This is a genomic window from Methylophilus sp. DMC18, assembly GCF_056314005.1.
In genome coordinates, this window is record NZ_JBQUZE010000001.1 from 339,921 (window position 1) to 455,263 (window position 115,343).

Below are 115,343 nucleotides of genomic sequence, written 5' to 3' on the forward strand. Positions count from 1 at the left end.
CCATACACAAGCATAACGATTAAAGGATACACACATGGGTAAGCAATATTTCGGTACAGATGGCATTCGCGGACGCGTTGGAGAGTCGGTGATTACGCCAGAGTTTGTCATGCGCTTGGGCTATGCAGCCGGACGTGTACTGGCCAGCCATGAACACTTGCCTGCGGGTAAACGCCCCACGGTACTGATAGGCAAAGATACGCGGATTTCTGGCTATATGCTGGAAGCGTCCCTGGAGGCCGGATTGTCTGCTGCTGGGGTGGATGTGCTGCTGACTGGCCCCATGCCGACGCCTGCCGTGGCTTATCTAACGCGTGCCTTGCGTGCGCAGGCCGGCATTGTGATTTCTGCTTCACACAACCCTTATTATGATAACGGGATCAAGTTTTTCTCTGCACAGGGCACCAAGTTACCGGACGAGATCGAGTATGCGATTGAGGCCGCGCTGGCTCAGCCCATGCAGGTCATGGATTCCGCGCAACTGGGCAAAGCGAAGCGTGTCGATGACGCAGCGGGCCGCTATGTCGAATTCTGTAAAAGCACGTTTCCCAATCACCTTGATCTGCGTGGCCTCAAAATTGTGCTCGATTGTGCGCATGGCGCCACCTACCATGTCGCGCCGCCGGTGTTCCATGAGTTGGGGGCAGACGTCATCGCTATAGGCAATCATCCTGATGGCCTCAATATTAACGAGCAGGTGGGTTCCACTCACCCGCAAGCCCTGCAAAAAGCCGTGGTGGAACATCAGGCAGATTTAGGCATTGCCTTTGATGGCGATGGCGACCGTGTCATGATGGTCGATGGTGCAGGTAAGCTGCTGGATGGTGACCAGTTACTTTATATTATTGCCATGGGCCTGTATGCCAAAGGCAAACTCAAGGGCGGCGTGGCCGGTACCCTCATGACAAATTTGGCCCTGGAACACGCCTTGCAAAAGCATCAGATTCCGTTTGGCCGTGCCAATGTCGGCGACCGCTATGTGTTGGAGCTGTTGCAGGAAAAAAACTGGAAACTGGGCGGGGAGAATTCTGGCCATATCCTCACGCTGGATAAACACTCGAGTGGTGATGCGATTATTGCCGCCCTGCAGGTGTTGCAGTCCTTGCGTGAAAGCGGCAAGTCCTTGCAACAGCTGGGTGCTGACCTGACGCTATATCCGCAGGTGTTGATTAATGTAACCACCAAACAAAAGCTGGACTTGAACCAGGCGGCCGTGCAAACAGCTGTGCAACAAGCTGAGGCTGCGCTTAATGGAGAAGGCAGGGTCTTGTTACGCGCTTCTGGCACTGAGCCCAAAATCCGCGTGATGGTCGAAGGGTTGAACCAGAGTTTGGTGCAAGCCCAGGCCGAGCATTTAGCACAAGTGATCCGTCAACTGACTAATTGAGCAAACAACATATAGACGAATTTTCTATTTTCACAAATGCCTCAGTTTGCTGGATGGGTCTGTGATATCTGAATTTATCAGCTACCTTCAGCCCTTCGGCTTACATATTTTTGTGGCCTAGTGTATCTGGCATTCTCTTGAGGTTGTTTTACCTGCGTTGTCAAAATATCACTTTGGCAGCCACAAGAAAGCGGAAGATTTCTCACTTTTTATCATGCGGCCTGTTTGCCTTGATAAACCGTAAGGTGTGGAAAGGGAATCTCAATACCTTCTGCATCAAAGGCATTCTTGATCCGTTTCAGGTACTCACGTTTGATGGTCCACTGCTGTAAAGGAAGTACCTTTAAACGACAGCGAATGACAACAGCAGAGTCTGCAAGATTGTCGACTCCAGCCATCTCCAGATTATCCAAAATAATAGGTTTAAATTCGTCGTCCATACATAAGTCTGCTCCAACTTGAAGCATGACTTGTATGACGCGTGCCACATTCTCTTTGTAAGCTACACCAATATCCATTACCGCATAAGCAAAATCCCGCGAGCGATTGGTTACCGTGCTGATCTGGCCATTGGGCACATAATGCACATTGCCTTCGTAATCGCGCATCTTCACATAACGCAGCGTAATTTCTTCCACCAAGCCAGCTTTGTCGGCAATTTCCACGACATCATCTTTGCGAATCTGGTTTTCGAGTAGCAGAAAAAAGCCATTAAAATAATCCTTGACCAAGCTCTGTGCGCCAAAGCCCACTGCCAAACCAACGACCCCGGCTGCCGCCAGTACCGGGGCAATTGAGATCCCAAGCTCATGCAGGATTTCAACCACGGTAATCGCCAGAATCACGGTGGTGACGATATACCGCAGCACCATGCTGAGCGTGTTGAGGCGTTTGATCTCTTCCAGGTTGTCTACTTGCCTGGAGTTGAGCTTATCTCTGAGTTTCACAATCAGGCTTTTGCTCAGCCGGTTGAGAAAATAAGCCACGCCAATAATGAAAAAAATACGAAGCAGGGTTTTTACCAGCGCCAGTATTTCCGCAGGTTGCTCTATTCCTAAGTATGTAAACCAAGACATGGTGTCAAACACTCCTTTCGATCAATAAAGTAAATGCACTAACTGGAGAGCCAGTAAGCGGTCAGGGTCGGGATTTCTAGAGTCTCCTGCTCGGTGGAGATCGTTGAGCCACTGCATAAATCCGTCATCATCCTGGCTTTAAACAGGCCGCGTTGCTTAAACGGCTGCAGGTTGACCTGTTGCGCTTGTGTGGCAAAGTTGGCAATTACCACCACGTTGGCATGCATGCCAGAGGGTACATAGCGGTGGAAGGCGAACAGGTGCGGATTGTCTTGTGTAATCAGCGCGCGGTTGTTTAAATCGGCAAAGGCTGAAGTCTCCTTGCGGATCGCAATCAGTTGCTTGATCTGGCTGAAAATCCGTTGTTCGACGGTGCCTGGCTGGTGACGACGCGCCATCACCTCCCAGTCCAGTGTCGGTCTGTGTACCCAGCGGTTGTCGTGCATTTTGTTTTCATCTTGCAGATAACTGTCGTTATTGAGCGTACCAACCGCATCGCCATAGTAAATCAGCGGGATCCCGCCAAACGACAAAATCAGGTTATGCAACAAGACGATGGTTTTGATCGCATTTTCAATCGCCAGCGGATCCTGTGTTTGCAGGGCCATTTCCAGCCCGGCCAGTGACGCCAGCGCACCAGATATGCGGGCATCGCCGGTTTTTTTGTTGACGCCAAAGGCAAAGCCGCGTGCATTCGATTCAGGGTAATGTCCGGTGTAATAATCGACCAAAAAGCGGCGATGTGACACCGGTTCAAATCCGGCTTCGATAATGGCTTTATCACTAAAGCCCAGACCAATATCATCATGGCAGCGGACATAATTGAGCCAGGTTGCGCGGTCCAGTTTTTCCGGCAAGTCCTCCACACCCTTGGTCAATAATACGGTACGTTTGGTGGCGACTGCATCCCAAAGCAGTGCCATAAACGTGGCGTTATAGGCAATTTCACATTCCTTGGCGTTGATGGCATCTTCACCAAAGTATTTGATAATTTCGGTCGGCGAAACTATCGCCTCGGCAATAAAGATCACGCCGGGGGCTGCAATCTGGCAACAATCCTTGAGCAATTGCAAAATCAGGTGGGCTTCGCGCTCGTTCTGGCAACTGCTACCGATTTTTTTCCACAAAAACGCTACGGCATCCAGCCGTAGAATATCTACGCCCTTGTTTGCCCAAAACAGGATGATGTCCACCATCTCAATGAACACAGCAGGGTTGGTGTAGTTGAGGTCCCACTGGTAATGATTAAAGACCGTCATCACCCATTTTCCAGTGTCGGCGTTAAAGGTAAAACTGCCTGGGGCCTGTTCAGGAAACACTTCCGGCATGGCGCTTTCAAACATGTCAGGCAGCGTGCGGTCAGGATACATGAAGTAATAATCCTGATAGGTCTGGTTGCCTTGTTTGGCTTGTTGCGCCCAGGCATGCTCATCTGAGGTATGGTTGACCACCACATCCAGCGTTAGCAGGATTCCGCACTGCTGCATGGCGGCAATCAACTGTTCCAAATCCTCCATGGTGCCATGGCGCCCATCCACTTTCCTAAAGTCGCGCACCGCATAGCCGCCATCATTCTCATGCGCCGGGCAGTCACAAATCGGCATGATATGCACGAGATTGATGCCGAGATCTTGCATATAGGGCAGCTTGTCACGCATATTGGCCAGGCTGCCCGCAAAGCCCTGGCTGTAGAGCGCCATACCCACCCACTTTTGCTGCATAAACCAGTCATGGTTTTTTTCGCGCTCCAGGTCTTTTGCGCGCAAATGTGGCGCGCGCTGTGCATATTGTGTCGCCAGCACTTCCACCAGCCGCCCCAGTTGTGGCTTAAAGTCTTCGCGCTGACCATAAAGATGCTGAAACAGCGAATAAATGGCGTAAAAGTTAGCGCCCAGCCGGGTATAAAAATAGTGCCAGTCTTTGCCAGCCGGTTGTTTGAACGAAGACAGAATCTCGTTCAACACCGCGTGGGAAATTTGTTCGTACATGTATCGAGGTCCTTGTTGATCTGATTATTTCAGGCTGTTGAGCTGCCAAATTTATAATGGCGCATGCCCTCCAGAATGCCGTGGGCATGCGTGGCCTCGGCAAAAAAGATCCGTGGCATGCCTTTTAAATGTGCCAATTCTTCGCTATGGTTACCCACTACGACGGCCATGGTGTCGCCCATCAGCATCTCAATATCATTGCCAGAGTCGCCTGCCACCAAGAAGTTGGCCAGTGGCAAATCCCATTTGTAAGACAAATAGCGAATGGCATGGCCTTTGGAAGCGCGAACCGGCAAGATATCCAGAAACTCACCATGTGAATAAATGATTTGCGCGTGCAGCCCCTGCTTGCGCAGATGCTGGCGGATTTTTTTCACAGGCGGCATCTTGCTGGCATCCACCACATAAGAAATTTTGAATTCACGCTGATTTTCAGCAGATTGCAGACGTAGCCCAGGCAACTCCGCTAACGCTTTTAGCAAGTCATCACGTCGCCATAAATGGCGGATATGGTTAGCCCAGCCGATATCTGGCGTGCGGTTGAGCCCATAGTGAATTTCCGAGCCGACGGAGGTAATGAGCACATCCGGGATAGGAATATTGTTTTTACGCAATATCTCAATCGCACTCTCCAGTGGGCGCCCGGTGGCGATGCCAAAAATGTTATAGCCGACATTGGCCACCAGCCATTCCACCAGGTCAAGCTGCCCCTGTTGGTTGCCAAGCAAGGTGTTGTCTATGTCTGTGATAAATGCATATTTTGCCAGCGGGATCGGTGACTTGCCTTGATGCAGCGCGACTTGCTGCTTGCGCAGATTTTTGCGTTGTTTTCTTAGCAGTTGGTGTACCTCTCTGACATATTTGTTCACATGACCCGCCCAGGTGTAATGGCGTTTGACGTTCAAGACGCCGCTCTTGGCCCATTTGCGCCAGCGTGCTTTATCCGTGAGAGCTGAGAGCAGTGCGTCTGCAATCGCATCGCTATTGAGTGTGTCTACAAGCAAGCCATGATGACAATTGGCCAGAATATCGCGCGGGCCGCCATCATCTGGCGCAATCACCGGCAGGCCGCAAGCCGCGGCTTCGAGCAAGGTCAGCCCAAAAGGCTCAGTAAAGGCGGCGTTGATAAATACGCCACGGCTTTTGGCCGCCATGCGGTACAGCTCTGGGATATCTTCTTGCGCATGACTTTTGGGAATTGCTACTTTGCCCCATAAGTCATAGGCATCAATATCCAGCAGCAATTCATTCAACACCTGTGCCTGCGATTTTTCCAGGTCTCGAATGCGCTCTCGGCTACCGGCGACCAGCACCAGGTTAGCCTTCTTTTGCAGCGCCGGGTGGCTGCCATAGGCGGCTAGCAAGCCCTTGATGTTTTTGCGCACCTCGGGCCGGCAAATACACAAAATCATCGGCTTTTTCGGGTCATGCAAAAAGCGACGGATACTCTGCTCCAGCGTTGCCGGTATTGTCCGGCGGCCTGGCGGCGAAAAGCGCGATGTGTCTGTGCCGGGCGGGATCACGCGGAAGCGCTGATGATCGGCTTGCGCATACATGCCATACTGCAGCTCAACCTCCTGGCGTGTGCTGGTCACGATCATCGAGGCATGCTGAATTAGCGCATCCTCCTCGGCAATGCGGCGCTCAAAATTAAACTGCTTTTCAATCTTGTCTGCCTTGCGGCCACTGGAAAGCAGCCGCGCCTGCTTGGGTTTGCCCAGTGAATGGCCAGTATGAATGAGCGGAATGCCCAGCAGCATAGACAACTGGCGGCCCACATAGCCGGCGTCGGCATAGTGGGAATGGATCACATCTGGCAAGCGTCCTTGTTGACGTAAATAGTGTAGGCAACGGTCCACCATCTGATCCAGATGTGGCCATAACAACTCTTTGCGGAGATAGCGCTTGGGCCCGCATGGAAAGCGGATAATGCGCGCCTTATCGCTAAGTTTCTCTTCAGGCTGCGCATAATCGCTCGCCACCTGCGGGTCGTCGATCAACCGCGTCATCAGGTCGACCTTGCCGACCTGCGGATGCTCCGCCAACGCATTTGCCAAATCCAGTACATAAGTGCATTGCCCGCCGGTATCGGCATCCACGCCCAGCTCAAGTTGCTGGCCACGAATCAAGCCATGTACGCTGATTAGCAACACGTACAAGGATTCTGAGGGTTCTTTTTTATTCACACGCATGGCTACCTCCACTGGCTCACCACAAAGCAAGGCAATTGCACCTCAGGCCTGGCAACTGCAATTGATCATGATGAAAAATGCTGCAGGACTTCACGTCCATTAGATTGAAAGATGCTGCTTGCATCCATGTTTTCCGCAAAGGAAATAAGCGGGATATCAGGCCTGTAATACCCCTATTTCAACTACAGGCTATTAAATTGACATCAATTTAAAATAAAAAGTTTCAACTTTTAACAAGATTGCAGGCAATAAAAAAGCCCTGACCAACAGGGCAGGGCTGATTTTTTGCATGAGTTAGAGGCTAGTAGGCTTGACCGGTAGCAAAGAATACGCCACCCGCAATATGGTGGATGGTGCGTAACTCGTCATGCCCCTCAAAATGCCATTGGCCATCACTAAATACACGCGCATCGGCATGCGCCGCGATCACTTCAGCAATAAACAAGTCGTAAGTGTTCTGGTTATGCGGCTCGGGGATGATTTTGCACTCCAGCCACGCCACGCAATCCTTCACCAGCGGCGCGCTGATCTTGTCTGCAGCAAAGGTCTCAATGCCATATTCCGCAAACTTGTCGCTGTATTGCAAATCGCGGCCGCTGATACTCCCTACCTTTTTCACCATCTCGATTTGTTTTACGCAGGGCAGGTTAATCGCAAAAGTCCCTTCTGCTTCCATCAGTTCGCGAGTGTAAGTTTTGCTGTCAATCACGACAGTGACTTTGGGTGGATTGAAGTCTAACGCGCAGACCCAGGCGGCGGCCATGATGTTACGTTGGCCGGCATGGGCAGCTGTGATGATGGTTGTGGGACCGTGGTTTATTAACTTAGTGGCTAGTGATAATGAGAGTCTACTCACAATTAATTTCTTAATTCTTTAAAGACGTCTTTAACTGTTTTGAAGATATCAAGATAGCTAATCATTAAAAACCATATTGAAGGCAAATATGCTAAGAATAATATTTGGTTGTAAATGGATACATTTACTCCATCATTAGTTAATATCATTTTAAAAGCAGTAAGTAATGCGCCCCATAAAACTGCAACTCCATAATAAATCGTTGCTTTAAAGGCTCGATCAGCTGCTAACAAACTAGCTGCATGATTTTCAGTTGGGACAGCACGAGCTCTACTATAAAGCAAACTGGTTAATGCAATAAGCGTAGCTAAGGGCCCTAAAATATAAATTCCCGTAGACTCAACTTTAGAATTTAATATTAATGATTCCGTTGTGACATAGATTATTGCAGCTGGAATACCATAAGTTGCTGTGTCTCTAAGAGCTTTAGAAATAATACTCAAAACTATTTCAATCGTTTTAATAATTAGATTTTTGCTTAATACGAAAAATCCTTTAAGTCTTTTGTAATAGTGACGGAATGTCATTTTACTTTTGCCAAGTATCCTTTAACGTCACCGTCCTGTTAAACACAGGCTTGCCAGCCACACTATCTTTGCGGTCGGCGACAAAATAGCCGTGACGCTCAAACTGGTAACTGTCGCCTGGGTTGGCTTCCTGGGCGCTTTGTTCCAGCTGGGCAGTGATGACTTTGACTGAGTCCGGGTTAATGTCTTCTAAAAAGTCTTTGTCGCCGCTGCCTGGGTGTGGGTCTTTAAACAGGCGGTCGTACAGGCGGATTTCGGCAGTGTAAGCGTGCTTAGCGCTGACCCAGTGGATATTGCCTTTGACTTTGACGCTATCAGCCCCCGGCGTGCCGGACTTGGTGTCTGGCAGGTATTCACAATGCACGGTAGTCACGTTGCCGGCAGCGTCTTTTTCACAGCTGAGGCATTTGACCACATAACCATAGCGCAAACGCACCATATTGCCTGGGAACAGGCGGAAGTAGCCTTTGGAAGGTTCTTCCATAAAGTCTTCGCGCTCAATCCATAGCTCTTTGGAGAGTTTGACCACGCGTTTGCCGAGTTCAGGGTTTTGCGGGTGGTTAGGGGCGTAGCAATCTTCGTCTTGGCCTTCTGGGTAGTTATCAATCACCAGTTTGATCGGGTCGAGTACGCCGATTTTGCGCGGTGCAGATTCGTTAAGCACTTCTCGCATGCAGTCTTCGAGGATGCTGTACTCTATCCATGAGTCCGCTTTAGACACGCCGATGCGGTCAGTGAATAGTTTGAAACCTTCAGGAGCATAGCCACGGCGACGCGCGCCCGCCAGTGTCGGCAAGCGAGGGTCGTCCCAGCCAGTTACGTGTTTTTCTTCGACCAGTTGAATCAGCTTGCGTTTGGAGAGTACAACATAGGTCAGGTTGAGGCGTGCAAACTCATACTGGTAAGGCACCGGTTTGTTAATCATTCCGGCATCAGCCAGATTGTCCATCAGCCAATCGTAGAAAGGGCGCTGGTCTTCAAATTCTAGCGTACAGATGGAGTGGGTGATGGTTTCCAGGGCATCCTCAATCGGATGCGCGAAGGTGTACATAGGGTAGATGCACCATTTGTCACCGGTGTTGTGGTGGTGGGCGCGGCGGATACGGTAAATCGCGGGGTCACGCATATTGATGTTGGGCGAGGCCATATCAATTTTCGCGCGTAACACCATGCTGCCATCGGCGTGCTTACCATCGCGCATTTCTCTGAAGATGCGCAGATTTTCTTCTGCACTGCGGTCGCGGAATGGCGAGTTTTTACCTGGCTCGGTCAGCGTGCCGCGGTTGGTACGCATTTCATCGGCGCTTTGCGCATCGACATAGGCTTGTCCGCGTTGAATCAAGGCCTCGGCAGCGGCATACATAAAGTCAAAATAATCGCTGGCAAAGTAGAGATTGTCTTCTTTGCTGCCATCCGGGCGCGTATTGTCCCAGTCAAAGCCCAGCCACCGCACCATCTCAGTGATGCTATCTACATATTCCTGGCTTTCTTTTTCTGGGTTGGTGTCGTCAAAACGCATATGACAGATGCCGCCATAATCACGCGCTAACCCAAAGTTGAGAAACACCGATTTGGCATGGCCGATGTGCAAATAACCATTCGGCTCGGGCGGAAAACGGGTGCGAATTTTAGCAAAATCGGTTTGTCCGGTGGCGTGATGCGCGGCATCGCCTGGCGTACCAGCCCATTTCTTTTCGGCATATTTTTCTTCGGTAAGGTCTCTATCAACAATAGCGCGGATAAAATTGGAGGCGGCGGGGATCGGTTCTTTTTGTGTAGACATGGCGGTTCTTGAAGTTGCTAAAGTGTGCTTATTTTACACGGTTAGCGACCTGACCCAAAACGCTTAATACAGGGCGTTTCGGGCTTTTATCGCCCGGCCTGACAGGGCGGGTATGCTACACTCCGGGCTATGAATATACGCATGATTATCGCCACTCACCGGTTGTTATGAACAAGCTGGCATTTCCTATTCTTGCCGTGCTGGCGGATGGCAAATTTCACTCTGGTGAAGACTTGGCCCAACGTTTTGGCGTCACGCGCGCCACGGTATATAACGCGATTCAATCCGCTGAGCAGCTAGGCATCAAGGTGTTTTCAGTCCGTGGACGCGGGTATCGCTTGCCCAAGCCGCTGACCTTGCTCGATGCAGATCAAATTGCCCAGGCCTGTGGCGAGTATTCGCCCTGGTTTCATGTGCAAGTGCTGGCGCAGGTGGATTCCACTAACCGCTATTTGATGCAGGAGAGTGCGCGCGGTATTGCCCATGCGACCTGTGTGGCGGCGCATATGCAGACAGCCGGTCGCGGTCGACGCGGCCGTTCCTGGCATTCTCAATTGGGGGGTAGCCTGACTTTTTCATTGCTCTGGCGCTTTCAATGTGGCGCGGCTGGCTTGTCTGGCTTGAGCCTGGTGGTCGGTTTGGCTTTAGTACGGGCGTTGCACACGATGGGCTTAAACAGTGTGCGCTTAAAATGGCCGAATGACTTGCTGGTGTTGCAAGCGGGCAGTTGGCACAAGCTGGGTGGGATTCTGATTGAGCTGCAAGGGGATATGGAAGGCCCAAGTGCAGCGGTGATCGGCATAGGCCTCAATTTGGAATTGGAGGCCGACTTACAACAGCAGATTGACCAGGCGGCGATGGGCCTGAATCAGTTGGCGGGTGCGCCTGTAGACCCTAACCAGTTGCTCGGCCACTGCTTGAACCAGTTGGCGCAACACTTAAGCCTGTTTGCAGAGCATGGTTTTGCCTATTTTCAGCCCGAGTGGACGGCGTACCATGCTTTTGAGCAGCAAGCTGTGAATCTGCTGTTAGCCAATGGCCAGTCGGTTCCCGGTCGCGTGGTTGGCGTAGCTGAAGAGGGCAGTTTGCTGGTAGAAACCGCTGCCGGTATTCAGCGCTTTAACGCAGGCGAAATCAGCGTGCGGAGTGCGGCATGAAACTGCTGATTGACGCTGGCAATAGCCGCACCAAATGGGCCTGGTGTCCTGAGCAATCGAGCCAGCCGACAGCGCTGCAGATCAATACCCTGGATAATCAAGACTGGTTTGAGGGCACCGCACAGGCGCAAGCCTTGCACGCCGCGATCGCTAAGGCGAGCCGGATCTATTTAAGCAATGTGGCGGGCGAGCGCTGGCTGCAAGCCTTGCCCGAGCGGGATCAACGTTTGCAAGCTATTGTTGCCACCTCTTTAGCCTTGGGCTTGCAAAACAGCTACAGTCAACCCGCGCAATTGGGTAGCGACCGCTGGTGCAGCCTGTTAGCGGTATGGCGTAGCGAGGGCAAATCAGCATTGGTCGTCAGCGCGGGTACTGCGATGACGATGGATGCGCTGCTAGTCAAGCAAGAAGTTAAACAAGCACAGGCGATGTTTGCTGGCGGCAGTATCCAGCCTGGGTTACGACTGATGTGGCAAAGTTTGCAACAAGGCGCGGCGCAACTCGATTATGTCTATCCCGACCTTGAAACTGGTACCGATGGCTTTGCGCAAAATAGCCAGCATGCCATGTGGGTGGGCTGCGTGCAGGCGCTGGCTGCTTCGGTGGCTGCCCAATATGCGCGCTTGTGCCAGCAGCTGGATCATGTGCCTTTATTGTTCATGAGTGGCGGTGATGCAGATTTAATCGCCAGATATTTGCCGCATGCATTGTCAGCACAGGCGATTATTGTGGATAATCTGGTATTAAAGGGATTGGCCTGCCTGGCTGAGTGTTCAGACGAATGAAAAGTATAAGTGAATGAAAAAAATATTCTGGATATTGGTATTGCTGAATGTGGTGGTGTTTGCTTATTTTGAGCGCGATGCCCTGTCACCTGCCGTCAGTAGCCTCAAACCAGAGCTCCAGCCACAGCAAATTAAAATCCTCACCGAGCAGTCGTTGTCGTCTTACCCCACGCGCCATCCAGAGGCGGCGGTAAACGAGCCTTCCGATTCGGTATTGCAGCCTGCTGATAGCCATGGGCCTGCCAGTGAGACAGTGTCAAAACCAGATGCCCAGGGAGCTGAAGCTAAATTGCCTGAAACCAAGCCATCTGAGCAAAAATCTCCTGATCCTAACAAGCCAGAGAGCTCCAAAGTGGTAGAAGCGAAACCCGCTGAAGCAAAGCAGGCAGAAAAAGCCCCGTCGGCTAAACCCGCAGAACAACATACCGCGACGGCTGGCGCATGCTATGAGTGGAGCAGCTTCAACACGGCACGCTTGAATGAAGCCTTGAGCCTGGCGCAGCAACTCAATATCAAGACCCATACCAATCTGATCGGCAGTCCGCAGGATAATGTGCGTTACTGGATTTATAAACCGCCGCTACCTACTGCCGAGGCTGCGCAAATCAAAGCCGATGAATTGCGTAAACTCGGTGTGGAGGATTTCTTTGTTGTGCAAGACGACCCCAAATGGCGCCACGCGATCTCGTTCGGTGTTTTTCGTGATGAAAAACTGGCCGATAAGCTCATGCTAGACCTCAAAAATAAGGGGGTAAAATTGTTGATTAAAGCGACCCGTAATGGCGGTCAGGCGGTCATCAAAATGCAACAGGTCTCGCCACAACAACTTGTCGGTTTGCAAAAGGCGCGTTCGCAGTTTCCAGATGCCGTGCTTAAAGAAATACCTTGTAATTAAAATTCACAAGGCGTTAAAACGATAGACATCAAAAAACCCGCATTCGCGGGTTTTTTGATAATCAATCCTACTGCTGTGCTGCTTTTTGAGCTTCTGCTGCTTTTTTGGCCGCTTCTTCTTCCTTGGCTTTATCTTCTTGAATTTTCTTCAGCAAATCCCCATTGGCTTTCAGGCCTGTCATGATTTGATTATCTACATTGTTTTTACGATCAAACACAAGACTATCGCCTAAAATCACTTTTACCCAGTCTGGATAGCTGTAAGCCGTCCCCTTGTTGTGATCAACAATCGCGCCTATGCCACCGCCAAACAGAATGTTACCCCACATCCCGCCATTGGCTCTGGAGACCAGAACAGCAAAACCAGACTCTGCATTATCCTTTTGACATTTAATTTCGAGGTTTTGACCAGAGCGATGCACAACCAGGCTACCCGGTGTTTTGGTGGACCACTCACCGCGCTCATTTTTTGCCGTACATTTGGCATCCTCGACGAGTTGATCTTGTTTGTTGTATGTTTCAACGCGAATCGGTTGATTTGAATCTTTGGTAATTGACGCACAACCCGAAAAAAGAAGGCTGCTTGCCATCACAAAAGCGACGTGATGATATTTCATATACTCCCTTATGTTGTTATTAGTTAACTCCCGTGAGCAGGAGTTAACTAATATTATAGAGGGCAGGTATATTTTTAGTAAGAGATGTTAATAAATTTATGTTTGCCGCTTTTTCGGTGGCAGCATATCGGTGATGGTGCCTTCCTTGAGTTCAGCGGCAAAGCATACTGTTTCAGACAAGGTGGGGTGTGCATGAATGGTCAGGCCCAGGTCATGCGCATCGGCGCCCATTTCAATCGCCAGCACAGCTTCTGCTAGCAGCTCGCCAGCATTGACGCCAACGATTCCGGCACCAATCACACGGTGAGTGTCTTTGTCGAAAATCAGTTTGGTTGCGCCTTCGGTACGCGCGATAGACAAGGCGCGGCCACTGGCAGCCCACGGGAAGCTGGCTTTTTCGATCTCAATGCCTTTGGCTTTGGCTTCGGTTTCGGTGAGGCCCACCCAGGCCACTTCTGGGTCCGTATAGGCGACGGAAGGGATAACACTGGCGACAAATTCGACCTTGTGACCGGCAATCACTTCTGCGGCTACTTTCGCTTCATGCGTGGCTTTATGGGCCAGCATGGGTTGGCCAACAATATCACCAATCGCAAAAATGTGTGGGACATTGGTACGCATTTGTTTGTCGACGCTAATGAAGCCACGGTCATCGACGACCACGCCAGCGTTTTCGGCACCAATATTTTTACCATTCGGGCGGCGACCAATAGAAACGAGCACGCGGTCATATTTTTGCGTCTCTTGCGGCGCATTTGCACCTTCAAAGTCTACATAAATCCCATCCGCCTTGGCTTCGATCTTGGTGACTTTGGTCGACAACATAATGCTTTCAAAACGTTTTTCCATGCGTTTTTGCAGTGGACGCACCAGGTCGCGGTCACAACCGGTAATCAGGCCGTCCATAAATTCCACCACGCTCACTTTAGAGCCCAGCGCGTCGTAGACCGTCCCCATTTCGAGGCCGATAATGCCGCCGCCAATCACCAGCATACGGCCTGGGATATCGGCAAGAGCGAGTGCGCCAGTGGAGTCCATGATGCGTTCATCTTCAGGCGCCCCCGGGAATTTGGTGGCTTGTGAACCTGCGGCAATAATCGCATTCTCAAAACCGACCAGGGTGACTTTGCCATCGGCGCCGGTGACGGCAATCTGGTTTGGGCTAGTAAATTTACCGACGCCATTGACCACCGTGACACCGCGCGCCTTAGCCATCTGGGCCAAGCCACCAGTCAGCTTGCCGACGACATCGTTAGCTTTCCAGTTGCGCAGTTTGACGAGATCAATGTCTGGTTTGCCAAAGCGCAAGCCATGATGTTCGGTTTCTTGCGCTTCAGTAATGACTTTAGCCGTGTGTAACAAGGCTTTGGAAGGGATACAGCCTACATTGAGGCAGACGCCACCAAGTGTTGGATAGCGTTCTACCAGAACCACTTTCAGGCCAAGGTCGGCTGCACGGAAGGCGGCAGTATAGCCGCCAGGCCCGGAGCCCAATACCATGACCTGGCAGGTGACATCATGATTACCTGTCGGTACCGCTGGGGCAGGGGCTGCCGAAACTGGGGCAGCGGGCGCCGCTGTGGCGGTGGTTTGTGTGGCGGGTGTAGCAGCAGGTGCTACGGCAGGTTGTGCTGCTGTCGTGGTTGATTCAGCACTTTCCAGCAGCAAGATCAGGCTGCCTTTGGCGACTTTGTCACCCACCTTGATTTTTAACTCCTTGACCACGCCAGCATGTGAGGAAGGAATGTCCATGGAAGCTTTGTCAGACTCCACAGTAATGAGGGAATCTTCTTTGGCCACGGTATCGCCGACGGCGACCAGCACTTCAATCACATCGACACTGTCAAAATTGCCGATATCCGGCACCACTATTTCAACCATTTGACTCATGAAAACCTTATATATGCGTTAGTTTTGCTATTTTATCACCAAAAGAACAACCGCACTTTTGGCTTGTCACTGCTTGATTGTCCCGATAGATGTTTCAATCGCATCGAGCATCAGCGTTTACCGGGGGCGGTTGTGACCGGTTTAACCGCTGTGGCTGGCTTCATGGTGCAGGTTTCATGGCCGTAATTGCCGCCCGTATCATCTGGTTCGTAATAATCGTTTTTAAAGGTCCAGCCGGCCTTGCCCACTTTGCTGAATTGACCCATGCCGGTGGAGAATTCTGCATATTTGGCATCAGACAGTTTAAAGGTCATTGCCAACTGTTTGCCACGGGTAATGGCCTGGCCAGTGTAGCTTTGCTTGTTTTCCGTGTGTGTTGCCAGCTCGTAGACGGAAACTTGTGCTGTGCTGTTGCGGCGGTTCTTTTTGAGATAAATGGTCACTTCATAATCGCCGACAGCAATATTGTTGCCTTTGCACAAATATTCACCACTGTAATCCGGTGACGCGGCAGGGGCTGAAAACGCAGTGGATGAAAAGATTGCGAACAGACTAAAGGTGATTAAACAGGATTTAACGTTCATATGACTTCTGAAATAAATTTTTGGCGTGAGAAAGTTTAAAAGCCTGAGTTTTTTGCGAGACTTTTGAATACATTTCATCATAATTGCAATTACATAATTTACCAAGTCTCTTTTAGTGTTTTTGTCGCTTGCAGCTTGTAAAAGCAGGGCGCAAGCCTAGGTGATTTATGAGAGAATAGCCGCTATTTTTAGCAACCTCGTGACAAGGTGACCATATTGCAGCGTTTGTTATCAAGAATTTCACCCATCGTCTGGCTGACCTTGTTTTTACTTGGCTCCGTTTACTACGTCTGGCGATTGCAGCAACCACAAGTGTTGCTTGAGGTGGATGCGGATGCGTTGCCCCTGCAATGCATCTCTTATTCGCCTTATTACAAGCCTGGCATGAGTCCGCTGGTCAAGGATATGCATGTCGATCCGCTGCAGATTGAACAGGATTTACAAGCCTTGTCCAAAGTCACGCGCTGTGTGCGCACTTATTCCGTCGGCCAGGGGATGGATTATGTGCCCAAGGCTGCTCAAAAACTGGGAATGAAAGTCATTCTTGGCGTCTGGATCGGTTGGCTGGAAGATCTCAACCAGGCAGAGCTCAAGCTAGCGGTGCAGCAAGCGAACCAGTATCCGGAGACCGTGCGTGGCATTGTGGTAGGGAACGAGGTCTTGTTGCGCGGCGAGCAGTCCGAGCCCAAGATGCATGGCTACCTGCAATGGGTGAAAGCCAATACCAAGGCGCCAGTCACCTATGCCGATGTGTGGGAGTTTTGGCTCAAGCATCCTACTTTAGAGCAGGACGTGGACTTCGTCACCGTGCATATTCTGCCCTATTGGGAAGATAAGCCGGTTGCCATTGATCAGGCGGTTGCCCATACCGCCTCGGTGATGGGACATTTGGGTACAGTCTTTAAAAAACCTATTTTGATTGGTGAAACCGGCTGGCCATCGCAAGGTCGTCAACGTTTCTGGGCCAAGCCGAGTGCGATTAATCAAGCCAAATATATGCGTGGTTTTTTGCAGGCCGCCAAGCAGAGTCAATGGCAATATAACGTGATTGAAGCCGTGGATCAGCCTTGGAAGCGTGAGCTGGAGGGCACGGTCGGGGGGTATTGGGGCGTGCTTGATACGGACCTAAAACCCAAATTCAGCTTGCAGGGAGCGATGGCTGAGCGTGCAGATGGCTTGCAACCCTATCTGGCCGCGCTCGGGCTGGGGCTGCTATTCGTTGCCTATGGATTTTATCGCCATCGCCCAGCGAATCAATTGGCGTTACTCGCATTAAGCGGCATGCTGCTGGGCTTGCATGCCTATCTGCAACTGGAATATGTACACTTGGCGGCCCGTAACTCTCTAGAGCTGAGCATGCTGGCTGGGCTTGCCGTGCTGGGTTGGGGACTGCTTGGCTTACAGCTCAGGCAGTGGCTGGGGTTGAACGCAAAAGCTTGCCTGGAACAAGCCGCGCTCCGACTGCTGGCGGTCGGATTCTTGCTGACCAGTGGCGCGCTTGCAGTCAATGGGCGCTATCTGGATTTCCCCATCATCTTGGTCTGCCTGCCATTGGTCGCGATCACGATTTCTTTATTAATGCCACTCGCTCAGACTGGTCAAACAGGGGCCGTCAATGCTGGATTCTGGCTGGTGGCTGCACTGCTGGTCATGGCTGCCAATTGCGCCGTGGCCGTGGCGATCATGGAGCCAGGGAATACCATGGCCTGGTGGTGGACTGCTCTCTGCGGTGTTGCCTTGCTGATATTACCTCTCAGAAGCCTACAAGTAGGTATTCCGCTGACAGCCAACGCTGCTGATTCAGCGTATCATTCAGTTTAAAACAATAACTCATCAATAACGGGAAGTGTGAGAAGTGATCGTTTCATGGTTTAAAAAATTGCTGCCAAGTCTGGCGTTTGCGATAGTCTTTTCAGCGTTGCATTTTGGCCTCTGGACGCTGGCCAACCGGGCGCTGCCACTGATCAGTGTCAAGCCGGAAGTCAATGGATTTGCCTATACCGGTTACCGGGCCAACCAAAGCCCGCTCGAAGGGCAGCATCCGAACACCGCCGAACTGGCGCAAGATCTCGACCTCATGCATAAACATACGCGCCACATTCGTATGTATTCATCACTAGATTTGAACGAGGTGATCCCGCTGGCCGCCAAGCGCAATATGAATGTGATTGCGGGGGCCTGGATAGATGCAGACAAGCAGAAAAATACGCGGGAAGTGTCTGCCTTGCTCGAAAAGCTGGAAAACTACAGCAATATTGACCGTGTGATTGTTGGCAACGAATCGCTGTTGCGTAACGATTTGCCGGTTCCGTCCTTGATTGAATACCTGGATTTTGTCCGCGAACATAGCAATGTGCCGGTGTCTACCGCCGAGCCTTGGCATGTCTGGCTCAAACACCCGGAGTTGGTGAAGCATGTGGATTATATTGCGGTACACCTGCTGCCTTACCATGAAGGCGTGCCCGTTGAAAAAGCCGTGCAATACACCATTGAACGCTATAACCAGCTCATGGAAGCTTATCCCCGTAAAAAAATCGTGATCACCGAGGTAGGCTGGCCCAGTCGTGGTCCAGCGATTGGCGCTTCTGTCGCCAGCGAAGTCAACCAGGCGCGTTTTATCCGCGAGTTCCTGGCCCGTAACTCCATAGAGGATCTGGATTTTTACCTGATGGAGGCGTTTGACCAGCCCTGGAAAGTTGCGCTGGAAGGCTGGGCGGGTGCCTATTGGGGCATGTATAACGCTGATCGCCACCAGAAATACTCCCTGCAAGACGCGGTACCACCGAATACGCGCTGGATTGCCAAAGCCACTTGGTCTACGGTGCTGGCATTTATCCCGATGATGTTTATTGCCTGGCGCTTTAAGCACTGGGGCATAGGGGGCGTATTGTCGATGGCAGTGTTGTTTCAGGCCTGTATCACGACCTTGACCATTGCCTGGAATCTGCCAGGGGACTACTACTACACCTTGCGCGATTTTGTGGTTCTGATCGGGCTGATATTGGGTATTGCACTGACCTCGATGGTGTTGATGATCTACGCCGCCGAATTTAGTGAGGTCATGTTTAAACCTTACTGGCGGCGGTTCTTTAAACGCGCCCAGCCATTACCTGCCGATCAGGAGTTATTTGTCTCTATCCACCTGGCCTGTTACAACGAGCCGCCAGAAATGGTCATTGCCACGATTGATAGCCTGCGCAATCTCAACTACACGCATTATGAGGTGATCGTGGTGGATAACAACACCAAGGATGAGGCGAAATGGAAGCCGCTTGAGGCTTATATGGCGAATATGCCAGATAACTTCCATTTTTATCACTTGCCTTCCTGGCCAGGCTTTAAAGCGGGCGCGCTGAATTTTGCACTGGATAAAACCCACCCGAATGCGCAAGTGGTGGGGGTAGTCGATGCTGACTATGTGGTGACACCAGACTGGTTGTCCGACCTCGTCCCTCATTTTCAGGAATCGCAAGTGGCGGTCGTACAAGCACCACAAGCCCACCGTGAATGGGAAAATCATTTCTTCCACCGCATGTGTAACTGGGAGTTTGAAGGTTTCTTCCGCATTGGCATGCATCACCGCCATGAGCGTAATGCGCTGATCCAGCATGGCACCATGACACTGATCCGCCGTGAGTCGTTGCAAACGCTGGGCGGCTGGTCTGAGTGGTGTATTTGTGAGGATACCGAACTTGGGTTGCGATTGCTCGAGAGAAACATGGAGTTGCGTTATATTGATGAAACCTTTGGGCGTGGCTTAACACCGGCCAACTTCAAAGCCTTGAAATCACAACGTAATCGCTGGGCATTTGGGGCGATGCAAATACTTAAACATCACATGCCAAAGTTGTTGGGTAAATCATCACTCAACTTTAGTCAGCGCTACCACTTTTTGACTGGCTGGTTTGGCTGGTTTGGGGAGGCCTTGCAACTGATATTCACCATCGGTTCTATCGGCTGGACGATTGCCATGTTGGCATTCCCTAAATACTTCAGTTTGCCAGTGGTGGTCATGATTGTTCCCATACTGTGTTTCCTGGCGATCAAGGCCATTCTGGGACCAGTCTTGTACCGCAAAACCATGCATTGCAGCTGGATGGATATCTTTGGCGCTTCACTGGCCAGCTTGGGTTTATCACATGCCATTGCTCGGGGTATCATCAGTGGCCTGACACACAAGGCAGGCGTCTTTGTCGTGACGAATAAAACCAAAGCCAAACTTAGTAATTGGCAGCTGATCGCGCCAATCAAGGAGGAGTTGACGATTCTGATCTCTCTGTTGCTCAGCGCAGCAGCCATGCTGTATTCGCGCGGTTTTAGCAACCTGGATGCGCAATTGTGGGTTTCCATGCTGGCGCTGCAATCCCTGCCGTACTGGAGTGCATTGGCATGCCAGTGGATATCGGAACGCAAGTAGACCAAGCAACGCAAGACCATCTTGATGCTTTTCCACCCGAGCGGGTGGAAAAGCCACTTATATACAAAGGGCGTGCGGCCAGCAGCAATCAGGTCAGCCGCTTTGATCCACATCGCCGCGAAATCATAGATGACGGCTGGGGCAGTCTGGATGAAGAGGCGCCTGCCCTACGCACAGAAGTCATGCTGGATGCGGCTAAAAGCATCATCAATTACATTCAATCTCCAGACCTGCCGTTTGATCGTACCCTGAATCATTACCGTGGCTGTGAGCATGGCTGTATTTATTGCTATGCCAGACCCACGCATGCCTATCTGGGGCTTTCTCCCGGCCTCGATTTTGAGTCACGCTTGCTCATGAAGGCGGAGGCTGCTGAGCTCCTGAAAAAGGAATTGGCACACCCCAAATACCGATGTGCGCCGATTGCTATTGGCATGAATACGGACAGCTACCAACCCATAGAGCGTGAATATCAACTGACGCGCCAGGTGATTCAGGTGCTGAGTGACGCCAATCATCCCTTTAGCCTGGTCACCAAGTCCTCACTGGTTGAGCGTGATATTGACCTGATTGCGCCTATGGCGGCCAAGGGGTTGGCCAGTATTTATCTGAGTATTACCACGTTAGATCGTCAGATTGCCAGACGGCTTGAACCGCGGGCAGCCGCGCCTGAGCGTCGTTTTGAAACGCTGCGTAAACTGAGTGCGGCGGGCATTCCAACCGGCGTGATGGTGGCGCCGGTGATTCCGGCCTTAACAGACTGTGATATGGAAAAGATTCTTGAACAGGCGTATCAGGCAGGCGCGCGCAAGGCGGGCTATGTGTTTTTGCGCTTGCCGCATGAATTAAGTGATTTATTCCAGGCGTGGTTGCAACAATATTTTCCACTCAAGGCCGACCATGTCATGAGCTTAATCAAGCAAAGCCGCGGCGGTAAAACCTATCAAAGTGGTTTTGGTCAGCGCATGCGTGGTGAGGGCATATTTGCCGACCTGCTGGCGCATCGTTTTAAACTTAGTTGCCAGAAATTGGGCATGTCAGGCGAGCGGCTTGATTTGCGCACGGATTTGTTCTCTGCTGATCCTAGCTGGGGGCGTGCTATTAAGCCTCAACAACAATTCTCATTGTTCTAAAAAATATTTCGGTATGCATTGATTGAGATATAATTGCGTCTTATTCTCAATTAATAGCAACCCGAAATGTTTTATCGAAAGACACGATTGTCGCTGGTTGAGATTTTCACATCATTCTCAGAAAGCGCTTAGTGCAACATCCACGCCAACTCTCAGCCAATGCCCAACGTGCAAAAACCATCCGCTGGTTACGACAGGTGCATGGATGGTTAGGTTTATGGGGAGCATTACTGGGGTTGCTGTTTGGCGTCACCGGGATTCTGCTGGATCACCGCAATACCCTTAAAATCCCTGCAGTTCAAATCGAGCAAAAAGAAATTCAGCTGACAGTCCCTGCTGCTTATACCTCGACAAAGCAGGACTTTGTTCGATACCTGCAACAGACATTTGAGATTGACCATGCGCCTTTTCAAAAGAAGGCCAAGCCTGCATTCAAGACCCAATCTTCCGCACGGTTTATGGGTAAAACCTTAGCGCAGCCAGAAAAATGGGAAGTCGAATTCCGTATGCCGCAACTAAAACTCACTGCAGAGTACGTGGTGGGTAATGAATATGCGCTGGTACGCAAGGAAGAGGTAAATGCCTGGGGATTTTTGACCAACCTGCACAAAGGGACGGGCGCAAGTGTGGGGTGGGTACTTATGGCTGATACGTTGGCGGGTGGGCTGATTGTGTTGTCTATCACGGGTGTATTGCTCTGGACCAAAATGCGTCAGTCAAGATTGATATTGGCGGGATTGATGGGAAGTTCTTTGATAGTGGGCGTGTGGTTGACACTGGCGATGTTGTAACCATTGCTTGGAAAGTATTTAAGTAGCGCTTACGCTGTGGTTAGTTGGATTTATGTTAATATGTTGAATGATAATGATTATTATTTAATATAGAGAGTGATCCATGAAGTTCCAGACCGCGGCCCTGGTCGCAGCCACCTTGTCTACATCCATGGCAAATGCAGAAGCGTTGCAGCCCGACCATCAAACCTTGCCAGAAGTGGCCGTCAAAACAAACAAAATCGCAGAGTCAACCACTGCCCCGATTAAAAAATATCGAGCCAGTCAGGCACGTACCGCAACAAAAACTGATCTGCCAATAAACGAAACCAGCCAATCCATCTCGGTGGTCAGCAGTGAGCAAATGCGAGATCAAGCGACACAAACACTGGCAGAATCACTACGTTTTGTGGCGGGGGTGGATGCCGGTCAACGAGGCCGGCGCGGACTGGATGACTTTTCGATTCGTGGCTTTGTGCAAAGTGATTATGTGCTCAGAGATGGGATGCGGATGGCGTATGACCTCTCCTGGATACAAGCTGAGCCTTTCGGCCTGGAACGGGTAGAAGTGCTTAAAGGGCCTTCTTCTGTGCTTTATGGCCAGACCGGTCCGGGCGGCTTTGTCAATTTAGTCAGCAAGCGTCCAACCGATACCCCTATGGCCCGTTTTGGCATGGCTTTTGGCAATTATCAGCAACAGCAATACACGGCAGATATTTCTGATGCGCTGAATCAGGATAAAACCCTGCGTTACCGCTTGGTGGCCTTGACTGCCAGCAGTGATGATCAGGTCGATTTTGTCGATAGAAAGCGCCAGTATGTGGCCCCTTCACTGACTTGGGATATCAGTGACAATACCAGTTTGACGGTATTGACCAGCTATCAAAAGAGCAGTTATGTGCCGATACGCGGATTACCTGCCGATGGCACCATCTTGCCTAACATAAATGGCGATATTTCCTTCAAACGTTTTGTCGGTGTGCCCGGCCTGGACCATTACGATACAGAACAAACTTTGCTCGGTTATGAGTTCTCGCATGCTTTTAATGCGCATTTGAGTTTTAGGCAAAACGTACGCTATAACACCCTCAATCTTGATGGCACATTTACTGAACCTAGTAATCAGGGTTTATTAGCTAACAAGCAAGACTACAGACGAGCAATTTCTATTCGCCAACTCTCCGCACAAATGTGGACGATTGATCACCAATTAGCAGCAAATTTTGATTTGGCTGGGTTCAAGCATCAGATGTTATTCGGGGTTGATAACATACGTTACTATCTTAATCGCTACTATGCCAATCGCAGCGTGACGCCATTAAATCTTTACAGCCCTAATTATTCTGCAGCAGTGCTGGGTAATGTTGTGACTAAAGCCGATAGTACTGGTACGGATGAGCTGACTCAGCAGGGCCTTTATTGGCAAGATCTGGTTAAATTTGGAGAAGGCTGGAATCTGCAACTGGGCTTGCGTCATGACCGCTCCGAAATTAATCAGAACCGGATCACCGGAATCAATATCCAGAGTAACGCACACAAAACCACTGGCAAGCTGGGCCTGCTATATGCGTTTGAAAATGGCTGGTCGCCTTATGTCAGTTACAGTGAATCGTTTGTCCCTTTGGTTGGGAGTACCTTTGCGGGAACACCTTTTGTGCCAGAAACCGGGCAGCAAAAGGAAGCCGGTCTTAAGTACGCCTCTCCTGATCAGCGCTTTTCCACAACTTTCTCTGTGTATGAGTTAAAGCGGCAGAATGTGACCACCAATGATCCGGTTAATGGCCCCAGCTTTAGTGTGCAAACAGGCGAACAGCGCCACCGCGGTTTTGAGTGGGAGGCGACGGGTCAAGTGACTGATGATCTCAATTTGGTCGCCAGCTATACCTACATTGATGCGGAAGTGACCAAAAGCAACTCGACCAATCTGGGTAAGCGGCCCATTCTGGTCGCAAATCATATGGCGAATGCCTGGCTTAATTACAAACTGAGTGCAATTCTGCCTGGCTTAAGCGTCGGAGCAGGGGTGCGTCATATCGGTAAACAAGCGGGCAATGAGACCAATACATTTGATGTTCCCGACTACACCTTGTTTGATGCGGGCATTTATTACACACGAGACGCATGGCGATTTGCACTCAACGGCAAAAACCTGGCGAATAAACGCTATATGGCTGGCTGCTCCAGCCAATCCGTTTGTTTTACCGGCGACCCGCAAATGTTATTGTTGACTGCAAATTACGCATTTAAATAATTTAGGCAAGACATGATGCAGGCTGACCATGGATCAGCGCATTAAACGCAGTTAAGATTGCAGCATGAATGATTTATTGTTTGTCTATGGCACCCTGCGTCAGGGTAATACCCATGCGATGTCGCTGTATCTGGCTCAGCAGGCTGATTTTGTCGCCTATGGCTGGTTTCAGGGGCTGATGTATCAGATCAGCTTCTATCCTGGCGTTGTGGCTTCTAACGACCACTGTCATCGTGTATATGGAGAGGTATATCGCCTCCGCGATGCGCAAAGTGTGTTGACCATGCTGGATGAGTATGAAGAATGCAGTGCCCGGCATCCACAACCCGCCGAATATCAACGGGTTAAAACACAGATTCTCACGATAGATGATCAGCTGCTTGAGCCAGTATGGATTTATCTCTACCAATGGCCTGTAGCAGATAAGGCGAGGATAGTGACCGGGGACTTTATGCAGCCGATACAGATGGCTTAAAACACAAAGGGCGCTTTCCGCGCCCTTTGTGTTTTTTACCCGTCTAAAAATTAGAGTAACAAGCGTCTTACATCACTCAGCATCACACGCAAATGGCTGGTAAAGCGTGCGCCGTCGGCGCCGTCGATGACGCGGTGATCGTATGACAATGACAACGGCATGATCAGGCGTGGGTCAAAGCCGCCCGTGTCTTTGTTGTACACCGGCTGCATGGCCGCGCGGGAAACTCCCAGAATCGCGACTTCAGGGCAGTTGATAATCGGCGTAAACATGGTGCCGCCAATGCCACCGAGGCTTGAAATGGTAAAGCAGCCACCTTGCATTTCCTCAACTTTCAGCTTGCGCTCACGGGCCTTGGCAGACAGGTCCGCCAGGTCACGTGCAATGTCCATCACGTCTTTCTGGTTCACGTCACGTACCACAGGCACGACCAGGCCGTCCGGTGTATCGCAGGCGAAGCCAATGTTGTAATACTGCTTGAGGATCAGGCTATCGCCTTCAGGGGACAAGGAGGCGTTAAAGTTAGGGTAAGTACGCAGGGCGTTGACCACTGCTTTCATCAGAAAAGCCAGCAAAGTCAATTTCACGCCACGCTTCTCGGCTTCGGCCAGCATGGACTTACGGAAGTCTTCGAGGTCGGTAATGTCAGCCTCATCAAACTGTGTCACATGCGGCGCGGTGACCCAGTTGCGGTGCAAGTTGGCGCCAGACAGCTTCTTGATGCGGGAAAGCGGTTTGGTCTCTATATTGCCGAACTGGCTGAAATCAATGACCGGCATGGGCAAGGTGCTTAAACCACCGCTAGTACTCATGCTTTCAGAGCGTGGTTTAGACAGTTCGCCTTTGACGTAGGCTTGTACATCACTTTGCAAAATACGGTTTTTAGGGCCGCTGGCTTTCACCAGTGACAGGCTCACCCCCAGTTCACGCGCAAACTTGCGGACAGACGGGCTGGCATGTGCCAGTTTGCCGCTGCTGGCTACGGTGCTGGCAGCCACCGGGTTAGGCGTGGCTTGCGGCTGGATGACTTGGGGAACTTCAGCCACCGGACGGGTAGGCTCAGGAATCGCAACCTTGGCTTCATCCACCGTCACGGTCGCCACCACGGGTGTGGCGGTCGGCTGCGGGGCCACTTTTTCTGCCGGTGCCGCTTCGCCAGCGGTATCCAGTGTCAGAATCAGGGCGCCTTGCTTGGTTTTGTCGCCCACTTTGATGTGAATTTCCTTGACCACGCCAGACAGCGAGGAGGGGATATCCATAGAGGCTTTGTCAGACTCTACGGTGATCAATGAGTCTTCTTTGGCGACGGTATCACCGACGCTGACCAGGACTTCAATGACGTCGACGCTGTCAAAGTTGCCGATATCCGGCACCAGTACTTCTTTGATAGACATATTGTGTATGTTCCTTATGTCGTGACCTTAGATCGTAGCCGGGTTGGCACGACTAATGTCGATATTGTATTTTTTAATGGCTTCGGCGGCCTTGCTGGCTGGCAGTTTGCCGTCGTCCGCCAGGGCTTTCAGTGCGGCCAGCGTCACATAGTAACGGTCAACTTCAAAGAAGCTGCGCAGGGCTTCACGGGAGTCAGAGCGGCCGTAACCGTCTGTACCCAGGGTCACGAATCTGTTGGGTACAAATGGACGAATCTGGTCGGCAAAGCTGCGCATGTAATCCGTAGAGGCAATCACAGGGCCCTCTGCTTTTTGCAGCGAGGCTTCAACATAGCTCAGTTTAGGTTTGGCTTCTGGATGCAGCAGGTTGTGACGCTCGGCGTCAATACCGTCGCGACGCAGCTCGGTAAAGCTGGTCACACTCCAAACATCCGCAGACACGCCCCAGTCTTGTTCCAGCAACTCGGCGGCAGCAATCACTTCACGCAGAATCACACCGGAACCCATCAATTGTACTTTCGGGCCTTTGGCTTTCGACTTGCTGAAGCTGTACATGCCTTTGAGGATGCCCTCGGCACTGCCTTCCGGCATAGCCGGATGGCTATAGTTTTCGTTCATCAGGGTGATGTAGTAATACACATCTTCCTGATTTTGTACCATGCGGCGCATGCCTTCCTGGATGATCACAGCCAGCTCGTAAGCAAAGGTAGGATCGTAGGAGATACAGTTAGGAATGGTCGCGGACATCAAGTGGCTATGACCGTCTTCATGTTGCAAGCCTTCACCGTTGAGGGTGGTACGGCCAGCAGTCGCGCCCAGCAAGAAACCACGGGCACGGCTGTCGCCCGCGGCCCAGGCAAAGTCGCCAATACGCTGGAAGCCAAACATGGAGTAATAGATGTAGAACGGAATCATCTGCGTGCCAGTGACGCTGTAAGACGTCGCCGCGGCCAGCCAGCTTGCGAATGAACCAGCTTCGTTAATGCCTTCTTCCAGAATCTGGCCGCTTTGTGATTCCTTGTAGAACATCACCTGATCAGAATCTTGTGGCTCATAGAGCTGGCCGACAGAAGAGTAAATGCCTAATTGACGGAACATGCCTTCCATGCCAAATGTACGCGCTTCATCCGGCACGATAGGCACCACATATTTGCCGACTTGCTTGTCACGCACCAGCGTAGACAAGATACGCACAAAGGCCATAGTGGTGGAGATTTCACGGTCACCGGTGGCGCCCAGCATGTTTTCAAACGCTGACAGTTCAGGCACGGTCAGCTCGTTACCTTTACGGCGGCGGCTAGGTACAAAGCCACCTAAAGCTGCGCGGCGTTCCATCATGTACTTGATTTCCGGGCTGTCTTCAGCCGGACGGTAGTAAGACAGGTTTTCTACCTGCTCGTCAGTCAATGGCAGGTCAAAACGGTCACGGAACGCCTTCAGTGAGGCAATATCCATGCTCTTTTGCTGGTGGGTGGTATTCTGGCCTTCGCCGGCTTCGCCCATGCCATAACCCTTAACAGTTTTGGCGAGGATGACAGTAGGTTGACCTTTATGAGTCACTGCGGCCTGGTAAGCTGCGAACACTTTGTGCGGATCGTGACCACCACGGTTCAGACGCCAGATATCGGCATCAGACATCGCAGCCACCATTTCACGCAGTTCTGGATATTTGCCAAAGAAATGCTCGCGGGTATAGGCGCCGCCTTTTTGTTTAAAGTTCTGGTATTCACCGTCCACGCACTCTTCCATGCGTTTGCGCAGAAGGCCGTCTTTATCCATGGCCAGCAGCGGATCCCAGTAAGAACCCCAAATGACCTTGATCGCGTTCCAGCCCGCGCCGCGGAAGTTGGATTCGAGTTCCTGAATAATCTTGCCGTTACCGCGTACCGGGCCATCCAAGCGCTGCAAGTTACAGTTGATCACGAAAATCAGGTTATCCAGACCTTCACGCGCCGCCAGCGAGATCGCGCCTTGTGATTCTGGCTCATCCATCTCGCCATCGCCACAGAATACCCAGACTTTGCGGTCTGAGGTATCGGCAATGCCACGGTTATGCAGGTACTTGAGGAAACGTGCCTGGTAAATCCCGGCCAATGGGCCTAAACCCATGGACACGGTAGGAAACTGCCAGAAGTCAGGCATCAGCCACGGGTGCGGGTAGCTGGACAGGCCATTGCCACCGGTTTCCTGACGGAAGTTATCCATCTGCTCTTCAGTGATGCGGCCTTCAAGGAAGGCACGTGCGTACACACCTGGCGAGGAGTGGCCCTGAAAATACACACAGTCGCCGCCAAAATTCTCGTTGGCTGCACGGAAAAAGTGGTTAAAGCCCACATCATATAAAGTGGCTGCCGACTGGAAGCTGGCGATGTGACCGCCAATGCCGGGCGATTTTTCATTGGCACGCAACACGGTCATGATCGCATTCCAGCGAATCAGGGCGCGGATACGGCGCTCCATCTCGGGATCGCCTTGCAGTTTAGCCTGCAAGTGGGTGGGGATGGTATTCACATAAGCGGTGGTCGCTTTGTAAGGCAAATGGCCGCCAGAACGGCGGGCCTGATCAATCATTGCTTCCAACAGAAAGTGGGCACGTTCTGGCCCTTCATTCTCAATGACTGCGCTGAGGGCTTCTAACCACTCCTGGGTTTCTTGTGCGTCTGTTTCATTGAGGTGTGCTTGCGAATGCGTTGCCATGCGTGAGGATTCTCCGAGTTTTAAGTCGCTATGCGTATAATCTAGCTTCGAGCAATGCCTAGAGCTGAGAAAGTGTTGATTACCAAGAAGGGATTCCGAAATTGGACACTACTTTTATGGTATCACGTTGCTGCACTCAAGTGATGAGTCTCAGCAAGCTATCAATTAGCTGTAAGTGTCTCTTTTTTGACGCTTTTGGTCAAGTTTTGCATCAGCTAGACACGCTTGTCTACTGGCTTTTGCTACGTTTATTTAATATTTTATATAAGAGTGTTTTCTGACTGTATGCGCATCGAGTGGTCCCAAAATTCTGAAGTCAATTCAACCGTGTTGTCCGCATTTGCGCAGCATATTTTGCTGGTATTTGAAGAAAAATACTTTTCTACCCTGCCATTTGGTGAAGCACTAGCCGCAAAACTGGCGCGGGCTGGCCTCACTGCCGCTGATTTAGCACAAAAGCCGGTCACGCTTGAATGGCCAGATGGCCGCCTGGTGAGTCTGGTACAGGTCGAGGCCAGTAGTCCTCGTTTTGCGTTGAATAGCCTGTTACGCAGTGCGGTAAAGCCGTTGCTGGAGGAGCATCCTGCGCGCATCGCTATTGGTGTGTATGCAAAAAAACAGGCCACCGTGCTGGCCCGGCAGGCGGCGTATGTCACGCTGGTTAATGCGCAAGCTTTGCCGATGCTCAAGAAAAAGCACAAGGGTCAGTCCTTACGAGAAATCGGCCTGTTTGGTGTCGATGCCCTGGACTGGACGGAAGAAGTCACCGCCTTGGTCGCTGGCAATACCGTGTGCCGCGCCTTGACCATGACGCCGCCTAATATGTTGACGCCAACGCTGTATCAACAGTGCTTGCAATCGATGGCCAGCGAAAAAGGGTGGCAATATGAGGCGTTTGATATTGATAGGCTAAGGGCGTTGGGCGCAGGTGCTTTTGTGGCCGTCGCGCAAGGCTCGGAGCCGCAGGATGCCGCGATTGTGAGGTTGAGCTATCGCCATCCGCAGGCGAAAAAAACACTGGCGCTGGTGGGCAAGGGCATTTGCTTTGATACCGGCGGCCATAATTTGAAATCGGCCAAATATATGCAAGGCATGCATCAGGACATGAACGGCAGCGCGGTGGCGGTTGGTGTGTTGCAGGCGATTAGCGCACAACAGTTGGCTGTGAATGTGGACTGCTGGCTGGCGCTGGCGCAAAACCATATTGGCCCCAATGCTTACAAGCAAAATGATGTGGTCACGGCGCTCAATGGCATGACCATCGAAATCGTGCATACCGATGCCGAAGGCCGTATGGTGCTGGCTGATACCCTGACTCTGGCCAGTCGCAGCAAACCGGATGTCATCCTTGATTACGCCACACTCACCGGCAGCATGCAAACTGCGCTGGGGTCGCGTATGAGCGGCATTATTGCCAACCAGCACAGCCTGGCGCAGCAGATGGTCGAGGCCGGTACTGAGAGTGGCGAGCGAGTGGTGGCGTTTCCATATGCAGAAGACTACGACAGCGAGTTGGACAGCGAGATTGCCGACATCAAGCAGTGCACCATGGACAGTGATGCGGACCATATGCTTGCTGCACGGTTTTTAGGCAAGTTTATCGAGCATGAGGTCGATTGGTGCCACATAGACTTGTCGTCTTATACACACAAGGATGGCTTGGGTGCGGTCGCCAGTGAGGTGAATGGCTTTGGTGTGGCCCTCACCTTGCAATGGCTTAAGCAGTTTCTCGCCAGCAAAGCTAAACGTTAATTTGGGCGTGCGTGCTAGCCACACGCCCCGCATCTGGCCAGCCATTCGCGACCTTTCAGCATCAGGTGCCAATAGACCTTTGGTAACAGGTATTTCTTGAGCCACCAGGCAGAACGGCGGGCTTTGGTTGAATCCCAAGGGAAGGTGGGGACAATTTTGCCACCATAGCCAAATTCGGCCAGGATGATTTTGCCTTTTTCAACCGTCAGCGGGCAGGAACCATAACCGTCATAACGCGAGGGCAGTGCCAGGCCCGCCCGCGCCGCCAACAGGTTTTCTGCGGCAATGACCACTTGTTTGCGAGCTGCCGCTGCGGTTTTGGCATTGGGGGTGTTGGTGCAGTCACCCACGCCGAAAATATCTGGATAGCGAACATGTTGCAAACTGTGCTGATCGACTTCCACCCAGCCATCCGCATTCGCTAACGGGCTTTGCTTGATAAAGTCGGGCGCCGTTTGTGGCGGCACCACATGCAGCATGTCAAACGTTTCGCTGGTGTGCTGCACGTTGCCGTCGGCATCCTTGATATTAAACCAGGCGGTTTTGTTGGGGCCGTCCACTTCTACCAGCGTGCTATTCAAATGCAAATCCACCTGATAGCGACGGATATACTGCATCAGCGGCTCCACATACTCTTTCACGCCAAACAAAGCGGGTGCGGCACTGTAAAACGAGGCCTTGATCTGGCCTAGCCGACCCTGCGCCAACCATTCTGCACAAGAAAGATAGAGCGCTTTTTGCGGTGCGCCTGCACATTTGATTGGCATGGGGGGCTGAGTGAACAGGGCTTTGCCCGACTGTAATTGCTGCACCAGTTGCCAGGTGTAAGGAGCCAGGTCAAAGCGGTAGTTTGAGGTCACCCCATGTTTGCCCAGCGTTTCTGGCAAACCTTTAATACCCTCCCAATGCAGTTTAAGGCCTGCGGCAACCACCAGTTGTTGATATTGAATCTTGTCCAGGCGGTCAGTGACAACGTGTTTTTCTTCAGGCATAAAGCCGGTCGCTGCCGCGTGTAGCCAGGTGACACCGTGCGGGATGCATTCAGCCATGTGGCGTACCGTATTCGCTGCGTCAAACTCGCCCGCGCCGACTAAGGTCCAGGCTGGCTGGTAATAATGCTGCGCTGCCGGCTCAATAATGGCAATCGCAAGTGTGTTATCGCGTTTTTTCAGACTGGCAGCCATAGCGCAACCCGCCGCGCCACCACCGACAATCACAATATCAAAGTTATTTTTTTGCATGGTGTGAAACCGTCTTCTCTTATTGATCTTATTCTTTGAACCAGCCTTTGACTTTATCCAGTAAGCCCTCTTTGGTCTCCGCTGATCCACCGCAACAAGCAGGTTTGCTTTGGGCAGCCACAGCGGGCGACTGTAAGGCCAGTTGGTAGACTTGATTGGCCCGGTTGCCAGTACGGCAAAAGCCGACGACGGGTCCCGGGTGGCTGGTCAGCAAGGTTTGCAGTTGAGCCACATGCTCGGTTGAGATCTGGTTGGGGACTACCGGGATGTACGCATAGGCCATGCCTAGCGCCGCCGCTTGCGAGGCCAAGGCTTCGCTGGTCGGCTGCGACCCTCCGCCCTCGCCATCAGGCCTGAAGTTGACCACCAAGGTCGTGCCTTGCGCAGCCAGCGCATCTAAGTCAGTAGGCGTGAGTTGGTCGCTGATACTGTAATGTTGGTCGATTTGTTTGAGATTCATCGTGACGTCCTCGGCAATGATGCATGGTCCCCGCCGGTTTATTTGCAAAACTCGTGGTGTAACACCTGGATCACCGCAAGCGCGGCGGGGCTGCCTATACGGTAAAACACGTTTTTACCTTCGCGGCGGGTGGTCACCAGCTGCGCTTCGCGCAACACGGTTAACTGTTGTGACAAGCTGGGTTGCCTGAGATTCAGGCAGGCCTCTAATTCACTGACGGATTTTTCGCCCTGTGACAGTTGGCACAACAGCATCAAGCGGTCTGTATTGGCCATGGCCTTCATTAACTGACTGGCTTGATCGGCCGAGGTCCTTAGCTGATCAAACAGATCCACCGCAATTTCTGAAGTTTGCATATTACCCCTTGCATAATCATTTATATTTTTATTTTCTTTGTACGTTGAAATTCAATCATAAACCTGTTGTCACAGATTGTGTACGCTTTAACACTTATCTGGGCATGACTTTTTGTGTGTTGCGGATGGTGGACTGACGGGGTGCGTTATCAACTTATTCCAATTTGTATATTTTTTGGGCAAGCTTGCGGTCAATCATATGACGATGACCCTCGACCTCTACCAAGTTGCCATCGCACGTTCACATGCCAAATCCATCTGAAACAGGGATGCAAATCAAACTGTGATAAAGTGCAGTACATAAAAAAAGTGGCTGTCATGCAGGTATGACAAGCAAAAAAATGAACGAATGGGGATATTGGGATGATGCAATCATTAGGATGGATCAGTCTGTTTCCAGAACTGGAAGCATTGGAAGACTCTGCAAAAAAACTGGTTTCGCAGTATGCGCGCATTGTAGAGGCGCCGGTTGGTGCGATAGGCTATCGCGAAGGTGATCATTGCGGTGGCTATGTGCTGCGTTTAAAAGGGCGCTCGCGCGTTTATAAAATGTCAGCCAGCGGGCGTGAAATCGTGCTTTATCGCGTGGGTGCCGGTGAAACCTGTGTGATCACGACGACTTGCCTGTTAGGTAACAGCCAATATCCGGCCTCTACCGTGGTTGAAGATGACATTCAGGATGTGATTATCCCGGAAGCCATTTTTCATAAACTCATGATTGATTCGCCGGTGTTCAGGCAATACGTCATGCAGAACTACGGCGCACTGATCAGCGACCTTATTGTGTTGCTGGATGAAGTCGCTTTTCAGACGCTGGATGCACGCCTGGCCAAGTGGCTATTGGACATGGGCAATAACACCATACAGCGCACCCATCAGCAGATCGCTGACGAATTGGGCACCGCACGTGAAGTCATCAGCCGCCAGCTTAAGCGCCTGGAACAAAAAGGCTGGTTGACCATGGGACGCGGCGTGATTGAAATCCAGCAACGCGGCGAGTTGCTCAAGCTGGCCAATAGCAATCAATAACCTGCTTGTATCCACGCTGATACAAAATTTCGCTCACGGCATGCGGTCTGTGCGTCATCGCACTGAACAGCCTGCACGTTATCAATCTCAACTGCCACATGCAGTGTGAATGTTGAGAGGAGAAACAACGTGCGTAAAACTATCGCAATCAGTGCCTGGATATTGCTGGCCAGCCAGGCTGCATTTGCCGATGCCGAATATATAGACCGGGCGCGGGTGCTGTCTGTGGCGCCCCAGGTGCAACAAGTCAATCAGCCACGTCAGGAGTGCCGCACTGAATACATCAATGAAAGTGTTTATCAGGCGCCAGCGCGATCTAACACCGGCGCCATTATTGGTGGCGTGGCAGGTGGTTTGCTGGGCAGCACCATAGGCCGGGGTGGTGGCCGTGTGGCAGCGGCCGCTGTTGGTGCCGGGGTAGGCGCCATTGTCGGTGACCGTGTGGACAACCAGAATCCCTATGGCAATGAACGTGTTGTCACCCGCCCCGTGCAGCAATGTGTGATGGTGGACCAGTGGCAAACCGTGACCACGGGCTATCTGGTAAATTATGAATATCAGGGCCGCCAATACGCTACCATGATGGACCGCGATCCCGGCCCAACGCTGGAAGTGGCTGTGATGGTGAGGCCAAATGTCGCACAGGTACAGCCGATGCCAGCACCAGTCTACCGTCCAGCCGCCATGAGAGGACATGGTCCGCGCCACCATCCATCTCCACAATATTGGTAAGTTTTTGATTGAGGCTCATGACGCGTTGCCAGAGATGGCAGCGCGTTTATGCTTTGAGCAAGACGATCACGGCCCCGCTGCCGCCATCATTGGCCCGAGCCTGGGCATAGGCAATCACTTCGTCTTTTTGCATGAGCCAGTTGCGTAATTTGTGTTTAAGCACAGGCTCTTTATTGCGCGAGCCCAGGCCTTTGCCATGCACGATGCGTACACAACGCAGCCCACGTTTTTTACAGCCGGCAATAAATTCGGAGACGGTGACCCTGGCCTCATCACTGATCAGGCCATGCAAGTCGATATGCGCTTGCACCACCCAATGACCACGGCGCAGTTTGCTTAACACCATCGGCGATTGGCCTTCGCGTAAATACAATAACTCTTCGCCGCTTTCGAGTTCGTAGGCAGGGATGTAGTGATCGCTGAGCGAATCGATCAGTGCCTGTTTTTCATCGCGGATCAGTTGGCGCGGAATCGGTTTGGGTTTTTTTGGCGCATGGGAAACTCGGTTGGTTTTGACCGGACGTGCGCCTTTGACTGCTTCGTAAAACAGTGACACATCATTTTCATCGTTGTCCGGGTGTTCTTGTGACATAACCCGATTTTAAAATAAAAAAGCGCACCGGGGTGCGCTTCTTCACGATTGCTGCTGGATTTATTCCAGACTGGTCAGATAGCGCTCGGCATCTAGCGCAGCCATACAACCGGTGCCGGCACTGGTGACTGCCTGGCGGTAAATATGGTCTTGCACATCGCCCGCAGCAAATACACCGGGGATGCTGGTGGCTGTGAAATTGCCTTGTCGGCCTGCCTGGGTGACGATATAACCGCCCTCCATCTCCAGCTGGCCTTCAAAGATTTGCGTATTCGGCTGGTGACCAATGGCAATAAACACGCCTTTGAGGGTAATGTCCTTGGTGGTGCCAGAATTGACGTCTTTCAGACGCATGCCCGTCACGCCCGTGTTGTCACCGAGCACTTCGTCCAGCGTCTGGAAGGTTTCCAGCACCACTTTGCCTTCTTTCACGCGCTCCATCAGCTTATCCACCAGAATGGCTTCGGCCTTGAATTTGTCACGGCGGTGGACCAGGGTAACCTTGCTGGCAATGTTTGCCAGATAAAGCGTTTCTTCTACAGCGGTGTTGCCGCCACCCACTACGGCGACCTCCTGGTTGCGGTAGAAGAAGCCGTCACAGGTGGCACAGGCAGACACGCCCTTGCCAGCAAACGCTTCTTCGCTGGGCAGGCCCAGGTATTTGGCAGAAGCGCCTGTAGCAATAATTAGCGCATCGCAGGTGTACTCGCCACTGTCGCCCACCAAACGAATAGGTTTTTCTGTGAGATGGGTGGTATGAATGTGGTCAAAAATCATCTCGGTGTTAAAGCGCTCGGCATGTTGCTGAAAGCGCGCCATCAGTTCCGGACCCATGACGCCGTTGGCATCTGCAGGCCAGTTATCGACTTCGGTGGTGGTCATGAGCTGGCCGCCTTGGGCGAGACCAGTGATTAAAACCGGGTTAAGGTTGGCGCGAGCCGCATAGACGGCTGCCGTATACCCGGCAGGGCCGGAGCCAAGAATCATTAAACGGGCGTGTTTAGTTGCCATGGTGAAAATTCCATTCAGGAAGGTTATTTTTATTCAGATGGGGATGACCATGGGTTTTTAAATGGTCATCTTCCAGTCAAGTGATCAATATATAAAGGTTTTTTCAGCAAGCTTCTTAGCATCCAAGCAGTTTTTTGGCTTAGGCCGCTTTGCTTAACATCTGCTACGCCGAGTGAGCCTACAACGAAAGACTGCATCCGTAGCTTATTTTTCTAATAAGCTACGTAACATCCATTCAGTTTTTTAGTTCCGACATCACCAGCAGGTTAGCCTACACTGAAAGACTGCTCGGAATTATTTTTCCAACAAGCTTCTTAGCATCCAAGCAGTCTTTTCATGCACCTGCAGGCGTTGAGTCAGCAAGTCAGCCGTGGCTTCATCAGAGGCTTTCTCGGCTGCCGGGAACACGCTACGTGCTGTGCGGCAAACCGCTTCGTGACCAGCCACCAGTTCGCTGATCATATCGTTGGCTTTAGGCACGTCCACGGTTTCTTCAATGGAAGTCAACTTGGAGAATTGTGCGTAAGTGCCTGGCGCATACACGCCCAGTGAACGGATACGCTCAGCCACCAGGTCTACGGCCAATGCGAGCTCGGTGTATTGTGTTTCAAACATCAAATGCAAGGTATTGAACATCGGGCCAGTGACGTTCCAATGAAAATAGTGCGTTTTGAGATATAACGTGTAAGTGTCTGCCAGCAGCTTGGACAAGCCTTGCGCAATTTCCTGGCGGTTTTCATTGTTAATTCCGATATCCATGAGCTCTCCTTGTGAGTGATTAGGGTATTTTAGAACCTCGTTCCCCTGTCTGCAATTTGATTTTGCTATAATCATTTAAGTTCACTCTTGCAGAGAAAGAGACAACATATTGTTTTTTAATAAGAAAAAAGCCGCTAATGTCCGTCTGGAAAAAGTCTCGACGGAAAAACAGCTGCGCGACGCCAAGCTTATCCGTGAAGTTGCCTGGATTGCGCTGGCGGCACTCGGTGTTTTTTTGGCGGTGATTTTACTGACTTACTCGCATGAAGATCCAGGCTGGACGCACGCGGTGGGGGAGAGTGACCGTATTCACAATGCAGGTGGCACGGTAGGCGCCTGGATGGCCGATATTTTTCTGTCTCTGTTTGGATTTTCTTCCTGGTGGTTTGTGGTGTTGGCTTTTTTTGTGGTGTGGCTCATGTATCAGCGGCTGCACCAGAATGCGGCTGAAAAGCAGGATTGGTGGCTCAATGCCGTCGGCTTTGCCTTGATGCTGCTTGCCTCTGCAGCCCTGGAGTCTGGGCATCTGGTGAGTTTACCTGCTGATTTTCCACTCAAGCAGGGTGGGGTGATTGGTAGCGGCATCGACCATCTCCTGCGCAATATGTTTGGTTTTGCCGGATCGACCATGTTGTTGCTGGTGTTATTTGCTACGGCCTTTAGCCTGTTTACCGGCTGGTCGCTGATCACCATGAGCGAACGGCTCGGTGAATGGGTCATTCAGTTTTACCAATGGAGCGTATTGAAATACCAGGACTGGCAAGACCGTCAAGTCGGCCGCCAGGTGTTGCAGGCGCGTGAAGAGTTTGTCGAGGCGGAACGCAAGCGTATTGAAGACCGCAAGCCGGTGGAGATTACTGTGCCCGAGGTTGCCATCGCGCCAAGCGAGCGCGTGGCCAAAGAGAAACAGGCGGTGTTGTTTGAGGCCATAGAGCAGGAAGGCCTGCCACCGTTGCATTTGCTGGATGCGCCTAACCAGTCGGTGGAATTGCAATCGGCAGAAACTCTGGACTTCACCTCGCGCCTGATTGAGCGCAAGCTGATGGATTTTGGCATCGAGGTTAAGGTGGTCACTGCGCAGCCTGGTCCGGTGATTACGCGCTATGAGCTGGATCCGGCACCTGGTGTCAAAGGCAGCCAGATCACTAACCTGTCTAAAGATTTGGCGCGTGCCTTGTCCGTGATCAGCGTGCGGGTGGTCGAGACGATTCCTGGCAAAAGCTATATGGGGCTGGAAATTCCTAACCCCAAACGCCAGATCGTGTCACTCACCGAGATTATGGGTAGCCAGGCTTATGCCGATTTAAATTCGCCGCTCGCGATTGCCATGGGTAAAGACATTGCCGGCAAGCCGATTGTGGCCGACCTGGCGAAAATGCCGCATGTGCTGGTAGCGGGGACCACCGGTTCTGGTAAGTCGGTGGCGATTAATGCGCTGATTTTGAGTTTGTTGTACAAAGCGGAAGCCAGCCGCGTGCGCATGATCCTGATTGACCCGAAAATGCTGGAATTGTCTGTGTATGAGGGTATTCCGCATTTGTTGGCGCCGGTGGTGACCGATATGCGCCAGGCCGCCAATGCTCTCAACTGGTGTGTGGCCGAGATGGAGCGTCGCTATAAACTGATGTCTACGCTGGGTGTGCGTAACCTGGCTGGCTATAACCAGAAAGTTGTCGATGCGAAAAAACAGGGTACTTCGATCCCGCATCCATTTAGTTTGACACCGGACGAGCCGGAGCCACTCGATGAAATGCCGTTGATCGTCGTTGTGATTGATGAGCTGGCTGACTTGATGATGGTGGTAGGCAAAAAGGTAGAAGAACTGATTGCACGCTTGGCGCAAAAAGCCCGTGCCTCAGGCATTCATCTGGTGTTGGCCACGCAACGCCCTTCGGTAGATGTGATTACCGGCCTGATTAAAGCCAACGTACCCACACGCGTGGCATTCCAGGTCTCGAGCAAGATAGACTCGCGTACCATTCTCGACCAAATGGGCGCCGAAACTTTGCTCGGCCAGGGGGATATGCTGTATCTGCCGCCCGGTAGCGGCTACCCGCAACGGATTCACGGTGCATTCGTCAGTGATGGCGAAGTGCATAACGTGGTTAACTTCCTCAAGGCGCAAGGCGAACCAAACTACATTGAAGGCATTCTCACCAATGAGACCGAAGGCGGCGACCTGGATAGCCTGGGTGGTGGTGAGGCCAGTGCGGGTGGCGAAAAAGACCCGCTGTATGATGAAGCAGTGGCGATTGTGCTCAAAACACGCCGCGCCTCTATCTCATCGGTGCAGCGTCAATTGCGCATAGGCTACAACCGCGCTGCCCGCCTGATCGAAGATATGGAACGTGCCGGACTGGTCTCTGCCATGCAAAGCAATGGCAACCGTGAGGTATTAGTGAAAGCCGGAGGAGACCATGAATAAAGTATTTACCCGAGTGCTGCTGGCGTTATGTAGCGTATGTCTCATTTCAACAGCATTTGCCGATGGCATCGATGATTTAAAGCAGTTCTATCAGAGCACGCACGCCATGCGCGCTAACTTCAAGCAGACCGTGTTTGACCAAAAAGGTCGCAAGCTGCAAGAAGTCAACGGCACCATGCTATTGCAGCGGCCCAACAAATTCCGCTGGGATTATCAAAAGCCTTACGAGCAGCAAATCATTAGCGATGGCCGACAGGTGTTTTTGTTTGATGTCGACTTGCAGCAAGTCACGCTGCGTACGGTAGATAAAGTATTAGGCACCAGTCCCGCGGCTTTGCTGGCAGGTGGTCCTAATGTCGAAGAGAGCTTCCGTCTCACGCGTTTGCTCGATTTTGAGGGCTTGCAACGCGTACAGGCCAAGCCAATTCAAAAAGACAGTGGTTTTCAGGTGGTGATCATTTCCTTCAGCCAGGGCAAGCTGGCTGAAATGCGGCTGGTGGATGCGTTTGGTCAAAGCACGCATATCGTGTTTTCAAACGTGGAAGTGAACCCCAACCTCAACGCCAACCAGTTTCTGTTTACTGTGCCCAAAGGGGTGGATGTCGTTGGCGAGTAGCCAGTAGACCGCGCCAGAATCATCATGTCATCCCTGTTTGAACCGCAAACTCCCTCTAGTATTCCACTTGCTGAGCAGCTACGACCAAAAACATTGTCTGAAGTGGTCGGGCAAACCCACCTGCTCGGTGAGGGCAAGCCGTTGCGACGCGCATTTGAATCCGGCAAGTTGCCTTCGATGATTTTATGGGGCCCGCCAGGGGTGGGTAAAACCACACTGGCGCGCCTGATTGCGCAAACCGCCGATACCGAATTTGTGCCGCTCTCTGCCGTGCTATCCGGCATTAAAGATATCCGCGAAGCTGTTGAGCGTGCAGAACTCACCTTGCAACAAACGGGTCGCAATACTATCCTGTTTGTCGATGAGGTTCACCGCTTTAACAAAGGGCAGCAGGATGCGTTTTTGCCTTACGTCGAAAGTGGCCTGATCACCTTTATTGGTGCCACCACCGAAAACCCCTCATTTGAAGTCAATAGCGCGTTGCTGAGCCGGGCGCAGGTGTTTGTACTCAATGCACTTAATGAAGACGAGCTGGCGCAATTACTTGAGCGTGCGCGCTTAAAAGTCGCACCTGCTGTTGCCCTGGATGAGACGGTGCAAGAACAGGTGCTCGCCTATGCCGATGGTGACGCCAGACGCCTGCTTAATTTTGCTGAAGGCCTGTTTAACGGCGCCATTGCAGCCAAAGTCGATCGCATAGATGAATCCTTTTTGCAGTCCACCATGGCCAGCAAGCTGCGCCGCTTTGATAAAGGCGGCGAAGCCTTCTACGACCAGATTTCTGCACTGCACAAATCCGTGCGCGGCTCCAATCCGGATGCCGCCTTGTACTGGCTCATGCGCATGCTCGATGGCGGCGCTGAACCACTGTATCTGGCCCGTCGCATTATCCGCATGGCTTGGGAAGACATTGGATTGGCTGATCCACGCGCCATGCAGATTGCGAATGATGCCGCTTTGACGTTTGAGCGCTTGGGCAGCCCAGAAGGCGAACTGGCCCTGGCGCAAGCTGTGATTTACCTGGCCGTAGCAGCTAAAAGTAATGCGGGCTATATGGCCTACAATCAGGCCAAGGCGTTTGTGGCGCAAGACAAGTCCCGCAACGTGCCCTTGCATTTGAGAAATGCGCCCACCAAACTCATGAAAGCGCTCGACTATGGCAAAGAATACCGCTATGCGCACAATGAACCTGGTGCTTACGCCGCAGGCGAACAATACTTCCCTGATGACATGGATCCGCCACAATTTTACCAGCCCACACCGCGTGGATTGGAAGGTAAAATAAGCGAGAAACTCAATCAACTTAAAGACCTTGATCAGCAATACTTAAAAAGCAAAGCGAAAAAATAATGTTAGACATTCAACAGCTTAGAAATGATTTGGATAACGTGGTTGCCCGTCTGGCGGCACGGAAATTTGTATTCCCCGCAGAAGAGTTTAAAGCGCTCGAGGCCCACCGTAAAACCATTCAGACCAATACCGAAAACCTGCAGGCCAAACGCAATGCAGCCTCCAAGCAAATCGGCATCGCCAAATCCAAAGGCGAAGATGCCAGTGCCATTCTGGCCGAGGTGGCTGGTTTGGGCGATGCGCTGAAAGCGGCCGAGGCACAACTCAATGAAGTGCAAGCGAGCATGCTGGCGCTTATGCAAAACGTGCCTAACCTGCCGCATGAGAGCGTGCCGGTCGGGCAGGATGAAACCCAAAACGTCGAAGTGCGTCGTTGGGGCACGCCACGCCAGTTTGACTTCGCCGTCAAAGACCACGCTGATGTCGGTGCGGCATTAGGGCTGGATTTTGATACCGGGGCAAAACTCTCAGGCGCGCGTTTCACCTTTATGAAGGGCCAGATAGCCAAACTGCACCGCGCGATTGCCCAGTTTATGCTGGACACCCAGACCGAGAAACATGGCTATACCGAGTGCTATACGCCGTATATGGTCAACCGCGAGACCTTAGTGGGTACCGGCCAATTACCCAAGTTTGAAGAGGATTTGTTCTCTACCGCCCACAATGACAGCAAGCTCTACCTGATCCCGACTTCAGAAGTTACGCTGACCAACACGGTGCGTGATGAAATCGTCGCCATGGATAGCCTGCCGATCAAGCTGACCGCGCATACCCCATGCTTCCGATCAGAGGCCGGGTCTTATGGTAAAGATACCAAAGGCATGATCCGCCAACACCAGTTCGATAAAGTCGAGATGGTGCAGATTGTGCATCCTGACACCAGCTATCAGGCACTGGAAGAAATGGTCGGTCATGCCGAGGCGATTTTGCAGGCACTCGAACTGCCATACCGTGTTGTCTCGCTTTGCACCGGCGATATGGGCTTTGGCGCCGCTAAAACCTACGACCTCGAAGTCTGGTTGCCCGCTCAGAATACCTACCGTGAAATTTCATCTGTTTCCAACTGCGAAGCCTTCCAGGCGCGCCGTTTGCAGGCCCGTTTCCGTAATGCCAATGGCAAACCTGAGTTGTTGCATACCTTGAATGGTTCTGGTCTGGCCGTCGGCCGTACGCTTGTAGCCGTGCTGGAGAATAACCAGAACGCTGATGGCACGGTGAATATTCCTAAAGCATTACAACCCTATATGGGCGGAAAGACCCTGCTTAGTTAATAGATTCAATCGCTGTTTTTAAAATGCCTTGGTTGATAGCCAAGGCATTTTTGTTTCTAACTAGTATGTGTGACATGGCATCAATTGTTGCGATCAAGACTCAGAAAATTGTACTTATTATCAGAAACTGCATGTCACAAAAATTTCATGCAACTTTACTTAACTCCTAAGCACATACGTATATGTCATTCACAGAAAAATGACATTGGTATGACAAATCTATGAAATTTGTTAAACAGGAGCTGAGATCATGAAAACATCACTACGTTTTATCCCTTTAGCATTGTTCATTTTTTGCGCCAGCGTGCAATCTACCCCGTTTGACGCAGGCAATGGTAAACAAGGTTTTAAATTGACTTGCAGTGAATTCAATAGCAGTTTAGAAGAGTGCAAAACCAAGGCCAAAGACCTATGCGCCAGTGATTTCAAGTTGGTGGAACATCATGTGCTCGATCACCCAGATGCGGGGGATGGTTTTTATATGCCAACAGAACACCATTTGGTGGTTGAGTGCAACAAAACTTAATGGTTTGAATTTTTTATGATGCCCTGGCTAACAACCAGGGCATTTTTATGTCTGCAATTTTGTATGGGTCTACGCCAGGATCGTAAGGCGGAAAGTATTTTTGCATGATCTGGTAATAGCTTCTGACCAGCTCGGTATAGATCACGGGCGCGCCGCAGCTGCAGTAGCCATGTTTGGCGTTAACGTAGTGGGTGGGGTCATTGAGCAGTTGGTAGCCGCGTTTGACGTCTGCCCAACTATCGGGATTGAGGCCCAGACGCTGGGCAATGATACGGGCATCTTCGAGGTGGCCGACGCCGTTGTTATAGGCGGCCAGGGTCATAAAGGTACGGTCAGGTTCAGGGATGCGTGCGGGAATGCGGTCTTTCATCCATAGAAAAAACTTGGCGCCTGCCATCACGCTTTGCTTGGGGTCTAGCCGGTCGGTGACGTTCATCATGTTGGAGGTTTGTTCGGTGAGCATCATGAGCCCGCGTACATTGGTGGGCGAGGTGCTGTAATTATCCCAGTGAGATTCCTGGTAGCTGAGCGCGGCCAGCAGTCGCCAGTCGATGTCGGTGATTTCCTGAGCGTTTTTAAACAGGCGGACATACCTGGGCAGCAAGGTTTGCGACTTGGTGAGGAAGGTAACCACATCAACCGGTTTTAAACGTTTGGTATGGCCGTGATAGCGGTCAACCAAGTTGCGTAGTACGCCATTTTTTTCGATCTGCTTGAAAAAAGCCTGTACTTGTTTGAGCCGCGGTTCGCCATGCAGTTTGTTTAGCGCCCAGGCGATTTTGTCGGCCTGGCCCAGCATCATGCCAGCATCCAGCTGCGGATAGTTATATTGCAAGATCGCCAGCAGGTGATTGTCTGCCACGGTAAAGTCGATCTCATTGCGTGCCACCGCTTCAATCAGTTGCTCTGAGCTCATTTTGTCGGATTCTTTCCAGGTCAGGCCCGGATACTTGGCCTGCAGCTCGCGCATGCGTTCAACAAAACTGGTGCTTTTGGGCAGCACAATGCGTTTATTCAAAAGCGCATTGGCATGAGTCGGCTCACTGTTTTTGTCGCGGTTAAACACCACCATGGACTGCACCTGGTTAAACGCCGGTCCAAACAGCACTTGGCGTTTACGCGCAGGGGTGATGCTGATGTCGGCGGCGGCAATGTCGGCGTCGCCTTTGAGCAGGGTAGGGAACACTTTGGAAAAGCTGTCTACCACCACGAATTCGAGTTTATACGGCGGCCCCAAAAACTCGACAAAGCGTTTGGCCAGGTCATATTCCAGTCCGGCGTAATTGTTCTGGCTGTCGATAAAGTAGGTGCTGGGGCTATTGATCGTGACAAAGCGAATGGTGTAAGGATCCGGCTTGGGTTTGGCGCGTGTGGCTGGCTTGGTATCACTATTATCGCTACACGCACTGAGCCCCAGGCAGAGCAGGGCCGTTAACCATGCGGCGCGAACCAAATGGGCAGAGAGAAAACGCATGAGCCAGCAAAGCGGCAGTGAAATGCCGCCAGTTAAACCCGTGTTGCGATCTGACCCTGATCTGCAATCAGGATGGTTGTGGCTAGTTTGGCAAAAATACCATGCTCAACCACGCCGGGGATATTGTTCAGTGCTGCGTTGAGGCTATGCGCATCCAGGCCAGCCTCAAAGCGCATATCCAGCACCAGACTGCCGTGGCTGGTCATGCACAAGCCGTCTTTGGCCACATTTGGCCGTAATTCTCCGGTGCCGCCGATGGCTTCAATGCTGTGCTTGGCCGCTTGCCAGGCAAAAGGCATCACTTCAATCGGGATAGGATAGTTCTGGCCAATATGAGTCACCAGCTTGCTCTTATCTGCCACCACAATAAACTGTTTGGCCGCCTTGGCCAGCAGTTTTTCCATGACCAGATCATAGCCTCGGCCTTTGAGCAGCGTGTTGTCGGGCGTGATTTCATCTGCACCGTCCACATAAAGGTCGATCTGGCTGAGCTGTTGCAGGCCCAGCACGGTCAAGCCAACGCTTTGCGCCTTGATCATGCTGATGGTGGAGCTGGCAACCGTGGTCACCCGCAGGCCTTGCTGCTGGCGTTGCGCCAGCGCTTCAATAAAGTAATTGGCGGTAGATCCTGTGCCCAGGCCTACGATCATCTCGTCTTTGACGTAGCTGGCAGCTTCCAGCGCGACGGCTTGTTTGTCATTCATCTTTATCATCTCCGTGCTGGGGTCATACATTTTATTCGCTCGGGCGTCTTAGGTGTCATTCCATGACAGCCGATCGACGCTTGCAGTTATAATAGCAAACTCGGCAGATTCGCCAACAAATACTCATCTAACCTGAGCAATAAGAGTCTAATTTTTTATGGCAGTTTCACTCCCCGTGATCGGGCATCCGCAGCGCTTTTCTTTTCAAAGTCAGGGCCTGGATAGCCAGGCATTAGCCGAGCTGGCTTGTGGTTTAAAAGCAACAAACACGCCTCTGGTCGTTTTAACGGCGAGTGCGTTTGAAGCGCAACGGCTGATGGACGAAATCCCGTTTTTTGGCAAAGAGATTGCCATACATTTGCTGCCAGACTGGGAAACCCTGCCTTATGACGTGTTTTCCCCGCATCCAGACTTGATTTCTGAGCGCCTGGCAACCTTGTATCAACTGAGCCAGAACCAGAGCAATGTGGTGATTGTGCCCATGGCGACCGCATTATTGCGCCTGCCGCCGGTGGCTTACCTGGCAGCGCACTCGTTTATGCTCAAAAAAGGCCAACGGCTGGATGTGGAGGCCTTGCGCAACCAGTGTGCGCAGGCGGGTTACCACCACGTGAGCCAGGTGATGGCGCCTGGCGAGTTCAGCGTACGCGGCGGACTGGTGGATTTGTTCCCCATGGGCAGCGCCTTTCCCTACCGCATAGACCTGTTTGATGACGAAATCGAAACCATACGCACGTTTGATATCGACACCCAGCGTAGCGTCTATCCGGTGCCCGAAATTCGCATGCTGCCTGCGCGCGAGTTTCCCATGGATGAAGCGGCGATCACGCGTTTCCGCAGCCAGTTTCGCGAGTACTTTGAGGGCGACCCGCAACGCGCCAAAATCTATAAAGATGTGAGTAAAGGCACGCCCAGCGGCGGGGTCGAATGGTATTTGCCGCTGTTTTTTGAGCAGACAGCCACACTATTTGATTATTTGCCCGCGCAAACCGTCCTTTGCCTGCATGGGGACCTGGACAAGGCCGCACAAACATTCTGGGCCGATGCCAGTACGCGTTACCGCCTGATGGCGCATGATGCGGAAAAACCCATCTTGCGCCCGGAAACATTGCTGCAAAAAGCCGATGAATTTTTTAAGCGCACGCATGACTTCGCGCTGGTCACTCAGCAAATTGCCCAACAAACCGTTTTACCGCCTGTCGATGTAGATCGACGTGCCGAGCAGCCCTTGCACAAACTGCAAGCCTTTATCCAGCAATTTGACGGTCGGGTAATGATTGCCGCAGAAAGCCTGGGCCGGCGCGAGACCATTGCGCAACTGTTCAGCGATCATGGCCTGAGTTTTTCACTGGCTGAAGACTGGGCCGGCTTTGCACAATCCAACTTCCCGGTCATGCTCGGCGTGGCGCCCTTGCATCAGGGCATGATGGACAAGGACGTGCGCGAGGGCGCGTTGGCGGTGGTCACCGAGGCCGAGCTGTATGCCAGCACCGTGCGCCAGCAGCGCCGCCGCAATCAGGAGAAAGCGCGCAATGCCGAAGGCATGCTCAAAGACTTGTCCGAACTGCGGCTGGATGACCCGGTGGTGCATGAGCAGCACGGGGTGGGGCGTTACAAGGGCCTGGTCAATATCGATTTTGGCGAGGGCGAGACTGAGCTGTTGCTGATTGAGTATTTTGGCGAAGACAAACTGTATGTGCCGGTGTCGCAACTGTTTCTGATTTCACGTTATTCCGGTGGGCCGCCCGAGAGTGCACCATTGCACAGACTAGGTAGCGGCCAGTGGGAAAAAGCCAAGAAAAAAGCCCTCAAACAGATTCGCGATACCGCCGCCGAGTTGCTTAACCTATATGCGCAACGCGCTGCGCGCAAAGGCCATGCCTTTACCTTGGGCCTGCATGATTACGAGGCCTTTTGTGAAGGCTTTCCGTTTGAAGAAACGCCAGACCAGCTCGATGCTATCGAAGCCGTCATCAAAGACATGCAATCTGGCCGCCCCATGGACCGCCTGGTGTGCGGTGATGTTGGCTTTGGCAAAACAGAAGTGGCGCTGCGTGCCGCTTTTGTTGCCGTGATGGGTGGCCGCCAGGTGGCGGTGCTGGTGCCGACCACCTTGCTGGCCGAGCAGCATTACCAGAACTTTGTCGACCGCTTTGCCGAGTGGCCAATCAAGGTTGCCGAAATTTCCCGGTTCCGCACCGCTAAAGAGCAGGCCGAAGCCATCAAGGGACTGGCCGATGGCAGCATAGACATCATTATTGGCACGCACCGGCTGATTCAGAAAGACGTCAAATTCAAGAACCTGGGTTTAGCGATTCTGGATGAAGAGCACCGTTTTGGCGTGCGACAAAAAGAACAGATGAAAGCACTACGTGCCGAGGTGGATGTGCTGACGCTGACCGCCACGCCGATTCCGCGTACCTTGAGCATGGCCATGGAGGGCTTGCGTGAGTTCTCAGTGATTTCGACCCCGCCGCAAAAACGGTTGGCGATTAAAACCTTTCATACGCCTTATTCGGACGGCATTATCCGCGAGGCGGTCATGCGTGAGTTCAAGCGTGGCGGCCAGGTGTATTTCCTGCATAACGAGGTGGATACCATCTATGTCATGAAGGAAAAGCTGGAGAAAATCGTGCCCGAAGCCCGTATCGTCATCGGTCATGGCCAGTTACGCGAGCGCGAGCTGGAGCACGTGATGCGCGACTTTTACCAGCAACGCGCCAACCTGTTGCTGTGTACTACCATTGTCGAAACAGGTATCGACGTGCCCACCGCCAACACCATGATCATCAACAAGGCCGATATGTTTGGCCTGGCGCAATTGCACCAGTTACGTGGCCGCGTGGGTCGTAGCCACCATCAGGCTTACACCTATCTGCTGACCGATCCGCACCGTAATATCACGCCGCAGGCGCAAAAACGGTTAGACGCGATTCAGCTGCTGGAAGACCTGGGGGCAGGCTTTCACCTCGCCATGCATGACCTTGAAATCCGCGGCGCCGGTGAGTTGCTGGGCGATAGCCAGAGTGGTGAAATGCAGGAAATCGGCTTTAACTTGTATTCCGATATGCTGAATCATGCCGTTAAACAGCTCAAGGCCGGCAAAGAGCCTGATCTTGATGCGCCACTGGGGGTGACCACCGAAATCAATCTGCATACCCCGGCCTTGTTGCCCAACAATTATTGTCCTGACGTGCACGAGCGGCTGGTGATTTATAAACGCCTGGCCAACTGCGAAGACGACGACGCGCTGGACGCCATGCAGGAAGAGCTGATCGACCGTTTTGGCCTGTTGCCTGAGCCCGGCGAGGCGCTGATTGCCTGCCACCGTTTGCGCATCGCCGCCAAAGCCTTGGGCATTATTAAAATCGATGCCTCTGACGCAGCCATTCAGTTGCAGTTTAATGTCAAAGCCGATCTCGATCCGCTCAAGCTGATCAATCTGCTGCAACGCGACAAGCGCTGCCGCATGAACGGGCCGGATAAATTACGTGTCACGGTGCAGCTTGGTAACCTCAATCACCGTGTAGAATTAGTGAAAACCCTTTTGAAGGAATTTATGTAATGTTAGAAAAATTAGTGGCTGCCGTGGCGGGCTGGATTATTGCCGTGATTGCCAGCATGGGCTATGGCGGCATTGTGTTGTTGATGGCGATTGAATCCGCCTGTATTCCTTTGCCTTCTGAAATCATTATGCCGTTTGCCGGGTTCCTGGTCAGCAAGGGCGATTTAACGCTATGGGGTATTGCGCTGGCAGGGGCGGTAGGCTGTGTAGTCGGTTCGATTCCAGCGTATTACCTCGGTATGTACGGCGGCCGTCCTCTGGTGGAGAAATTCGGCAAATATGTGCTGATCAGCAAAAAAGACCTCGACATGGCGGACCGCTGGTTTGCCAATCACGGCGAAATCATTATTTTTATTGCCCGCCTGTTGCCTGCTGTGCGCACGTTTATTGCATTCCCGGCCGGGGTGGCGCGCATGAACATGACGCGGTTTGTGGCTTACACCTTTGTCGGCTCACTGATCTGGTGCTGGGTGCTGGGGTATGTGGGCATGAAAGCAGGCGAGCATTGGGAGGATTTGAAAGTGTATTTCCATGAATCCCACTACGTGATTGCCGCGCTGGGATTGATCTTTGTTGCCTGGTACGTGCGCAGACACTTCAAAAACGAGGCGGCGTAATCCGTCAGTTTGAGTGAGTATCTAAAGCTGGCTTCGGTTCATCAGAATCTGATGCCAAAAAATAAAAAAGGCCATTCATTGGCCTTCTTTATTTGCGCTACATCGGTCAACCACATTAGATATCAGCTAGTGCCTAGCAACCGTTTGCGGCACTTGCGCAGGGTTATGCAAGCATGGTTTCCGCATCTGAACTGTCAGCCTGGTCATCATCCTTAGCAGCCATTCTGTTTATGGGGCTATTGGAAGATACTTCTGTCGAAGCATCCAACGCGAACGAGTATGTAGCAACGTCATGCTTGAGGGCAACCCCCTGCGATAACGCCTCATCATCTGCAATTGCATGGGCAGCAACACTTGCCAACATGAACACACTGCAAGCGAGCATATTTTTAAATACAGATTTCATCCATCACCCCTTTATTTATTTTGAAATCAGACTGTAGCAAAGGGTGGCAAGTCATTTAAATAGCCCTTTGAGGCCAATGCTTGAAGCGTCGCCGTGCGTGAACGATCAAGGGGCTATGTCACTGCGTACTGTTCAGTAGGGGTATCCGAACGCTCTAAGTAAGCTCACTTCCAGGTGACTATCTGCGCCATGGCCCGGCGTGTTTTTGCTTTGGGTGCATGTTTGCGGTAACCAAAGGCGACCATATAGGCCAGTCCATATTCTTGCAGGTTTACGCCAAACTGCTCTGCCAGCAAGGTCTCGGTTTCTTGTTGTTTAAAGCCTTCAATCGGGCAGCTGTCTATGCCACGCATGGCAGCGACGGTCATCATGTTGGCCAGCGCGATGTAGCATTGCTTGCTGGCCCAGTCGAACAGTTTGCGCTCGTCGGTGAGGCCAAAGTCAGACTGCTGAAACTGTTTGTAAAAGCCCAGGCGCATGTTGGCGATGTCATCTGGATGGTGCTGCACTTCACGCATGAATTGCGGCAGGTAAGGGCTGTCTGCGTCCAGAAAGGGGGATTTCATGGCCAGACACAAGACAAAGTGGCTGGCGGTATCCAGCTTGAGCGGCGCCCCCCAGGCATGCTGCTTCAGGCTTTCGCGCAGGGTTTTATCTTGCACCACAATAAAATGCCAGGGCTCAAAGCCGAATGAGCTGGGTGAGAGGCGGGCGGCTTCGAGAATCAATTCAAACTCTTCTGCAGGAATCTGTTCGCTGGCATCAAATTCTTTACAGGCATGGCGGAATTGAAATGCATCGAGAATCGCTTGTGTATTTATCATCATCTGTCCTTCAAAGAATCTCCACAGGCACGAGTTTGCCTGCGCTTAAAAATAAAATAGCCGTTTTCACCGGCAAGCCTTCGGCCGCAAACAACTGGGCATAGGCGGCTAATTGCGGCTTGAACGTGGCCGCCAGACTGCGTAACTCGTCACTTGCTTTGACGGGGGCCGATTTGTAATCGACAATCCAGCGTACACCCTCGGCAACAAAAGTACGGTCTATGACTTTTTTATTGGCGGCAAGTTGCTCAATCGCCAGCTCAGAGGCTGCTTGCGGATAGTCAGCGAGCACCCAGCGGCCATCCGCTGATTGCAGCGTGGTGGTGAGCAGCGTCGCCACTTGCTTGCTGGCTGGCACGGCCTCCGCTTCAGCATAACCTTGTTGCGAAAACCAGCGTTGCATGGCTGTCAGCAATGATTGGCAACCCGTGCTGGTGTGGGCTTGCCAGGCGGCCAGGCCTTGCTCGGCGATCAGTTGCAGGTAAAGGTGGGCGAGGGTGCCGATATCGGCCTCCAGGCTGCTGACGGTGCTGTCTGCGGGGGGCGTGGCATCATAAGCGCGCGCGAGATCGGTGCTGGGTTGCAAGAGGGCGGGACTGGTGGCTTGCGGCAAGCGGATCAGCTTGGGCACAAACTGCCGGATATCGGCCTGCTGGCTTTGTTGCGGGTAACGGACCACGATATCTTGTTCGCGATTGAAATGCGTACTCACGGCTGGCCACAGCAGCTGTAAAAACGTATTTTTACGGGGTTGTGGGTCACCATTTTTATCCGGTTTGGCAATGCCAAGCAGATGCAACTGGCGCTCGGCGCGCGTGGCGGCGACATACAGCACGCGGGCGTCTTCATAGGCCGCACGGGTTTTGTCGAGGTCATTCAGGTAATCGTAGGGCGTGACACCGGAGTGCTGCCGCTTGAGGGCTGTGGGTACAAAGGGTGCCGCGACCAGTGCGACGTCACCATCGGCCGTCGTGACTTCTTCCCAAATCACCAGTTTGGCGTCATCGGGTGGGTTGCTGCCATCCAGGCCCGGCAGAATGACCGTGTCAAACTCCAGACCCTTGGATTTGTGGATGGTCATGAATTGCAAGCGGTCATCGGCTTTGGCATCGGGGGCGGCATACAGTTTTTTCACATCTTCGGCCAGGCTTTGCGGGCTGAACTGGCCGTGTTGCTCGAGCGCGGCAATACGGGCAAAAAACGCCTGCACATCTTGCACATCGTTTTCGTTCCATAAGCAGTGTGCGCCGCCCAGCCGCAACCAGGTGTTGTGCACCCAGCGGCTGGTGGCGGTGCGGGACCGCCATTGCAAGGCCGTTTGCATGACCTCACGCACATGGCGGGCGCGGGCCTGGCCATCTGCACTCAGGCGTGCCATCACTTGTTCGTCTTCGAGCAGACTCATGACGCTGCGTTGCCCGTCCTGGCCGATCAAGGCATGCAGGTCGGCCAGCGTCAGCCCGCACCAGGGTGCGCGCAGCAAGGCCAGCCAATGCACACGGTCAGCCCGCTGGTGCAGGGCGTAGGTCAGCGTCAGCAGGTCTTGCACAATCTGGCGGTTTGCCAGCTCTTCAATCTCCACCGCCTGAAAGCTCAACTCGGCATGGTTGCGCCGCATCTCGGTGACCAGCGCATGCAAGTGCTTGCGTGCACGCACCAGCACGGCAATGGTGGCATCTGGCTGTTCGGCGCGTGTCTGCTGGATAATGCGGATAATCTGTTCGGCTTCGAGTCGGCGCAGATCTGCCGGTTCTTCCTCTTCATGTTCGCTGACTGGTTGGATCAGCGGATGCACAAACACCCCCTCGCCAGCCAGGGACGGGCGCGTGGCGACAAAAGGCCGGTAAGCAATCGCGCCTTGCTGCGGGGCATCCTCAGACGGCAGCATGCCTTTAAAGGTCTGGTTGATCCACTCGACCACGGCCGGGCACGAGCGGTTATTACGCCACAATTTGAGCGGGGTCAGCGCGATGTCGCCGATGCCGAATTCGGCTGCATTCAAAAACAGGCCGACATTGGCTTTGCGAAAGCGGTAAATCGACTGCATTGGATCGCCCACGGTAAACAGGGTACGGCCATCGCCCGCTTGCCAGCCGCGCGTCAGCGCCTTGAGCAGGTCGATCTGCATCGGGCTGGTATCCTGAAACTCATCGACCAGCAGATGCTGTATGCGGTAGTCCAGCCGCATAGCCAGCTCGCTCGCTTCGCCGCCTTCTACCAGCGCTTGCAAGGCGCGCTGGGCGATCTCGACAAAATCGACTTCGTTTTGTGACTGAAAGTGCAGCCAGAGCTGGGCCGCCGCAATATTCAACAGCTGGCTCAAGTCTGCAATCAGCGCTTGGTCACGTGCGTTGGGGTCTGGCAGCATGCGGATGCGCGCCAGGCTGGTTTCTGCGCGGCGATCTTGTGCCAGGCCGTCCAGAATCTCGGTCAAGGCCTCCTTGTAAGGCTTGGCTTCGTCGGTGGCGGGCAGGCCCATGTTTTTATCAAGCCGTTTGCGCAGGCCGCCCGTGCCGGTCAATAACAACTCGGCCAGCGCGCGCCAGTTCGGCAAATCGGCGAGGCGAGGTTGCAAAGCCACTTGCCAATCGCTTAGCTGAGCGATGGCGTGCGTGTCTGGGAGTTGACTGCAGGCATAGCGCGCAATCGGCATCAGCGCCTGTTGCAAACGGGCGGGCAGATGCTGGTGAATCTGCGCCAGCTCACCTTCAATTAAATGCACCAGTGCCATTTGCCCAGACAGTGTGTGCCCGGTCTGGCTGTGATGCAGCCATTGTTCGCGTTTGGCCAGCATGGACATGAGCAGGGCTTCCAGCCTGGCCTGGTCATTATCCATATAGCGCAACACTCGCCGCACCGGTTCGCCCAGCACAGGCTCATCCATGCTTTGCAGCGCCAGCCCAGCGGCTTCGCGGTAATAAGGCCAGGCATCTTCTGTCACCGCCGGTTGCGTGCCAAAGCGGCTCAGCAACGGCATTTGCCGTGCCAGGTTGGCACATAACGAGTCTATGGTGTAAATCCGCAAGCGGGCCGGACTTTGCAGCAATTGCCAGTTGAGGGCGGTCGAACGCTGCAAGGCTTGCTGGCCAAGTGCAAATGTGATTTTCTTGTGCGCGGCTTCGGGCGCCACGCCACTGGCCGCCAGCAACAGGCTATCCAGAATCCTTACGCGCATCTCCGAAGCGGCCTTGTTGGTAAAGGTGATGGCGATAATTTCTTCGGGGGCTTGTACGGTTTGCAGCAACTTGAGAAAACGCTGGGTCAGTAACTCGGTTTTGCCCGCGCCCGCCGGGGCCTCGACAATAAAGGACTCCAGCGCCAGCGCGCGTTCACGGTTGGCGGCATCCAGTGCCAGCGCCTCTGACAAAACGGTCTCTGCTGTCATCGTTGGTGGTGTTTTTGAGTGCATCATGCGGCACCTTTTGATTGCAAGTGCTCAAACTGCAATTGCCGCTCTGGCAATCTGAGCAAAGGCAACACATCGCAATAATCCAGATCCTGCTCCGCCTCAAATAGTACTGCCGCCTCGCCCGCCTTGAGGGCTTGCGCGGTCAGCGTGATTTGCGTCCGCCAGTGCTGCAGAATCGACGGCCAGTCTGGGAATTCTGTCGGGTCAAACAATTTGTTTTTTTCGTGATTAAACGCTTTGACGCCGGGCACAATATCTTCTTCGGCGGCGATGCCGGCAAAGCCACCATCCGTCAGCCGCAGCTTGCCAAAGCAGACCGCCGCAATCTCGGCGTCTTGCAAAATAAAGGCGGCATAAATGGGCAGTTGTGGTTCGGTGATTTTATCGCTGGCCCAATTTTTAGTGTCTGGCATGCTGCCGGTTTTGTAATCAATCACCACCAGGCGGCCATCTGCCAGCGTATCCACGCGGTCTATCACCAGTTTGACCTGGATGCCTTCAATCAGCGGCTTAAAGGTTTTTTCAACCAGTGACACGGTAAACGGTTGCATGCGCTCGCGTTCGACTTGCAGCAGCCAGGTCAGGGCGAGTTTGCTCAGGCGCTCGGCTTCGAGCTGGCAAAACACCTCTGTAAACGGCTGCGAAAACTCGGTATTGAATTCGGCCATGACTTGTGCGGCAAGGGCGTCCAGCTGACTTTTCAATTCCTCTTCAGCACAGCTTTGCCAGTCCTCGCGCGGTTGTTGCCAAAATGCCGCCATCACGCGGTGGATGAGGTCGCCGCGCTGCATGACATCCAGCCCGTTATGCGGTGTCTCCAGTTTGCGGGCTTTAAGCCGGTATTGGTAAAACGCCCACGCCGGGCAAATCGCCTGCGCACGCAGCAGGCCGGTGCCGCCGCTCACATGTTCGCCTTCTTGCACGGGCGGGGCCTGGTGGTCGTCCAGCCATTGCCAGTGCTCGGGCTGGCTGGTGGCCAGGGTTTCCGCCAGCGTGGCGACCCCGGCACTGGCAGCGACTTCGGCAATGTCTTGAATCAGCGGGCTCATGCGCAACAGGCGGTCACCTTCTTTTTGCGCATAAGAAAAAATGACCTGGTGCGCCGTGCCTAGCAGGCGCTGGTGAATTTGGCTGGCAAAGGCGATTTGCACCTCGCTGCTGGCATTGGGCGTGCCTGCCTGCCGTTGCAGCTCGGCCGGGATCAAGGCATTGGTGCGCGACAGCGGGGGCCACACATGGTCGTTCATGCCCATCACCCAAACCCCGTCCAGCGGCTGGGCACTGGCTTCCAGCATGCCCATGACGGCGAGGTTGGGCTGGCGCACGGTTTGCGGTTGAAAAATCTGTGCCTGACATAATTGTGTCAGACGCTGGATGGCGGTAATGGCCGGGATGGGGCCCAGCCAGGCATCCAGTGCACCGAGTTGCGCAATGACCTTGTAAAACGATTGCTGGCACTGGTACTCATGGCTGGACAGGCTGCGCTCGCCTGGCCAATGGCTGGCAGTGAGCAATGCCGACAGGCTCTTGGCCCAGGCTGAAGGCAGTTGTTTGGCTGGCAGCTGTCTGGCCGTGGTCAGCAAGGCGTTGAGGTCTTGTAATAGCGCCGGACTATGAATTGCATGCTCATCTTGCTGCTTGCGGGTAATAAACCGCGCAAAGGTCGTGGCCTTGACTTGCAAGGGCAACTGGCGGCGCATTTCGGTGTCCAGCGCGGCGCGCGCATCGGCTTCAAACAGGGCTTGTGACCAATACACATCCGCCAGCAGCGCCGACAGCTCGGTTTGTGCCAGCGGCGTATGTTGAAAAGCCAGTTGCAACAAGGTTAAGGCGGTATTCACCAGCGGCCAGCGCGTTAACGGCGTGCCCAGCGAAAACTCATAACAGCGGGGGATTTCAGCATGCGCAGGATGCAAGGCCTCAGGGTGAAATGTGTCATCCAGCAGATTGGCCAGTGTGTCGCGCACGGCTTCCAGGTCTGGCACCACGATAGCCAGCCTGGCCTGTTTGTGGGTGCTGAGTGTCTGCTTGGCCCAATGCACGGCAGCGCGCATTTCGTCCAGGTTCTCAGCAAAGGCCATGCGCTGCACCTGCTGCGCGGTGATGCGATGTTCAAAGGGCTCTACGGTCACACCTGCGGCTTGCAAACGGTCGATCAGACGTTGCAAATGCGGATTGATGCGGTCAAACCCGGCCAGGGCAATGCGCTCGGGCAACTGTAGCAAGCCCTGTTGCAGTTGCGCCAATTGCCAGGCTTGGTAACGCACGCCCTCAAGATAGCCACTTTGCTTGCACAGCATCTGAAATTGCAGGCGCCACTGCATGAACTGGCGGGTTTCCTCACTGGCTGCGTCCATATCCAGGCTGATATTCCACTCAATCAGGTAGCGGTTCGCCTCCATCGCCGCGCTGGCGAGGCCGTTAGTGTTCAATAAATCGAGGTGGTCATACTGGCGCAGACAATGCTGAATCGCTTGCTCCCACAGCAGCGCCTCTTGCGTGGAGGAGAGCATGCCCGCCGGGGCATTCGCCACGGCAATGCGGCCACATAAAATGGCTTGTTCAGTGAGCTGGTACAGCCAGTCTTGCAGCGGAAACACCTGCGGTGCCTGCCATTGCAACAGCCCTTGCTGCTGGTAGCTGGACGATAACCATTGCCGGATACCTTGCGCCAGACGGGCGGAGGCGCAGAGGATGGTCGCCGCTGGCGTGGGTGAAGGAGGGAGAGAAGCGCTAGGCATGTTCAGCAAAGTGTCATTAACCAACAGGTCATTTTATAAGATAATGTCCTTTTCGGGCACCTCTAATCAATCAACTTGCGTCGCGATATTGCGTTGCGCATAAAAAATTTTTCCTCCCATATCAACGATATGCGGCGACTGAATTTTTTAATCGCGCCATTTTTTAATCGAGCTTAGTCTGGCTTGGCAATTTGAATGATGAGAGCTGCCCTTTCGTCCGCGTTTTTGCCATATTAAGGATCACGCTATGCTGGCCCGTTTTTTGACACACGCTGTGCGCGCACAACCGGCGCGGTTTTCTGAGCGCCTTGCCAGCGGCTGGATGACTGCAAGTTGGCTGGCTGCCTGTTGTGTGCTGTGGCTAGGGTTGCTGGCCGGACATGTATGGGCGGCCGAGGCTGACACCGAAGCACGCGTGACCTTTGCACCGCAAGGCGAGGTGAAGGCGGTCAGACAAGTCAGCGCCCGGTTTTCGCTGCCCATGGTGGCTTTTGGCGATCCGCGTCTGCCTGCACCGTTTGACATTCAATGCGAGGCCAAAGGCCAAGGTCATTGGCTGGATGACAGGCAGTGGGTGTATGACTTTGAAGCCGATTTACCGGCCGGTTTGCAATGCCGCTTTTCTGTTAAAAAAGGCTTGCAAAGTGTCGCGGGCACGCCGGTTTCGTCGCAATCTTTCAGTTTTTCTACCGGGGGGCCGGCCATCATCACCTCGCTGCCGGAAGAGGGGATCGAATATATCGATGAGTCGCAGGTGTTTTTGCTGGGGCTGGATGCCCCTGTCAATGAAGACAGCGTCAAGCAGCATGCGGCTTGCAGCATACAAGGGGTGGGGGAGTTATTTCCGCTCAAGTTGATCACGGGTCAGGCCCGCGAGCAGATACTGCGCGAGCAAAAAGACCGCGCTAGCCAGTTGTTTTTGGTGTTGTTTAAAAATGCGCAGCAGGGTCTGCTCTCAGTCAAAGACCGCCGTATGCAGCAGGCGAATATTGTGGTGGCACAGTGCAGCCGCCCGTTGCCTGCGGGCAGTGAGGTGAGTTTGCATTGGGACGCAGGGATCACCTCCGTCAGTGGTGTGGTTGCCAACAAGCCGCAAGTGCTGAGGTTTAAAGTGCGCGATGCGTTTAAAGTGAATGCCAGCTGCACGCGCACCAATGCCAAGGCGGGCTGTATTCCGGTGTTGCCAATACAGGTGCAATTTAATGCGCCCGTCAGTCGTCGCCTGGCTGAAGCGATTCGCCTCAAGCTGCCGGATGGCAGCACGCAAAAGCCGGTGATTGCAGACTATGCACAGGGCGAGACCCTGGAGGCCGTGCAGTTCAAGGGACCGTTTACCGCGAATAGCCGGGTGGTGTTGCAATTGCCTGGTGAATTTAAAGATGATGCCGGGCGCGTGCCGGTCAATGCGCGCGCTTTCCCGTTGGCGATGACAATGGATGTCGATCCGCCTTTGATCAAGTTCCCGGCAAAATTTGGCATTTTGGAGCGGTATGCGCAACCTGCCTTGCCGGTGACGGTGCGTAATGTCGAGGTCACCTTGCAAGGCGCGCGCATCACCCCCAGCGCCAATGCCGAGCAATCTGGCCGTGTGGGCCGCTTGCAACCCGAGAATGATGCCGAACTGGCCGCCTGGTATTTTAAAGTCACCCAGCATCCTTATGGCAGCGGCGCGTCTGACGCCTTTTTGCAAGCGCATGACCGTTACCCGCGTGAGGGGGAAATCCCCCTGCTAATAGGCAACCAGGACGTAGCTTCCAGTGAGATCCGCCTGCCGCGCAGGCAAGGGCAAAAAACGTTTGAGGTGTTGGGCATCCCGCTGCAAAAGCCTGGATTCTATGTGGTCGAGTTTGCCAGTGACCGCCTGGGCGCGGCGTTGCATGGCGAACAAAAACCTTATTTTGTCTCATCTAGCGCGCTGGTCACCAACCTGGCCGTGCATTATAAAAAAGGCCATGAGTCATCCCTGGTGTGGGTGACGCGGCTGGATAATGCCAAACCGGTCTCGGGGGCCGAAGTCAGGGTATCCACCTGCGATGGCGTCTTGCTCTGGCAAGGCAAAACCGACCGCCAGGGCCGCGCGAATATTGCACAGGCGCTTGAAGACAGCTACCGCAAAAGTTGTTATGGTCATCTGGTCACGGCACGCAAAGACGATGATTTGTCGTTTATGTTTTCACAGTGGGACGATGGCCTCAGCCCCTGGCAATTCAACCTGGGCGGCGGCGAGAGCGCGGGCCCGGTACTGGCGCATACGGTATTTGACCGCCCCTTGTTCCGTGCCGGTGAAACCGTCTCCATGAAGCACTTTGTGCGCTTGCACACCGGCAAAGGACTGCGCCTGCCCGAGCGGTTGCCGGATCAGATCACCTTGACGCATCAGGGCAGCGGTGAAAGCGAGACGCGCGCGGTGCGCTGGGCCAATGCGGCCGGTACGTCTAGCTGGGTGATTCCCAAAGAAGCCAAGCTGGGCAACTATATGGTGACCATGATGGTGGAGGGCATGGAGGTAACGATGGGGCATTTCCGGGTTGAGCAATACCGCGTGCCCTTAATGCATGCCAGCCTCAAACCGCCCGCCGCACCGGTGGTCAACCAGCGTCAATTACAGGTGGATGTGCAACTCAACTATCTGGCGGGCGGGCCTGCGGCTGGCTTGCCGGTCAAGTTCCGCAGTCGGCTAGAGCCTTATACCATGCAGTTTGCGCAGTATGAGGCGTTTCGTTTTGGCGGCGAGCGGCCACAGGAAGGGCTGCATGCCATACAACCTTTTTCTTATGACCCGGAAGAAGGCTGGAGTGATGGGCAATCCTCGGATCAAGGGTCTGCTGACAGTGACAAGCGCTACCCGCCCCGCACACAGGCAGTGACGCTGGATGGCAGTGGCGGTGCGCGTGTCACGTTTGACCGTTTACCTGGTGTACGTACCCCCCATGCCTTGCAGGTGGAGATGGAATATGCCGACCCCAACGGCCAGATATTGACGGCAGCTACACAAGCGCTACTGCTGCCCTCGGCCGTGAATCTCGGCATTAAAATGGATAGCTATTTTGCGACGCAGCAGAGTCTGGCGTTCAAGGTGCTGGCGCTGGATAGCACAGGCAAACCGCTGGTGCGGCAACCGGTAGCCGTCGAGGCCTACCAGCGGCATACCTATGCTTACCGCAAACGGTTGCTGGGCGGGTTTTATGCCTATGAACAAACCGCTGAGGTGAAACATGTGGGTGCGGTGTGCGACGGGCAAACCGATGGCCAGGGTTTGCTCAGTTGCAAGGGGGCGGCTCCGGCCAGTGGCGAACTGATTCTGGTGGCAACCACTAAAGACAGCAAAAAACAGCCTGCCATCGCCAGCCAGGAAGTGTATGTCGCCGATGAAGACGGCTGGTATAGCGCAGGCGCCAGCGACCGCATTGATATTCTGGCTGACAAGCGCGAGTATGCCCCGGGCGAAACGGCGCAATTTGAAGTACGCATGCCTTTCCGCGAAGCGACGGCGCTGGTGACGGTGGAGCGCGAAGGCGTACTGGCCTCGTATGTCAGCAAAATCAGCATGCAGTCGCCCATCGTCAAGGTGCCGATCGCTGCCGAGTATGGGCCTAATGCCTATGTGTCGGTGATGGTGGTGCGTGGCCGTGTCGATCCGCAAGCGCCTGGACGCTTTGCCTGGCTCAAGCGCATGGTCTATCAGGTGGGCCAGTTTTTAGGCCTGGTCGATCATTTACCGGTCGAGGTGGATACGCGGCCAACGGCCCTGGTGGATTTAAGCAAGCCGGCCTTCAAGCTGGGCATGACGCAAATCAAGGTGGGCTGGCAAGGCTATGCCCTCAAGGTCAAGGTGGAGCCTGAACGTACGGTTTACCGGGTGCGTGAACAGGCCAAGGTCAAGCTGACGGTGACAGACCCGGCGGGCAAGCCGCTCTCGAATGCCGAGGTGGCGCTGGCTGCGGTGGATGAAGGCTTGCTGCAACTGGCCAAGCCTGATTCCTGGCAGTTGCTGGAGGCCATGATGCAGCGGCGGCCGATAGAGGTATATACCTCAACGTCACAGTCGCAAGTGATTGGTAAACGCCACTTTGGTAAAAAAGCCGTCGCACCCGGCGGTGGCGGCGGGCAGGGCGCCAACGCGCGTGAGCTGTTTGATACCTTGCTGCTGTGGAAGCCCGTGATCAAGTTGGATAAACACGGCCAGGCCAGTGTCAGCATTCCGCTCAATGATGCGCTGACCAGTTTCCGCATTGCCGCCATTGCCCATGCCGGTGCAGCGCGCTTTGGTTCTGGCAGTGCGCTGATCCGCACCACGCAAGACCTGATGCTGTTTTCTGGGCTGCCGCCGTTTGTGCGTGAAGGCGATCAGCTGCAGGCCATGGTGACCGTGCGCAATGCCAGCCAGCGACCCCTCACCACGCAAGTGACCGCCACCCCGCTGGGCGTGGAGACCGCGCTTAAACCACAGCGCGTCAAGCTGGCCGCTGGCCAAGCCGCAACCCTGGCGTTCCCGCTACGCGTGCCTTACAACGTGACCGGCCTGGATTGGCAAATAGATGCGGCGGTGGTCGGGGAGTCTACCGCGCAACCCCCAACTCGTTTGCAAATTAAAGACCGTTTAAAAGTGCACCAGCAGGTCGGTGCGGCTTATCCGGTCCGTGTCTACCAGCAGACCATACAGCAGTTGCAAGCCGGTCAGCCCTGGCAGATGACGGTACAAGCGCCAGCGCAGGCGGTACCGGGCCGGGGTGGTATAGACGTGCGGCTTAACCGCTCGCTGGTTGGTAGCCTGTCTAGCGTGCGCGAATGGATGCAGCGCTATCCCTATATCTGTTTGGAACAGCGCGCCTCGGTGGCGGTGACGCTGGAGGATCAGGCCCGCTGGAATAGCGTGATGCTCAGTCTGGGGCAGCACCTCGATGGCGATGGCCTGGCGCGTTATTTCCCTATGGATTGGTTGCAAGGCGATGACAGCCTCACCAGTTATTTATTGCAAATTGCCGATGCTGCAGGCTATGACATCCCGGACACCGCGCGTGAGCGCATGCTCAAAGGGCTGGAAGATTTTGTCGCTGGCCGCATTCACCGCTATGGCAGCATTCAAACGGCAGATGTCGTGTTGCGCAAGCTGGCGGCGATTGATGCCCTGGCACGCTATGACCATGCCAGACCAGAAATGCTGGACGCGCTGGAGATTCGTCCCGAGCTGTGGCCGACCTCAGGTGTGATTGACTGGTTATCGATCCTTAAACGCATGCCAGCGCTGCCAGAGGCTGAGCAAAAGCGCGCCCAGGCCATGCAGGTGCTGCAATCGCGCTGGATGGTCTCAGGCACGCAGTTCACATTTTCGACTGAAAAACAGGATGACTTGTGGTGGTTGATGGTGTCGCCCGACGTGAATGCGGCGCGTACGCTGGACTTGCTGGCGGCGGACCCGCAATTGCCTGCCGAGGATGCGGGCCGTCTCGCCCGTGGCTTGTTGTCGCGACAACAGGCCGGCCATTGGCGGACCACCTTGGCCAATGCCTGGGGCGTGCTGGCGTTGCGGCATTTCCAGAAAGCCCATGAACAGGCTGCGGTGACTGGCCAGGTCGAGCTTAGCCTGGCCGGACAAAGCCAGCATTTGTCCTGGTCAAGAACCGCCATTGCCAAGCCTGCTAAAGCAGTCAATGCTGCCACCCAGCCAGCGCCATGGGCCGAAGCGGGGGGATTGCTGACGCAGTATGCCTGGCCGCAGGCGCCAGCTCCGCTGCAAATCCAGCAACAGGGTGAAGGCAAGCCTTGGGCATTTGTCACTGCCAAAGCGGCTTTACCGTTGCAAGCCCCGCTGTTTGCCGGCTATCGCTTGCAACGTGAGGTCATGCCGGTGTCGCAAAAAACGGCTGGCCGCTGGCAACGGGGCGATGTCTACCGCGTCCGCCTCACAGTTGAGGCGCAAGCCGATATGACCTGGGTGGTCATCAATGACCCGGTGCCCAGTGGCGCGACCATCCTCGGCAGTGGCCTGGGCGGTGACAGTCAGCAACTGACACAAAACGAGCAACGCCTGGGCTGGCAACGCCCGGCCTATGAAGAGCGCGCACTGGATGGTTTCAGGGCTTATTATGCTTACGTGCCTAAAGGTAAATTCACGGTCGAATATACGGTCAGACTCAATCAGCCCGGCCAGTTCAGCCTGCCTGGCAGCCGGGTGGAGGCCATGTATGCGCCAGAAGTGTTTGCCGAGCTGCCGGTGCCTGCCATGCAGATACAGTAAGCGTGATGCGAGGTTTCTTCCTGCCATTGTGGTTAAGCCTGCGCAGTCGTCCGTGGCTTTGCGCTGTGCTGGCCTTGCTGGCCGGAATCTGCCTGCTGATCCTGTGGGTGGCGACAGTGAAGGTGCCAGACTTCGGCCAGTTTAAGCAACACAGCCAGAGTTCAGAGGCCTGGCTGCTGGATCGACATGGCGCACCGCTGCAACGCTTGCGCCTGAATCATGATTACCGCAGGCTGGACTGGGTGCCGCTGGCACAGATTTCCCCACGCTTGCAGCAGGCCATGCTGGTGGCCGAGGACAAGCGCTTTTATCAGCATGCAGGGGTGGATCCGTGGGCCCTGTTGTCTGCCATCTGGGATAACCTGCATCTCCCGCATCGACGCGGCGGGAGTACATTGACCATGCAGTTAGCCAAGTTATGGCTGCAAGACACCCAGCCTGGCTTTTCAAACACCTCACCATGGCGCTTCAAGCTGGCACAAATTCGCCTGGCACTGGCCATTGATCATGATTGGCAAAAAAACCAGATTCTGGAGGCGTATTTAAATCGGGTGACGTTTCGTGGCGAACTGGTGGGGATTGATGCGGCCGCGCGTGGCTTGCTGGCCAAAGGCCCGGCGGCACTGGATCGTCTGGATGCGGCCTTGCTGGCAGCACTGGTGCGGGCGCCAGCCGCCAGTGCTTCGCGTCTGGCCAGGCGCGCTTGCGATGTACTGACACATACGCACACGCAGGATGCACGCCAAGACTGCGAGCGCTTGTGGATACGCGCCGCCTTGTTACCGAAACGTCCTTTCCCCATGGCCGGGCAGGATGATGCGCCCCATGTGGCCAGGCGGTTGCTCACGCAGGCCGGACAGCGTGACCGCAGCAGCTTGGATGCCAGTCTGCAACGTTTTGCCCGGCAAACATTGCAAACCCATCTGGCTCAACTGGCCAGCCAGCATGTGACCGACGGCGCGGTGCTGGTGCTTGACAATACCAGTGGCGAGGTACTGGCCTATGTTGGCTCCAGCGGCGATTTATCCGGGGCTGCAGCGGTGGATGGCGTGGCCGCGTTGCGGCAGCCAGGGTCTACGCTCAAGCCATTTTTGTATGCACTGGCGATAGATCAGGGGTGGCTGCAAGCCGCCTCGGTGCTGGATGACTCACCGCTGGCACTGACCACGCCCAGCGGCTTGTATATTCCACAAGACTATGACCGCCATTTTCATGGCGCGGTTAGTGTGCGCACGGCGCTCGCCTCATCGTTAAATGTACCTGCCGTGCGCGCGTTAACCCTGGTGGGTGTGGACCGATTTTTACACACCCTGCAACAGCTGGGCTTGCAGGATTTGAAGCAGGACGCCGATTTTTATGGTTTTGGCCTCGCCCTGGGCGGTGCCGAAGCCAGCTTGTTCCAGCTCACCAATGCTTACCGGGCACTGGCCAATGGGGGTCAGTGGCAGCCAGTCAGCTTTCACACAAGCACCAAGCCTTTGTCCCCATCACGCCAGGTGTTGACTCCGCAAACCAGCTTTATCATCGGTGATATTTTGTCTGACCCGGTGGCGCGCAGTATGACTTTTGGTTTATCTAGCCCATTATCGACGCGGGGATGGGCGGCGGTGAAAACCGGCACCAGCAAAGGCATGCGTGACAACTGGGCGATCGGCTACAGCCAGCGCTATACGGTAGGGGTTTGGGTCGGTAACTTTTCTGGCGAGCCAATGTGGGATGTGTCAGGCGTGACAGGCGCAGCGCCGGTGTGGCGTGACATCATGGAATATCTGCACCGGGACAGCGCGTCTACGCCGCCTGTGCCGCCAGCCGGTGTCGTGGCGCAAACCGTGCATTATGTGCCAGCCATCGAGGCCCCCAGGCAAGAATGGGTGCTAGGCAATGCGCCACTGCCAGCCATAACCACCCTTCGTCTGGCGCCGTTACAAGCACAGCTGATTGCGCCACCGGCGGGGGCGGTGATTGCGCCAGACCCAGATATTCCTGACCGCAAGCAAGCCTTGATGGTGCAAGCCGCCTGGAGCGGGCAGGGCTGTCTGTATCTGGATCAGCACTTGATCAACCAATGCCGTTTGCCACAACTGACGATTCCTTTGCCGCCCCCAGGCAAACATGTCTTAAGCCTGCGGGACAAGCACGGCCAGCTGTTGGATCAGCACTCGTTTGAAGTGCGGGCAATAGCCCTTAAAGCCCCGGCTTAAGTCTAGGGCCAGGCGGCCACAAGGCAAACTGTTAGCCATGACAATAAATATGGCTGTACAAGTGATTTATCCCTTATGATTTAGCCATACAATTCATCATTTATGGAAGAGCAGGATTTTAAACATGCGTGTATTAAAGTGGCTGTTATGGTTATTGTTGCCGGTGGCCTTGTTTGCACTCTATACCTGGGCCAGCTTGAGTTGGGTATATTCATCGGGGGACAGGGTCGGCTATGTGCAAAAACTCTCGAATAAAGGCTGGTTGTGCAAAACCTGGGAGGGCGAGTTGGTGCTGGTCACTGTGCCCGGCACCCAGGCCGAGAAGTTTTACTTTACCGTGCGCGATCCGGCCGTGATTCCCAAAATCAATGCCTTGTCTGGTGAGCGCGTCCGGTTGCAATATGAAGAGCACAAGGGCGTACCGTCAAGCTGCTTTGGTGAGACCAGCTACTACGTTTATAACGTGTTAAAGGTGAATGACGATTACAATTAACCGTGAAGCACAAAAAATGCGCCCAGGCCGGGCGCATTTTTTTATGCCTGGGGTTAGGCAAGCTTCAGGCACTTAAGCGCCACGTCTGTTGTGGCAGGGCGAGTGTTTCTTCTGGTGTTGCCTCCAGTTTGAACTGATTGACGGAGGCCACCAGGGTGTGCACCTGTTCCAGCATGCTTTCTGCGGCCGCGGCAGCTTCTTCTACCAAGGCGGCATTTTGCTGCGTGGTCTCGTCGATGGCGGTCATCGAGGCATAAATCTGCTGCATGCCGTCACTTTGCTGACCGGCTGCTTCGGAGATAGCGCCTATGCTACTGGACACCTGTTGCACGGCCAGCACAATGTCCTGCATGGTGCGACCGGCTTGCCCCACCTGTTTGGCACTGATATTGGTTTGGCTGACCGAGGCGGCAATCAATTCCTTGATCTCTTTGGCTGAAGCGGCCGAGCGGGTGGCCAGGTTGCGCACTTCGCCTGCCACCACGGCAAAGCCACGGCCAGCTTCACCGGCACGCGCAGCTTCTACCGCGGCATTCAGCGCCAGGATGTTGGTCTGGAAGGCAATGCTGTCAATCACGCTGGTGATTTGGGCGATCTGGTCCGAGGTCTCATTGATGCCTTGCATGGTGGTCGACAGTGCTTTAAAGGCATCGCCGCCTTGCAAGGCCATCTGGTTGGCCTGACTGGCCTGCTGGCGGGCCTGACGCGCATGGTCGGCCGTTTGCTTGATATGGCTGGTCAGGGTTTCCAGACTGGCTGATGTTTCTTGCAGGGCATTGGCTTGCGTCTCGGTACGGCGTGACAGGTCGTTATTACCTTTTTCAATTTCCGCGGCAGCCACCTGTATGGTTTCAGCCGCTTGCTTGACGGTTTCTATCGGCGCCACCATGCGTTGCAGAATCTCTTGTGAGCCTTGCAAGGCCAGCCTGAAATCGCCAGCATGCGCCGTCACATCCACCAGGCTATACAGTTGGCCTTGCTGGGCTTCATCGGCAATCTGGCGCGTATCGGCTACCAGTCGCTTCACGGACAGGATGCAGGTGTTCAGATTGTTGATCAGCACCTTGAAATCGCCATGGTACTGGTTATGGATAGGGGCGGGCAGATCTCCTGCCGCAATGCGTTTCACGCAGTCTGCCGCCACATGTAGTGGCGAGACCACCGCGTCCAGGGTCTGGTTGATGCCTTGGATAATCTGACGGAAATCCCCGGCGTGTGCTTCTACGTCTACCCGTGTATCCAGTTTGCCCTGTTGCGCGTCAGACGCCAGGTGATGAACATCGCTGATCAGCTGGTGAATCGCCTGTGCGCAGTGCTGCAGGCTGGTTTGCATCAGGTTAAAGTCACCGGCAAACTGGGTGTCAATCTGGGTCGGAATATTGCCTGCCGCCATTTGATCCAGATAATGCGCCGTGGTCTGCAAGGGCGTGACCACGGCATCCAGTGTCTGGTTAAAGCCGGCCACAATCTGCCTGAATTCACCCAGATGACGTGATTCATCCACGCGTGTGGAGAGCTGGCCCTGTTCCGCGGCGGCTGACAGCGTATGTACATCTTCCATTAAGCGTTTGAAGTTTTGGCGTACCTGCTCAATGCTCTGGTTGATGTAGCTGCGTTGACCGGGAAAAGTGGCCAGTGGCTGGTTGAAATCCCCTTCGCCAAAGGCTGTGACCACCTGCAAAGACTGGCTTTGCGCCTCAATATGCTGCTCGACCATCTGGTTAATGCCTGAAGTCAGTTGCTGATAGGCGCCCGCAAATTGGCTGCTGTCTATGCGGTAATCAATCATGCCGGCCCGGTGCTGGCTGGACATTTCATTCAGGGATTGCACGATGTTCTGAATATTGGCTTGCATGCGCTGCATTTCGTTTAATAGCCGGGCAGTTTCGTCGCTCCCTTGTGCCGCTGCCTGCACAATAAACTGACCATTGGCGATATGCTGCGACATGGTCAGTGCCTGATCGAGCGGTCTGGTGATGGAGTGGGTCATTTTCCAGGCGATGAGCATGGCCATGACTATCGCCACCAGTAATGCGATTTCGATCTGTTTGTTCGCGCTGGCAATGGTGGATGCAAATTGCGCAGAAGCATCCGACACGCCTGCAGTATTCATATCCATCAGCAGCCTGAGGGAATGATTTAATGGCTTGTCTGCGCCTTTGACTGTCGCATCAATCTCAGTCACGCCCATGCCTTCGTTTTTGAGCGCTTCGCAGCGTTTCATGGCGTCACGATAAGTGGTCAGGGCAAGGGTGATATTGCCTAAAATCTCTTTTTCCTGGGCATTGAGCGCGCCGGTCGCGGCATAGGCTTGCATGGCTTGTTCAATATCGGTGAGGCTTTGTTCAAATTTTCGGGCTTCGCGGCCGCCTCTGAGGATGTAATTTTTAAAGTGATGTACCGCATCTCCCAGGCCTTTGCTGGCGTTTTCGATCTGGGTTCGTTTGGTCAGTTGTACGGTTTCAAACTGTTGCCAGGTCTGGTGGATATGATTAAACCCGCGCCAGGCAATCACAAAAATAAAGGTGGTAAATAAAATCAGCAATCCATAACTTAAAAACAAACGGGTGCCGACATTGAGATGGGCGAGAGACTTTTTCATGCAATTCCTCAGGGACAAACTTGAACAACGGCCAGTCATCAGGCTGGCGTGGGCGTGCAGATTGCAACGCTCAACCTATTTACGTAAAACAAGGCCTGAACTAAAGCGTTTTCATCAAACTTTCACAAAAAGTTCACAAAGGGAGGATGCACTAGGCGAATGACTGCTTGGCGGGTACTAGACGCATGATGTTGTATGATATGCTCGGCAAGCATGGGCTTGCCTCTGAAGTCAGTGTGCGGGGCACAAAAAATGGATTTGGAATTGAATGGCTGAACAAAAAAACTATATTACGCCCGAGGGCTATGCCGCCCTGGAGAAAGAGTTTCAATACCTGATTAAAGTCGACCGGCCAGAGGTGGTCCGCGTGGTGAGCTGGGCGGCAGGCAACGGTGACCGCAGCGAAAATGGGGATTACATCTACGGCAAACGACGCTTGCGGCAGATTGATTCGCGTATCCGCTTTTTAACCAAACGCATGGAAGCCGCCGAGATTGTTTACAGCCATACGCAAACCAATACTGAAAAAGTGTTTTTTGGCGCCTGGGTGACCTTGTTTAACCTTGGCGATGACAGCGAGAAAACCATACGCATCGTCGGCCAGGATGAGTTGGATCCTTCACAAGGCTATATTTCGTGGGTATCGCCGATGGCGAGAGCGCTGCTGGGCAAAAATCTGGGCGATACCGTACATGTGGTGACGCCAGGGGCCGACACCGAGTATGAAATTATTGATATCCGTTATGCCTGATGGAAGCATCGCGCCGCTACCGCTGCTGGCAGCGTCATGTAAAAGTATCGACAAAGACTTGAACTAATCATCGCCAGGCCTTATCCTAAAGACATGCGTAAACGTCTCTGCTTGTTCCTGATTTGCTGGTTGCCATGCTTTGTCATGGCTGCCAACGTCATGTCATTGCAGATGACCTTGGCTGACCAGGCCTTCAATCTGGCCGCACATGCTGTGTCTTCTCATGAACGCTCTGCTCAAGTGCAATCGCAGGCCGAGGCCATGCCTTGCCACCATATGGCAGACGCGCATGAACATGCCATGCCTGAAGGGGATAGTGAAGTCGCGCCCGGTCATCAGTGCAGTGTCTGCGGTTTTTGCATGGTCAGCACCGGTGTGGCCGATCTGCAAGCTTTTCCAGCTGTTGTCTTCTTCGCACAGTCTCATGCTGCCCCCTTGTTTGAGGCAGATCCTGTGCACTCCCAAACTTACCCTCCCGCGATCAAGCCACCCATATTCGCTTAACGCCCAGGACAAATCCGTCCGTACCTAGCGTTTTTGCACAATGCGTTTTTGCATTTTGAATATGGAGGCTATATGTTTAAGCAACGTTATGTTGCCTGTGGCGCCTTCTTGCTCAGCCAGATTAGTTTGACCGCCCACGCGGCGGCGCTGATGGGGTTTGAGGACAGCGCCATGCTCATGACCGAGATCGGTCGCTACAACCAGGAATGGATGTTGAATTACTCGCCCACCTTTGGGCATGCCATTGGCGTCGAGCAAATGCGCATGTCGGGGAAAGGCGAGCAAGCCACCACCATTTCCGGGATCAATTACACCGGCATCATCAAACGCTGGAACCTGCCGTCTGCCCAGGCCAATGTCTGGTTTAACGGCAGCGTCGGCGAGGCAAGCGGGCACTATGATGGCTTTGCCTATACGCCCAGTCTGCAATTTGATGTGGAGTCTACCCGGCTGTATTTTCTCGCCAAGGCGCGCATGATCCGCGCCCCTCACATGAACTATGACACCGCCGCCGTGCAAGCTGGGTTTTCATTTTATGAAACCGGCTTTAACGAGACCCAGCCATGGTTTGTCATGGAGGTTAAAACCATGCGCAACAACGATCCGTCCGTGCAGGTGACGCCTGCACTAAGGCTCATCAACAAAAACTACTTTCTTGAGTTTGGGGTGACCAACCCCTGGCAAGGCGAGGGCTTTGCGCCGCGCCTGAATGCCATGTTTGTGTTTTAACCCTGATTGAATATTGAATAAAAGGAATCTGAATCATGAAAAAATTACTGATCACATTGATGCTGTCTGCAATGACCCCTGCGGCTTTTGCCGTGACCACGATCAAGGCCGAAGTCAACGGCATGGTCTGCGCATTTTGTGCCAAAGGCATCGAGAAAAAACTCAATGCCTTGCCACAGAAACAGGCCGCATTTGTTGACCTGAAAAGCCGGGTGGTTGCCTTGCAACTCAAAGATGGCCAAGAGGTCTCCGATGCGGCCTTTAGCAAAGTGATTGAAGATGCTGGCTATACGGTGGCCAAGCTGGCCCGGGTGAACCAGACTGTTGAAGCGATTCAGGCAGAAGTGGTCAAGGCGGATCACCAGGCAGGTAGCAAATGATGGCCGCTGAAATCAATCATTTGCAGGCGAGCAAGCGCTTGAATCTGTTGTCGCTATTCACCAGTGGCTCGACGCTGATTTGCTGCGCCTTGCCAGCTACGCTGGTGGCGATCGGCTCGGTGGCAACCCTGACCAGCCTGATCAGCCATTTTCCGCAACTGATCTGGATCAGCGAGCATAAGCCGCTGGTGTTTGGCCTGGCCGGCAGCATGTTGCTGCTGGCCGGCATCATGCAGTGGCGTGCGCGCAATTTGCCTTGCCCGGTGGATCCACAGTTAGCCAAGCTATGCCAGCAAACCCGGCGGCAAAGCCTGTGGATTTACGTGTTTTCTGTGGTCATCTTTTTGGTCGGCAGCTTCTTTGCTTTTATTGCCCCCTTATTGATCGCTTGAGTTGCATCCCCTGGTGTTGGATGAATCAGGGGTAGGACATTCAGCCGCATTTATGCGGCTGAATGTCAATAAGCGGTTGAAAACAAATGCTTTTAATTCATTTGCACGTCATATTCCTGCGTATAATTCTGTTTCATTAAAGAAGTCCGTCTTTTTGACGATGACTTAATTAGAAAAACAATGCAGAGAGTTGCCATGAATCCACCTATCATCATCGACATTGAAGCCTCTGGCTTTGGCGCTGGCAGTTATCCGGTCGAAATTGGCTATGTGGATAAAAGCGGGCAGACCTGGAGTGCGCAAGTACAGCCGCATGCGGACTGGCTGCACTGGGATGATGAAGCGGAAAAGCTACACCATCAATCCCGTCAGTCTCTGGAAACTTATGGCGCGACGGCACGCGAGATTGCCTTGCATTTGAATCATATGCTCAATGGCAAAACGGTATATACCGATGGCTGGTATCAAGACTTTGTCTGGTTACACGGCTTGTATGAGGCCGCTGGCTTGAGCCCCAACTTCAAGCTTGAGGATTTGAGCCTGACGCTCACGCTTGACCAGAAAGCCGTCTGGCATGAGACCAAGCAGCGCCTGCGTGAGCAAATGGCTTTGGAGCCCCATCGCGCGTCGACCGATGCCAAGCTGTTGCAATTGACCTGGCTGGAAACCGCTGAAATGACCACCGCCTCAGCGGCATAAACGCGCCAGGCTGCCGACCACTGGCAAGATCGGGTAGACTAGCGCTTCCTGAGTTTCAGCGGCATTCCCCCGTTCTATTCCTCCTATGTGTGCGACTCATATACGCCCTGTTGCGTCACTTCCCCAAGCTGTGTCTGGCGCCCGCTGGGATATTCTTTGCAAAGTGGTGGATAACTTTGGCGATATTGGCGTGTGCTGGCGCCTGGCCAGGCAATTGGCCGATGAGTACGATATTGCACTGCGCCTGTGGGTAGATGATCTTGCGTTGGCCGAACGTTTTGCGGGTGCTGGGCACACCCGCATTGAGTTACGGCACTGGACTGCCGACGCAGATTTTTCACCAGCGGCCGATATCGTCATTGAAACCTTTGGCTGTGGTTTGCCTGAGTCTTATCAGCAAGCCATGTTGCAAGGCGCTGCCACTTGGATCAATGTCGATTACTTATCTGCAGAACCCTGGGTAGAGGGGTTTCATGCACAACCCTCACCACAAGCCAATGGTTTGATCCGTTATTTCTTTTACCCCGGGTTTACGCCGCAGACCGGTGGCCTGCTGCGTGAGGCCAGCTTGCCCGCATGGCAGGCAACGGCAGATTGGTCAACCTTTGAACCTGCGCCGCCGATAGCCGCATCCCCTCACACACTCACGCTCTCCTTGTTTTGCTACGCGCATGCCCCGCTGGCCGCATTGGTGACGTCGCTTGCGCAGTCTCTCCAGCCAGTGCGTGTACTGGTGCCAGAAACCGTCGCGCCCATGCTGGCCGAGGCGTTGGGGAGTAGCCCATTGCGGGTGGGTGAGCAGATCCAGCGCCAGCAGTGTACGTTTCTCGTTATTCCTTTTTTATCGCAAGCGGATTACGACCGCCTGCTTTACTTGTGCGATGTGAATTTTGTCCGTGGGGAGGATAGCTGGATACGGGCATTGTGGGCGGGTAAACCCATGGTCTGGTTGCCGTATCAGCAAAGCGAAGAAACGCATCTGGTTAAACTCAATGCCTTTCTCGATCACTATCTGGCACTAGCCGAAGCCTCGGTTGCCGAAACCGTGCGTGAAACCATGCTGGCCTGGGCACGCGGGCACTGGCGTCCTGACTTGTGGCAATCGCTGGTCACTGCATTACCCGCGCTTGCCAGCCATGCGCAAGCGTTTAAAGCGCAACAATCACAGCAGCCAGATCTCGCCACCAACTTGGTGCGTTTTATTGAGAAAATCCGGCGTTAAGTGAGCGATGAGCATAAAGCGCAAGGCGCTAACAACGCAGCAAGCAAGGCAGTCGATGAGATACGGCTTGCGCACGGGTCCCGCGCAACACAGCAATTTGCAAGCGTGGTCACTTAATCCCTTGTTTTCTTGAGAAATGTCACGCATATCGGGTATAATCCGGCGTTTTAAAATCCCGCATACAAATTAAGGCTTATTATGAAAATCGCTCAAGAACTCCGCGTTGGCAACGTAGTGATGATTGGCAACGACCCGATGGTGGTTGTAAAGACTGAATACAACAAATCCGGCCGTAACGCGGCTGTGGTGAAAATGAAAATGAAAAACTTGTTGACTGAAGCGCCTAGCGAAAACGTCTACAACGCACAGGACAAGTTTGATGTGATCGTGCTCGAAAAGAAAGAAGTGACTTACTCTTACTTTGCTGATCCTACCTACGTATTTATGGATGCTGAATACAATCAATACGATGTGGATGCCGAATTTATGGAAGACGCGCTGCCATACCTCGAAGACGGCATGCCATGTGAAGTGCGTTTCTACGAAGGCAAAGCGATTTCTATCGAACTGCCAACCACTGTGGTGCGTGAGATCACTTATACCGAGCCTGCAGTCAAAGGCGATACTTCAGGTAAAGTCATGAAACCAGCGAAAATCGCTTCCGGTTTTGAGATTCCAGTGCCTTTGTTTGTGAACCAAGGCGACAAAATCGAGATCGATACCCGTACAGGTGAATACCGCAACCGCGTGATGAAATAATTCCTCTGCTTGCGATGATCAACCCCGGATTTTCCGGGGTTTTTTATTGTCTGCCGCTGGAGATGACCCTGCGATGATGCCGGGTAGTGCGTCATTCTAGGAAATAATGCAACCGTTCAAGTGAATCATTCACTATCTGCGCTTAAAATTTTTCCATGACAATCGCTGACAGCTTTACATCATTTCAATCTTGGGGGTGTGCAATGCGTGATCAGCGAGTCAAAAAAACAAGCTTCTTCCTGTTGTCCGTGGTGTTGGGGGCGGCGCTGTTCAGCAGTTTGTCTGTCCATGCAGAAGGAGAGGGCAAAGCAGACCCCAGATCACTCAAACATCCCCTGATCGGTTATTGGGAATCCAGATTGCCCGAGAGTGGTTGCCTCGAAACCTACTGGTTTAAAGAAGACGGCACAGCGGTTTTTACTAGCGGCGACGAGCAACTTGAAGCGCGTTATGAAGTCACCCCGCAACCGGATGAACATGGTTTTTTCAAGTTGAATCATCGCGTGACCTTAAGTAACAAGGCCCTGGATTGCACCAAACAACATTCTGAAATCAATACCGAGCAAACCAGTTTTGTGCTGTTTAAACCTGATGGCAGCAGTTTTATTTCTTGTGATGACGATGATCCTTCGCTTGAAAGCTGTTTTGGCCCCATAGAGTTAAAAAATAACGCTGCCAGAAGCTTGCACTAAGCGGTTTAATCCTGATGTGGTACATCAAGCAAGGCTTGCTCAGGCGGATTGCGCCTGTGCTCGTGGTGTGTCTGGGATTGACCATGGGCTATCCCACGCAAGCCATTATTCACGGGCTCACGTTTCCGGGCATGACGATTTCCACGGTCAAGCTCAGCATACAGCATGCACACTTTTTACAGTCTGTTGAAAAGTGGGAGTATTACGACTCGATTTGCAGTGCCGCCATTGTGGGCCTCAAACCATTGACGCTGATTACCGCTGCGCATTGCATGAAAGAGGTGCGGCTGACCGGCCCCAAAGATTTGCCCGTGGTAGGCATTGCGCAACCTGAACTGCTGGGACTGGAGGACGTGCGCTTAAAACAAGCCTTCTACCGGCCCTTTGACCGTGTAGCTGAAGATTTGACTCAAGATGTCGCGGTGCTGGTATTTGATGCCAAAGTACAAAGCCTGATCCAACCCCTGCGCATTCGCATCGACGACCATGTGCCAGATGTCATTATGATTTGCGGCTATGGGCGCGGCTATGGCGAGGCGGATACGCGGCATCCGCGCTGCGGCGAACGCAAGCCTGTGCATGACCTGTCGGATTTTTATCAGATATTGCCCAAGCCCTATCGCGACATGGACGAGATGTTGCACCTGCAAGCACAGACCCAGTTTGCCTATACGCAAGAATTGGTGCATGCCGAAAAGGCGCTGCTGGCGGTAAACCGATTAAACGACCTCGACCAGTACGACCATACGATTCCCATGCCTACGGTGGGCGATTCTGGCGGGCCGTGGTTGGTGCTGAACGCACAAGGACAATACGAGTTACTGGCGATTACCAGCCTGGTTGAACGCTTTTACAATCCCAGCGCTAACTGGCCGTTCTTCCAGAAACAGGTGCCGCTCTCAGAGTACCCCTATGTGGCTTATGGACTCAAGTTGAGCCACCCTGAAGTCTTGGGATTTTTACAATATGCACAACATAGCGGTGCCGATATTCAGTTCACTTCGGCACCGTTAAATCATTACGGTAAGCGGCCAGCAAACCCAGGCCGCTAAGATTCAGGCATTCAGCTTGTGATCAATTTCTTTTTCAGCCTGTAGCCAGTAATCCATGTGGCTATCGCCAAAGCCATTTTTCTCTGCAATATAGTAGGCCGCAACTTCAATCATCTTGTAACGCTCTTCGCTGGTGATAATAGAAGGTTTTACAGACTTTTTACGGGGGCTGGCAGATTTGGTTTTTGGGGTGTCAGTTTTAGGGGCCGCTTTTTTGGCGCTGGTTTTTTTTGCGGATACATCAGTGGTCTTGCTGGTTGCCATACATAACTCCTTGGTCTAGAGATGAATGAAAATAAAGCTTGTGGCCTTGTCATACTCATATTACAAACGGTAACCCGTCATCGTCAAGCGGCTAACTTCCTGAATATGCAGGGAATTTGATATGTGTCAGCTATTTTTGCTGTTTGAAGCATTTTTCACGATCAAGTTCACTCGCTTTGCAAATGCAGGGTGGCCCTTCCAAAGTCGCTGCAGATATGGTGTAGTGACAGCAATTCATCATTTTTAAAAATAAATATGTATAAAAAAGCGCTCACTTCACTGACCATCCTGTTCTTTATGATGGGCTTTATCACCTGCCTGAACGACATTCTGGTGCCCTATCTGAAAGCCATTTTTGCCTTGAGCTATGCCCAGGCGGCCTTGATCCAGTTCTGTTTTTTTGCGGCTTATGGCCTGACTTCTATCCCTTTTAGCAAACTGATTGAGCAAGTCGGCTACCAAAAAGGCATGGTGATCGGCTTTGCCTTGGCCGCCCTGGGCTGCCTGCTGTTTTATCCGGCGGTGCTATTGCATACCTATGGCTTGTTTTTGGCGGCCTTGTTCGTGCTCGCGTCTGGCATCGTGCTACTGCAAGTGGCCGCAAACCCTTGCGTCTCCATCATCGGGCCCAAAGAAACCGCGTCTTCCAGACTGACCATGGCTCAAGCCTTTAACTCTCTCGGCACCTTTGTCGCCCCGTTTTTTGGCGCCTATTTCATACTCTCTGGCTTGACCAACTCCAGCTATGCCGAAGGCGTGGTCTATCCTTATTTCCTGATTGCTAGCGTATTGATTGTAATCGCAGTCGTGCTTTCACGCATCAACCTGTCAGGGATCGAAAGCGCAGAAGCAGACGAGAGCAGCTGGTCTGAAGTATTGCAAGAAAAAAGCCTGTTACTGGGCGTAATCGGTATTTTTGCCTACGTTGGCGCTGAAGTGTCGATAGGCAGTTTTCTGGTCAACTATGTGATGGACATCAGCCATGTTGCAGAAACCCAGGCCGCACCCTTGGTGGCTTTGTACTGGGGTGGTGCCATGATCGGCCGCTTTATCGGCATCTTCACCCTTAAGGCATTCGCCCCCGCCAAAGTGCTTATCACCCACGCATTGCTCTCTGTCGTGTTTATTCTGGTCTCCATGCAAAGTAAAGGCAATCTGGCGATTGCCACCATGGTGCTGGTCGGCTTGTGTAACTCCATCATGTTCCCCACCATTTTCACGCTCGGCATTAAAGGCCTAAAAGCCGGCCAAGAGAAAAAAGGCTCAGGCTTGCTCGCAACAGCAATTGTGGGCGGCGCAGTGATCCCACTTTTGACCGGCTTGCTCGCTGACCGCTTGGGAATACATCATGCCTTTGTGTTGCCGGTGATTTGTTATGCGTATATCGCTTACTTTGGCATGCGTAATTTGAAGTCATAACCTCTAAGGCTGTAGGGTGGGCAACTTGTTGCCCACGCGAGGTAACTTCAAATGCGGTGGATATGGTTGGGTGCAGATCTATTCAGGTTTTCTGGTCGCATGGGCAATTAATTGCTCACCTTCCGTCTGCGTATTTAAAGTCTTAAATTATAGAGTTCATTTGGGATTACTATACTTTCGCATGAAAAGGTTGACACCCTCAAGCATGAGGTATGCTCGTTGTTTGTTTGATACTTCCTCCCATTCACCATGGGCTGCTTGATTTCTTAAGCCAGCCCATGCAGTAATGTCCTTTGCATCTTGTTTGGATATTAGATCCTCGGCTAACAATACTTGAGTGTAGCTGTCTATAGATGGTTTTCGCTGGCCTAAGGAAATATCTGCCTCATCAATCCATGTGCGTAAGAACTCTTCAAGAGATGCACCTATAAGAACGATCGGGGCCGCCGGATGAACTCCTTTAGCTCCAAGTAGCAACTGAGCCTGCTCCAGAAAGTCAGATACAACATCAAGTTGTGCTCGACGAGTAGGTGAAATCTCGTCAAGCAAACCAGCTTCTATGTGCGACCGCAGTGAGTCTAGCGAGGAATTCAGAATTGATGCGTAGTATTCAGAGGTGCCACCAGCATTCTCGGCCATACGAACAAAAGAACTTTTGGGACCTACTACTTGGATCATGAACTCTACTATTTGTGCCTGAATTCCACGTAGACGAGCAGATTGCTCTCCCTTTCCTATCACGCCTATGGAACTCTTCAGGCGATCAATATGCGTGAGAACGGTAATGTAGTCCATATAAAGTCTACCTAATTATGTTCGCAAATTAGCGACCTAAAGCGGCAATTAAAATGAGCAGTAAAATTTATTATTTGTTTGTATACTGATCTGAGACTATTGTAATAGCTAACTTATCCAAGAGTTTAAATATCAAAGCTAATTAACTAGGCTGAAGTCCCACCCACCGTCAACCCATCAATCCTCAACGTAGGCTGCCCAACCCCCACAGGCACGCTCTGCCCCTCCTTACCGCAAGTCCCTACACCGCTATCCAGCGCCATATCATTGCCTATCATGCTCACACGTTTTAGTACGTCAGGGCCGTTACCAATCAGGGTTGCACCTTTCACCGGGTAGGTGATTTGGCCATCTTCAATCATGTAGGCCTCAGCCGCACTAAATACGAATTTACCGCTAGTGATATCTACCTGGCCGCCGCCAAAGTTGGCTGCGTATAGGCCTTTTTTGACTGACTTGATAATTTCTTGCGGGTCTTTATCGCCGTTGAGCATGTAGGTGTTGGTCATGCGTGGCATAGGGATATGCGCATAGCTTTCGCGGCGGGCGTTGCCGGTGAGGCTCATGCCCATCAGGCGGGCGTTGAGCGTATCCTGGATGTAGCCGCGCAGGATGCCGTCTTCAATCAATACGGTTTTTTCCGGGGTGTTGCCTTCGTCGTCCATGGTCAGGGAGCCGCGGCGGTCGGCGATGGTGCCGTCATCGACAATGGTGATGCCTTTGGCGGCGACTTGCTGGCCGATCATATTGCTAAAAGCGCTGCTGCCTTTGCGGTTAAAGTCGCCTTCGAGGCCGTGGCCGATGGCTTCGTGCAGCAAAATGCCTGGCCAGCCGCTGCCGAGGACGACAGTCATGCTGCCCGCAGGGGCAGGGCGGGCATCCAGATTAACCAGGGCTTGATGCACGGCTTTTTGTGCGTAGTCTTGCAGCACTTCATCGGTGAAGTAGCTGTAATCAAAGCGGCCACCGCCACCACTGGAGCCTTGTTCACGACGGCCATTGTGTTCGGCGATGACTTGCAGCGAGACGCGCACCAGCGGGCGCACATCGCCTGCCATGACGCCGTCACTACGGGCGACCATGACGACTTCGTATTCGGCGGCCATGGAGGCCATCACTTGCGTGACGCGAGGGTCTTGGGCCTTGGCGTAACGTTCGAGTTTTTCGAGCAGCTTGACCTTGGCATCTGCACTGAGGCTGGCAATCGGGTCTTGCGGCAGATAGAGTGGCAGGTGGCTGCGGGTGACGATGCTGTGGCCGGTTTTTTCTTGCCCCAGGCTGGCGATAGCGCGGGTGGCACTGGCCGCTTGTTGCAGGGCGTCGAGGTGGATGTCATCCGAATAGGCAAAAGCCGTTTTTTCGCCGCTGACGGCGCGTACGCCAACACCCTGGTCGATATTGAAACTGCCGGATTTGACCTGACCTTCTTCCAGACCCCAGGATTCGCTGCGGCTGTATTGAAAATACAGGTCGGCATAGTCGATATTGTGCGTCATCATGCCGGAGAGCACATTGGTCAGCGCTTCTTGATCCAGTCCAGCAGGGCGCAGCAGTAAGTCGTTGGCTGTGGTCAGGTGTGTTTGCATAGTGGGTCTACTTTACTTTCAGCGTCTGGTGAGCGGGTTGTTTTGGTTGGAGTGATTTTTCACCAAGGAGTGCCGCTTGCATGCTCAGGGTTTTCATTAAATGGCTTTAATGGTTTTGTGTTTAAGCGCAGGTAAGCTCTCGCGCAGGTTTTTAATATAGTTGCGGTTAACATTGGCGATGACAATCCCGGAGCCACGTGGCAAGCGGTCAAGCACCACGCCCCACGGATCGACAATCATGCTGTTTCCATGGGTTTCGCGGCCAGAGAGATGGTACCCCCCCTGCGCAGAAGCAACCACATAGCACAGGTTTTCAACCGCACGGGCGCGCACCAGGGTTTCCCAATGGGCTTTGCCTGTGGTTTCGGTAAAGGCTGAGGGCACCACGATCATATCCACATCGCCCATGGCGCGGAACAGCTCAGGGAAACGCAAATCGTAGCAAATTGAGAGGCCAATGCGGCCAAACGGGGTGTCTACGGTGACCACGGTATCGCCAGGCTCAATGGTGTTTTCTTCATGGTAATGCTCGGTGCCCATATCCATGCCAAACAGGTGAATCTTGTCATAACGGGCGACCTGTTCGCCTTTGTCGTTATACACCAGGCAGCTGTTACGCACTTTATTGGCGTAATTGCTTTCCAGCGGCACTGTGCCAGCGACAATCCAGATTTTGTAGGCTTTGGCGGTTTTGCTCAAAAACTGCTGGATAGGCCCGGTGTTGGGCTTCTCGCGGATGGTGACCTTGTCAAAATCTTTAAGCCCCATGATGCAAAAGTACTCGGGCAGTACCACCAGCTTGGCGCCAGCCTTGGCTGCCATTTCGATGAGCCGCTTGGACTCGACCAGGTTGGCCGACACACTGGGGCTGGACGCCATCTGGATCGCCGCAACTTTGACGATGTCATCATTGGCTGAGGATTTGAGTTTTTTGGTTTTATTGTCGGCCATGGCAAGTTTCCGGTTTAAATGCTTGATATTGACATTAATGCAGATTTTTTAAAGGTTGAACAGCAGGGGTGGCCGGGGCTTTTTTATCGGCGTCGGCTTCCTGCGGGTTATCCCAAGTGCCTGTAATCATATACTCACTGGCACTGATTTTGTTAAGTGGATCTTTGAGCAGCTTTTGTGCGACAAAGGCAGCCACACCGACAATTGGCCCGCCAGCCAGCGCTGCAAGCGATACCGAGTCGGAAATATGTGGGACGACCCGCACTTTGAGGCGCTGCGTTTCGGCCTTGAGGTTGGTTTCCCCCTTGATTCTGGCCTCAGCGGCAGGGCCGGTCATAAACAGGTCATCGCTGCGTAAAATCCCGTCGCGAATGTTGGCGGTAGAGGTGATTTTGTCAAAGGCAAAGCCTTCGCTAAACAAGTCGCGGAAATCCAGCGTCAAGCGCCGTGGCAAGCTCTGCAAGCTCAACAGGCCGAGCAAGCGTCCCACGCCGGGTTGCACTTTCAGGATCTGGCCTTTTTCAAGCTGCATGGTGAAGCTGCCATCCAGGCGTTCAACCGCAAACTCGTGCGGGCTGCCTGGCCAGCTTAGTTGGCCATTCATGTTGCCTGTCCCGCCCTTGACCATTTCCCCTCCGGGTTGAAAACGCTGCAAGGTTTTGCCCAGGTTGCTGGAGTTTAAGTTGAATTTGAGCTGGGTTTGCGGGCTGCGCACCGAGTTGCGCCAGGTGCCGTCTGCGGTGAGCTGGCTGTCCGGATTGGTAATGCTCATGCGCTGGATCACCCAGCTCTCGCCGCTGTTAAAAGCTTTCAAGTCCAGGCTGCCTAATTGCTTGTCGCCAAACTGGAAGTCCTGCGCAGTAATATCCAGCTCCGGGTAGGTCATGTCCAATCTGCGCGCCTCGGCGGGGGCTGGCGTATTGTCGTTATCCGGGGTGCGTGGCACACGCAGATAATTTAAACGGGCCACCAGTTTATTGGGTTTGCCCGCCAGCCAGTCTGCCTCGCCCGCCAGCTCCTGGCTTTGTATCAGCAGCTTGAGGCGTTCACTTTCGGGCGTGATATTCAGTTTGATCTGATGCAGATTGCGGTCAAACACATGTAAGGTGCCCGCGGTCAGTTCTACCTGATTGAGCGCCAGTGAAGAAGTGGCCGAGTTTTGGGGCGTGCCTGACTGATTAAGGTAGGGCAGCCATTCATCAATGTTGAGCTTTTGAAAGTCTGCCCTCAAATTGATGCCATTGCCTGTGGGCAAGCGGGCCGGGGTGTTGATGGCAATTTCCCCTGCGGTAATGGTTGCCGTTTCGCCATTGACCTGGCGGAACAGGTTGGCGTGTAGCCACTCATTGTAGTCAATCGCAATTTTATCCGGCTGGTTGTTTTCCTGACGCACACGGATGATCAGGTTGGCAGGTGTGTCTGCCGTTTTCTTGGCGGGCTCGGGTAAATCAATCGTCATGCCTATCAGCTGCGAGCGAATATCCAGCCTGAGATTCGGTGCCTGAATCAGCACATTGCTTTTCCAGTCAGTGGTGCCATGCAAGGCACGCGTTAACAGGTTGTTATCCAGCTTTCTAAGGGCGGCATCCGTGATGCGGCCGCTGCCCTGAATCATCACAGATTTGTCCGGGCGGGTACTCAAACTCAGGGTGGCCGGATTGTCGAACAGGCTGAGTTGTATGCCTTGCGCCTGCAAGCCCTTCTCGTTAAATTTGAGATGCCCGTTGATGTTGCCCATTTCGGGCATGGCCATTTGCGTATTGGCGGCGATATGGCCATTTTTTATCGCATAGTCGCCCTGAAACTGGCTGGCATCCACGTTATTGAGCGGAATTTGTAACGCCAGCTTGAGGTCTGCCGCGCCGGTGGCTTTGAGCGTATCGGTAAAGCCCATAGTGACTTGCTTGACCGGGCTGGTGTTGATGAATTTAATGCCTTGCTCCAGGTTGCCTGTTGCGACGGCCTTGACACTCAGAATAGGGTCATCCGCATCCAGTCTCGGAATCTCTACTTGTGCTTGCGTAATGTGCTGGCCGACCGTGGTGGCATTTTTAACGGCAATATCCATGCGCTTGCCTTCAAACTTGAGGAAGGCGTCGATGTCTTGCAGTTGCGGCCAATCGGTCCCGTATTCCAGGCTGGCACGGTCAAGCTGGGCTGTGACCCTGAATAAACCCAGTGACGGATCTGAATGAAACGCTGCATTCACATAGGGGAAGTCTTTGACCCGGCCTTTGACAATCACTTCGCCGTGTCTAATCTGGCCACCCAGAATCGAGGTATCCAGCCAGTGCAGGGTGGCCTGATCAAGCACCAGGGGATAATAGAACGACGCAAATTTGGCATCGCCACGTTCAATCTGGCTTTGAAGCTGTATGGTATCGCCACCGGTGGCACCCAATTGGTATTCCATGTTGGTACGTAACGCCAGATGCGGGTTGGCAAAATGCAGATTGTGTGTGCTGATCAACATTTTTTGGCCGTTATTGCGCCACTCTATTTCGCCTTGTAGCTGATCAATTGGTAGCGGCCAGCGCAATAGACCTGCCAATTCAAGTGTGGCCTCTTTTGTATCCAGCTCCAGGTTGCCTGCGTTGGGCTTGACAGACAGCTGCCCAGCCCAGTTTTGCAAGCCAGGGAGTTTTTCATACGCCTTGGTTTGTATATGATCAAAGCTGGCTGTGATGGCGTAATCCTGCCACTGCTTGTCGTGGTATAGCCAGCGAGTCTTGACTTTGCTGGCGTTGCCCGTGGGGACCATGTTTTCCAGATAACGGGTGAGGGCGGCGTCGGCAGGCAGCCATTGTGCCAGCAGGTTGCTGTGCGTCAGACCCAGCTGTTTGAGGCTCAGTGTGCCTTCATGACCGTGCTGGTCCCATTGCACCTCACCGTTGGCATCGCTGAGCATGAGGCCGGGCTCAATGTCGGCAGAAAAGTGCTTGAGTGTCAGCATTTGCCGTTGTTCAACGCGTTGCCAGCGTACTTCACCACTGACCGTTTTGGCGATAAAGGTTTGCGATGTCCGGGCGGGCGAGACTGCAACATGATTGAGCGCAACCTGTGCCGCCAGTCGCTGTAGCTGCAGCTTGTCAAAGGCCAGCGTCGCGGTCAGGTTGCCTTTGCCCGCCGTCAGCGCGACAGGCAGGTCAATCCAGGGGCTCCAGGCCGCCAAGTCTGTTTCAGGCAAACGGAGCGAGAGTTCGCCATGCCATGCTTCTGGCTTGGATACATCATCGCCAACCGCGACGGCTTCAAGATGAATACGTTGCTGGGTCCCTGTTGAAACCAGGCTATCAACATGAATGCTGTGACGGTGCAAAAGGCGTTGCCAGACCGGTGTCAATATCTGGATATTCAAATCCTTAAGCAGCAAAGGCGGAGCATGGCGTTGTTCATCAAGCCAGGTCACCGTGGCATTGGATATTTTGATGCGTCGTTGCGACAGCAGCCAGTTGGCAAACGCTGGATTCCCCTGTCCGGACATGGAAATGCCGGCCAAAAAGACTTGCCCCTCTGCAGTTCTTCTCACTACCAGATTGGGTGCGTCAATATTGAGGCTGACCAGAGAGGGTGAGAGTAGCGCCAGACTGCTCCATGACAGGCGGGTGGTGACCTGGGCCAGTTCAAGCGCCGGGCGTTGTTGCGTATCGTATAGTGTCACCTTGGACAGTGTGACTTGCGGTGCCAGGCCACGCCAGCGGATGGCTATGCTGGCAATGGTGACATTTTGCTTGAGCGCGTCGCTCAAGGTGTGTTCGATCCGGCTGCGATAGTCGTCGATATGGGGGAACACGTAAAACTGGATAACCCCGACGATGCCTGCCAGCAGGATGAGGAGGCCGATCAACAAAGAGAGCAGCCAGCGTTTGATTTTTTGCAGGGGCATATTGAGGGATTTTGCAGGACAAAAAAGATATTATTTATTTATGTGACTATTTTACTCGAAAACAGTTGCGTCACTGTCAGCGTTACAACTACATTACGCGCTTTTATCTGGCCTCACCGCTATTTCAGCGGCGCTTCAAGGATTTATCCGCCGAGCGGGCATGATTCGTTTAAAATGCGATTCTTTTGCTGTTCGATGACGTTTAAAGGTATTCAAGAGTGATTCAGTTTAAGCAGCTGACTTTTTCGCGGGCAGGCAAGCCCTTGGTCGAAGGCGCCAGCTTTCAGTTGCATCCCGGCCATCGGGTTGGTTTAACCGGGGCGAACGGCGCAGGCAAATCCAGCCTGTTCGCCTTGTTGCGTGGCGAGCTGGTGGCCGAGGCCGGTGAGTTACTGATTCCGCAGCAATGGGTGATTGCCCATGTGGCACAAGAAACGCCTGCGCTTGCGCAGTCTGCACTCTCCTACACGCTCGAAGGCGATGAAGAGTTGCATGCCCTGCAAGTAAATCTGGCGCAGGCTGAGGCCAATGGCACACAGGATCCCATACAGGTGGCGGAGTGGCATCAACGATTGGCCGATATTGATGGTTACAGTGCCGAGGCCAGAGCCAGTGCCTTGCTGGCGGGGCTGGGCTTTACCCAGTCACAACTGAGTCAAGCTGTCAGTGATTTTTCGGGCGGCTGGCGGATGCGCCTGAATCTGGCACGCGCGCTGATGTGCCGTTCTGACCTGCTGTTGCTGGATGAACCGACCAACCACCTGGATATTGAAGCGGTGATTTGGTTGGAAGGCTGGCTGAGCGCTTATCGTGGCACTTTGTTGCTGATCTCGCATGACCGCGAGTTTCTGGATAACACCGTTAACCATATCCTGCATATTGAACAGCGGCAACTGAGCCTGTACCGCGGCGGCTATAGCGATTTTGAACGCCAACGCGCTGAAAAACTGGTGTTGCAACAAGCCAGCTATCAAAAACAGCAGCAGCAAATCGCCCACTTGCAACAATATATTGACCGTTTTCGTGCCAAGGCCACCAAGGCGCGTCAAGCCCAAAGCCGTATCAAGGCGCTTGAGCGTATGGAGCGTATCAGTGCTGCACATGTGGATTCGCCCTTTAGTTTTGGTTTTCGTGATCTGGGCGCCGCGCCAGATCCTTTGCTGGTCATCAATCAAGCAGCCTTGGGCTATGGTCAGCAAACACTGGTCAAATTGGCGCATCTGGCGATTCGTCCCGGTGAGCGCATCGGATTGCTTGGTAAAAATGGCGCAGGTAAATCCACGCTGATTAAGGCGCTGGCGCAATCTGAAACCTTGCTGGCGGGCGAGCGGGTGGAGGGTAAAGACCTGCGCATCGGCTATTTCGCGCAACACCAGTTGGAGCAACTGATCGCCGAGGATTCGCCACTCATGCATTTGCAACGCCTGGACCCTAAAGCCAGAGAGCAGGAACTGCTGGACTTTTTGGGCGGCTTTGATTTTAGGGGCGAGATGGCAAAAAGTCCATGTGGCCCGTTTTCCGGCGGCGAAAAATCACGGCTGGCGCTGGCGATGCTCATCTGGCAACGTCCCAACCTGATTTTGCTGGATGAACCCACCAACCATCTGGATATTGAAATGCGCCATGCCCTGTCTATGGCCTTGCAGGCTTATGAAGGGGGGATGGTCATGGTCTCGCACGACCGCACACTGCTGGCGACGTGCTGCGAAAAATTTGTACTGGTTGCTGAAAGCCAGGTCAGCGTGTTTGATGGTGACTTGGAAGATTACAAGCAGTCTTTACTGCAATCTGCGCCGTCTGCCATGTCCGAGCCAACAAGCACGGCCACTAAACAGAATGCCTATCATCAGCAAAAAGCAGATCGGCAGGCGCGGTTGCAAGCGCGCAGACCGCTGCTCAAAAGTCTGACAGCACTGGAGAAGCAGCTGGCCGAGCTGGAGCAAACCAAGCAATCACTAGACAGCCAACTGGCTGAGAGCGGTATCTATGAAGCCTCGCAACGGGAGGCTTTGCAAGCACTGTTGATTGCACAGGCACAAAACCAGAAACAGCTGGATACGGTAGAGAGTGAATGGTTGTCGCTACAGGAAGCACTTGAGGCATTGCCGGAAGTAGATTAACTGTTGTAGCAAACATATATATAGGAATCATTGATAAAGGAATAGTTATGGAAATGACATATGAAGAGCGGCTGAAGTGGTTACATCAGCTCTGTCAGGCCCAAGCCAATGCAGTGCCGCTGTCTGCTGAAGCGGCCAAGTCTGCCTATGCGAATGCCGATGTGGAAGAGGCCGCGCATTACCTGGCAAGTTTTTTAACTTTTCAGGCCATACGTTCTGCAGAGCGCCATCCGGCCGATGAGTTGCAAAGCGACTTTGATATGCTGGGGGTGTATCAGTGTTTTGGCTTGATGTTGTACGCCTTTTTGCTCATGCCATTAACGCAGGATGGGCACCAGCCAGATTATGCCCGGGCACAAGTGACGATAGGCAAAACCTTGTTTGCAGGGCTGGCGCCAGAAATGCTGGCAGAGATTATCGAGTCTGGGTTTCATAAGTTTCAATTGATCGCAGAAACCGATTCCGAGCACTGGCTGACCTACCGCGAAAATCTGGATAAAGTGACCATCAGCTACCTGATTGCAAGCACAGACGATGACAGTCCGCATGGCCCTGAGGATGTATTGCCCCTGTTTGGTCAGTTGCTCAGCCAGTTGTGTGAGGCTTTTACTGCGGATTAAATTTTGCATCGAACATATTTGCGGTATACTTTAAATTGATTTAACATTTTCGATTCAGTTTGAAAACTTGGGTAAAATGTCTCGCTTACGCTTGTTATTGAATTTGTTTGTTCGTTAAGATTCCGTGGCTAAAGTACATTGAGCCTAATGCAAATCTCAAAAAGGACATAAATGAGCAAGCTGCTGTTGATTGACGATGATGTTGAACTAGCCAACATGCTAAAGGAATTTCTGACGCAGGAAGGCTACACCGTGACAACTGCACATGATGGCCTGACGGGTGAGCAATATGTTCTGGCTGGCAAGTTTGATCTTGCTATTCTGGATGTGATGATGCCTGGCCAGGATGGATTGCAAACATTACGCAACATCCGTCAGCATTCCGATATTCCTGTGTTGATGTTGACCGCCAAGGACGACAACGAAGGCCGTATTGAAGGGCTGGAAGCTGGCGCGGATGACTATGTTCAAAAACCCTGTTTGCCACGCGAGTTGGTCGCCCGCGTGCGTGCGATCTTGCGCCGCCATACCAGTGACAGTCCCAAGGGGAATGATATTGTGGTTGGTCAACTGGTGGTTTCCAGCGAGCGCAGAAAAGTGTTCTGGGCGGATAAACCTATCATTTTCACCAGTACCGAATTCAGTTTGATTGAAATTCTTGCCAAACATGCAGGCACCATCGTCAGCAAAGAGGATCTGTCAGTCAAGGCCTTGGGTCGTCCGCTGGTCAAGTATGACCGTAGCATTGATGTTCATTTAAGCAGTATCCGTCAAAAAATCTCTGAAGTTTCCGGCGGGGTCAATGTGATTCAAACAATTTACCGCGTTGGCTATCAACTGGTAAGAGAGTAATTCGTTATTGCGAGGCCTATGGGGCGCCTGTTCTGGAAGTTATTTGCAGCACTTTTTCTGGCGCTCATTTCAACCGATATTATTGTTGGAAACATTGCAGAGTGGGAGCTGAATCGCAAGCTGGTCGGCTACCATGAAGCGTTGCATACCGCGAGTGACCAGGTTAAAGCACAAGCCCTGACGCAACCCTCTAATGAGCTGATCGCAAAAACACTGTCACATGAACACCTGCCTATGGTGTTTAACCTTCCGGTTTGGGTGTTTGTTTTCGGCATTCTCGCCAATCTCGTCTTTGCCAGTTTGCTTGCCTGGGCCATCGCGCATCCTATCAAGCTGCTGCTGATTCATCTTAAAAGTGCAGCAGAGGGCGATCTGCTCGTGCGTGTCAGCCCCAAGATCAAGGCCTCTTATGATGAGTTTTCCGGCTTGGGGCAGGCCTTTGATCTGATGGCGCTGCGCTTGAATAATATGATCAAAAGCCAGTCAAACATGATGCATCATGTTTCCCACGAACTGCGTTCCCCATTGGCAAGAATACAGATGGCTGTTGGTCTGGCTATGCAAAATCCACAAAAAATTCAGAGCTCTTTGCAGCGCGTTGAGCTTGAAGCTGTGCGCATGGAACGCATGATTTCTGAATTACTCGAAATTTTTCGCTTTGAATCGGATATACACAAGCTGCAAAAAGTAGAGGTGGATTTGCAAGCTCTGCTGACAGGCATTGTTGGGGATGTCCTGTTTGAAAAGCATGATGCCAAGCTCCGGTTGTTGATGCCTGATGAGCCCGTCATCCTGGATGGGCAACTGGAGTTGTTGCAACGTGCGATTGATAACGTGATCCGCAATGCGCTCAAATATGGTCCTGTGGATGGTGAGGTGACGATTGAGTTGCAACATAGTCAGCGTACTGGCGAAATTATTCTCGAAGTACAGGATCAGGGGCAGGGCGTAGAGCCACAAGAGCTTGAGCAGATATTCAAGCCTTTTGTGCGAGGTCGCCGCGCTTCGCAAGTCGAAGGGCATGGCATCGGCCTCGCCATGACCAAGCATATCGTTGAAGCCCATGGCGGCTTTGTCAACGCCACCAATCTAAGCCCGGACGGATTCATGATCCGTATTCATTTGCCCATCCAGCAAGAAACGACGTAGACGATCCTCTAAAAATCAGCGCTAACAATGCTAAAATAGCGCGTTTAAGATTACGCAGGCGAATGCCGGATACAATATGACAGCACAACACTCCCACCCAGATAACGCAACTGAGAGCGTGGTTGATGAAAATCATGTGATTGCAGAACGTCGCGAGAAACTACGCTTGCTGCGTGAACAAGCGCAGGCCAGCGAGACGGCCGTTTTTCCTAACGATTTCAAGCCAGAGCATAAAGCCGCTGCGTTGCAGGCCGCATATGCCGAGACTGACAAGGAAACCCTGGATCCTCAAGAAATCCCGGTCGTGGTTGCCGGCCGCATGATGCTCAAACGCGTGATGGGTAAAGCCAGTTTTGCTACGATTCAGGATAGCTCAGCCCGTATCCAGCTTTACATTGCCAGGGATGAAATTGGTGAAGCCTTGTATGACCAGTTCAAGCACTGGGACATGGGCGATATCCTTGGCGCGAAAGGTCGATTGTTCAAAACCCGTACCGGCGAGTTGTCTGTGCATGTCACTGAATTGCGCTTGCTAACCAAGTCATTGCGTCCCTTGCCGGAAAAATTTCATGGCTTACAAGACCAGGAAATCAAATACCGCCAGCGCTATGTCGATCTGATCACCTCGGAAGAAACCCGTGAAACATTCAAGGCCCGTTCCAAAGTGGTGGCTGCGATTCGCCAGTTCATGAACGAAAACGAGTTTCTGGAAGTGGAAACACCGATGTTGCATCCTATTCCAGGGGGCGCCTCAGCCAAACCATTTATAACGCATCACAATGCACTTGATATGCAGATGTTTATGCGGATTGCGCCTGAGTTGTATTTGAAGCGTCTGATTGTCGGCGGCTTTGAGCGCGTGTTTGAAATCAACCGTAACTTCCGCAATGAAGGCTTAAGCGTACGTCACAATCCTGAGTTCACCATGATGGAATTCTACGCCGCCTACACCGACTACCAGTGGCTGATGGATTTTACCGAACAATGTATACGCGCAGCTGCGATCGCGGCACGTGGCACGGCAGTATTGAGTTATGCGGGTAAAGAGGTCGATTTAAGCAAACCGTTTGAGCGCTTAACTATTCTGGGTGCCATTCAGAAATATGCGCCGCACTACACCGCTGAGCAACTGAATGACGCCGAGTTTTTGCGCAAAGAGTTACTCAAGTTTGGCGTTAAGGCATTTGACCATGCAGGACTGGGCGCATTGCAGCTGTCATTGTTTGAAGAGACCGCAGAAAGCCAATTATGGCAACCCACCTACATTATTGATTATCCGGTTGAAGTGTCCCCCTTGGCACGCGCTTCTGACAAACATCCTGAAATTACCGAGCGTTTTGAGCTCTTTATTACCGGGCGTGAAATGGCCAATGGTTTTAGCGAATTAAACGACGCTGAAGATCAGGCCGCGCGTTTTCAGGCCCAGGTAAAAGCCAAAGAAGCCGGTGATCAGGAAGCTATGTATTACGACGCTGACTTTATCCGCGCTTTGGAATATGGCATGCCACCGACAGGTGGATGCGGAATTGGCATAGACCGTTTGGTAATGCTGATGACTGATAGCCCCAGCATTCGTGATGTGATTCTCTTCCCACACATGCGTGCTGAGAGTTAACTCAGTGATGATGTGAAAAAGCCACCTTTAAAGGTGGCTTTTTTTATACTAGTCCGCTGTAAGAAATATGTAAGGTTTGTCATTAAAGTGTCATATTTGTTCTTCAAAATACGCCCCGTTGTTTATAGAAATATTCAATCAGGGAAAATTTATGAATTCAAAATTACACCGCATTTTATCTGCGGCGTTGGCTGGTGGCTTGCTTGCAAGTTTATCACTGACCGCGATGGCAGACTCTACCGTTGATCTGGTGCAAGCACTCGTGTCAAAAGGCGTATTGACTGAAGAAGAAGGCGCCTTGCTCATGAAAGGCCGCGATAACGAAGTGGAAGTCCAGAAGAAAAAAGAAAAGAAAAACTGGACTAGCCGCGTGAATATCCGTGGTTACGTTCAAAACCGTGTGACCAAAATGATTGGTGATGACGGCGATAATCCAAGAAATCCTGTTGATTTATGGTCGGACCGCTCAGTTGGTACAGATTCATCAATCAACCCTGATAAGAATTTCTTGATCCGCCGAGCACGTATCATTGTTTTTGGTGATTATGGCGATCATTTGAGCTACTACATTCAACCAGACTTTGCTTCATCAGCCAGTGGCACTAACAACATTGCACAATTGCGTGATGCTTACGGTGACATCAATATTGATAAAGCCAAAGTACACCGCGTGCGTGTCGGTCAATCTAAAGTGCCTTATGGCTTTGAGAACTTGCAATCCTCTTCAAACCGTTTGGCGATGGATCGTGTTGATGCATTGAACAGTGCGGTTCGCGACGAGCGTGATACTGGTGCGTTCTATTACTACACACCAGAGAACGTTCAAGCTCTGTTTAAAGAGATTAACGACAAAGGGCTTAAGCACTCAGGTAATTACGGTATGTTGGCTTTAGGTCTATATAACGGTCAAGGTGCTAACCGTAGCGATGCGAACGATAATTATCATGTAGTGGCTCGTGCAACCTATCCTTGGAAAACTGAAACTGGCCAGATTTTTGAGGCGGGTATTCAAGGTTATCATGGCGAATATGTGCCTACAATTGGCCGTTATAACTCAGCATTTGGAACTGGATCTTCTTCGAGTGCACTTAGCAGCTCAACAGGGTTATCAACTGTAGCAGGTACTACTTCTGCTCAGCCTATTATTGGCTCCAAAAATGCCAAAGGTTTTGAAGATCAACGTGTAGGTGTGAGCTTTATTATGTACCCACAACCGTTTGGCCTCCAAGCAGAGTGGAACTGGGGTAACACTCCAGGCCTTGATGCAGCGCAGAACAGAATTGAAGATAAACATCTGCAAGGCGGTTATGTACAAGCCATGTACAAAATCGACAATTTCCAGTTCTTGGAAACAAATGGCACTTTAATTCCATTTATCAAATGGCAATATTTTGATGGTTATAACAAAGCCGAAACCAACGCCCCACAAAACCATGTTAACGATTGGGAGCTTGGCCTAGAGTGGCAATTGGCACCTGAAGTGGAAATTATGGCGGAGTACCACCGTATGAAACGTAACAACTTGGTAACTGGTAATCGTACAGGGACCCAGGATTATCAGAGCTTCACCGCCGATGCTCTGCGCGTACAGGTGCAGTACAACTTCTAACTTTTTTCGTACGAATCTCAGACTTAAATCCCGCAGTGATGCGGGATTTTTTTTACTCTTTATATAGTTAAATGTAATATAAAAATAACGAATAATTATTTTTTAAAATATAAATAGTCTGAAATAATGCCGTTCATTCAATGTGGTGAGAGGCAGCATGTCTACAGAACAACACAAAACTGATAGCGCAGCAGATTCCGCAGTGTTGGCGGTGGTTGCTTCCGCGATCACTGCGGTACAGCAGGATACTGGCTATGGTTCCATCGAAATCACGATACACGATGGCCGGGTGACGCAAATCGAGCGACGCGAAAAAGTCCGCTTTGATCATCAAACCAAATCCAAAAAGTAATTAATAGTTTAGTAAACACTGACCAGGCCGCTGGAAGTCATTCAATTTCGGGAGAATTACATGCAGTTTAAAAAAATTAGTCTCGCACTGGCGACCGCAAGCTTGTGGTGGTTGGGTGGGGGGGTAGCTTTGGCGGAAGAGGCACCGCTCGCTGAGACACAAGTAGAGGATACTGAGCAGCAGAAAAAGATCAAGGCACGCCTTGCAGAGATTAAGGCTGAGGAAAAGGCCGCTGCCAAAGCTGCAAATGGTTATTACGTTGAACGTCGCAGCTATGGCACACAAAAAGAAACCGAGCCACCTCGCTATGTCAGGCAGCTGAATAAAACCTGGCTTAAGGATTATGATTCCTTCGCTGATGTGGATTGGCTGGATATCGGCTTTGAACATCGTGCGCGTTTTGAAAGCCGCCAAAATGACTTCCGTCGTGCACAAGAAAACATTGATGAACCTATTTTGTTGCGTACACGGGCTTACCTGGGCTTGAAGAATATCCTGGATCCTTTCCGTTTTGCAGTGGAGGTGCAGGACTCCCGCCGGAATCACAGCGATTACAACGGTTTTAGCGACCCGCGAATTTCTAATGACCCCAAAGATATCGACCATGCGGACTTCATCCAAGGCTACTTGGAGCTCTATTTTAAAGAGAGCATTTTTGGCAAAGATGATTTAGGCAATAGCCGTCCATTTTGGGTGCGCGGTGGCCGCTTGGCCTGGGAAGATCTGGATCGTCGTTTGATTGCGCGTAACGAGTGGCGTAACACGACGAACTCATTCCAGGGTATACGCGCCAATATCGGTGAAAAGAAAAATGACTGGCAACTGGAAGCCTTCGCAGTGCAACCGGTACAACGGTTTGCTAATCAATTAGATCAAGTTGATCATGCCCAGCACTTTTATGGCTTGGTAGGTGATTGGCGTGGCTGGTCTGAGTACGTCACCATTCAGCCATACTACTTTTACTTGAAGCAGGATGGTAGCAGGGTCAAGTATGACGGCAATGGTGTGGAGTACGCTAATCGTGCCTGGTATAACGCGGTAAGACAGGCACAGGCACAAGTGGATCGCGAAATTAGTACGGGTGGTATTCGCGTTTTCGGCATCTTGCCTGGCACACAGTGGGACTTTGATGTGAGCTATAACAAGCAGTGGGGGCATGTACAACGCTTTGTGACGAGCAGCGCGCAATCACTCTCTTTAGCTAATGGCCGGTATATTACTGTTGATCAAGATGCTTATGCCTACAACGCTGAGGTCGGGTATACCTTTAACAAACATCTTTGGAAACCCCGTTTTAGTGCTTCTTACGGTGTAGCGACTGGTGATCATGTTTCTGGCGGTAGTAGTTCCAGAGACACCTCAGACAATCAGGGCTTTGATCGCTTGTTTGGTTTTGCCCGTCCCTGGTCTAACAATGACTACATTCAAATGAACAATATTCGTGCGACCAAAGTGCGGGCAGAGTTCGATCCTAAAGTCCCATTTTTGGAGAATGTAAAGGTTGATACAGGCTTTAGCTGGTATCGATTGGATGATGCAACCGCCAGCTGGTCTGCTGGGAGTAACTTACAAGATGTCAGTGGTCGCTCTGGGACAGATTTGGGTAAGGAGGTTGATTTGAGAATTCGCTTCCCCTTGAATCAGTACGCCTCACTTAATTTAGGCTACGCACACTTCTGGGCCGGTGATTTTGTCAAAGATGCAATCAAGATTGCTTCAAACAACAATGACCCTACGCGCTCACTGAGCTCAGACTTTTTCTACACAGAATTGACCCTGCTAGGCTTCTAGCTTAAAGGATATACATGAAACTTCATCAAAAAATTAAGCAGCTATTTGTCGTTGCGACCTTCGTTGCCCCGTTGGCAGTTTGGGCGGCCGATGTGAATCTGCTCAATGTGTCTTACGACCCGACGCGTGAGTTGTATCAAGACTACAACGAAGCCTTTGCCAAATATTGGAAAGCCAAGACGGGCGACAACGTCATCGTCAAGCAGTCACATGGAGGCTCTGGCAAGCAGGCACGTTCCGTCATTGATGGCCTGCAGGCCGATGTGGTGACGCTGGCGTTGTCTTATGACATTGACGAGATTGGCAGCAAAGGCCGTTTGTTTGGCCCGGACTGGCAGAAACGTCTGCCGCACAACAGTTCGCCTTATACCTCGACCATTGTGTTTCTGGTGCGTAAAGGCAACCCGAAAAACATCAAGGACTGGAGTGACTTGGTGAAACCAGGCACCTCGGTGATTACCCCTAACCCCAAAACTTCTGGTGGGGCGCGTTGGAATTACCTGGCAGCCTACGGTTATGCGCTCAAGCAAAACAATAACGACGAGGCGAAAGCCAAAGAGTTTTTGAAAAAACTGTTTAAAAACGTGCCGGTGTTAGATAGCGGTGCGCGTGGCGCAACCACGACCTTTGTGGAGCGTGGTATTGGCGATGTGTTGCTGGCTTGGGAAAACGAGGCTTTCCTCGCGCTCAAGGAGCTGGGGCCGGACAAGTTTGATTTGGTCGTGCCTTCACTGTCTATTCTGGCGGAGCCACCAGTGACTGTAGTCGACAAGAATGCCAAGCGTCATGGCACTGAAGCGGTATCCAAAGCCTATCTGGAATACTTGTACAGTGAAGAGGGCCAGGAAATTGCAGCCAAAAACTATTATCGTCCGACGCTGGAATCTGTGGCTAAAAAATACGAAAAACAGTTCCCTAAAGTCAATTTGATCAAGATTGACGAGGCGTTTGGCGGTTGGCAAAAGGCGCAGAAAACACACTTTGCCGATGGTGGTGTGTTCGACGAGATTTACCAGAAGTAAGCATTGAAATTCAGCAGTTCATTTTAGAAAAAGGCATTTACCCAATGCCTTTTTCTTTCTCTACAACAGGAGAATGTTTCATGTCAAAAGCATTAGTCATTGGTGGTGACCGTATCGAGGGCATCAAGCAGGTGTTGCACGCACAGGGGATTGATAAAATTGATCACTGGACAGGGAGAAAACCCGGCGACGTCAAGCGCGAGTTACCTGTTAACGTCAACGTGATTGTGCTGGTCACTGGCTGGCTCAATCATTCCATGATGTACCGCATCAAGCATGTCGCACATAAGCGCGGACTCAAAGTCGTTTATACCCGTAACAGTGCCGATGGCATGCAGCGTGTATTAGAAGCGGCTTGATTCGTGCGTGGTGATTGCGCGCAGCGAGACCAGCTTATTTTAAATCTGCTCTAAATATATCCCCTTTATTGACCGTTAAAACAGGTAAGTTTTAAGGTTTAATGACATTGCTCACACATGTTTTTTAACATGTGCGCAACATTGAGTCGTCAAGGTTTTTAAGGGTTGATAATGAGTCAGAACGGGATTGGCGAGCTGGCGGCGCCACTCAACGAAAACACCACACAGCGGCAGTTTATGCGGCATCGTCTTGTCCGAAAGGTACAAGACAATACGCATTTTCTGGCGATGACCAGCATGGTGTGCGGCTTGTTAGGCTTTCCTCATTATTTGCTGGATGTAGATAACAATATCTGGCTCGCGCAATTGTTGACTTACCTGACCTTTATTCTGGTCAGCTACAATCTGCTACTCGAAAATGGCCGCAACAACCTGGCCATGTTGACCATGTCACTGGTGACCATCAGTTTGTTCGTGGTACAACTGTCACCTTATGCCGCCGATTTTAACGATACCGCCAGCATCTTGCGTGCCTCAGGCCAAACCGGCCTGCATGCGCCTTCCAATAGTTGGGAGTTTATTGCCGGTGGTGTGTTGGCCTGTCTGATTGCAGTCTCCTATCTTTTCCAGCGGCATCATTATGTTGCTGCCAGTCAGGGCATGCTGTGTATTGCGGTCATGATTCCTTTGATTCCGTTGCTAGGGTTGCTCTGCGGCATTGCCAACCCTTATGGTGTGATGTCCCCGCTGACCACCTTGAGCGGCATGCTCTGTGCGTTTGGCTTGCTCGCCAAGCAGGCGTCGCACCCGCCCATGAGTTACTTGTTGCTGATGGACGATACCGGTAAACAGATTCGCTCCAGTATCTTGTTGTTAAGTATCTGCGCCATTTTGCTGGCGAGGGCCGGTGTGATGTTTGGCGACAATATGCGCGGCTTGCCCCTCGTGGTGCTGGTTTCCTTGATCGCCATCATTTATACCCTGTCGGTGACTTATTATCACCAGGGGCAGGTCAGCGAAAAGGTACTGCCCGCAACCGATATGGATTTCGCCAGCCAGGTCGAGACCGCGCTGGATAATCAGCAGTTTTTTATGATGTATCAGCCGCAGGTCGATTTTAAGACGGGCAAACTGAAAGGGGTGGAAGCCTTAGTTCGCTGGCGCCATCCTGAAAAAGGCATTATTTCCCCGGAGAAATTCATTCGGGTGGCTGAGTTGACCGGGTTGATTGTGCCTTTGGGCAAATGGATCATGCAAACGGCCTGTGCACAGGCCGCTCAGTGGAAGGATCATCCGGTGCTGGGCAAGATAGAGGTGTCTGTCAATGTCTCTGCATTGCAACTTAAGTCTGGCACTTTGGTAGAAGAAATCATGCAGATTCTGCAAGACACCGGGCTCGCGCCAGAACGGCTGGTGATTGAGTTGACCGAAAGCTCTTTTGTACAGGATGACGGCGAGAATGCGCGTCTGATGCATCAGCTCAAAGAAGCAGGCATTAAACTGGCGATTGATGATTTTGGGACTGGCTATTCCTGCCTCTCTTATTTGCGTGATATTCCGGGCGATTATCTCAAGGTAGACCGTTCATTCGTGATGGAGCTGCCTGGTCACAATAAAGCAGAAGCCGTGATTCAGGCGATCGTCAGCCTGGGCAAAAGCCTGGATTACCGCATTATTGCCGAAGGGGTAGAAACCCAGGCACAGGCTGATTTCCTCAAGTCAATCGGCTGCGATATTGTGCAAGGCTTTTTGTATGCCAAACCCCTTGAAGCCGATGCGCTGCCACAATGGGTCTCTGTGGCACAACCTGAAACGCTCACCTGATTTGCATTGACTGATCATGACTTGACCTGCCATGGTCAGGACTTTTTCCCTCGTTTAGCTTGCTTCCACTCTGCTATAAAAACTATCTGTTTTATAGCGAATAACTCATGAGTATCAATTAATTTGATATAAAGAGTAGAAATGTGCCATTTTATTTTACTTTGGTATCTATTTGTTTCGCCTATAGTGAATGACATGGCCTGTGCCCGCACAGGATCAGAATAGATCAAGATTAGGGGGAGCACTATGTCAGTTTCCAGTATTGACTGGTCTACTGAGCGTCATCACGCAACTTCAACACAGCAGTTATATATGCGGCACCGGTTTTTAAGAACGGTGCAAAAGTTTGCTCCCTGGCTGGCAATTGTCAGTATTGTCACTGTGTTGTGGGGACTACCGTTTTTGCCAGTACACTCTGCGGCAAGCCTGTTTTTACTGCAAAGCAGTGCGTACCTGATCTTTATGCTCGCCAGCCTGGGGGTGGTGTACCAGACCTGGCATCAAAAGCGCGTGATTGGCGTCCTGATCCTGATTGTCGCTGCCGGTTTTCTGTGCCAGCTCTATCTCAGAAGCAGTGTCCTCTCATTCAACAACGGCTGGGCGACACTCGTCACATTCTCCAGTGACCAGCAGGGTAATCTGGTTTTTGATCTGGGCATGGCCTTGTTGGTGTTGCTGGCAGCTGTGCTGCATCATCGCCATTGCAATCGCGCCAGCCAGGTCTTGCTGAGTATTGCCGTTTTGATGCCGGTCACCGGCTTGCTGGCCTGGGCCTATCATATTCCGCACGCTTACGGTCAGCTCTCACTGTTGACCACTATTGGTGGCTCGCTGTGTGCGGCGGCCTTGCTGGCAAGGCAGATCACCGCTACCCCCATGAGTTACCTGTTATTGCTGGATGACACTGGCAAGCATCTGAGATGGATCGTCTGCATCTTGATTACATGCGCGATTGTTTTGGGAGGGGTGGGTGTTTTTTTTGATAACGATCTTCGCCTGACGCCCATCATTATCACTGCTGCACTGATTTTAATCATCATTGTGATGACTTTGACCTATTATCACAAAGGGGTGATGCATGAGCAGGTGTTGCCCCCAGAAGACCTGGCTTTTGCCAGTGAACTGGAGGCTGCGATTGCGCAAGAAGCGTTTTATCTGGTGTATCAACCGCAGCTGGATTTTGAGACCGGCAAACTGGTGGGCGTTGAAGCCCTGATTCGCTGGCAACATCCCGAGCGTGGGGTCGTGTCGCCGAATCAGTTTATCGGTGTGGCCGAGTTGACCGGGCTGATTGTGCCCATGGGTGCCTGGGTACTCAAAGCCGCGTGTACACAAGCGGCCTCCTGGACTACCGGTGAATTGAGTCGGGCCAAAGTCTCGGTTAACGTCTCCCCCTTGCAGTTAAATACTCCCTGTTTTGCCGAGTATGTGTTGCTGGTACTGCAAGAGACTGGTCTGGCGCCTGAGCGCCTGGTAATCGAGCTGACCGAGAGTGCGTTTATTCATGCCGACTGCACGGGCAACGAGCGCCTGCAAAAACTCAAACAGCACGGCATTAAACTGGCGATTGATGACTTTGGCACCGGTTATTCCTGCCTGGCTTATTTGCGTGATATTCCGGGGGATTACCTGAAAGTGGATAGGTCTTTTGTCAATGACATTCCGGGCAAAGAGCGCTCAGAGGCGGTGATCAGTGCCATTGTGGTCTTGGGCAAAAACCTGCATTACCAGATTGTGGCCGAGGGGGTGGAAACCGAAGCCCAGGCAGATTATCTGAAGGCGCTGGGCTGTGATTTTGTGCAGGGCTTTTTATATGCCAAGCCGATGACCGCACAGGCCTTGCAAGACTGGATGCGCAATCGGGCAGACCTTGCCTGAGCTTTGCACGTTTAAGGCTTGTGCCTAAAACGTGCGCTGATTAAGTTTGGAGCGAACCAGCTCAATATGCGCACGCAACTCGTAGGCATATTGTGAAAAAGGCACCGGTAGCTTGACGTTGACCACCTTGGTTTCAATTTCATTGAGTTTATCCAGGCACTGACGGACATCTTCAGCCGATTTGATCTCTTGCAGCTGGGTATCCAGAAAGCGTAGCTCGCCGTAATAACGGAACAGTTTGCGCTTGACCAGCCACACATACACCATCGGGATAATTTTGGTGAGCGGGATCAGCAACGCCAACAAAGGCAAAATCACAATCAGCGTGCGATTAACAAAGGTGGCTGCCCAAAATGGCAGGTATTTATCAATAATCGGCAGGCCGGATTTGTAGAAATTCAGCGCCTGCGTGCTGATCGGAAAATCCGTATCCTTGGCAGAAGGGAATTCTCCCTTGCCGTTAAACATGCTTGGGCCACCATGCACTTCGGCAATCACTTTCATCATCAGGTAAATCAGCGCCGGATGCATGCTGTCCTTGATCACCAGCGTCGCGGTTGGCGCCACCAGATGCACATCGTGGCTGGGAATATTGCGCGCCAGGTCCATGGCGCCTTCTGGCAGCACCAGGTGATGCATAAACGCAAACTTGCGTGAAAAGGCTTCAGCGGTGTCCATACTTACCATGGTCAGATGCTTGTCTGCAATGAGCTCGCGGACCAGGCTTGAGTTGGCAACATCCACAAAAAAAGCGGCATCGAGCTTGCCTGACTGCAGGGCCGCCACTGCTTCTTCGGCACCTATGGTGACCAAGGTGCTGTTGCTGGCATTGATGCCACTTTCAGTCAACAGCGTATTTGCCAGAAAATGACTGCCGCTGCCTGGATAGCCGACGCCGATGCGTTTGCCTTTGAGGGCCGATAAATGGGTGGTTTCGGTTTTGCCGCGGCAAAAAATCCACACCGGCTGGTAGTACAGGCTGCCCAATGACAACAGTGAGCCTGCGCCTTCACTATGCGCCATGCCATCTTGAATGAATGCAATATCTACGTTGGAGTCAGGGTCCTTGAGCAAACGCAGGTTTTCATCATCCCCTGCCGTTTTGCGTATCTGCAGATGAATGCCTTCTTTTTTAAGATAGACGCCATAAATCGCGGCAAACGCATTGTAATTGAGGTCCGCTTCGCCGGTGGCAATCACAATATTGCGTGGGGGCGCAGGGTCTATGAATTTGTAAGCAAAAAACAGCGCCAGGCAAATGAGCAGGAAGGAGGGGAGCGTGGCTTCCAGCATTTCGCGGGTGAAGATGGCGGTAAATTTGTTGTTGCGCGGATCAAATTTCATCGGTTACCTGGCGTCTGGTTATAAAAATCGCACTCACAGCGAGCTGTGCATTGCGATTCTACAGAGGCTTGCCGCGAATGTCACAATCTTGGCGGGCAACATAAAAACAATCCCCAGCCTTGGCAACGCGCACGCTGCACTGGCAGGGGATGAGCTATGTTACGCGGCTAGACTAGGCGTGATAGGACGCCAAGCGCTGTAACACCGCAATCATGCGGTCGATTTCATCATAAGTGTTGTAAAACGCCAGTGACGGCCGTATGGTGGTTTCAACACCAAAGCGACGCAAAATCGGCTGTGCACAATGATGGCCAGAACGCACGGCGATGCCTTCTTCATTGAGCGCTGCGCCTACCTCTTCGCTTTGATAGCCCTTGAGTGCAAAAGACAGCACACTGGCCTTATGTTTGGCTGTCCCGATCAGGCGCAGATTGGGGATCTGGCACATGGCTGCCGTGGCATACTCCAGCAGGGCATGCTCATAGGCGGCGATATTTTCGATGCCTAGCCGTTCCACATACTGCAAGGCGGCACCTAATCCTACCGCATCGGCGATATTACCAGTGCCTGCTTCAAATTTGGCCGGGGCCGCGTGATACACCGTTTTTTCAAAGGTGACATCTTGTATCATGTTGCCGCCGCCTTGCCAGGCAGGCATGTCTTGCAGCACGTCCGCTTTGCCATACAAGGCACCAATGCCGGTGGGGCCAAAGATTTTGTGCCCGGAGAACACAAAAAAGTCAGTATCCAGCGTTTGTACATCGGTCCGCATGTGTGACACCGATTGCGCGCCATCCAGTAGCACTTTTGCGCCCGCCCTGTGAGCCATTGCAATCATTTCCTGAGCAGGCGTGACCGTCCCCAACGCATTTGATACCTGGGTAAATGACACCAGCTTGGTTTTTGCCGTCAGCAGTTTCTGGTATTCCTCCAGCAGAATCTGGCCACTGTCATCCACCGGGATCACTTTCAGCACCGCCCCCGTTTCCTGACACAATTGCTGCCAGGGCACGATATTGGCGTGATGTTCCAGATGTGAGACCACAATTTCATCGCCTTGCCCCAGATGTTTTTTGCCCCAGGTTTTTGCGACCAGGTTAATCGCTTCCGTGGTCCCGCGTACAAAAATGACCTGATTCACCGAGGGCGCATTGATAAAACGACGCACGGTTTCGCGCGCTTCTTCATACGCATCCGTCGCGCGCGCGGCCAGCGCATGGGCGGCCCGGTGAATATTGGAGTTTTCGTGCTGGTAAAAATAACTCACGCGGTCGATGACGACTTGTGGTTTTTGTGTGGTCGCCGCATTGTCAAACCAGACCAACTGGCGGCCATTCACCCGCTCATTGAGGATGGGAAAGTCACGCCGTACCGCATGCACATCGAATGCCGGATGCGCGGAAGCTGGCAGGCTGCCCGTCAACCCGGGTTCGGCTTGCAAAAAGTAAAACGATTGCGCGCCAGCTACCGGCGGTTTAGCCGCAGTTTGGGAGGAGGCCGCAGACGGTGGGGACTGTATTGCACCTGCCCCCAGCCAGCGATCCAGCTCCTGCTGGTAAGGAATCTCAATGCCCGTCCCGGCAAATGAGCCAGGGGTCAGAAAAGCAGCCTCGGGCTGCAATACATTCAGGTGGGCCGGATGGTTATGTAACGGGTCGCTACCCAAGGCTTCAATGCCAGGCACATACGTGAGCTGCTGCGCTTGCGCCTGCTGGGTGACGGGTTGCGCCTGCGTTTGCGCATAACTCGGTGAGGCCACACCGCCTGTGCCACCCACATTGACCAGCTTGGTGGTCAATGAGTCTGTAGGCGGGACAGATGGCTGTGGGGCATGCGAAGCCGCCAACGATTGCGCCAGGTCTGCTGCCGCAAACGGTGCCGTCGCCGGAAACCCTTCAGCGTAGAGGTCGTTGACCAGTTGCGTCAGCGTGGCGGTATCCAGCACACCTGTGTTTTCCAGTTCGCGTCCTACACCCAGCGCAGCAGTCATCTTGGGATGCTCACCCGGCAATGAGGCCAAGATGGCCTCAGGCTCAAAACTGGCGCCATCAGTTAAAGTCAGGCCGAATGAATTACTTGTAGTCATAGTAATGATCAACTCCAACATCTTCCAGGACGGCAATCGCGTCTTCGGTCAGCACGGCCAGTGAGCAATACAGCGAGACCAGGTAAGAAGCAATCGCTTTATGGTTGATGCCCATAAAACGTACTGACAGGCCCATGGTTTGCTGGCCTGGCAAGTTCGGTTGATACAAGCCGATCACGCCTTGCTTGCTCTCGCCTACACGCAGCAGCAAGATTTTGGATTTGCCGTTGACGATAGGCAGTTTGTCGCTAGGAATCAGCGGAACGCCACGCCAGGTCAAGAACTGTGAGCCGAATAAGGAAACGGTTGGGGGTGGCACGCCACGGCGGGTGCACTCACGGCCAAAGGCGGCAATTGCTTTCGGGTGCGCCAGGAAAAACGCAGGTTCTTTCCAGACTTTGGTCAGCAGCTCATCCAGATCATCCGGTGTTGGGTAACCATTACGGGTTTTGATGGTTTGTGATTTGGCCACATTGTTGAGCAGGCCGTACTCTTTGTTGTTGATCAGTTCGCTTTCCTGGCGCTCTTTGACTACTTCAATAGTCAGGCGCAGTTGCTCTTTGATCTGGTTGTGCGGGCTGCTATACAGGTCAGACACGCGGGTATGCACATCGACCACGGTATTCACCGCGTTCAACACATACTCGCGGCCCCATTCTTCATAATCGACAAAGGTTGCTGGCAGTTCTTTTTCATCTTTGTTGGAGCAGTCGACAGTAATGGCGTTGGGGTCTTTGGCCTTGTTGACGCGGTAAATACCGGCTTCTACCGGTACCCAGTTGAGCAAATGCACCAGCCAGCGAGGGCTGATGGTGCTGAGCATGGGCACCGATTTGGTAGCATTGGCAAGCGTGCGGGCAGCGACATCGCCCAAAGCGCTTTGAAAAGGTTGTTCTGACATAAGGTCTCCTTAAAGTGCAACTATGAATAGGTTGCAATAGTTAAAAATCAAGCGGCAGCCGGAATCGGTTTGGCATCCGAATGCGCTTGTGTGAGGTGACTGTTGGCAGGCACGCTGCGCGTAACCCAGACATTGCCGCCAATAATCGAATATTTTCCTATGGTGATACGGCCCAGAATGGTGGCCCCGGCATACACCACCACGTAATCCTCCAGAATGGGGTGGCGTTCAAATTTCTTCACCAGATGGCCATTGGCATCTTTGGGAAAGTTCTTTGCACCCAGGGTGACTGCCTGGTAAAGGCGGACGTGGTTACCAATAATCGCCGTCTCACCTATGACCACGCCGGTGCCATGATCAATAAAAAAGTAATCACCGATACGTGCGCCGGGGTGGATATCAATGCCGGTTTGCGAATGGGCAATTTCGGTGATCAGGCGTGCCGTAATGGTCAAGCCCAAGCGATGTAAAACATGCGCCAGCCGGTAATGAATCAGCGCCAGAATGCCGGGATAGCTGACCAGAATTTCATCCACGCTGTCCGCCGCCGGATCCCCTTGATAAGCGGCTTCGAGATCGGTATCCAGTTGCTGGCGAATCGCAGGCAATTGCTCGGCAAAGGTTTGCGTGAGGGCATGTGATTGTGCATTGAACTGGCTGGCGGCGGTCCCCGGCGCTTTAAACGCAAGCTCAAGACGGATTTGTTGCTGCAATTCACGCAGAGCTTTATCCAGCGTGGTCCCCACATAAAAGTTAATGGCATGTGGCTGAATGTCTGAATCACCCAGACGGTTGGGGAATAGCGCCGCAGCTAGGCCTTCCACGCACTTGGCCAGCACTTTACGTGAAGGCAGCTTGGGTGGTTGCGTCAAGCGCTGGCGTTGTTGCAATGCATGTTCGCGGATGCCCGCCAGTTGTTGCACGATGTGCTCGATGGCAATTTCTTGCATCGTGGATTCCTTGTCATGGTAAGTACGCGATTGCTGACAACAGACGAAAAAAAAGCCAGTGGCCCCGGCGGGTCACTGGCTTCCAGTTGTCTGGTCAGCATGAATCTTTGCTCACTATAAAACACTCTTTCGTGATTGAACAGGGTAAAGCCTAGAATCATTTATTATTTTATTATCAGTATTTGTTATTTAAAGCAGTTTTAAAATAACCGAAAAGGTAGGGTTATAACTATTAAATATATTTATCCAACAAAATGTTATTTTTAATTTATTTCAGCGCTTTTTAAACTACAGTCACTGTTTTTATTTGAAGAGCGCTTTATGTCACACTGGTTTAATGACAATGCACAGTCCATCGGCAATACGCCCTTAGTGCGCCTGAACCGCCTGACCGCCCCTGGTCAGGCCACCATTTTTGCCAAAATAGAAGGCCGCAACCCGGCCTATTCTGTCAAGTGCCGCATCGGTGCGGCTATGATCTGGGATGCAGAACAAAAAGGCTTGCTGGGTCCTGGGAAAGAAATCGTAGAGCCTACCAGCGGCAATACCGGCATCGCGCTGGCCTTTGTGGCTGCGGCACGGGGCATCCCCATTACCTTAACCATGCCGGAAACCATGAGCCTGGAGCGGCGCAAATTGCTGATTGCTTATGGCGCCAAGCTGGTACTGACCGAGGGCGCCAAAGGCATGAAAGGCGCCGTGGCCAAGGCAGAAGAAATTGCCGCCGCGGATCCAGCACGTTATGTGTTGTTGCAACAGTTCAAAAATCCGGCCAATCCAGCCATTCATGAACAAACCACAGGCCCTGAGATCTGGCGCGATACCAATGGCGAGGTGGATATTCTGGTTTCAGGGGTGGGCACCGGCGGCACCATTACCGGTGTTTCCCGCTATTTCAAACAGACGCAGCATAAGAACATCCTCTCTGTTGCGGTAGAGCCGGCCGCCAGTCCGGTGTTGACACGGTTTAGGGCAGGGCAAGCACTCGCGCCGGCACCGCACAAAATTCAAGGCATAGGCGCAGGTTTTGTGCCGGATATCCTGGATTTAAGTCTGGTGGATGACATTGCACAAGTGACCAATGAAGAAGCGATTGCATTCGCCAGAAGACTGGCACGCGAGGAGGGCATTCTGGCCGGCATTTCCTGCGGGGCGGCGGTCGCGGTAGCGGTCAGGTATGCGGCTCTGCCTGAGCATGCGGGTAAACACATCGTGGTGATTTTGCCGGATTCCGGCGAGCGCTATTTGAGTTCAGTGTTGTTTGACGGCATATTTGACGAGCAAGGGCTCAGTGTGCCAGCCGCTTAAATTGCTCGCTGTTTCCCGCTTTTCGCCTTGCTGCGACCATGCGATTAAGACGCCAGTGCTTGCACTGGCGTTTTTTATCATCTTCAGTTTTATATTCTTTAAAATTATAAATATATTATATTTTATTCTTTTTAAAAATATAAAACTCCCGCTATAGTGCCTCCCTATCAAGTTCAGGGAGTTGTTTATGTCGTCTTTTATCCGTCACTTGCTGGTCTGGGCTGCGCTGCTACAAGCACCTGTGCAGGCTGCTGAATTGCTGAATGTTTCTTACGATGTGACCCGCGAGTTTTATAAAGAATTCAACCCGGCTTTTGTCCAGTACTGGAAAGAAAAGACCGGTGAATCGGTGACCATTAACCAGTCACACGGCGGCTCTACCAAGCAGGCGCGTGCGGTTGTGGATGGCTTGCCTGCGGATGTGATTACCATGAACCGTAGCGCCGATATTGATATTTTGGCGCAAAAAGCCAAATTGATCCCGGCAAACTGGCAGAGCAGATTACCCAATAACAGCGTGCCCAGCGCTTCCCCCACGGTGTTTCTGGTCCGCAAAGGCAATCCCAAACAGATTAAAGACTGGGACGACCTGATCAGACCCGGTGTGGCGGCGGTGATTCCTAACCCTAAAACCTCGGGTAACGGCAAGTATAGCTATCTGGGCGCCTGGGGCTATATCACGCAAAAAGGCGGCGATGCCAGCAAGGCGCGCCAATTTGTGACCCAGGTGTTTAAACATGTGCCGGTGCTGGATACCGGTGGCCGCGGCGCCACTACCACGTTTGCCCAGCGCGAGATTGGCGATGTGCTGGTGACGTTTGAAAACGAGGCCTATCTGCTGCAAAAAGAGCTGGGGGAAGACAAGTTTGAGCTGGTGTACCCGTCCGTGACCGTGCTGGCAGAGAACCCGGTGGCGCTGGTAGACAAGGTGGTGGATAGAAAAGGCACGCGCAAGCTGGCACAAGCCTATCTTGAGTATCACTTTTCACCTGCGGGTCAGGCTTTGGCTGCCAAACATTACTTGCGCCCGCAAGTGGCTGAGGCGGCGCAACCCAGCTTTAAAAAGCTCAATACATTTACGGTCAAACAGGTGTTTGGCAGCTGGAACGAAGCCGAAAACACGCATTTTAGTGATGGCGGCATCTTCGACCAGATTTATCAAAAATAGCGTTTAAAAATCATTGCCTAGCGCATGCTTAAACGCAGGAAGGAGTCATGATGACACAAAAACAGTTATCCCCAGAGCCGGAGCACATTGTGCAATTGCGTGCCGAACTCAAACAGGTACTTGCGCTGGACCTGGAAGAGCTTGGCCTGCTGGAGGCGAGCTCGGGCGAGTATGAAAGCACCTTTATCGGTGTCCATCTTAAAACCGCTTTTCAGCCGATCTACGATGCCAAGCAAGGGGATATTTATGGCTATGAAGCCCTGATTCGTCCCTCATTGTTTGGCACCCTGGGCAGCACCCCCGAGTTTGCGTTTACCTATGCCGAGCAGTCCGGCAAGCTGGTGCAGTTTGACCGCGTATGCCGCTCGCAGCATGTGCTTAATTACCGGGCCATCCATCAGGAAAATGGCTTGCTGTTTTTAAACGTGCATCCGAAATTACTGCTGGAGGTCAGCGCCCACGGCAAGGTGTTTGAGCAGATCCTGCATAAGTATTCGGTGCCTACGCATCGCGTCGTGCTCGAAATCAACGAGTCTCTGATCGAGCAGGACAAGCACCTGATCGCTGCCGTGGAGAACTACCGCGCCTTGGGCTACCAGATTGCGTTTGATCATGTCGGCGGCCATCAAAGCAAGTTATACCGCTTGTGGAGCGTGCAGCATGACTTTATCAAGTTTGATGTCTCTGTGATTCAGCAGGCCGCGCAACAACCGGGCTTGGCCAAGGCACTCAAGGGGCTGGTGTCCAGCGTGCAGGATCTGGGCAGCACGCCGGTGATTGTGGGCATTGAAACCCAGCAGCAACTGGATATTGCGATCTCAGCCGGGGCGACCGTGTTGCAGGGCAACTTGCTGGCCGCACCGGTGGTGGCCAAGGTCATTAATGACCAATATCAGCACCGCACGCCAAAAGTTGCCTAATCCATCGCGTTTTTATATAACAGGCGCTTATAAATTAATGATTATTCATTCTTTAATGATTTAAAAGAATGCAGCTATATTAGCGCCTGTTTAACGGATCACCATACACCATGGCATCACAAAAAAAGAAACATTTACTCCCCGGCTTTGGCTTGTCACTCGGCTACACGCTGGTCTACCTGAGTCTTATCGTTCTCATCCCTTTAGCCGCTGTTTTCCTGCGCACCACCGAGCTTAGCTGGCATGAGTTTTGGGCGGTGGTCACCACGCCGCGCGTGGTTGCTACCTATAAACTAACCTTTGGCGCCTCATTGATTGCAGCGCTGATTAATCTGGTATTTGGCCTGCTCACTGCCTGGGTTTTTGTCAGGTATCAGTTTTTTGGCAAAAAAGTGTTCGATGCACTGGTAGACTTGCCGTTTGCCTTGCCGACGGCGGTGGCCGGGATTTCACTCACCGCGATTTATGCGCCGAATGGCTGGTTAGGCCATTGGCTGGAGCCGCATGGCATTAAAGTCGCGTTTACCCCACTCGGCGTGGTGGTGGCGCTCACCTTTATTGGCTTGCCGTTTGTGGTGCGTACCGTACAACCGGTGCTCGAAGACTTTAGTGCTGAGGCCGAAGAAGCAGCGGCCAGCTTGGGCGCCAACCGCTGGCAAACCTTTTACAAAATTATTCTGCCCGCCATCTGGCCGGCGCTACTCACCGGTTTCTCGCTGGCATTTGCCCGCGCGGTGGGGGAGTATGGTTCTGTTATTTTTATCGCCGGCAATATGCCGATGATTTCCGAGATTACGCCGCTTATGATCATCACCAAACTTGAACAATATGATTATGCGGGCGCCACGGCCATTGCCGTTGTGATGCTGGTGGTTTCGTTTGTGTTGCTGCTGTTGATCAACTTGCTGCAATGGTGGAGCAGTCACCGCCATGGCGCTAAATAGTGGGCGGCCGCTGAAAGCATAGCGTTGCGTATATTTTGATAAACCATAGGTAGGATGATGCAAACCACACAATTTCAACAATATCAGGGCAAAGTGGCCTACAAACGCGCCACCTCTGAACCCACCTGGGTCCGCTGGGGCTTGATTGGCCTGGCACTGACGTTTTTAGGGCTGTTTTTGCTGGTGCCGCTTGCGGCCGTTTTTACCGAGGCTTTGCGCAAAGGCTGGGACGTCTACCTAGCTGCGATCACCGAAGCTGATGCCTTGTCCGCGATGAAGCTGACTCTGATCGCCTCGCTGATCTCGGTGCCACTGAATCTGGTATTTGGCGTGGCCGCCGCCTGGGCAATTACCAAGTTTGACTTTAGAGGCAAAAGCTTTTTGATCACCCTGATTGACCTGCCGTTTGCCGTCTCGCCTGTAATCGCCGGGTTGATCTTTGTGCTGATTTTTGGCCTGCAAGGCTGGTTTGGCGAATGGTTGATCGATCACGACCTGAAAGTGGTATTTGCCGTGCCTGGCATTGTGCTGGCGACGATTTTTGTGACCTTTCCGTTTGTGGCGCGCGAGTTGATCCCGCTCATGCAGGCGCAAGGCAAAGAAGAGGAAGAGGCTGCACTGGTGCTGGGCGCCTCTGGCTGGAAAATGCTGTGGCATGTGACCCTGCCCAATGTGAAGTGGGGCCTGATTTACGGCGTGATTCTCACTAACGCACGGGCCATGGGCGAGTTTGGCGCCGTGTCAGTGGTCTCCGGCCATATCCGCGGCCTGACCAACACCATGCCTTTGCATGTTGAGATTTTGTATAACGAATATAACTACGCGGCGGCCTTTGCTGTGGCTTCATTGCTCACGCTGCTGGCCCTGGTAACCCTGATTTTGAAAACCTATGTTGAATGGCAGGCATCCCGCGATGCCGCCGCGATTGAAAAGGAAGTGACGGCTTAAGATGAGCATTACCATACAACAGATCAATAAAGGGTTTGGCCAATTTAGTGCCCTGCGCGATATCAATCTGCAAGTCCCCTCAGGCGAGCTGGTGGCCTTGCTTGGGCCTTCAGGCTGCGGCAAAACCACGCTGTTACGCATTATCGCTGGCCTGGAGACCCCGGACAGCGGCCAGGTGCTGTTTGATGGCGTAGACACCACCCACCGTGATGTGCGCGAGCGCCAGGTTGGTTTTGTGTTCCAGCATTATGCGCTGTTCCGCCATATGACCGTGTTTGAAAACGTCGCCTTTGGCCTGCGCGTGCGCCCCAAAGAAACGCGCCCCTCAGAAGCCGAGATCAAAAAACGCGTGCATGACTTGCTCAAGCTGGTACAACTCGACTGGCTGGCTGACCGTTATCCACCGCAATTGTCTGGCGGCCAGCGCCAACGGATTGCCTTGGCACGTGCCTTGGCAGTCGAGCCAAAAGTACTGTTGCTGGACGAGCCATTTGGCGCGCTCGATGCGAAAGTCCGCAAAGACCTGCGCCGCTGGCTGCGCCGCCTGCACGACGAACTGCACGTGACGAGTGTATTTGTGACGCATGACCAGGAAGAAGCCCTCGAAGTCGCTGATACCATCGTCGTCATGAACCATGGCCAGGTAGAGCAGGTGGGCTCACCACAAGCTGTTTACGATAACCCAGCCACGCCGTTTGTGTATGAGTTTTTAGGCAATGTAAATGCCTTTGAAACCCCGCAAGGCAAAGGCTTTGTGCGTCCATATGAGATTGCCGTTAGCCGAGAAGCAGACGCGCAAAGTATCGCCGGTGCGCTCACCTATGTGCACTCTGTGGGCTCACTGGTGCGTCTGGAGATCAAACGTGCAGACAATGAGCAATATGTCGATGTGGAGCTGGGTCGGGAGCAGTTTAATCAGTTGAGTTTTAAGCAGGGCGAGACGGTGTATTTGAAACCGACGCAATTGCGGGTGTTTTAAACTAACGCTCTGAACAAAAAGGCGCAACATCCATCATTGCGCCTTTTTTCTGTTTAGAAAAATCTATTTTTAAAGCTTGATGCAAAGCGCTTTTATTACAGATCAAACGGATTAATCACGCTCAATCCTGCCGCGATAAAAGGTTGTGTGTCTCTAGTCGCAACGGTCAGCTCATGTGTCATCGCAATCGCGGCTATGTAACCATCTGCGGGCGCGATCACTTGACCAGCCGCACGCGCTTTAGCCCGCAACGTGGCATAAGCCTGGGATGCTACGAGATCAAATGACAAAATACGACCTTCAAATAAAGGTAACACGCGTTGCTCAAGGCTGGCATGTAACACCTCTTTTCGCTTACCCGCTGGTAACACTGCAATCCCAAAACGCAGTTCAGCGATGCCGATGGTAGAGAGGTACAAAGTTTCAATGTTTTGTGCATTGATCCAATCGGCTATTTTGGGGTCGCCTGTGGCTTTTAACGGCTCAGAAATGACATTGGTATCTAATAAAATCATTCAAAATCCATAGGCTCTGAGGCTGTTTGGTCTCGCCCAATCTCAATATCCACGCCATCAACCTCACGACCAATTTCCGTTAACAATGTACCAAGCAGGACTCTATGCTTAGGCCTCACTGCATTTTCTAAAATAAAACGTATTTCCGCTTCGGTACTGCGATGGTTCTGGGCCGCCCGCGCCTTGAGTGCGCGGTGTGTTTCCTCGGGTAAATTTCTGACAGTGACAACAGACATACATATGCACTCCATGATAAAAACATAAAAATGCTATCACTATAAAAAAATGATGTCAAATTGATGTTTTGGAGTCACTTTTGCAACTAAAATAATAAGTGCGTAGCCTTTATGATAGACCACCCCGACTCTCCCCATTTACCTTACCCAAGAGAGTAGTAGGGCAACTAGTTGCCCTCGCGTCACAATACCCGTTACGCTCTAACTATCCCCAAATTCACTATCTGGACTTCACCCGCTTCCCCGGCGCTCACTATAAATCCCCAACTTCACGGCACGATGAAAAGTGGAGTTAGGCCACCCTACAGGGTTGCATGGCGAATGGACATCATCGTTCGCCATGCAGGTAAATCTCACTTCTCGCGTACGATAGCCCCTGAAATCACATAGCGTTCCTTACCATCAATAATGGTCGAATACACCTTCATGGTGTTCAGGTTGACTACCTGAGTGACGGTGATTCCAGTTTTCTCAACCCAGCTAGCAAAGTAAATCTTATCGGCTATTTTAAAGCGATCAGGGTGCTCCGTGCCGCTGGCACCTTTCTCTGACCCTTCTACGCAGGTCCATGTCATGAGTTGCGGGTCTTTAACCTCTACCCGGTAAATGCTTCTGCCATCATATTTGTAAAGAAACTGCCCAATAAATGCCTCAGCGGCATGTACGGCAGGTATCCAAGTTGCAAAGAGTAAAGAGCTGAACAAGAGAGATAGCGATTTCATGCGTACTTTCCTAAAGTGTGTTTTCTGTAAGTGTCATCGGTTAAAAATGTAAGTATAGTAGGGTGCGCAACTAGTTGCCCACGCGTCACAATACTAAAATGCTCTAACTATCCGCACCTCACTCTTTTCAAACGCTAAGCAACTTTCCAAATGTTCAGCAAAAATCCCCACCTTTCAGTCGCGATGAAAAGTGGAGTAAGGCCACCATCATTGCCCTTGCTAAATTGTTGGCATTAGTCAGCCTCTTGATTGTTCTAGTGTGCGAAGGAATAAAAAAAACCGCCCAAAAAACAGGCGGGTAACACAGAGAGATTTAAAATCGTTTGGTAAATCAGGCGTTAGTCAGGGTTATGCGGTGCAACATATGGCCGTTTACCAATAAAATTCATTTGATGTTGATTATGTTTCATCAATTTCTTTTCGGCTTGTTCAGGGTCTTCAGCCACTAAACCAGTGCCTTCCCAGGCTTGATCAGCTCCCTTGGCTGGTTTATCAAGAATTTTGTTGTAGGGACGTTTCCCGATAAAGTGATTGTGATGTGACTGGCCTACACTTTGCTCGTTATCCGGTAAGTCAGCTGCATTTACTTGCGCCACAAAGCCTAAAGCCAATATGGTTAAAAATAATTTTTTCATTTGTAATCTCCTAAATTTGTCCTAAAGCAATTGGGGCGCTTCACTTTTCGCGTGGACCCTATGCCGTGGATTAAAAAGCGCGTTTACCAAGCATGTGCAGTTTTTGCACTTCATGAACGTTCGCACCTCCGTTGTTACCATCCACCACCAGTGTCGCGCCTACCCAGGGTTGCTCACCGTCAGCTTTGGCAACCACTGGTTGAGCATATGGACGCTTACTCAAAAAGTGTTGAGCAGTTTGTACTTTTTCAATCCCACCATTTTGTTCAACTGCCAGTACTGGGGCAGCAACCATAAAACCAGCTACTAAAGCCATTGCAGAAATAACGTTACGCATGTTTGTTCTCCTATCTGTTAGTCAATGTGATGGCAATCTGTTAAAACTTTGCTCAATCACGATGGTTTGCATTATGCGCGGACTTTTTCCATAAATCGTCTATAGATGTAGGTAGGTTGGTATATACCAAACAGCATACTTGGATTGCTTAGAGGTTAAGAAAACCAGAGGCTGAGATGAGTTATTTTCAGGTCTCAACGAGGATTCGATGATCACAATATCGGTGTAGCAATAGGGTAGCTTCCCGTAGCGCAAAGCGCACATCGTCAGCACATAAAAACCGTTGCTTACGGTAAGTGACTAGCGTAAAAGGTAATTTGCTTCAGAAGGGTTGGCGCAGAGGTGATTCAATATTGAATCACCTCTGCGAGGGATTGAACGCGTGGGCAACAAGTTGCCCACCCTACAGGGCTGTTGAGGCTGCCTGAATAGTTGAAGAATTAGATGCAGATTGCGAGGTAAAGAGAACCGTTGCTAGCAAGAGCGTTAAAACAAAAACTATTAGATACTTAACGATATGCATTGAAACCTAACGTTTGATATAAGAGGCGCGCTTTAGCGCGTCCCGCTTGATGGATGGGTTGGGCATTGCTACTTACCGTCTCTTTGATTAATACCTGCTAATTTGTCTGCTGGTAAGCCGTTATAAATTTCATCTACCTCTCTTGGTTCGGTAATGGTTTTATGAGCAATGAAATTTACAAGCCGAAACAATTTATTAACTGTTTCTAGGTCATCTTTTAAATCGATTGTTCCAGGATGCACGGCATCGTTACCAATTACCCGCACGGCATCAAGTGCTTGTTGAACTTTCGCAGGCAAACCAAGTGTTACTAAGGCAGCAATGTCATTATTGATATTTTTTCCAGACTGCCCCAAATGAGCACAAAGTTTTTGTATAGCAAGCCTCAAGAGTGCTGCTGCACCGCGAGGCGATAGATTTGCAATAACTCTGGCTTCTTCAAAGTCAGCGCGGATATTTTCTGGTAAATCTTGATTGGGTGTTTCAGCTACTGAATGTAATGGATAAATCATTTTTTCACCATGCCAGATTGTTGGTTCACCACAACTGGAACAATTTGAAAGAACAAACTCTTGATTTTCGTATTGCGTTCCAAAGCCATCTCTGTTGCTAGCTGCTCTTAGATAATACCAATCCTGTTTTGCAAAAACTCTGCAACGAGGACAGTTAAAAGCTTTTTCCATCAATGTTGGTGGTATGTATTGTGTATTTTGCATCAGTTATACAGCTTTCAGAAAAATGCCCAACGTAGAAGTGAGCGGTCTGCGCGGCTTTTCGCGCAGGTCCGCTCGACTGCCGGGTTGGGCGTCATGGGAGACTTCATGTCACCGCGTTCTTTAAAGAATTTAGCGCTGGGCGTAATGATGTCAGCCACGAATCGTTAAGCGAGTCGAATTCATATACGAAGACGTTGGCCGCACCGCGATCAAAAATTCCACGGGCCGCTACCGTCTTATGCAATAGCACGAGCGTGGGAAGATCGAGCATTAGTGACATAGTTGCCTCGATCTGATTCCACTCGGTTGGAAGAGTAAGGTGCGATGTAATTGGTTCGTGCTTAACGGTGCCCGTGTGCATGAAGACCTGAGGGAGTCCCAGGACTACTGTGCATTTGCACTTCTTCATGAGTCTGCGGACGTCCTCAAATGGAGACATTAGTGGTGCTTGGCTCTTACCAATAGTATTCGCCTTGAAACCAGTATCTTCTAGCAACTGGTAAAAGGCCGCGAGTTTGTGCTCGATGATAGGAGGAGCCCAATTCGGACGGGATACGAAAGTTTCAATCATG

The 115,343-nt window shown here is 52.4% G+C and carries 91 protein-coding genes; 51 read left to right on the plus strand and 40 right to left on the minus strand.

From position 1 onward, the window contains the following. Nucleotides 1–34 precede the first annotated feature (34 nt). Nucleotides 35–1,387: a phosphoglucosamine mutase gene (gene glmM, locus ACT53G_RS01585; protein WP_194747117.1), complete on the plus strand. Its 1,353-nt coding sequence runs from the start codon at nt 35–37 to the stop codon at nt 1,385–1,387. A gap of 212 nt (nt 1,388–1,599) precedes the next feature. Here the strand turns inward: glmM and ACT53G_RS01590 are convergent, their stop codons facing one another. From ACT53G_RS01590 to ACT53G_RS01615, 6 genes are all read right to left on the minus strand, one after another. Continuing rightward, entirely contained in the window at nt 1,600–2,463 is an 864-nt protein-coding gene (locus ACT53G_RS01590; RefSeq protein ID WP_379077586.1) for a mechanosensitive ion channel family protein, read from the minus strand. A gap of 38 nt (nt 2,464–2,501) precedes the next feature. Beyond that, nucleotides 2,502–4,451: an alpha-amylase family protein gene (locus ACT53G_RS01595; RefSeq protein WP_476168511.1), complete on the minus strand. Its 1,950-nt coding sequence runs from the start codon at nt 4,449–4,451 to the stop codon at nt 2,502–2,504. A 29-nt stretch (nt 4,452–4,480) separates the two neighbouring features. Further along, entirely contained in the window at nt 4,481–6,643 is a 2,163-nt protein-coding gene (locus ACT53G_RS01600; protein ID WP_476168512.1) for an HAD-IIB family hydrolase, read from the minus strand. Nucleotides 6,644–6,944: 301 nt separating this feature from the next. Next, a complete protein-coding gene (locus tag ACT53G_RS01605; protein ID WP_476168513.1) occupies nt 6,945–7,499 on the minus strand; it encodes a flavin reductase family protein in 555 nt (184 codons plus the stop codon). A 2-nt stretch (nt 7,500–7,501) separates the two neighbouring features. Beyond that, nucleotides 7,502–8,026 (minus strand): hypothetical protein, encoded by a 525-nt coding sequence (locus ACT53G_RS01610; protein ID WP_476155165.1) that lies wholly within the window; start codon nt 8,024–8,026, stop codon nt 7,502–7,504. Between the two features lies 1 nt (nt 8,027). Next, complete coding sequence (locus tag ACT53G_RS01615; RefSeq protein WP_476168514.1) at nt 8,028–9,809, minus strand: glutamine--tRNA ligase/YqeY domain fusion protein; 1,782 nt, start codon at nt 9,807–9,809, stop codon at nt 8,028–8,030. Nucleotides 9,810–9,976: 167 nt separating this feature from the next. On the opposite strand from ACT53G_RS01615, the gene ACT53G_RS01620 reads away from it, so the two are divergent. The 3 genes from ACT53G_RS01620 to ACT53G_RS01630 are packed head-to-tail and all read left to right on the plus strand — an operon-like array spanning nt 9,977 to nt 12,646. Beyond that, nucleotides 9,977–10,966: a biotin--[acetyl-CoA-carboxylase] ligase gene (locus ACT53G_RS01620; RefSeq protein WP_476168515.1), complete on the plus strand. Its 990-nt coding sequence runs from the start codon at nt 9,977–9,979 to the stop codon at nt 10,964–10,966. Further along, nucleotides 10,963–11,751 carry a type III pantothenate kinase gene (locus ACT53G_RS01625; RefSeq protein WP_476168516.1) on the plus strand — a complete coding sequence of 263 codons (789 nt, stop codon included), beginning with the start codon at nt 10,963–10,965 and terminating at the stop codon, nt 11,749–11,751. Before ACT53G_RS01620 ends, ACT53G_RS01625 begins: the two co-directional genes overlap by 4 nt. A gap of 13 nt (nt 11,752–11,764) precedes the next feature. Continuing rightward, complete coding sequence (locus ACT53G_RS01630) at nt 11,765–12,646, plus strand: SPOR domain-containing protein (RefSeq protein ID WP_476168517.1); 882 nt, start codon at nt 11,765–11,767, stop codon at nt 12,644–12,646. A gap of 67 nt (nt 12,647–12,713) precedes the next feature. Here the strand turns inward: ACT53G_RS01630 and ACT53G_RS01635 are convergent, their stop codons facing one another. The 3 genes from ACT53G_RS01635 to ACT53G_RS01645 form a co-directional block, all read right to left on the minus strand. Beyond that, nucleotides 12,714–13,262, minus strand: a complete 549-nt coding sequence (locus ACT53G_RS01635) for a hypothetical protein (protein ID WP_194747106.1) — start codon at nt 13,260–13,262, stop codon at nt 12,714–12,716. Nucleotides 13,263–13,358: 96 nt separating this feature from the next. After that, nucleotides 13,359–15,152 carry a dihydrolipoyl dehydrogenase gene (gene lpdA / locus ACT53G_RS01640; protein ID WP_476168518.1) on the minus strand — a complete coding sequence of 598 codons (1,794 nt, stop codon included), beginning with the start codon at nt 15,150–15,152 and terminating at the stop codon, nt 13,359–13,361. A 110-nt stretch (nt 15,153–15,262) separates the two neighbouring features. Next, complete coding sequence (locus ACT53G_RS01645) at nt 15,263–15,736, minus strand: hypothetical protein (RefSeq protein ID WP_313983955.1); 474 nt, start codon at nt 15,734–15,736, stop codon at nt 15,263–15,265. Between the two features lie 207 nt (nt 15,737–15,943). On the opposite strand from ACT53G_RS01645, the gene ACT53G_RS01650 reads away from it, so the two are divergent. The 6 genes from ACT53G_RS01650 to ACT53G_RS01675 all read left to right on the plus strand — a co-directional run bounded on the left by ACT53G_RS01650 (nt 15,944) and on the right by ACT53G_RS01675 (nt 24,782). Next, complete coding sequence (locus tag ACT53G_RS01650; RefSeq protein WP_476168519.1) at nt 15,944–17,557, plus strand: glycoside hydrolase family 17 protein; 1,614 nt, start codon at nt 15,944–15,946, stop codon at nt 17,555–17,557. 34 nt (nt 17,558–17,591) lie between these two features. Then, a complete protein-coding gene (locus tag ACT53G_RS01655) occupies nt 17,592–20,153 on the plus strand; it encodes a glycosyltransferase (RefSeq protein ID WP_476168520.1) in 2,562 nt (853 codons plus the stop codon). Next, complete coding sequence (locus tag ACT53G_RS01660; protein WP_476168763.1) at nt 20,132–21,286, plus strand: PA0069 family radical SAM protein; 1,155 nt, start codon at nt 20,132–20,134, stop codon at nt 21,284–21,286. Before ACT53G_RS01655 ends, ACT53G_RS01660 begins: the two co-directional genes overlap by 22 nt. Before the next feature lie 131 nt (nt 21,287–21,417). Beyond that, nucleotides 21,418–22,077 carry a PepSY-associated TM helix domain-containing protein gene (locus ACT53G_RS01665; RefSeq protein ID WP_313983967.1) on the plus strand — a complete coding sequence of 220 codons (660 nt, stop codon included), beginning with the start codon at nt 21,418–21,420 and terminating at the stop codon, nt 22,075–22,077. 103 nt (nt 22,078–22,180) lie between these two features. After that, a complete protein-coding gene (locus ACT53G_RS01670) occupies nt 22,181–24,307 on the plus strand; it encodes a TonB-dependent siderophore receptor (protein ID WP_228518652.1) in 2,127 nt (708 codons plus the stop codon). 64 nt (nt 24,308–24,371) lie between these two features. Next, nucleotides 24,372–24,782 carry a gamma-glutamylcyclotransferase family protein gene (locus ACT53G_RS01675; RefSeq protein WP_476168521.1) on the plus strand — a complete coding sequence of 137 codons (411 nt, stop codon included), beginning with the start codon at nt 24,372–24,374 and terminating at the stop codon, nt 24,780–24,782. Between the two features lie 50 nt (nt 24,783–24,832). Here ACT53G_RS01675 and aceF read toward each other — a convergent pair whose 3' ends face one another. Then, on the minus strand, nt 24,833–26,176 hold the full coding sequence (gene aceF / locus ACT53G_RS01680; RefSeq protein WP_313983974.1) for a dihydrolipoyllysine-residue acetyltransferase: 1,344 nt from the start codon (nt 26,174–26,176) through the stop codon (nt 24,833–24,835). Between the two features lie 27 nt (nt 26,177–26,203). Next, the gene (gene aceE / locus ACT53G_RS01685) at nt 26,204–28,873 is read right to left on the minus strand and encodes a pyruvate dehydrogenase (acetyl-transferring), homodimeric type (protein WP_476168522.1); all 2,670 of its coding nucleotides are present in this window, start codon (nt 28,871–28,873) and stop codon (nt 26,204–26,206) included. A gap of 285 nt (nt 28,874–29,158) precedes the next feature. Between aceE and ACT53G_RS01690 the strand changes: the two genes are divergently transcribed. Beyond that, entirely contained in the window at nt 29,159–30,625 is a 1,467-nt protein-coding gene (locus tag ACT53G_RS01690) for a M17 family metallopeptidase (protein ID WP_476168523.1), read from the plus strand. 14 nt (nt 30,626–30,639) lie between these two features. Here ACT53G_RS01690 and ACT53G_RS01695 read toward each other — a convergent pair whose 3' ends face one another. The 3 genes from ACT53G_RS01695 to ACT53G_RS01705 are packed head-to-tail and all read right to left on the minus strand — an operon-like array spanning nt 30,640 to nt 32,682. Next, nucleotides 30,640–31,866 carry an NAD(P)/FAD-dependent oxidoreductase gene (locus ACT53G_RS01695; protein ID WP_476168524.1) on the minus strand — a complete coding sequence of 409 codons (1,227 nt, stop codon included), beginning with the start codon at nt 31,864–31,866 and terminating at the stop codon, nt 30,640–30,642. A gap of 28 nt (nt 31,867–31,894) precedes the next feature. Continuing rightward, nucleotides 31,895–32,326: a protein tyrosine phosphatase family protein gene (locus ACT53G_RS01700; RefSeq protein WP_476168525.1), complete on the minus strand. Its 432-nt coding sequence runs from the start codon at nt 32,324–32,326 to the stop codon at nt 31,895–31,897. 38 nt (nt 32,327–32,364) lie between these two features. Continuing rightward, entirely contained in the window at nt 32,365–32,682 is a 318-nt protein-coding gene (locus ACT53G_RS01705) for a metalloregulator ArsR/SmtB family transcription factor (protein ID WP_476168526.1), read from the minus strand. A gap of 363 nt (nt 32,683–33,045) precedes the next feature. On the opposite strand from ACT53G_RS01705, the gene ACT53G_RS01710 reads away from it, so the two are divergent. Next, the gene (locus tag ACT53G_RS01710) at nt 33,046–33,711 is read left to right on the plus strand and encodes a Crp/Fnr family transcriptional regulator (RefSeq protein WP_194747094.1); all 666 of its coding nucleotides are present in this window, start codon (nt 33,046–33,048) and stop codon (nt 33,709–33,711) included. 129 nt (nt 33,712–33,840) lie between these two features. Then, nucleotides 33,841–34,443, plus strand: a complete 603-nt coding sequence (locus tag ACT53G_RS01715) for a glycine zipper 2TM domain-containing protein (protein ID WP_476168527.1) — start codon at nt 33,841–33,843, stop codon at nt 34,441–34,443. A 46-nt stretch (nt 34,444–34,489) separates the two neighbouring features. Here the strand turns inward: ACT53G_RS01715 and ACT53G_RS01720 are convergent, their stop codons facing one another. From ACT53G_RS01720 to ACT53G_RS01730, 3 genes are all read right to left on the minus strand, one after another. Beyond that, entirely contained in the window at nt 34,490–35,035 is a 546-nt protein-coding gene (locus tag ACT53G_RS01720; RefSeq protein ID WP_194747092.1) for a Smr/MutS family protein, read from the minus strand. A 60-nt stretch (nt 35,036–35,095) separates the two neighbouring features. Then, a complete protein-coding gene (trxB, locus tag ACT53G_RS01725) occupies nt 35,096–36,046 on the minus strand; it encodes a thioredoxin-disulfide reductase (RefSeq protein WP_338657209.1) in 951 nt (316 codons plus the stop codon). A gap of 294 nt (nt 36,047–36,340) precedes the next feature. Next, on the minus strand, nt 36,341–36,805 hold the full coding sequence (locus ACT53G_RS01730; protein WP_194747090.1) for a Dps family protein: 465 nt from the start codon (nt 36,803–36,805) through the stop codon (nt 36,341–36,343). A gap of 109 nt (nt 36,806–36,914) precedes the next feature. Between ACT53G_RS01730 and ACT53G_RS01735 the strand changes: the two genes are divergently transcribed. From ACT53G_RS01735 to ACT53G_RS01755, 5 genes are all read left to right on the plus strand, one after another. Then, nucleotides 36,915–39,230 (plus strand): DNA translocase FtsK, encoded by a 2,316-nt coding sequence (locus tag ACT53G_RS01735; protein WP_476168528.1) that lies wholly within the window; start codon nt 36,915–36,917, stop codon nt 39,228–39,230. Continuing rightward, nucleotides 39,223–39,846: an outer membrane lipoprotein periplasmic chaperone LolA gene (lolA, locus tag ACT53G_RS01740; RefSeq protein WP_275356893.1), complete on the plus strand. Its 624-nt coding sequence runs from the start codon at nt 39,223–39,225 to the stop codon at nt 39,844–39,846. The genes ACT53G_RS01735 and lolA overlap by 8 nt, the downstream gene beginning before the upstream one ends. A 24-nt stretch (nt 39,847–39,870) precedes the next feature. Then, nucleotides 39,871–41,196, plus strand: a complete 1,326-nt coding sequence (locus ACT53G_RS01745) for a replication-associated recombination protein A (protein ID WP_476168529.1) — start codon at nt 39,871–39,873, stop codon at nt 41,194–41,196. Continuing rightward, nucleotides 41,196–42,467, plus strand: coding sequence for a serine--tRNA ligase (serS, locus tag ACT53G_RS01750; RefSeq protein ID WP_476168530.1), 1,272 nt, complete (start codon nt 41,196–41,198; stop codon nt 42,465–42,467). Before ACT53G_RS01745 ends, serS begins: the two co-directional genes overlap by 1 nt. Before the next feature lie 250 nt (nt 42,468–42,717). After that, nucleotides 42,718–42,993 (plus strand): hypothetical protein, encoded by a 276-nt coding sequence (locus tag ACT53G_RS01755; protein ID WP_313984010.1) that lies wholly within the window; start codon nt 42,718–42,720, stop codon nt 42,991–42,993. A 13-nt stretch (nt 42,994–43,006) separates the two neighbouring features. Here ACT53G_RS01755 and mltF read toward each other — a convergent pair whose 3' ends face one another. Both mltF and rpiA read right to left on the minus strand, forming a co-directional pair. Next, nucleotides 43,007–44,467: a membrane-bound lytic murein transglycosylase MltF gene (gene mltF, locus ACT53G_RS01760; RefSeq protein WP_476168531.1), complete on the minus strand. Its 1,461-nt coding sequence runs from the start codon at nt 44,465–44,467 to the stop codon at nt 43,007–43,009. A gap of 32 nt (nt 44,468–44,499) precedes the next feature. Then, the gene (gene rpiA / locus ACT53G_RS01765; protein WP_476168532.1) at nt 44,500–45,171 is read right to left on the minus strand and encodes a ribose-5-phosphate isomerase RpiA; all 672 of its coding nucleotides are present in this window, start codon (nt 45,169–45,171) and stop codon (nt 44,500–44,502) included. A gap of 157 nt (nt 45,172–45,328) precedes the next feature. On the opposite strand from rpiA, the gene mfd reads away from it, so the two are divergent. Continuing rightward, nucleotides 45,329–48,736 (plus strand): transcription-repair coupling factor, encoded by a 3,408-nt coding sequence (gene mfd / locus ACT53G_RS01770; protein ID WP_476168533.1) that lies wholly within the window; start codon nt 45,329–45,331, stop codon nt 48,734–48,736. Further along, nucleotides 48,736–49,353: a DedA family protein gene (locus ACT53G_RS01775; protein WP_313984021.1), complete on the plus strand. Its 618-nt coding sequence runs from the start codon at nt 48,736–48,738 to the stop codon at nt 49,351–49,353. The genes mfd and ACT53G_RS01775 overlap by 1 nt, the downstream gene beginning before the upstream one ends. 163 nt (nt 49,354–49,516) lie before the next feature. On the opposite strand, the gene ACT53G_RS01780 is transcribed toward ACT53G_RS01775, so the two are convergent. The 4 genes from ACT53G_RS01780 to ACT53G_RS01795 all read right to left on the minus strand — a co-directional run bounded on the left by ACT53G_RS01780 (nt 49,517) and on the right by ACT53G_RS01795 (nt 56,733). Further along, nucleotides 49,517–49,759, minus strand: coding sequence for a hypothetical protein (locus ACT53G_RS01780; RefSeq protein ID WP_476168534.1), 243 nt, complete (start codon nt 49,757–49,759; stop codon nt 49,517–49,519). Between the two features lie 164 nt (nt 49,760–49,923). After that, nucleotides 49,924–50,583: an NAD(P)H-dependent oxidoreductase gene (locus tag ACT53G_RS01785; RefSeq protein WP_476168535.1), complete on the minus strand. Its 660-nt coding sequence runs from the start codon at nt 50,581–50,583 to the stop codon at nt 49,924–49,926. A gap of 10 nt (nt 50,584–50,593) precedes the next feature. Beyond that, the gene (locus ACT53G_RS01790) at nt 50,594–53,992 is read right to left on the minus strand and encodes a UvrD-helicase domain-containing protein (protein WP_476168764.1); all 3,399 of its coding nucleotides are present in this window, start codon (nt 53,990–53,992) and stop codon (nt 50,594–50,596) included. Next, nucleotides 53,992–56,733, minus strand: a complete 2,742-nt coding sequence (locus ACT53G_RS01795) for a PD-(D/E)XK nuclease family protein (protein WP_476168536.1) — start codon at nt 56,731–56,733, stop codon at nt 53,992–53,994. Before ACT53G_RS01795 ends, ACT53G_RS01790 begins: the two co-directional genes overlap by 1 nt. Before the next feature lie 247 nt (nt 56,734–56,980). Between ACT53G_RS01795 and ACT53G_RS01800 the strand changes: the two genes are divergently transcribed. From ACT53G_RS01800 to ACT53G_RS01810, 3 genes are all read left to right on the plus strand, one after another. Further along, nucleotides 56,981–62,971, plus strand: coding sequence for an alpha-2-macroglobulin family protein (locus ACT53G_RS01800; protein ID WP_476168537.1), 5,991 nt, complete (start codon nt 56,981–56,983; stop codon nt 62,969–62,971). Between the two features lie 5 nt (nt 62,972–62,976). Continuing rightward, nucleotides 62,977–65,172, plus strand: a complete 2,196-nt coding sequence (gene pbpC, locus ACT53G_RS01805; RefSeq protein WP_476168538.1) for a penicillin-binding protein 1C — start codon at nt 62,977–62,979, stop codon at nt 65,170–65,172. A 124-nt stretch (nt 65,173–65,296) separates the two neighbouring features. Beyond that, on the plus strand, nt 65,297–65,665 hold the full coding sequence (locus tag ACT53G_RS01810; RefSeq protein WP_275356879.1) for a hypothetical protein: 369 nt from the start codon (nt 65,297–65,299) through the stop codon (nt 65,663–65,665). A gap of 64 nt (nt 65,666–65,729) precedes the next feature. Here ACT53G_RS01810 and ACT53G_RS01815 read toward each other — a convergent pair whose 3' ends face one another. Further along, entirely contained in the window at nt 65,730–68,267 is a 2,538-nt protein-coding gene (locus ACT53G_RS01815; RefSeq protein WP_476168539.1) for a methyl-accepting chemotaxis protein, read from the minus strand. A gap of 268 nt (nt 68,268–68,535) precedes the next feature. Between ACT53G_RS01815 and greB the strand changes: the two genes are divergently transcribed. Continuing rightward, nucleotides 68,536–69,018 (plus strand): transcription elongation factor GreB, encoded by a 483-nt coding sequence (gene greB, locus ACT53G_RS01820; RefSeq protein WP_194747074.1) that lies wholly within the window; start codon nt 68,536–68,538, stop codon nt 69,016–69,018. Between the two features lie 162 nt (nt 69,019–69,180). Here the strand turns inward: greB and ACT53G_RS01825 are convergent, their stop codons facing one another. Further along, on the minus strand, nt 69,181–69,444 hold the full coding sequence (locus ACT53G_RS01825; protein ID WP_476168540.1) for a hypothetical protein: 264 nt from the start codon (nt 69,442–69,444) through the stop codon (nt 69,181–69,183). Nucleotides 69,445–69,594: 150 nt separating this feature from the next. On the opposite strand from ACT53G_RS01825, the gene ACT53G_RS01830 reads away from it, so the two are divergent. From ACT53G_RS01830 to ACT53G_RS01865, 8 genes are all read left to right on the plus strand, one after another. Beyond that, nucleotides 69,595–70,251, plus strand: coding sequence for a hypothetical protein (locus ACT53G_RS01830; protein ID WP_313984044.1), 657 nt, complete (start codon nt 69,595–69,597; stop codon nt 70,249–70,251). 35 nt (nt 70,252–70,286) lie between these two features. Next, nucleotides 70,287–70,631, plus strand: coding sequence for a heavy-metal-associated domain-containing protein (locus ACT53G_RS01835; RefSeq protein WP_313984047.1), 345 nt, complete (start codon nt 70,287–70,289; stop codon nt 70,629–70,631). Then, nucleotides 70,631–71,023, plus strand: coding sequence for a hypothetical protein (locus ACT53G_RS01840; RefSeq protein WP_194747521.1), 393 nt, complete (start codon nt 70,631–70,633; stop codon nt 71,021–71,023). The genes ACT53G_RS01835 and ACT53G_RS01840 overlap by 1 nt, the downstream gene beginning before the upstream one ends. Nucleotides 71,024–71,218: 195 nt before the next feature. Next, a complete protein-coding gene (locus ACT53G_RS01845; RefSeq protein WP_313984050.1) occupies nt 71,219–71,722 on the plus strand; it encodes a 3'-5' exoribonuclease in 504 nt (167 codons plus the stop codon). A 130-nt stretch (nt 71,723–71,852) separates the two neighbouring features. Next, nucleotides 71,853–72,944, plus strand: coding sequence for an elongation factor P maturation arginine rhamnosyltransferase EarP (gene earP, locus ACT53G_RS01850; protein WP_476168541.1), 1,092 nt, complete (start codon nt 71,853–71,855; stop codon nt 72,942–72,944). 198 nt (nt 72,945–73,142) lie between these two features. Continuing rightward, complete coding sequence (gene efp, locus ACT53G_RS01855) at nt 73,143–73,703, plus strand: elongation factor P (protein WP_018986563.1); 561 nt, start codon at nt 73,143–73,145, stop codon at nt 73,701–73,703. A gap of 203 nt (nt 73,704–73,906) precedes the next feature. Continuing rightward, on the plus strand, nt 73,907–74,395 hold the full coding sequence (locus ACT53G_RS01860) for a hypothetical protein (protein ID WP_476155091.1): 489 nt from the start codon (nt 73,907–73,909) through the stop codon (nt 74,393–74,395). Between the two features lie 14 nt (nt 74,396–74,409). Continuing rightward, entirely contained in the window at nt 74,410–75,447 is a 1,038-nt protein-coding gene (locus ACT53G_RS01865; protein WP_338657255.1) for a trypsin-like serine peptidase, read from the plus strand. Between the two features lie 3 nt (nt 75,448–75,450). Here the strand turns inward: ACT53G_RS01865 and ACT53G_RS01870 are convergent, their stop codons facing one another. Next, a complete protein-coding gene (locus ACT53G_RS01870) occupies nt 75,451–75,711 on the minus strand; it encodes a DUF2934 domain-containing protein (protein WP_275356870.1) in 261 nt (86 codons plus the stop codon). Nucleotides 75,712–75,966: 255 nt separating this feature from the next. Here ACT53G_RS01870 and ACT53G_RS01875 point away from each other — a divergent pair, with 255 nt between their 5' ends. Beyond that, nucleotides 75,967–77,130: a sugar MFS transporter gene (locus ACT53G_RS01875; protein WP_476168542.1), complete on the plus strand. Its 1,164-nt coding sequence runs from the start codon at nt 75,967–75,969 to the stop codon at nt 77,128–77,130. 156 nt (nt 77,131–77,286) lie between these two features. On the opposite strand, the gene ACT53G_RS01880 is transcribed toward ACT53G_RS01875, so the two are convergent. The 4 genes from ACT53G_RS01880 to ACT53G_RS01895 all read right to left on the minus strand — a co-directional run bounded on the left by ACT53G_RS01880 (nt 77,287) and on the right by ACT53G_RS01895 (nt 84,348). Continuing rightward, nucleotides 77,287–77,925 (minus strand): hypothetical protein, encoded by a 639-nt coding sequence (locus tag ACT53G_RS01880; protein WP_476168543.1) that lies wholly within the window; start codon nt 77,923–77,925, stop codon nt 77,287–77,289. A gap of 146 nt (nt 77,926–78,071) precedes the next feature. Continuing rightward, nucleotides 78,072–79,511 (minus strand): metalloprotease TldD, encoded by a 1,440-nt coding sequence (tldD, locus tag ACT53G_RS01885; protein WP_476168544.1) that lies wholly within the window; start codon nt 79,509–79,511, stop codon nt 78,072–78,074. A gap of 96 nt (nt 79,512–79,607) precedes the next feature. Further along, nucleotides 79,608–80,462 (minus strand): carbon-nitrogen hydrolase family protein, encoded by an 855-nt coding sequence (locus ACT53G_RS01890; RefSeq protein ID WP_194747063.1) that lies wholly within the window; start codon nt 80,460–80,462, stop codon nt 79,608–79,610. Between the two features lie 34 nt (nt 80,463–80,496). Next, nucleotides 80,497–84,348 (minus strand): YhdP family protein, encoded by a 3,852-nt coding sequence (locus ACT53G_RS01895; protein ID WP_476168545.1) that lies wholly within the window; start codon nt 84,346–84,348, stop codon nt 80,497–80,499. Between the two features lie 218 nt (nt 84,349–84,566). On the opposite strand from ACT53G_RS01895, the gene ACT53G_RS01900 reads away from it, so the two are divergent. The 12 genes from ACT53G_RS01900 to ACT53G_RS01955 all read left to right on the plus strand — a co-directional run bounded on the left by ACT53G_RS01900 (nt 84,567) and on the right by ACT53G_RS01955 (nt 99,539). Then, nucleotides 84,567–86,468: an ATP-binding cassette domain-containing protein gene (locus tag ACT53G_RS01900; RefSeq protein WP_476168546.1), complete on the plus strand. Its 1,902-nt coding sequence runs from the start codon at nt 84,567–84,569 to the stop codon at nt 86,466–86,468. Between the two features lie 47 nt (nt 86,469–86,515). Beyond that, the gene (locus tag ACT53G_RS01905; RefSeq protein WP_194747060.1) at nt 86,516–87,088 is read left to right on the plus strand and encodes a hypothetical protein; all 573 of its coding nucleotides are present in this window, start codon (nt 86,516–86,518) and stop codon (nt 87,086–87,088) included. A gap of 171 nt (nt 87,089–87,259) precedes the next feature. Next, nucleotides 87,260–87,940 (plus strand): response regulator transcription factor, encoded by a 681-nt coding sequence (locus ACT53G_RS01910; protein WP_194747059.1) that lies wholly within the window; start codon nt 87,260–87,262, stop codon nt 87,938–87,940. A gap of 18 nt (nt 87,941–87,958) precedes the next feature. Continuing rightward, a complete protein-coding gene (locus ACT53G_RS01915; RefSeq protein ID WP_476168547.1) occupies nt 87,959–89,089 on the plus strand; it encodes a sensor histidine kinase in 1,131 nt (376 codons plus the stop codon). Nucleotides 89,090–89,165: 76 nt separating this feature from the next. Beyond that, entirely contained in the window at nt 89,166–90,704 is a 1,539-nt protein-coding gene (lysS, locus tag ACT53G_RS01920) for a lysine--tRNA ligase (protein ID WP_476168548.1), read from the plus strand. A gap of 151 nt (nt 90,705–90,855) precedes the next feature. Continuing rightward, nucleotides 90,856–92,313: a porin gene (locus ACT53G_RS01925; RefSeq protein ID WP_476168549.1), complete on the plus strand. Its 1,458-nt coding sequence runs from the start codon at nt 90,856–90,858 to the stop codon at nt 92,311–92,313. Nucleotides 92,314–92,470: 157 nt separating this feature from the next. Continuing rightward, on the plus strand, nt 92,471–92,665 hold the full coding sequence (locus tag ACT53G_RS01930; protein WP_379077768.1) for a YezD family protein: 195 nt from the start codon (nt 92,471–92,473) through the stop codon (nt 92,663–92,665). A gap of 60 nt (nt 92,666–92,725) precedes the next feature. Further along, on the plus strand, nt 92,726–94,456 hold the full coding sequence (locus ACT53G_RS01935) for an alginate export family protein (protein ID WP_476168550.1): 1,731 nt from the start codon (nt 92,726–92,728) through the stop codon (nt 94,454–94,456). 14 nt (nt 94,457–94,470) lie between these two features. Continuing rightward, complete coding sequence (locus tag ACT53G_RS01940) at nt 94,471–95,478, plus strand: sulfate ABC transporter substrate-binding protein (RefSeq protein WP_338657278.1); 1,008 nt, start codon at nt 94,471–94,473, stop codon at nt 95,476–95,478. An 80-nt stretch (nt 95,479–95,558) separates the two neighbouring features. Then, nucleotides 95,559–95,837 (plus strand): DUF2325 domain-containing protein, encoded by a 279-nt coding sequence (locus ACT53G_RS01945; RefSeq protein WP_194747052.1) that lies wholly within the window; start codon nt 95,559–95,561, stop codon nt 95,835–95,837. Nucleotides 95,838–96,008: 171 nt separating this feature from the next. Then, on the plus strand, nt 96,009–97,661 hold the full coding sequence (locus tag ACT53G_RS01950; protein ID WP_313984093.1) for a putative bifunctional diguanylate cyclase/phosphodiesterase: 1,653 nt from the start codon (nt 96,009–96,011) through the stop codon (nt 97,659–97,661). A 246-nt stretch (nt 97,662–97,907) separates the two neighbouring features. Continuing rightward, the gene (locus tag ACT53G_RS01955) at nt 97,908–99,539 is read left to right on the plus strand and encodes an EAL domain-containing protein (RefSeq protein WP_476168551.1); all 1,632 of its coding nucleotides are present in this window, start codon (nt 97,908–97,910) and stop codon (nt 99,537–99,539) included. Nucleotides 99,540–99,563: 24 nt separating this feature from the next. Here the strand turns inward: ACT53G_RS01955 and ACT53G_RS01960 are convergent, their stop codons facing one another. The 4 genes from ACT53G_RS01960 to epsC all read right to left on the minus strand — a co-directional run bounded on the left by ACT53G_RS01960 (nt 99,564) and on the right by epsC (nt 104,820). Further along, complete coding sequence (locus ACT53G_RS01960; RefSeq protein ID WP_313984098.1) at nt 99,564–100,883, minus strand: TAXI family TRAP transporter solute-binding subunit; 1,320 nt, start codon at nt 100,881–100,883, stop codon at nt 99,564–99,566. 172 nt (nt 100,884–101,055) lie between these two features. Further along, nucleotides 101,056–102,969, minus strand: coding sequence for a family 2A encapsulin nanocompartment cargo protein cysteine desulfurase (locus ACT53G_RS01965; protein WP_476168552.1), 1,914 nt, complete (start codon nt 102,967–102,969; stop codon nt 101,056–101,058). Beyond that, nucleotides 102,956–103,870: a family 2A encapsulin nanocompartment shell protein gene (locus tag ACT53G_RS01970; RefSeq protein ID WP_194747048.1), complete on the minus strand. Its 915-nt coding sequence runs from the start codon at nt 103,868–103,870 to the stop codon at nt 102,956–102,958. The genes ACT53G_RS01965 and ACT53G_RS01970 overlap by 14 nt, the downstream gene beginning before the upstream one ends. Nucleotides 103,871–103,917: 47 nt before the next feature. Then, nucleotides 103,918–104,820 carry a serine O-acetyltransferase EpsC gene (epsC, locus tag ACT53G_RS01975; RefSeq protein ID WP_476168553.1) on the minus strand — a complete coding sequence of 301 codons (903 nt, stop codon included), beginning with the start codon at nt 104,818–104,820 and terminating at the stop codon, nt 103,918–103,920. 321 nt (nt 104,821–105,141) lie between these two features. On the opposite strand from epsC, the gene cysK reads away from it, so the two are divergent. The 6 genes from cysK (at nt 105,142) to ACT53G_RS02005 (ending at nt 111,087) form a co-directional block, all read left to right on the plus strand. Continuing rightward, nucleotides 105,142–106,128, plus strand: a complete 987-nt coding sequence (gene cysK, locus ACT53G_RS01980) for a cysteine synthase A (protein ID WP_476168554.1) — start codon at nt 105,142–105,144, stop codon at nt 106,126–106,128. 187 nt (nt 106,129–106,315) lie between these two features. Then, nucleotides 106,316–107,296, plus strand: coding sequence for a sulfate ABC transporter substrate-binding protein (locus ACT53G_RS01985; protein WP_476168555.1), 981 nt, complete (start codon nt 106,316–106,318; stop codon nt 107,294–107,296). A gap of 50 nt (nt 107,297–107,346) precedes the next feature. Continuing rightward, the gene (locus ACT53G_RS01990; RefSeq protein ID WP_338657578.1) at nt 107,347–108,216 is read left to right on the plus strand and encodes an EAL domain-containing protein; all 870 of its coding nucleotides are present in this window, start codon (nt 107,347–107,349) and stop codon (nt 108,214–108,216) included. Nucleotides 108,217–108,326: 110 nt separating this feature from the next. Then, on the plus strand, nt 108,327–109,160 hold the full coding sequence (gene cysT, locus ACT53G_RS01995; protein WP_476168556.1) for a sulfate ABC transporter permease subunit CysT: 834 nt from the start codon (nt 108,327–108,329) through the stop codon (nt 109,158–109,160). Between the two features lie 57 nt (nt 109,161–109,217). Continuing rightward, entirely contained in the window at nt 109,218–110,108 is an 891-nt protein-coding gene (cysW, locus tag ACT53G_RS02000; protein ID WP_476155056.1) for a sulfate ABC transporter permease subunit CysW, read from the plus strand. A gap of 1 nt (nt 110,109) precedes the next feature. Beyond that, nucleotides 110,110–111,087 carry a sulfate/molybdate ABC transporter ATP-binding protein gene (locus tag ACT53G_RS02005; RefSeq protein ID WP_476155054.1) on the plus strand — a complete coding sequence of 326 codons (978 nt, stop codon included), beginning with the start codon at nt 110,110–110,112 and terminating at the stop codon, nt 111,085–111,087. A 95-nt stretch (nt 111,088–111,182) separates the two neighbouring features. On the opposite strand, the gene ACT53G_RS02010 is transcribed toward ACT53G_RS02005, so the two are convergent. The 6 genes from ACT53G_RS02010 to ACT53G_RS02035 all read right to left on the minus strand — a co-directional run bounded on the left by ACT53G_RS02010 (nt 111,183) and on the right by ACT53G_RS02035 (nt 114,771). Then, complete coding sequence (locus tag ACT53G_RS02010; RefSeq protein ID WP_194747041.1) at nt 111,183–111,602, minus strand: type II toxin-antitoxin system VapC family toxin; 420 nt, start codon at nt 111,600–111,602, stop codon at nt 111,183–111,185. Continuing rightward, on the minus strand, nt 111,599–111,838 hold the full coding sequence (locus ACT53G_RS02015) for a FitA-like ribbon-helix-helix domain-containing protein (RefSeq protein ID WP_194747040.1): 240 nt from the start codon (nt 111,836–111,838) through the stop codon (nt 111,599–111,601). The genes ACT53G_RS02010 and ACT53G_RS02015 overlap by 4 nt, the downstream gene beginning before the upstream one ends. A 353-nt stretch (nt 111,839–112,191) precedes the next feature. Beyond that, nucleotides 112,192–112,560 carry a MoaF-related domain-containing protein gene (locus tag ACT53G_RS02020; protein ID WP_476168557.1) on the minus strand — a complete coding sequence of 123 codons (369 nt, stop codon included), beginning with the start codon at nt 112,558–112,560 and terminating at the stop codon, nt 112,192–112,194. 338 nt (nt 112,561–112,898) lie between these two features. After that, the gene (locus ACT53G_RS02025) at nt 112,899–113,195 is read right to left on the minus strand and encodes a hypothetical protein (protein ID WP_476146112.1); all 297 of its coding nucleotides are present in this window, start codon (nt 113,193–113,195) and stop codon (nt 112,899–112,901) included. 70 nt (nt 113,196–113,265) lie between these two features. Beyond that, entirely contained in the window at nt 113,266–113,532 is a 267-nt protein-coding gene (locus ACT53G_RS02030) for a hypothetical protein (RefSeq protein ID WP_476168558.1), read from the minus strand. Between the two features lie 591 nt (nt 113,533–114,123). Next, entirely contained in the window at nt 114,124–114,771 is a 648-nt protein-coding gene (locus ACT53G_RS02035; protein WP_476168559.1) for a DUF4145 domain-containing protein, read from the minus strand. Nucleotides 114,772–115,343 lie beyond the last annotated feature (572 nt).

Coding starts and splice junctions, on each gene's coding strand:
- ACT53G_RS01935 (WP_476168550.1), top strand. CDS start 92,726: ATGCAGTTTAAAAAAATTAGTCTCGCACTGGCGACCGCAAGCTTGTGG.
- ACT53G_RS01950 (WP_313984093.1), top strand. CDS start 96,009: ATGAGTCAGAACGGGATTGGCGAGCTGGCGGCGCCACTCAACGAAAAC.
- ACT53G_RS01610 (WP_476155165.1), bottom strand. CDS start 8,026: ATGACATTCCGTCACTATTACAAAAGACTTAAAGGATTTTTCGTATTA.
- ACT53G_RS02025 (WP_476146112.1), bottom strand. CDS start 113,195: ATGAAAAAATTATTTTTAACCATATTGGCTTTAGGCTTTGTGGCGCAA.
- ACT53G_RS01690 (WP_476168523.1), top strand. CDS start 29,159: ATGCGCATCGAGTGGTCCCAAAATTCTGAAGTCAATTCAACCGTGTTG.
- ACT53G_RS01785 (WP_476168535.1), bottom strand. CDS start 50,583: ATGATAAATACACAAGCGATTCTCGATGCATTTCAATTCCGCCATGCC.
- ACT53G_RS01620 (WP_476168515.1), top strand. CDS start 9,977: ATGAACAAGCTGGCATTTCCTATTCTTGCCGTGCTGGCGGATGGCAAA.
- aceF (WP_313983974.1), bottom strand. CDS start 26,176: ATGTCTATCAAAGAAGTACTGGTGCCGGATATCGGCAACTTTGACAGC.
- ACT53G_RS01635 (WP_194747106.1), bottom strand. CDS start 13,262: ATGAAATATCATCACGTCGCTTTTGTGATGGCAAGCAGCCTTCTTTTT.
- ACT53G_RS01945 (WP_194747052.1), top strand. CDS start 95,559: ATGTCAAAAGCATTAGTCATTGGTGGTGACCGTATCGAGGGCATCAAG.
- ACT53G_RS01875 (WP_476168542.1), top strand. CDS start 75,967: ATGTATAAAAAAGCGCTCACTTCACTGACCATCCTGTTCTTTATGATG.
- ACT53G_RS01860 (WP_476155091.1), top strand. CDS start 73,907: ATGCGTGATCAGCGAGTCAAAAAAACAAGCTTCTTCCTGTTGTCCGTG.
- ACT53G_RS02020 (WP_476168557.1), bottom strand. CDS start 112,560: ATGAAATCGCTATCTCTCTTGTTCAGCTCTTTACTCTTTGCAACTTGG.
- ACT53G_RS01895 (WP_476168545.1), bottom strand. CDS start 84,348: ATGCCCCTGCAAAAAATCAAACGCTGGCTGCTCTCTTTGTTGATCGGC.
- ACT53G_RS01960 (WP_313984098.1), bottom strand. CDS start 100,883: ATGAAATTTGATCCGCGCAACAACAAATTTACCGCCATCTTCACCCGC.
- cysK (WP_476168554.1), top strand. CDS start 105,142: ATGTCACACTGGTTTAATGACAATGCACAGTCCATCGGCAATACGCCC.
- ACT53G_RS01815 (WP_476168539.1), bottom strand. CDS start 68,267: ATGAAAAAGTCTCTCGCCCATCTCAATGTCGGCACCCGTTTGTTTTTA.
- lysS (WP_476168548.1), top strand. CDS start 89,166: ATGACAGCACAACACTCCCACCCAGATAACGCAACTGAGAGCGTGGTT.
- ACT53G_RS01695 (WP_476168524.1), bottom strand. CDS start 31,866: ATGCAAAAAAATAACTTTGATATTGTGATTGTCGGTGGTGGCGCGGCG.
- ACT53G_RS01970 (WP_194747048.1), bottom strand. CDS start 103,870: ATGTCAGAACAACCTTTTCAAAGCGCTTTGGGCGATGTCGCTGCCCGC.
- ACT53G_RS02015 (WP_194747040.1), bottom strand. CDS start 111,838: ATGTCTGTTGTCACTGTCAGAAATTTACCCGAGGAAACACACCGCGCA.
- rpiA (WP_476168532.1), bottom strand. CDS start 45,171: ATGAATGACAAACAAGCCGTCGCGCTGGAAGCTGCCAGCTACGTCAAA.
- ACT53G_RS01845 (WP_313984050.1), top strand. CDS start 71,219: ATGAATCCACCTATCATCATCGACATTGAAGCCTCTGGCTTTGGCGCT.
- ACT53G_RS01825 (WP_476168540.1), bottom strand. CDS start 69,444: ATGAGACTGTGCGAAGAAGACAACAGCTGGAAAAGCTTGCAGATCGGC.
- efp (WP_018986563.1), top strand. CDS start 73,143: ATGAAAATCGCTCAAGAACTCCGCGTTGGCAACGTAGTGATGATTGGC.
- ACT53G_RS01915 (WP_476168547.1), top strand. CDS start 87,959: ATGGGGCGCCTGTTCTGGAAGTTATTTGCAGCACTTTTTCTGGCGCTC.
- ACT53G_RS01600 (WP_476168512.1), bottom strand. CDS start 6,643: ATGCGTGTGAATAAAAAAGAACCCTCAGAATCCTTGTACGTGTTGCTA.
- serS (WP_476168530.1), top strand. CDS start 41,196: ATGTTAGACATTCAACAGCTTAGAAATGATTTGGATAACGTGGTTGCC.
- ACT53G_RS01865 (WP_338657255.1), top strand. CDS start 74,410: ATGTGGTACATCAAGCAAGGCTTGCTCAGGCGGATTGCGCCTGTGCTC.
- ACT53G_RS01810 (WP_275356879.1), top strand. CDS start 65,297: ATGCGTGTATTAAAGTGGCTGTTATGGTTATTGTTGCCGGTGGCCTTG.
- ACT53G_RS01595 (WP_476168511.1), bottom strand. CDS start 4,451: ATGTACGAACAAATTTCCCACGCGGTGTTGAACGAGATTCTGTCTTCG.
- epsC (WP_476168553.1), bottom strand. CDS start 104,820: ATGCAAGAAATTGCCATCGAGCACATCGTGCAACAACTGGCGGGCATC.
- ACT53G_RS01790 (WP_476168764.1), bottom strand. CDS start 53,992: ATGCACTCAAAAACACCACCAACGATGACAGCAGAGACCGTTTTGTCA.
- ACT53G_RS01780 (WP_476168534.1), bottom strand. CDS start 49,759: ATGAAATCTGTATTTAAAAATATGCTCGCTTGCAGTGTGTTCATGTTG.
- ACT53G_RS01910 (WP_194747059.1), top strand. CDS start 87,260: ATGAGCAAGCTGCTGTTGATTGACGATGATGTTGAACTAGCCAACATG.
- ACT53G_RS01745 (WP_476168529.1), top strand. CDS start 39,871: ATGTCATCCCTGTTTGAACCGCAAACTCCCTCTAGTATTCCACTTGCT.
- ACT53G_RS01645 (WP_313983955.1), bottom strand. CDS start 15,736: ATGAACGTTAAATCCTGTTTAATCACCTTTAGTCTGTTCGCAATCTTT.
- ACT53G_RS01615 (WP_476168514.1), bottom strand. CDS start 9,809: ATGTCTACACAAAAAGAACCGATCCCCGCCGCCTCCAATTTTATCCGC.
- ACT53G_RS01890 (WP_194747063.1), bottom strand. CDS start 80,462: ATGGCCGACAATAAAACCAAAAAACTCAAATCCTCAGCCAATGATGAC.
- ACT53G_RS02005 (WP_476155054.1), top strand. CDS start 110,110: ATGAGCATTACCATACAACAGATCAATAAAGGGTTTGGCCAATTTAGT.
- ACT53G_RS01800 (WP_476168537.1), top strand. CDS start 56,981: ATGCTGGCCCGTTTTTTGACACACGCTGTGCGCGCACAACCGGCGCGG.
- ACT53G_RS01985 (WP_476168555.1), top strand. CDS start 106,316: ATGTCGTCTTTTATCCGTCACTTGCTGGTCTGGGCTGCGCTGCTACAA.
- trxB (WP_338657209.1), bottom strand. CDS start 36,046: ATGGCAACTAAACACGCCCGTTTAATGATTCTTGGCTCCGGCCCTGCC.
- ACT53G_RS01675 (WP_476168521.1), top strand. CDS start 24,372: ATGAATGATTTATTGTTTGTCTATGGCACCCTGCGTCAGGGTAATACC.
- mltF (WP_476168531.1), bottom strand. CDS start 44,467: ATGCGTTTTCTCTCTGCCCATTTGGTTCGCGCCGCATGGTTAACGGCC.
- ACT53G_RS01830 (WP_313984044.1), top strand. CDS start 69,595: ATGTTTAAGCAACGTTATGTTGCCTGTGGCGCCTTCTTGCTCAGCCAG.
- ACT53G_RS02035 (WP_476168559.1), bottom strand. CDS start 114,771: ATGCAAAATACACAATACATACCACCAACATTGATGGAAAAAGCTTTT.
- glmM (WP_194747117.1), top strand. CDS start 35: ATGGGTAAGCAATATTTCGGTACAGATGGCATTCGCGGACGCGTTGGA.
- ACT53G_RS01940 (WP_338657278.1), top strand. CDS start 94,471: ATGAAACTTCATCAAAAAATTAAGCAGCTATTTGTCGTTGCGACCTTC.
- ACT53G_RS01590 (WP_379077586.1), bottom strand. CDS start 2,463: ATGTCTTGGTTTACATACTTAGGAATAGAGCAACCTGCGGAAATACTG.
- ACT53G_RS01775 (WP_313984021.1), top strand. CDS start 48,736: ATGTTAGAAAAATTAGTGGCTGCCGTGGCGGGCTGGATTATTGCCGTG.
- ACT53G_RS01930 (WP_379077768.1), top strand. CDS start 92,471: ATGTCTACAGAACAACACAAAACTGATAGCGCAGCAGATTCCGCAGTG.
- mfd (WP_476168533.1), top strand. CDS start 45,329: ATGGCAGTTTCACTCCCCGTGATCGGGCATCCGCAGCGCTTTTCTTTT.
- ACT53G_RS01835 (WP_313984047.1), top strand. CDS start 70,287: ATGAAAAAATTACTGATCACATTGATGCTGTCTGCAATGACCCCTGCG.
- lpdA (WP_476168518.1), bottom strand. CDS start 15,152: ATGAGTCAAATGGTTGAAATAGTGGTGCCGGATATCGGCAATTTTGAC.
- greB (WP_194747074.1), top strand. CDS start 68,536: ATGGCTGAACAAAAAAACTATATTACGCCCGAGGGCTATGCCGCCCTG.
- pbpC (WP_476168538.1), top strand. CDS start 62,977: ATGCGAGGTTTCTTCCTGCCATTGTGGTTAAGCCTGCGCAGTCGTCCG.
- ACT53G_RS01990 (WP_338657578.1), top strand. CDS start 107,347: ATGACACAAAAACAGTTATCCCCAGAGCCGGAGCACATTGTGCAATTG.
- ACT53G_RS01730 (WP_194747090.1), bottom strand. CDS start 36,805: ATGGATATCGGAATTAACAATGAAAACCGCCAGGAAATTGCGCAAGGC.
- ACT53G_RS01755 (WP_313984010.1), top strand. CDS start 42,718: ATGAAAACATCACTACGTTTTATCCCTTTAGCATTGTTCATTTTTTGC.
- ACT53G_RS01870 (WP_275356870.1), bottom strand. CDS start 75,711: ATGGCAACCAGCAAGACCACTGATGTATCCGCAAAAAAAACCAGCGCC.
- ACT53G_RS01670 (WP_228518652.1), top strand. CDS start 22,181: ATGAAGTTCCAGACCGCGGCCCTGGTCGCAGCCACCTTGTCTACATCC.
- ACT53G_RS01905 (WP_194747060.1), top strand. CDS start 86,516: ATGGAAATGACATATGAAGAGCGGCTGAAGTGGTTACATCAGCTCTGT.
- cysT (WP_476168556.1), top strand. CDS start 108,327: ATGGCATCACAAAAAAAGAAACATTTACTCCCCGGCTTTGGCTTGTCA.
- ACT53G_RS01795 (WP_476168536.1), bottom strand. CDS start 56,733: ATGCCTAGCGCTTCTCTCCCTCCTTCACCCACGCCAGCGGCGACCATC.
- ACT53G_RS01705 (WP_476168526.1), bottom strand. CDS start 32,682: ATGCAAACTTCAGAAATTGCGGTGGATCTGTTTGATCAGCTAAGGACC.
- ACT53G_RS01710 (WP_194747094.1), top strand. CDS start 33,046: ATGATGCAATCATTAGGATGGATCAGTCTGTTTCCAGAACTGGAAGCA.
- tldD (WP_476168544.1), bottom strand. CDS start 79,511: ATGCAAACACACCTGACCACAGCCAACGACTTACTGCTGCGCCCTGCT.
- ACT53G_RS01965 (WP_476168552.1), bottom strand. CDS start 102,969: ATGACTACAAGTAATTCATTCGGCCTGACTTTAACTGATGGCGCCAGT.
- aceE (WP_476168522.1), bottom strand. CDS start 28,873: ATGGCAACGCATTCGCAAGCACACCTCAATGAAACAGACGCACAAGAA.
- ACT53G_RS01955 (WP_476168551.1), top strand. CDS start 97,908: ATGTCAGTTTCCAGTATTGACTGGTCTACTGAGCGTCATCACGCAACT.
- ACT53G_RS01880 (WP_476168543.1), bottom strand. CDS start 77,925: ATGGACTACATTACCGTTCTCACGCATATTGATCGCCTGAAGAGTTCC.
- ACT53G_RS02010 (WP_194747041.1), bottom strand. CDS start 111,602: ATGATTTTATTAGATACCAATGTCATTTCTGAGCCGTTAAAAGCCACA.
- ACT53G_RS01630 (WP_476168517.1), top strand. CDS start 11,765: ATGAAAAAAATATTCTGGATATTGGTATTGCTGAATGTGGTGGTGTTT.
- ACT53G_RS01700 (WP_476168525.1), bottom strand. CDS start 32,326: ATGAATCTCAAACAAATCGACCAACATTACAGTATCAGCGACCAACTC.
- ACT53G_RS01840 (WP_194747521.1), top strand. CDS start 70,631: ATGGCCGCTGAAATCAATCATTTGCAGGCGAGCAAGCGCTTGAATCTG.
- cysW (WP_476155056.1), top strand. CDS start 109,218: ATGCAAACCACACAATTTCAACAATATCAGGGCAAAGTGGCCTACAAA.
- ACT53G_RS02030 (WP_476168558.1), bottom strand. CDS start 113,532: ATGCGTAACGTTATTTCTGCAATGGCTTTAGTAGCTGGTTTTATGGTT.
- lolA (WP_275356893.1), top strand. CDS start 39,223: ATGAATAAAGTATTTACCCGAGTGCTGCTGGCGTTATGTAGCGTATGT.
- ACT53G_RS01720 (WP_194747092.1), bottom strand. CDS start 35,035: ATGTCACAAGAACACCCGGACAACGATGAAAATGATGTGTCACTGTTT.
- ACT53G_RS01625 (WP_476168516.1), top strand. CDS start 10,963: ATGAAACTGCTGATTGACGCTGGCAATAGCCGCACCAAATGGGCCTGG.
- ACT53G_RS01925 (WP_476168549.1), top strand. CDS start 90,856: ATGAATTCAAAATTACACCGCATTTTATCTGCGGCGTTGGCTGGTGGC.